The sequence below is a fragment of the Variovorax paradoxus genome, from assembly GCF_009498455.1.
In the GTDB taxonomy this organism is placed as follows: Bacteria; Pseudomonadota; Gammaproteobacteria; order Burkholderiales; family Burkholderiaceae_C; genus Variovorax; species Variovorax paradoxus_H.
Window position 1 is genome coordinate 2120280 of record NZ_CP045644.1, and the last position, 112221, is coordinate 2232500.

General features: G+C 68.3%; 100 protein-coding genes, 1 tRNA gene and 1 pseudogene (1 of these 102 cut by a window edge). 57 read left to right on the plus strand and 45 right to left on the minus strand.

The features are described 5' to 3' along the window. The 4 genes from psrA to phnY form a co-directional block, all read left to right on the plus strand. A protein-coding gene (gene psrA, locus GFK26_RS09725) for an iron-containing alcohol dehydrogenase PsrA (protein ID WP_153281795.1) crosses the window boundary here: on the plus strand, positions 1 to 858 show its 3' portion. It extends 237 nt beyond the left edge of the window; 858 of the gene's 1095 nt are visible here — the last part of the coding sequence; its start codon lies beyond the left edge, outside the window; it ends in the stop codon at positions 856 to 858. A gap of 121 nt (positions 859 to 979) precedes the next feature. Continuing rightward, a complete protein-coding gene (locus tag GFK26_RS09730) occupies positions 980 to 2293 on the plus strand; it encodes an MFS transporter (RefSeq protein ID WP_153281796.1) in 1314 nt (437 codons plus the stop codon). Positions 2294 to 2337: 44 nt separating this feature from the next. Then, positions 2338 to 3564, plus strand: a complete 1227-nt coding sequence (gene phnA / locus GFK26_RS09735) for a phosphonoacetate hydrolase (protein ID WP_153281797.1) — start codon at positions 2338 to 2340, stop codon at positions 3562 to 3564. Between the two features lie 22 nt (positions 3565 to 3586). Continuing rightward, positions 3587 to 5035 (plus strand): phosphonoacetaldehyde dehydrogenase, encoded by a 1449-nt coding sequence (gene phnY, locus GFK26_RS09740; RefSeq protein ID WP_153281798.1) that lies wholly within the window; start codon positions 3587 to 3589, stop codon positions 5033 to 5035. Positions 5036 to 5129: 94 nt separating this feature from the next. Here the strand turns inward: phnY and ispC are convergent, their stop codons facing one another. The 16 genes from ispC to GFK26_RS09820 all read right to left on the minus strand — a co-directional run bounded on the left by ispC (position 5130) and on the right by GFK26_RS09820 (position 22390). Next, a complete protein-coding gene (gene ispC / locus GFK26_RS09745; protein ID WP_153281799.1) occupies positions 5130 to 6377 on the minus strand; it encodes a 1-deoxy-D-xylulose-5-phosphate reductoisomerase in 1248 nt (415 codons plus the stop codon). Between the two features lie 10 nt (positions 6378 to 6387). Continuing rightward, positions 6388 to 7689, minus strand: coding sequence for a flavodoxin-dependent (E)-4-hydroxy-3-methylbut-2-enyl-diphosphate synthase (gene ispG / locus GFK26_RS09750; RefSeq protein ID WP_153281800.1), 1302 nt, complete (start codon positions 7687 to 7689; stop codon positions 6388 to 6390). Next, positions 7686 to 8624, minus strand: a complete 939-nt coding sequence (gene ispH, locus GFK26_RS09755; RefSeq protein ID WP_153281801.1) for a 4-hydroxy-3-methylbut-2-enyl diphosphate reductase — start codon at positions 8622 to 8624, stop codon at positions 7686 to 7688. The genes ispG and ispH overlap by 4 nt, the downstream gene beginning before the upstream one ends. Positions 8625 to 8656: 32 nt before the next feature. Further along, entirely contained in the window at positions 8657 to 9529 is an 873-nt protein-coding gene (locus GFK26_RS09760) for a polyprenyl synthetase family protein (RefSeq protein WP_153285913.1), read from the minus strand. A 118-nt stretch (positions 9530 to 9647) separates the two neighbouring features. After that, the gene (locus GFK26_RS09765; protein ID WP_153281802.1) at positions 9648 to 10784 is read right to left on the minus strand and encodes a Rieske 2Fe-2S domain-containing protein; all 1137 of its coding nucleotides are present in this window, start codon (positions 10782 to 10784) and stop codon (positions 9648 to 9650) included. Next, entirely contained in the window at positions 10781 to 11893 is a 1113-nt protein-coding gene (locus tag GFK26_RS09770; protein ID WP_153281803.1) for a terpene synthase family protein, read from the minus strand. The genes GFK26_RS09765 and GFK26_RS09770 overlap by 4 nt, the downstream gene beginning before the upstream one ends. 10 nt (positions 11894 to 11903) lie before the next feature. Further along, entirely contained in the window at positions 11904 to 12968 is a 1065-nt protein-coding gene (locus GFK26_RS09775; RefSeq protein ID WP_153281804.1) for a terpene synthase family protein, read from the minus strand. Positions 12969 to 13050: 82 nt separating this feature from the next. Further along, positions 13051 to 14130 carry a terpene synthase family protein gene (locus GFK26_RS09780; RefSeq protein ID WP_153281805.1) on the minus strand — a complete coding sequence of 360 codons (1080 nt, stop codon included), beginning with the start codon at positions 14128 to 14130 and terminating at the stop codon, positions 13051 to 13053. An 8-nt stretch (positions 14131 to 14138) separates the two neighbouring features. Then, complete coding sequence (locus GFK26_RS09785; RefSeq protein ID WP_153281806.1) at positions 14139 to 15236, minus strand: aromatic ring-hydroxylating oxygenase subunit alpha; 1098 nt, start codon at positions 15234 to 15236, stop codon at positions 14139 to 14141. A gap of 46 nt (positions 15237 to 15282) precedes the next feature. Continuing rightward, on the minus strand, positions 15283 to 16206 hold the full coding sequence (locus GFK26_RS09790) for an SAM-dependent methyltransferase (protein WP_153281807.1): 924 nt from the start codon (positions 16204 to 16206) through the stop codon (positions 15283 to 15285). 27 nt (positions 16207 to 16233) lie between these two features. Then, positions 16234 to 17175, minus strand: coding sequence for an SAM-dependent methyltransferase (locus GFK26_RS09795; RefSeq protein ID WP_153281808.1), 942 nt, complete (start codon positions 17173 to 17175; stop codon positions 16234 to 16236). A 29-nt stretch (positions 17176 to 17204) separates the two neighbouring features. After that, on the minus strand, positions 17205 to 19100 hold the full coding sequence (gene dxs, locus GFK26_RS09800; protein ID WP_153281809.1) for a 1-deoxy-D-xylulose-5-phosphate synthase: 1896 nt from the start codon (positions 19098 to 19100) through the stop codon (positions 17205 to 17207). Between the two features lie 414 nt (positions 19101 to 19514). Continuing rightward, positions 19515 to 20498 (minus strand): lipoyl synthase, encoded by a 984-nt coding sequence (gene lipA, locus GFK26_RS09805; protein WP_099793436.1) that lies wholly within the window; start codon positions 20496 to 20498, stop codon positions 19515 to 19517. 7 nt (positions 20499 to 20505) lie between these two features. Continuing rightward, positions 20506 to 21123: a lipoyl(octanoyl) transferase LipB gene (gene lipB, locus GFK26_RS09810; protein WP_416222565.1), complete on the minus strand. Its 618-nt coding sequence runs from the start codon at positions 21121 to 21123 to the stop codon at positions 20506 to 20508. A 53-nt stretch (positions 21124 to 21176) separates the two neighbouring features. Beyond that, positions 21177 to 21500, minus strand: a complete 324-nt coding sequence (locus GFK26_RS09815) for a YbeD family protein (protein ID WP_153281811.1) — start codon at positions 21498 to 21500, stop codon at positions 21177 to 21179. Then, on the minus strand, positions 21497 to 22390 hold the full coding sequence (locus GFK26_RS09820) for a D-amino acid aminotransferase (protein WP_153281812.1): 894 nt from the start codon (positions 22388 to 22390) through the stop codon (positions 21497 to 21499). Before GFK26_RS09820 ends, GFK26_RS09815 begins: the two co-directional genes overlap by 4 nt. Before the next feature lie 137 nt (positions 22391 to 22527). On the opposite strand from GFK26_RS09820, the gene GFK26_RS09825 reads away from it, so the two are divergent. The 19 genes from GFK26_RS09825 to GFK26_RS09915 all read left to right on the plus strand — a co-directional run bounded on the left by GFK26_RS09825 (position 22528) and on the right by GFK26_RS09915 (position 42962). Continuing rightward, positions 22528 to 22998, plus strand: a complete 471-nt coding sequence (locus GFK26_RS09825; RefSeq protein WP_056576477.1) for an ATP synthase subunit I — start codon at positions 22528 to 22530, stop codon at positions 22996 to 22998. 26 nt (positions 22999 to 23024) lie between these two features. Continuing rightward, the gene (gene atpB, locus GFK26_RS09830; RefSeq protein WP_153281813.1) at positions 23025 to 23903 is read left to right on the plus strand and encodes a F0F1 ATP synthase subunit A; all 879 of its coding nucleotides are present in this window, start codon (positions 23025 to 23027) and stop codon (positions 23901 to 23903) included. A gap of 49 nt (positions 23904 to 23952) precedes the next feature. Then, positions 23953 to 24222, plus strand: coding sequence for a F0F1 ATP synthase subunit C (gene atpE, locus GFK26_RS09835; protein ID WP_056576471.1), 270 nt, complete (start codon positions 23953 to 23955; stop codon positions 24220 to 24222). Positions 24223 to 24255: 33 nt separating this feature from the next. Then, a complete protein-coding gene (locus GFK26_RS09840; protein ID WP_153281814.1) occupies positions 24256 to 24726 on the plus strand; it encodes a F0F1 ATP synthase subunit B in 471 nt (156 codons plus the stop codon). 7 nt (positions 24727 to 24733) lie between these two features. Continuing rightward, entirely contained in the window at positions 24734 to 25264 is a 531-nt protein-coding gene (locus tag GFK26_RS09845; RefSeq protein WP_153281815.1) for a F0F1 ATP synthase subunit delta, read from the plus strand. A 47-nt stretch (positions 25265 to 25311) separates the two neighbouring features. Next, a complete protein-coding gene (atpA, locus tag GFK26_RS09850; protein ID WP_062480180.1) occupies positions 25312 to 26925 on the plus strand; it encodes a F0F1 ATP synthase subunit alpha in 1614 nt (537 codons plus the stop codon). 33 nt (positions 26926 to 26958) lie between these two features. Continuing rightward, positions 26959 to 27834: a F0F1 ATP synthase subunit gamma gene (atpG, locus tag GFK26_RS09855; RefSeq protein ID WP_153281816.1), complete on the plus strand. Its 876-nt coding sequence runs from the start codon at positions 26959 to 26961 to the stop codon at positions 27832 to 27834. Between the two features lie 43 nt (positions 27835 to 27877). Next, positions 27878 to 29293, plus strand: a complete 1416-nt coding sequence (atpD, locus tag GFK26_RS09860) for a F0F1 ATP synthase subunit beta (RefSeq protein ID WP_062480184.1) — start codon at positions 27878 to 27880, stop codon at positions 29291 to 29293. Between the two features lie 130 nt (positions 29294 to 29423). Beyond that, positions 29424 to 29843 (plus strand): F0F1 ATP synthase subunit epsilon, encoded by a 420-nt coding sequence (locus GFK26_RS09865; RefSeq protein WP_062480186.1) that lies wholly within the window; start codon positions 29424 to 29426, stop codon positions 29841 to 29843. A gap of 257 nt (positions 29844 to 30100) precedes the next feature. Next, on the plus strand, positions 30101 to 31270 hold the full coding sequence (locus tag GFK26_RS09870; RefSeq protein WP_153285914.1) for an ROK family protein: 1170 nt from the start codon (positions 30101 to 30103) through the stop codon (positions 31268 to 31270). Continuing rightward, complete coding sequence (locus GFK26_RS09875; protein ID WP_153281817.1) at positions 31267 to 32805, plus strand: sugar ABC transporter ATP-binding protein; 1539 nt, start codon at positions 31267 to 31269, stop codon at positions 32803 to 32805. Before GFK26_RS09870 ends, GFK26_RS09875 begins: the two co-directional genes overlap by 4 nt. Further along, positions 32768 to 33811 carry an ABC transporter permease gene (locus GFK26_RS09880; RefSeq protein ID WP_153281818.1) on the plus strand — a complete coding sequence of 348 codons (1044 nt, stop codon included), beginning with the start codon at positions 32768 to 32770 and terminating at the stop codon, positions 33809 to 33811. Before GFK26_RS09875 ends, GFK26_RS09880 begins: the two co-directional genes overlap by 38 nt. 51 nt (positions 33812 to 33862) lie before the next feature. Further along, positions 33863 to 34828: a substrate-binding domain-containing protein gene (locus GFK26_RS09885; protein WP_153281819.1), complete on the plus strand. Its 966-nt coding sequence runs from the start codon at positions 33863 to 33865 to the stop codon at positions 34826 to 34828. Between the two features lie 169 nt (positions 34829 to 34997). After that, positions 34998 to 36164, plus strand: coding sequence for a Gfo/Idh/MocA family protein (locus GFK26_RS09890; protein WP_153281820.1), 1167 nt, complete (start codon positions 34998 to 35000; stop codon positions 36162 to 36164). 55 nt (positions 36165 to 36219) lie between these two features. Then, entirely contained in the window at positions 36220 to 36909 is a 690-nt protein-coding gene (locus tag GFK26_RS09895; protein WP_153281821.1) for a phosphatase PAP2 family protein, read from the plus strand. Between the two features lie 69 nt (positions 36910 to 36978). Continuing rightward, positions 36979 to 37506 (plus strand): DUF3617 domain-containing protein, encoded by a 528-nt coding sequence (locus GFK26_RS09900; protein ID WP_153281822.1) that lies wholly within the window; start codon positions 36979 to 36981, stop codon positions 37504 to 37506. A gap of 94 nt (positions 37507 to 37600) precedes the next feature. After that, positions 37601 to 38701: a ligase-associated DNA damage response exonuclease gene (locus GFK26_RS09905; protein ID WP_153281823.1), complete on the plus strand. Its 1101-nt coding sequence runs from the start codon at positions 37601 to 37603 to the stop codon at positions 38699 to 38701. Then, positions 38698 to 40353 carry an ATP-dependent DNA ligase gene (locus GFK26_RS09910; RefSeq protein WP_153281824.1) on the plus strand — a complete coding sequence of 552 codons (1656 nt, stop codon included), beginning with the start codon at positions 38698 to 38700 and terminating at the stop codon, positions 40351 to 40353. Before GFK26_RS09905 ends, GFK26_RS09910 begins: the two co-directional genes overlap by 4 nt. Further along, positions 40350 to 42962 carry a ligase-associated DNA damage response DEXH box helicase gene (locus tag GFK26_RS09915; protein ID WP_153281825.1) on the plus strand — a complete coding sequence of 871 codons (2613 nt, stop codon included), beginning with the start codon at positions 40350 to 40352 and terminating at the stop codon, positions 42960 to 42962. The genes GFK26_RS09910 and GFK26_RS09915 overlap by 4 nt, the downstream gene beginning before the upstream one ends. A 5-nt stretch (positions 42963 to 42967) precedes the next feature. On the opposite strand, the gene trxC is transcribed toward GFK26_RS09915, so the two are convergent. Further along, entirely contained in the window at positions 42968 to 43414 is a 447-nt protein-coding gene (gene trxC / locus GFK26_RS09920) for a thioredoxin TrxC (RefSeq protein ID WP_153281826.1), read from the minus strand. Positions 43415 to 43491: 77 nt separating this feature from the next. On the opposite strand from trxC, the gene pdeM reads away from it, so the two are divergent. Next, entirely contained in the window at positions 43492 to 44169 is a 678-nt protein-coding gene (gene pdeM, locus GFK26_RS09925) for a ligase-associated DNA damage response endonuclease PdeM (protein ID WP_153281827.1), read from the plus strand. A 120-nt stretch (positions 44170 to 44289) separates the two neighbouring features. Here the strand turns inward: pdeM and GFK26_RS09930 are convergent, their stop codons facing one another. From GFK26_RS09930 to GFK26_RS09940, 3 genes and pseudogenes are all read right to left on the minus strand, one after another. After that, positions 44290 to 44820: a TPM domain-containing protein gene (locus GFK26_RS09930; protein WP_153281828.1), complete on the minus strand. Its 531-nt coding sequence runs from the start codon at positions 44818 to 44820 to the stop codon at positions 44290 to 44292. Between the two features lie 5 nt (positions 44821 to 44825). Further along, a pseudogene (locus GFK26_RS09935) lies at positions 44826 to 45754 on the minus strand (TPM domain-containing protein). A gap of 12 nt (positions 45755 to 45766) precedes the next feature. Continuing rightward, the gene (locus tag GFK26_RS09940) at positions 45767 to 46366 is read right to left on the minus strand and encodes a LemA family protein (protein ID WP_194274060.1); all 600 of its coding nucleotides are present in this window, start codon (positions 46364 to 46366) and stop codon (positions 45767 to 45769) included. Between the two features lie 47 nt (positions 46367 to 46413). Here GFK26_RS09940 and GFK26_RS09945 point away from each other — a divergent pair, with 47 nt between their 5' ends. From GFK26_RS09945 to GFK26_RS09960, 4 genes are all read left to right on the plus strand, one after another. Next, positions 46414 to 47217, plus strand: coding sequence for a hypothetical protein (locus GFK26_RS09945; protein WP_153281829.1), 804 nt, complete (start codon positions 46414 to 46416; stop codon positions 47215 to 47217). A gap of 52 nt (positions 47218 to 47269) precedes the next feature. After that, on the plus strand, positions 47270 to 47722 hold the full coding sequence (locus tag GFK26_RS09950) for a YybH family protein (protein ID WP_056577215.1): 453 nt from the start codon (positions 47270 to 47272) through the stop codon (positions 47720 to 47722). 82 nt (positions 47723 to 47804) lie between these two features. Continuing rightward, positions 47805 to 48821, plus strand: a complete 1017-nt coding sequence (locus GFK26_RS09955; protein WP_153285916.1) for a YheT family hydrolase — start codon at positions 47805 to 47807, stop codon at positions 48819 to 48821. Continuing rightward, a complete protein-coding gene (locus tag GFK26_RS09960; protein ID WP_153281830.1) occupies positions 48814 to 49362 on the plus strand; it encodes a DUF2946 family protein in 549 nt (182 codons plus the stop codon). The genes GFK26_RS09955 and GFK26_RS09960 overlap by 8 nt, the downstream gene beginning before the upstream one ends. A 91-nt stretch (positions 49363 to 49453) precedes the next feature. Here GFK26_RS09960 and GFK26_RS09965 read toward each other — a convergent pair whose 3' ends face one another. From GFK26_RS09965 to GFK26_RS09980, 4 genes are all read right to left on the minus strand, one after another. Beyond that, entirely contained in the window at positions 49454 to 50059 is a 606-nt protein-coding gene (locus GFK26_RS09965; protein WP_153281831.1) for a c-type cytochrome, read from the minus strand. 115 nt (positions 50060 to 50174) lie between these two features. Beyond that, positions 50175 to 51599 carry an efflux transporter outer membrane subunit gene (locus GFK26_RS09970; protein WP_153281832.1) on the minus strand — a complete coding sequence of 475 codons (1425 nt, stop codon included), beginning with the start codon at positions 51597 to 51599 and terminating at the stop codon, positions 50175 to 50177. Next, entirely contained in the window at positions 51592 to 54756 is a 3165-nt protein-coding gene (locus tag GFK26_RS09975; protein WP_153281833.1) for an efflux RND transporter permease subunit, read from the minus strand. The genes GFK26_RS09970 and GFK26_RS09975 overlap by 8 nt, the downstream gene beginning before the upstream one ends. Positions 54757 to 54771: 15 nt before the next feature. Beyond that, a complete protein-coding gene (locus GFK26_RS09980; RefSeq protein ID WP_153281834.1) occupies positions 54772 to 56079 on the minus strand; it encodes an efflux RND transporter periplasmic adaptor subunit in 1308 nt (435 codons plus the stop codon). A 179-nt stretch (positions 56080 to 56258) separates the two neighbouring features. Here GFK26_RS09980 and GFK26_RS09985 point away from each other — a divergent pair, with 179 nt between their 5' ends. The 4 genes from GFK26_RS09985 (at position 56259) to GFK26_RS10000 (ending at position 58254) form a co-directional block, all read left to right on the plus strand. Next, positions 56259 to 56933 (plus strand): TetR family transcriptional regulator, encoded by a 675-nt coding sequence (locus GFK26_RS09985; protein ID WP_153281835.1) that lies wholly within the window; start codon positions 56259 to 56261, stop codon positions 56931 to 56933. A 42-nt stretch (positions 56934 to 56975) separates the two neighbouring features. Continuing rightward, positions 56976 to 57050: transfer RNA gene (locus tag GFK26_RS09990), tRNA-Arg, on the plus strand. A 163-nt stretch (positions 57051 to 57213) separates the two neighbouring features. Further along, on the plus strand, positions 57214 to 57438 hold the full coding sequence (locus tag GFK26_RS09995; RefSeq protein WP_153281836.1) for a hypothetical protein: 225 nt from the start codon (positions 57214 to 57216) through the stop codon (positions 57436 to 57438). A gap of 87 nt (positions 57439 to 57525) precedes the next feature. Beyond that, positions 57526 to 58254 carry a glutathione S-transferase gene (locus tag GFK26_RS10000; protein ID WP_153281837.1) on the plus strand — a complete coding sequence of 243 codons (729 nt, stop codon included), beginning with the start codon at positions 57526 to 57528 and terminating at the stop codon, positions 58252 to 58254. A 3-nt stretch (positions 58255 to 58257) separates the two neighbouring features. Here GFK26_RS10000 and rsmI read toward each other — a convergent pair whose 3' ends face one another. After that, positions 58258 to 59217 carry a 16S rRNA (cytidine(1402)-2'-O)-methyltransferase gene (gene rsmI / locus GFK26_RS10005; protein ID WP_153281838.1) on the minus strand — a complete coding sequence of 320 codons (960 nt, stop codon included), beginning with the start codon at positions 59215 to 59217 and terminating at the stop codon, positions 58258 to 58260. 47 nt (positions 59218 to 59264) lie between these two features. Here rsmI and GFK26_RS10010 point away from each other — a divergent pair, with 47 nt between their 5' ends. From GFK26_RS10010 to GFK26_RS10020, 3 genes are all read left to right on the plus strand, one after another. Continuing rightward, the gene (locus GFK26_RS10010) at positions 59265 to 59636 is read left to right on the plus strand and encodes a YraN family protein (RefSeq protein ID WP_153281839.1); all 372 of its coding nucleotides are present in this window, start codon (positions 59265 to 59267) and stop codon (positions 59634 to 59636) included. Between the two features lie 185 nt (positions 59637 to 59821). Then, complete coding sequence (locus GFK26_RS10015) at positions 59822 to 60472, plus strand: SIS domain-containing protein (RefSeq protein WP_153281840.1); 651 nt, start codon at positions 59822 to 59824, stop codon at positions 60470 to 60472. Then, complete coding sequence (locus tag GFK26_RS10020; protein ID WP_153281841.1) at positions 60469 to 61263, plus strand: BON domain-containing protein; 795 nt, start codon at positions 60469 to 60471, stop codon at positions 61261 to 61263. The genes GFK26_RS10015 and GFK26_RS10020 overlap by 4 nt, the downstream gene beginning before the upstream one ends. A gap of 30 nt (positions 61264 to 61293) precedes the next feature. Here GFK26_RS10020 and GFK26_RS10025 read toward each other — a convergent pair whose 3' ends face one another. The 3 genes from GFK26_RS10025 to GFK26_RS10035 all read right to left on the minus strand — a co-directional run bounded on the left by GFK26_RS10025 (position 61294) and on the right by GFK26_RS10035 (position 64580). Continuing rightward, positions 61294 to 62202, minus strand: coding sequence for an NAD(P)-dependent oxidoreductase (locus GFK26_RS10025; protein ID WP_153281842.1), 909 nt, complete (start codon positions 62200 to 62202; stop codon positions 61294 to 61296). 63 nt (positions 62203 to 62265) lie between these two features. Then, on the minus strand, positions 62266 to 63402 hold the full coding sequence (locus tag GFK26_RS10030) for a PilT/PilU family type 4a pilus ATPase (protein WP_101493812.1): 1137 nt from the start codon (positions 63400 to 63402) through the stop codon (positions 62266 to 62268). Positions 63403 to 63536: 134 nt separating this feature from the next. Next, complete coding sequence (locus GFK26_RS10035) at positions 63537 to 64580, minus strand: type IV pilus twitching motility protein PilT (RefSeq protein WP_056576373.1); 1044 nt, start codon at positions 64578 to 64580, stop codon at positions 63537 to 63539. A gap of 51 nt (positions 64581 to 64631) precedes the next feature. Here GFK26_RS10035 and GFK26_RS10040 point away from each other — a divergent pair, with 51 nt between their 5' ends. Further along, the gene (locus GFK26_RS10040; protein WP_153281843.1) at positions 64632 to 65333 is read left to right on the plus strand and encodes a YggS family pyridoxal phosphate-dependent enzyme; all 702 of its coding nucleotides are present in this window, start codon (positions 64632 to 64634) and stop codon (positions 65331 to 65333) included. Between the two features lie 7 nt (positions 65334 to 65340). On the opposite strand, the gene GFK26_RS10045 is transcribed toward GFK26_RS10040, so the two are convergent. Together GFK26_RS10045 and GFK26_RS10050 are read right to left on the minus strand one after the other, a co-directional pair. Beyond that, on the minus strand, positions 65341 to 65808 hold the full coding sequence (locus GFK26_RS10045; protein ID WP_062478450.1) for an Lrp/AsnC ligand binding domain-containing protein: 468 nt from the start codon (positions 65806 to 65808) through the stop codon (positions 65341 to 65343). A gap of 145 nt (positions 65809 to 65953) precedes the next feature. After that, positions 65954 to 66409 (minus strand): hypothetical protein, encoded by a 456-nt coding sequence (locus tag GFK26_RS10050; protein ID WP_153281844.1) that lies wholly within the window; start codon positions 66407 to 66409, stop codon positions 65954 to 65956. A gap of 251 nt (positions 66410 to 66660) precedes the next feature. Between GFK26_RS10050 and GFK26_RS10055 the strand changes: the two genes are divergently transcribed. Together GFK26_RS10055 and GFK26_RS10060 are read left to right on the plus strand one after the other, a co-directional pair. Beyond that, positions 66661 to 67935 carry a Glu/Leu/Phe/Val family dehydrogenase gene (locus tag GFK26_RS10055; protein WP_153281845.1) on the plus strand — a complete coding sequence of 425 codons (1275 nt, stop codon included), beginning with the start codon at positions 66661 to 66663 and terminating at the stop codon, positions 67933 to 67935. A 113-nt stretch (positions 67936 to 68048) separates the two neighbouring features. Then, positions 68049 to 68735, plus strand: coding sequence for a DUF2242 domain-containing protein (locus tag GFK26_RS10060; RefSeq protein ID WP_153281846.1), 687 nt, complete (start codon positions 68049 to 68051; stop codon positions 68733 to 68735). A gap of 21 nt (positions 68736 to 68756) precedes the next feature. On the opposite strand, the gene rocF is transcribed toward GFK26_RS10060, so the two are convergent. Together rocF and GFK26_RS10070 are read right to left on the minus strand one after the other, a co-directional pair. Next, positions 68757 to 69692 carry an arginase gene (gene rocF, locus GFK26_RS10065; RefSeq protein WP_153281847.1) on the minus strand — a complete coding sequence of 312 codons (936 nt, stop codon included), beginning with the start codon at positions 69690 to 69692 and terminating at the stop codon, positions 68757 to 68759. After that, positions 69689 to 71740, minus strand: a complete 2052-nt coding sequence (locus tag GFK26_RS10070; RefSeq protein ID WP_153281848.1) for a prolyl oligopeptidase family serine peptidase — start codon at positions 71738 to 71740, stop codon at positions 69689 to 69691. The genes rocF and GFK26_RS10070 overlap by 4 nt, the downstream gene beginning before the upstream one ends. 235 nt (positions 71741 to 71975) lie before the next feature. Between GFK26_RS10070 and GFK26_RS10075 the strand changes: the two genes are divergently transcribed. The 5 genes from GFK26_RS10075 (at position 71976) to GFK26_RS10095 (ending at position 76450) form a co-directional block, all read left to right on the plus strand. Continuing rightward, positions 71976 to 73673 carry a WS/DGAT/MGAT family O-acyltransferase gene (locus tag GFK26_RS10075; RefSeq protein WP_153281849.1) on the plus strand — a complete coding sequence of 566 codons (1698 nt, stop codon included), beginning with the start codon at positions 71976 to 71978 and terminating at the stop codon, positions 73671 to 73673. A 145-nt stretch (positions 73674 to 73818) separates the two neighbouring features. Then, the gene (locus GFK26_RS10080) at positions 73819 to 74370 is read left to right on the plus strand and encodes a hypothetical protein (protein WP_153281850.1); all 552 of its coding nucleotides are present in this window, start codon (positions 73819 to 73821) and stop codon (positions 74368 to 74370) included. A gap of 55 nt (positions 74371 to 74425) precedes the next feature. Beyond that, positions 74426 to 74926: a phasin family protein gene (locus tag GFK26_RS10085; protein ID WP_153281851.1), complete on the plus strand. Its 501-nt coding sequence runs from the start codon at positions 74426 to 74428 to the stop codon at positions 74924 to 74926. Between the two features lie 30 nt (positions 74927 to 74956). Next, complete coding sequence (locus tag GFK26_RS10090) at positions 74957 to 75592, plus strand: TetR/AcrR family transcriptional regulator (protein WP_101493805.1); 636 nt, start codon at positions 74957 to 74959, stop codon at positions 75590 to 75592. 84 nt (positions 75593 to 75676) lie between these two features. After that, positions 75677 to 76450, plus strand: coding sequence for an esterase/lipase family protein (locus GFK26_RS10095; RefSeq protein ID WP_153281852.1), 774 nt, complete (start codon positions 75677 to 75679; stop codon positions 76448 to 76450). A 75-nt stretch (positions 76451 to 76525) separates the two neighbouring features. Here the strand turns inward: GFK26_RS10095 and GFK26_RS10100 are convergent, their stop codons facing one another. From GFK26_RS10100 to GFK26_RS10110, 3 genes are all read right to left on the minus strand, one after another. Continuing rightward, a complete protein-coding gene (locus GFK26_RS10100; RefSeq protein ID WP_153281853.1) occupies positions 76526 to 79744 on the minus strand; it encodes a bifunctional cytochrome P450/NADPH--P450 reductase in 3219 nt (1072 codons plus the stop codon). A 293-nt stretch (positions 79745 to 80037) separates the two neighbouring features. Continuing rightward, positions 80038 to 81303, minus strand: coding sequence for a branched-chain amino acid ABC transporter substrate-binding protein (locus GFK26_RS10105; protein WP_153281854.1), 1266 nt, complete (start codon positions 81301 to 81303; stop codon positions 80038 to 80040). A gap of 37 nt (positions 81304 to 81340) precedes the next feature. Then, on the minus strand, positions 81341 to 82021 hold the full coding sequence (locus GFK26_RS10110) for a TetR/AcrR family transcriptional regulator (protein ID WP_153281855.1): 681 nt from the start codon (positions 82019 to 82021) through the stop codon (positions 81341 to 81343). Positions 82022 to 82106: 85 nt separating this feature from the next. Between GFK26_RS10110 and GFK26_RS10115 the strand changes: the two genes are divergently transcribed. The 4 genes from GFK26_RS10115 (at position 82107) to GFK26_RS10130 (ending at position 88942) form a co-directional block, all read left to right on the plus strand. Further along, positions 82107 to 83750: an AMP-binding protein gene (locus GFK26_RS10115; protein ID WP_228121957.1), complete on the plus strand. Its 1644-nt coding sequence runs from the start codon at positions 82107 to 82109 to the stop codon at positions 83748 to 83750. A gap of 16 nt (positions 83751 to 83766) precedes the next feature. Then, a complete protein-coding gene (locus tag GFK26_RS10120; RefSeq protein ID WP_153281856.1) occupies positions 83767 to 87063 on the plus strand; it encodes a carboxyl transferase domain-containing protein in 3297 nt (1098 codons plus the stop codon). A gap of 66 nt (positions 87064 to 87129) precedes the next feature. Further along, on the plus strand, positions 87130 to 88455 hold the full coding sequence (locus GFK26_RS10125) for a GDSL-type esterase/lipase family protein (protein ID WP_228121958.1): 1326 nt from the start codon (positions 87130 to 87132) through the stop codon (positions 88453 to 88455). Positions 88456 to 88567: 112 nt separating this feature from the next. Then, positions 88568 to 88942 (plus strand): YXWGXW repeat-containing protein, encoded by a 375-nt coding sequence (locus GFK26_RS10130; protein WP_153281857.1) that lies wholly within the window; start codon positions 88568 to 88570, stop codon positions 88940 to 88942. Between the two features lie 39 nt (positions 88943 to 88981). Here the strand turns inward: GFK26_RS10130 and GFK26_RS10135 are convergent, their stop codons facing one another. Together GFK26_RS10135 and purU are read right to left on the minus strand one after the other, a co-directional pair. Next, positions 88982 to 90226 (minus strand): S1 family peptidase, encoded by a 1245-nt coding sequence (locus tag GFK26_RS10135; protein WP_153281858.1) that lies wholly within the window; start codon positions 90224 to 90226, stop codon positions 88982 to 88984. Between the two features lie 22 nt (positions 90227 to 90248). Further along, positions 90249 to 91106 carry a formyltetrahydrofolate deformylase gene (purU, locus tag GFK26_RS10140; RefSeq protein ID WP_153281859.1) on the minus strand — a complete coding sequence of 286 codons (858 nt, stop codon included), beginning with the start codon at positions 91104 to 91106 and terminating at the stop codon, positions 90249 to 90251. Between the two features lie 70 nt (positions 91107 to 91176). Between purU and GFK26_RS10145 the strand changes: the two genes are divergently transcribed. Continuing rightward, complete coding sequence (locus GFK26_RS10145; protein ID WP_153281860.1) at positions 91177 to 92511, plus strand: aminotransferase class III-fold pyridoxal phosphate-dependent enzyme; 1335 nt, start codon at positions 91177 to 91179, stop codon at positions 92509 to 92511. Here the strand turns inward: GFK26_RS10145 and GFK26_RS10150 are convergent. Further along, positions 92495 to 93265 carry a ChaN family lipoprotein gene (locus tag GFK26_RS10150; RefSeq protein ID WP_228121959.1) on the minus strand — a complete coding sequence of 257 codons (771 nt, stop codon included), beginning with the start codon at positions 93263 to 93265 and terminating at the stop codon, positions 92495 to 92497. The two genes, GFK26_RS10145 and GFK26_RS10150, sit on opposite strands and share 17 nt — an antisense overlap. Positions 93266 to 93383: 118 nt before the next feature. Here GFK26_RS10150 and GFK26_RS10155 point away from each other — a divergent pair, with 118 nt between their 5' ends. Beyond that, the gene (locus tag GFK26_RS10155) at positions 93384 to 94439 is read left to right on the plus strand and encodes an AbrB family transcriptional regulator (RefSeq protein WP_153281862.1); all 1056 of its coding nucleotides are present in this window, start codon (positions 93384 to 93386) and stop codon (positions 94437 to 94439) included. A 69-nt stretch (positions 94440 to 94508) separates the two neighbouring features. On the opposite strand, the gene GFK26_RS10160 is transcribed toward GFK26_RS10155, so the two are convergent. Both GFK26_RS10160 and GFK26_RS34190 read right to left on the minus strand, forming a co-directional pair. Beyond that, positions 94509 to 94790, minus strand: a complete 282-nt coding sequence (locus tag GFK26_RS10160) for a DUF3567 domain-containing protein (protein WP_056577200.1) — start codon at positions 94788 to 94790, stop codon at positions 94509 to 94511. 110 nt (positions 94791 to 94900) lie between these two features. After that, entirely contained in the window at positions 94901 to 95482 is a 582-nt protein-coding gene (locus GFK26_RS34190) for a DUF3108 domain-containing protein (RefSeq protein ID WP_228121960.1), read from the minus strand. A gap of 713 nt (positions 95483 to 96195) precedes the next feature. On the opposite strand from GFK26_RS34190, the gene GFK26_RS10170 reads away from it, so the two are divergent. Next, positions 96196 to 97263: a fumarylacetoacetate hydrolase family protein gene (locus GFK26_RS10170; RefSeq protein WP_153281863.1), complete on the plus strand. Its 1068-nt coding sequence runs from the start codon at positions 96196 to 96198 to the stop codon at positions 97261 to 97263. 182 nt (positions 97264 to 97445) lie between these two features. On the opposite strand, the gene GFK26_RS34460 is transcribed toward GFK26_RS10170, so the two are convergent. Then, a complete protein-coding gene (locus tag GFK26_RS34460; protein ID WP_153281864.1) occupies positions 97446 to 98234 on the minus strand; it encodes a helix-turn-helix transcriptional regulator in 789 nt (262 codons plus the stop codon). 84 nt (positions 98235 to 98318) lie between these two features. Between GFK26_RS34460 and GFK26_RS10180 the strand changes: the two genes are divergently transcribed. Genes GFK26_RS10180 through GFK26_RS10190 form a run of 3 tightly spaced genes read left to right on the plus strand, consistent with a single transcriptional unit; the run spans position 98319 to position 101285 of the window. Further along, positions 98319 to 100073, plus strand: coding sequence for an FAD-dependent monooxygenase (locus GFK26_RS10180; RefSeq protein ID WP_153281865.1), 1755 nt, complete (start codon positions 98319 to 98321; stop codon positions 100071 to 100073). Further along, a complete protein-coding gene (locus GFK26_RS10185; RefSeq protein ID WP_153281866.1) occupies positions 100070 to 100306 on the plus strand; it encodes a hypothetical protein in 237 nt (78 codons plus the stop codon). The genes GFK26_RS10180 and GFK26_RS10185 overlap by 4 nt, the downstream gene beginning before the upstream one ends. Before the next feature lie 4 nt (positions 100307 to 100310). Further along, the gene (locus tag GFK26_RS10190; RefSeq protein ID WP_153281867.1) at positions 100311 to 101285 is read left to right on the plus strand and encodes a Bug family tripartite tricarboxylate transporter substrate binding protein; all 975 of its coding nucleotides are present in this window, start codon (positions 100311 to 100313) and stop codon (positions 101283 to 101285) included. A 21-nt stretch (positions 101286 to 101306) separates the two neighbouring features. On the opposite strand, the gene GFK26_RS10195 is transcribed toward GFK26_RS10190, so the two are convergent. Continuing rightward, positions 101307 to 102443, minus strand: a complete 1137-nt coding sequence (locus tag GFK26_RS10195; RefSeq protein ID WP_153281868.1) for a toxin-antitoxin system YwqK family antitoxin — start codon at positions 102441 to 102443, stop codon at positions 101307 to 101309. A gap of 65 nt (positions 102444 to 102508) precedes the next feature. After that, entirely contained in the window at positions 102509 to 102922 is a 414-nt protein-coding gene (locus GFK26_RS10200) for a VOC family protein (RefSeq protein WP_153281869.1), read from the minus strand. A 65-nt stretch (positions 102923 to 102987) separates the two neighbouring features. Between GFK26_RS10200 and GFK26_RS10205 the strand changes: the two genes are divergently transcribed. The 4 genes from GFK26_RS10205 (at position 102988) to GFK26_RS10220 (ending at position 107989) form a co-directional block, all read left to right on the plus strand. Beyond that, positions 102988 to 104232, plus strand: coding sequence for a TraB/GumN family protein (locus tag GFK26_RS10205; RefSeq protein ID WP_153281870.1), 1245 nt, complete (start codon positions 102988 to 102990; stop codon positions 104230 to 104232). 11 nt (positions 104233 to 104243) lie between these two features. Then, a complete protein-coding gene (locus tag GFK26_RS10210) occupies positions 104244 to 104615 on the plus strand; it encodes a DUF2946 family protein (protein WP_153281871.1) in 372 nt (123 codons plus the stop codon). 120 nt (positions 104616 to 104735) lie between these two features. After that, positions 104736 to 107024: a TonB-dependent receptor gene (locus GFK26_RS10215; protein WP_153281872.1), complete on the plus strand. Its 2289-nt coding sequence runs from the start codon at positions 104736 to 104738 to the stop codon at positions 107022 to 107024. Positions 107025 to 107056: 32 nt separating this feature from the next. Continuing rightward, entirely contained in the window at positions 107057 to 107989 is a 933-nt protein-coding gene (locus tag GFK26_RS10220; RefSeq protein ID WP_153281873.1) for a copper chaperone PCu(A)C, read from the plus strand. A 23-nt stretch (positions 107990 to 108012) separates the two neighbouring features. Here the strand turns inward: GFK26_RS10220 and GFK26_RS10225 are convergent, their stop codons facing one another. Both GFK26_RS10225 and GFK26_RS10230 read right to left on the minus strand, forming a co-directional pair. Then, positions 108013 to 109743: a phospholipase D family protein gene (locus tag GFK26_RS10225; protein WP_153281874.1), complete on the minus strand. Its 1731-nt coding sequence runs from the start codon at positions 109741 to 109743 to the stop codon at positions 108013 to 108015. 92 nt (positions 109744 to 109835) lie between these two features. Continuing rightward, on the minus strand, positions 109836 to 111740 hold the full coding sequence (locus GFK26_RS10230) for an ATP-binding cassette domain-containing protein (RefSeq protein ID WP_153281875.1): 1905 nt from the start codon (positions 111738 to 111740) through the stop codon (positions 109836 to 109838). Positions 111741 to 112221: the final 481 nt, after the last annotated feature.

The following is a 112221-nucleotide window of genomic DNA, read 5'->3' on the forward strand; positions in this document are numbered from 1 at the left end:
CAATCGGACGCGCCCTGCGACGCCATCGTGGCGGTCGGCGGCGGCAGCGCCATCGACACGGCCAAGGCCCTGATGGTGGGCACGGCCAACGGGCAGTTCGACGAGCTCGTCGCGCTGCTGGCCACAGGCAAGCCCTTCGTGCCCGCCAGCGTCAAGCCGCTGATCGCCGTGCCGACCACCGCCGGCACCGGCAGCGAGGTCACGCCCTGGGCCACCATCTGGGACGCCGGCAACCAGAAGAAGTATTCGCTGCACCTGGAGGCCACCTGGCCCGAGGCCGCCATCGTCGACCCCGAGCTCATGCTCTCGGTGCCCGCGGGCACCACGGTGTCGACGGGGCTCGACGCGCTCTCGCACGCACTCGAAGCCATCTGGAACGTCAACGCCAACCCGGTCTCCGACACCTTCGCCGTCTCGGCCGTGCGCGACATCTTCGACTGCCTGCCGGCGCTGCTGAAAGACCTGGGCAACCTCGACCTGCGCGAGCGCATGGCGCTGGCCGCGCTGAAGGCCGGCATGGCGTTTTCCAACACCAAGACGGCGCTGGCGCATTCCATCTCTTACGAGATGACGCTGCGCCACGGCCTGGCCCACGGCATCGCGTGCTCGTTCACGCTGCCGCTCGTGCTGGAGAAAGCCTGGGCCCGCTCACCCGACCGCGACCAGACGCTGCAGCTGATCTTCGGCCCCGATCTGGCGACCGCCACGCAGCGCCTGCGGGCATTCCTGCAGGGGCTTGGCGTGAAGACCGAGTTTGCCGACTATGGCGTGGCGGACAGCGAAGCGGCGGCCATGATCGCGCGCGCCATGGACGGGGCGCGCGGCAAGAACTTCATCGGCGCGGCGGCGTTGGCCTGACAGGCAGGGACTGCGCAGCGAGAGAAGACAGAGTCAGCAAGACAAGCGAGCAGACAAACGATGCCGGCCCTTTCGAGCCGGCCCCACGGGCCCCACGCCCGTCAAGACAAGGAGACATACCATGCAAGCGGCCAATCCCATCCTGCAGGCGGGCACCTACGCGTCCCCCCTCGACAATTCGTTCCGCAAGGCGCAGTGGCGGATGCTGCTCGCGGCCATGTTCTGCTACTTCTTCTTCTACACCGGGCGGCAGACCTTCGGCTTCGCCATCCCCGGCATCCAGAAGGAGTTCGGCCTCTCCAAGGAAATGCTCGGCTGGGCCTCGACCTCGCTGCTGTGGTGCTATGCCATCGGGCAGGCCATCAACGGCAACCTGGGCGACAAGTTCGGCGGACGCCGCGTGATGACGGCCGGCGCCATCCTCTCGTGCGCCGCCAACTGGGTCGTGAGCTTCGCGGTCGGCTTCAAGAGCCTGGCGATTCCCTGGGGCATCAACGGCTACTTCCAGGCCCTGGGCTGGGCGCCGGGCAGCCGGCTGCTGTCGAACTGGTGGGGCGCGGGCGAGCGCGGCAAGGTCTACGGCTTCTATGTGTTCGCCGCCGGCTGCGCCTCGGTGCTGTCGTTCGTCACCTCGATCATCGTCGTCAACGTGCTGCACCTGGACTGGCGCTGGATCTTCCGGCTCCCCGTGCTGCTGATGCTGGTGGGCGGCATCGCCTTCTACCTGATTGCCCGTGAACGGCCGGAAGACATGGGCTTCAAGTCGCCCGACACCGGCGTGGCGGGCAACAACCCGCAGGAAGCCAAGGCCGCGGTGGCCGATGGCGAACCGGAAGAAAGCTCGTGGTCGCGCTACAAGGCCGTGCTCAGCAACCCCAAGCTGATGATCGCGGCGCTGGCCATCGGCTTCCAGAACGCCGCACGCTACGGCCTCATCGTCTGGGTGCCGGTGCACTTCCTCGGCAAGGACTGGGCCAAGGCCGCCGACGGCATGATCGACCCGGCCTGGATCTCGGTGGCGCTGCCTGTGGGCATGGCCTTCGGCGCGCTCACCAACGGCTGGATCTCCGACAAGGTGTTCGGCTCCAAGCGCTACAAGGCCATCGTGCTGTACATGCTGCTGGGCGCCGTCGCCTCGATGGGCATGTACCTGCTGCCCACCAGCATCCTCGGCCTGGGGCTGCTGTTCCTCGCGGGCTTCTTCGTCTACGGCCCGGCCTCGTCGTTCTGGGCCCTGTGCCCCGACCTCGTGGGCGCCAAGCGCGCCGGCACCGCCACCGGTGTCATGAACTTCTTCTCCTACCTGCTGGCCGGCCTGGGCGAACCGCTGATCGGCCGGATGCTGGACGTCTCGGGCACGACCTCGGTGGTGTTCCCCATCGTCGCGGCCAGCTGCCTCATCAGCGCCTTCATCGCGCTGTTCATCCGCCGCTGAAGCCGCCGCACCCCTACACACAACTTGCCAAGGAGTACCCCTTCATGAAATCCGATTCCCTCGAAGTGAACGGCCGCAGCTACCGCTGGATGGTCCGCCCGATCGTGGTCGTGTGCGTGGACGGCTGCGAGCCGGCCTACCTCGACGCGGCCATTGCCGCCGGCGTCGCGCCCTACCTCGACACCATGCGCAAGGGCGGCGCCGACCTGCTCGCCGACTGCGTCGTACCTTCGTTCACCAACCCCAACAACCTGTCGATCGTGACCGGCGCACCGCCCGCAGTGCACGGCATCTGCGGCAACTACTTCTTCGACCGCGAGCTGGGCCAGGAAGTGATGATGAACGACCCCAAGTACCTGCGCGCCGGCACGGTGCTGGCCGCGTTTGCCGATGCGGGCGCCAAGCTGGCCGTGATCACCGCCAAGGACAAGCTGCGCAAGCTGCTGGGCCACAAGATGAAGGGCATCTGCTTCTCGTCCGAGAAGTCGGACCAGGTGACGATGGAAGAAAACGGCATCGACAACGTGCTCGACATGGTCGGCATGCCTGTGCCTTCGGTGTACAGCGCGGAGCTCTCGGAGTTCGTGTTCGCCGCCGGCGTGAAGCTCATGGAATCGCAGCGCCCTGACCTGATGTACCTGTCGACCACCGACTACGTGCAGCACAAGGCCGCGCCGGGCAGCCCCGCCGCCAACGCCTTCTATCAAATGATGGACGGCTACCTCGCGCAGCTCGACGCATTGGGCGCCACCATCGTGCTCACGGCCGACCACGGCATGAACGACAAGCACGGTGCCGACGGCTCGCCGAACGTGATCTACCTGCAGGACGTGCTCGACAGCTGGTACGGCGCTGAAACCGCCCGCGTGATCCTGCCGATCACCGACCCGTACGTGGTGCACCACGGTGCGCTCGGCTCCTTCGCCACCGTGTACGCCCCCGACGAAGCCAGCGTGCCGGGCTGGATCGAACGCATCAAGGGCATCCCGGGCATGGAACTCGTGCTCTCGCGCAAGGAAGCCGCGCAGCGCTTCGAGCTGCCGCCGGACCGCATCGGCGACATCGTGGTGGTGAGCGAGCAGAGCACCGTCATCGGTACCGCTGCCAGCCGCCACGACCTGTCGGCACTCGAAGTGCCGCTGCGCTCGCACGGCGGTGTGTCCGAACAGAAGGTGCCGCTGATCTGCAACCGCCCGGTCGAAGGCATTGCCGCCGGTCGCCGGCTGCGCAACTTCGATGCGCTCGACCTCGCCCTGAACCACGCACGCTGAAGCCACACGGAGCGATCACCCCATGAGCCAAGCCATCCTGAAGCCAGGCACTGTCCACCGCGAAGCCCTGCGCATCGCCGGCGAGAAAGTCCACCGCGACCGCACCATCGACGTCACCTACCCGTACACCGGCGAAGTGATCGCCACCGTGCCCAAGGCCACGCTGGACGACGTGCGCAACGCCCTGCGCATCGCCCGCGACTACAAGCCCACGCTCACGCGCTACGAGCGCTACAAGATCCTCATGCGCGCCGGCGAGATCATCGCCTCGCGCCTGGATGAAATGTCGCGCACCATCACGCTCGAGTCGGGCCTGTCGCGCAAGGACTCGCTGTACGAAGTGGGCCGCGCCTCCGACGTGCTGCTGTTCGCCGCCAACCAGGCGCTGGTGGACGACGGCCAGGTGTTCTCGTGCGACCTCACGCACCACGGCAAGAGCCGCAAGGTCTACACGATGCGCGAGCCGCTGCTGGGCGCCATCACCGCCATCACGCCGTTCAACCATCCGCTGAACCAGGTGATCCACAAGGTGGCGCCGGCCATTGCGACCAACAACCGGATCGTGCTCAAGCCCAGCGAGAAGACGCCGCTCACGGCCTTCCTGCTGGCCGACATCCTGTACGAAGCCGGACTGCCGCCGCAGATGCTGTCGGTGCTCACCGGCGACCCGAAGGAGATCGCCGACGAACTGCTGACCAATGCCGACGTCGACCTCGTCACCTTCACGGGTGGCGTGCCCATCGGCAAGTACATCGCAGGCAAGGCCACCTACAAGCGCCAGATCCTGGAGCTGGGCGGCAACGACCCGATCATCGTGATGGAAGACGCGGACATCGAGGAAGCGGCCACGCTGGCTGCCAATGGTTCTTACAAGAACTCGGGCCAGCGCTGCACGGCCGTGAAGCGCATGCTGGTGCACGAGTCGGTCGCCGATCGCTTCGTCGAGCTGCTGGTCGAGAAGACCCGCGCCCTGAAGTACGGCGACCCGATGGACCCCGACACCGACATGGGCACCGTGATCGACGAAGCGGCTGCGAAGCAGTTCGAAGCCGTGGTCAATGAAGCCATCGCAGCGGGCGCCAAGCTGCTGTACGGCAACGAACGCCGCGGCGCGCTGTACTCGCCCACCGTGCTCGACCATGTCGACCCCGAGATGACCGTCGCCAAGCAGGAGACCTTCGGCCCCGTGTCGCCGGTGATCCGCTTCAAGAACATCGACGAGGCGATCCGCATCTCCAACGGCACGGCCTACGGCCTGTCGTCGTCGATCTGCACCAACCGGCTGGACTACATCACGCGCTTCATCCGCGAGCTGAACGTGGGCAGCGTGAACGTGCGCGAGGTGCCGGGCTACCGCCTGGAGCTCACGCCCTTCGGCGGCATCAAGGACTCGGGCCTGGGCTACAAGGAAGGCGTGCTCGAGGCGATGAAGAGCTTCACCAACACCAAGACCTACTCACTGCCATGGTGACCGGCGCGGCGCACGAGGCGCATGGCGCGTCGCGCGCCGTGCGTGAGACCCCACCGCCCATGGCGCTGGCCGTGGCGGCCAAGTGGCTGTCGCGCTACAGCCGCGCGCCGATGCCCTCGTCCAAGGTGGTCGAAAGGGAAAGCGGGACCGTGGCCGATGCAGATCGCAACGCCGCGCGCTGGATCGCCTGACCCGCGAGCACGCGCGCCTGCGTGTCGGCCGCGAGGATGTCGTCGAGGCTCTCGTGCGCGGACGAGGGCGCGCGCTGCAGGCAGTCCTCCACCACATGGGCGATGTCGGTGTAGCGCAAGCGCCCGTTCAGGAACGCATCGACCGCCGCTTCGTTCGCCGCATTGAGCGTCACGCTCGCTGCGCACCCCTCGCGCAGCACCTCCAGCGCCAGGCGCAGGCAGGGAAAGCGTTTCAGCTCGGGTGCTGCGAAGCTCAGGTGGGCGAGCTGCAGGAAGTCCAGTGGCGCCACGCCCGAGTCGATGCGCTCGGGCCAGGCCAGCGCGTGCGCGATCGGCGTGCGCATGTCGGGGCGGCCCAGCTGCGCCAGCACCGACTGGTCGGCATAGGCCACCATCGAATGGATCACGCTCTGCGGGTGGATCACCACTTCGATGCGCTCGGGCGGCATCGCGAACAGCCAGCGTGCCTCGATGGTCTCGAGCCCCTTGTTCATCATCGTCGCCGAATCGACCGAGATCTTGCGGCCCATGCGCCAAGTGGGATGCGCGCAGGCTTCGTCGGGCGTGACCCGGTCCAGCGCCTCGAGCGGCCGATGAAGGAACGGCCCGCCGGACGCGGTGAGCACGATCCGCTCGACCCCCGCGCCACCGGCCGGCGCACCCGCCAGGCACTGGAAGATCGCGTTGTGCTCGCTGTCCAGCGGCAGGAGCGTGGCGCCGTGCGCGGCGACGGTGCGCATGAACAGCGCGCCGGACATCACGAGCGCTTCCTTGTTCGCCAGCAGGATCTTCTTGCCCGCGCGCGCCGCCGCCAGCGAAGACAGCAACCCCGCCGCACCGACGATGGCCGCGACCACCGTGTCGCAGCCCGCCGAGCGCGCGACCTCGCACAACGCCTGCGGGCCGTGCATGACCTCCGTGCGTAGGCCGGCCGCGCGCAGTCGCGCCTGCAGCTGCGTCGCACCTTGCCCATCACCGACCACGGCCACTTCGGGGCGAAACGTGACGCAGCGCGTGAACAGCTTGTCGAGGTTGCGGTGCGCCGTCAGCGCATGCACCGTGAAACGGTCGGGGTGGCGCGCCACGAGGTCGAGCGTGCTGTCGCCGATGGACCCGGTGGCGCCGAGCAGGGTGAGGCGTTGCGTGGGCATGGCGGTGCTTTCAGACGGCCGCAATCGGCACGACGCGCTCGTGCGACGGCACCGGCTTCATCCACGCGCGCAGCCGCTGGCCCGCCTCGGCATCGGCGCCGTAGCGCGCGGCCACGTAGGTCTCGACCAGCCGCGTGAAGTCGTCGGCGATGTGCTCGCCCTTGAGCGTCAGCGCGCGTTCGCCGTCGATGTACACCGGCGCCACCGGCTGCTCGCCCGAGCCCGGCAGCGAGATGCCCAGGTGCGCGAGCCGGCTCTCGCCGGGACCGTTGACCACGCAGCCCATCACCGCCACGTGCATGTCTTCCACGCCCGGAAAGCGCACGCGCCAGGCCGGCGCCTGCGCGTGCAGCCAGCCTTCGATCTGGCTGGCCAGCGACTGGAAGAAGGTGCTGGTGGTGCGCCCGCAGCCCGGGCATGCCGTCACGCTGGGCGTGAAGGCCCGCAGGCCCATCGACTGCAGGATCTGTTGTGCGACGAGCACCTCGCGCGTGCGATCGCCGTTCGGCTCGGGCGTGAGCGACACGCGGATCGTGTCGCCGATGCCCTGCTGCAGCAGCACGCCCATCGCAGTGGCTGAGGCGACGATGCCCTTGGAGCCCATGCCCGCTTCGGTCAGGCCCAGGTGCAGCGGGTAGTCGCAGCGCGCGGCGAGCTCGCGGTACACCGCGATCAGGTCCTGTCCCTGACTCACCTTGGCCGACAGCACGATGCGGTCGGGCGGCAGGCCGACGTCTTCGGCGCGCGCCGCGTTCTCCAGCGCCGAAGCGATGAGCGCTTGGCGCATCACCTCGTCGGCGGGCTGCGGCTGCGCCGCCTGCGCGTTCGCGTCCATCATGCGCGCCAGCAGCGCGGGGTCGAGGCTGCCCCAGTTCACGCCGATGCGCACCGGCTTGTCGTGGCGGCAGGCGATCTCGATGAGCTGGCAGAACTGTGCGTCGCGCTTGTCGCCGCGGCCCACATTGCCCGGATTGATCCGGTACTTGGCCAGCGCCTGCGCGCACTCTGGGTACTGCGCGAGCAGGCGGTGGCCGTTGAAATGAAAGTCGCCCACCAGCGGCACGTGCACCTGCTGGCGCGCGAGCGCATCGCGGATCGGCGCGACCTGCGCGGCGGCCTCCTCGTTGTTGACCGTGAGGCGCACCAGCTCGGCGCCCGCACGCGCGAGTGCGGCCACCTGCGCCACAGTGGCAGCCGCATCGGCGGTGTCGGTGTTGGTCATGGCCTGCACGGCCACGGGCGCGTCGCCGCCGATGCGCACGGTGCCGACGCGCACCTGCCGCGAGAGGCGGCGTGCGACGGGCGGCTTCATGGCGCGACCGCTTCAGGCGCGAGTTCGGCCGGCAGCCGGAACACCACGTGTTCCTCGCGCCCGGGCAGCGTCATCAGCTCCACGTCGGCCAGGCGGCGCAGCGCGGCGACCACGTCCTGCACCATGGTCTCGGGCGCCGACGCGCCGGCCGTGACGCCCACCGCGGCGGCGTCGCGCACCCAGTCGGGCTTGAGTTCGCTGCCTTGTGCAATGAGGTAGCTGCGCACGCCGGCCTGCGCCGCGATCTCGCGCAGGCGCTGTGAGTTGGAGCTGTTCTGCGCGCCGACCACCAGCACCACGTCGACCTGCTGACTGAGTTCGCGCACCGCCGTCTGCCGGTTCTGCGTGGCGTAGCAGATGTCGCGGGTGTCGGGCCCCACGATCTGCGGAAAGCGCCGCTGCAGCGCATCGATGATGCCGCGCGTGTCGTCCACCGACAGCGTGGTCTGCGTGATGTAGGCCAGCGGCGTGTCGGCATCGAGCGGCAGCGCGTCCACGTCGGCCTCGGTCTGCACCAGCCGGACCGGCGCGGGAATCTGCCCGAGCGTGCCCGTCACCTCGGGATGCCCGGCATGGCCGATGAGGATCAGCGCGTAGCCCTTGGCGGCATAGCGGCGCCCCTGTTCGTGCACCTTGGTGACGAGCGGGCAGGTCGCGTCGATCGCACGCAGGCCGCGTTCGCGCGCCTCGACCTCCACCGCGTGGCTCACGCCGTGCGCACTGAAGATCGCCACCGCGTCGGCGGGCACCTCGGCGAGTTCTTCGACGAACACCGCGCCCTGGGCTTTCAGGTCGTCGACCACGTGCTGGTTGTGGACGATCTCGTGGCGCACGTAGACGGGCGTGCCGTGGCGCCGCAGCGCGTGCTCCACGGTGTCGATGGCCCGCACGACGCCGGCGCAGAAACCACGGGGCTGGGCAAGGATGACGCGCATGGTGGGGTCCCTCGAAAGATTGGATGGGTCGTTCAGTTCACGCGGTGGACCACGAGGTCGGCCAGCTGGCCGAGACGATCGGCACGTGCGCCGAAGGGCGCCAGCGCCGCATGGGCGCGCGCGTTCAGCGTGCGGGCCAGGGCGCGCGAGGCTTCGAGGCCGAGCATCGATACGCAGGTCGGCTTGTCGTCGTAGGCGTCCTTGCCTGCGGTCTTGCCGAGCGTGGCCGTGTCGGCGGTCGCGTCGAGGATGTCGTCGACGACCTGGAAGGCCAGGCCGACGGCGCTGCTGTAGCTGTCGAGCGCGCGGTACACCCCGGCGTTCGCCGGCGAATCGGCTGCGCCGCACAACGCCCCCATGCGCACCGCCGCGCGGATCAGCGCGCCGGTCTTCATGCGGTGCATCTGTTCGAGCGCGGGCTGGCTCAGCGAGCGGCCCGCGCTTTGCAGGTCGATGGCCTGACCGCCCACGAGTTGGCGCGAGCCGGCGGCCTCCGCCAGCTCGCGCACCAGCGCGATGCGCCGCTCGGCCGGCAGCGGCAGCTCGCTCAGCGTGAGGAAGGCCTGCGCCTGCAGCGCATCGCCCACGAGGATGGCCGTGGCCTCGTCGTAGGCCACGTGCACGGTCGGCTTGCCGCGGCGCAAGTCGTCGTCATCCATCGCGGGCAGGTCGTCGTGCACGAGCGAGTAGACGTGGATCATTTCGATCGCGGCGCCTGTGGCGTCGAGGGCGTCGGGCGGTGCGTCCGCCAGGGCGCCCGCGGCCTGGCACAGCAGCGGGCGGATGCGCTTGCCGCCGCCGAGTGCGGCGTAGCGCAAGGCCTCGTGCAGGCGCGAGGGGAGGGTGTCGTGAGGTGGAAGATGCGTGTCCAGCGCAGCTTCGGTGCGGGAGACCGCACCCTGCATCCATGCGGCGAAGGTGTCGACCGGTTCGAGGTCCGGGGCCAGGACAGCGAATGCTTCGCCTTGCAGCGGGGTGTCGGTGTTCATTGCAGCTTTCCGGAAGGTCGTCTGGCGGGGGCGGTCATGCGCGCTTGCGTTCTTCCGCAGCGGGTGCGGGGCGGCCGGTCGCTTCGGGATCGTCCAGCAGGCCGCCGGGGTAGAACTGGGAGGCCCAGCGCCGATGGACGACGAGGGTCTTGTCGCCTGCCGTCAGTCGAGGATGCCGCAGGAAGCTCTTGGCATTCCATATCGGGAAGTCCGGCTCGATGAACCATCGCATCCAGCGACTGGCAAGTGGCGCAAGCACGGCATAGATCGCGGTCTTCAACAGCGGCAGCCGCTGGTTGACCCAGGCGATGCGCAGCCGGTCCGCCACCGCCAGCTTCCATTTCAACGGCGCGATCTGGGTGAAGTAGACGGGGGTCTGGAGACTGATCCCGAGGTCGGGCATTTCGAATGCACCGATGACATAGCCGACGCCGTAGTTCGTGAACTTGCCGCAGAAACGCAGCCCCTTCCAGCGCGCCGAGATCGAGGTTTCGAAGGTGCAGCCGTCGATCCGGTGGGACATGTGCAAATCGGTGAGACCGTGGAGCCAGCCGAAGTGGACGAGGTCCACGCCGTTCTCCACCGCGTCGTGCGCGTAGCCGCCGAGTTCCCGGTGGATGTAGCAGGCCGACGAAAAGCCGTCCAGGTCGTGCGCCGGCACGTCCCATGTGGGTGGCCGGCCGGCATGGTCGACCCACACCAGGATGGCGCCGTTCACCTCTTTCGTGTGGCGGGCCGTCAAGGCGGCGCGGGGCGGTCTTTCGCCATGCCCGGTGCGCACGCAGCCGCCGTCGGGCCCGTAGGCCAGCCCATGCAGCGGGCACACCAGGTTCTCTCCGTCGACCTTGCCCCCGTGGCCCAGGTGCGCACCCAGGTGCGGGCAGTAGGGTTCGATCACGCGGGCCAGCCCTGCTTGCGTCCGGTACAGGACCAGCTCCTGTCCCATGAATGGCACCGTGAGGACCTGGCCGGGCCGGAGTTCATCGGCGAAGCACCCCAGGAACCATCCTTCGGCGTAAGGCAACGGGCGGCGCATTTGCCCCACCGTGCTGCGGAACTGCAGGCTGACGGTCTGCACCGGCTGGCTGCAGATTGCGGCAGGACCCGGGGCGATGTCGATCGTCGCCTGGAAAGACGCATCGTTCGTGCGCGGCATCGACGGTGGGTTCATGGAAGTGCTCCCGCCGTCGCAGGGGCACGAACGGCCGGTTCGACCCCACGGCGGACATCCCGGGGTGCCGGGTCATGGACCCACCACCAGGCAATGCTGGAGATGGTGCGGGCAGTGCGTGGCGATGCCGCGTGCGCGGCCGCGGGCGTTTCCGACGGGGCCTCGGCGGGCGCAGCTTCCTGGACGTAGCGTTCGGACCCGTGACACCAATCGAAGGTGGCCCTGACGATATGGCCCAGGCACTGCAGGTGGCGCTGGAGCGCGGGCGATGGGTGGGTGAGCAGTTCCGTGCGCAGGCTCAGGAAGAGCTGCATGATTTCCATGTACATCGCGACGGCCCGAGCGGCGGCCAAGGCCGGCGTGCATTGGTCTTCGTGCTGGATCACGCTGACCAGGTTGTGCGCACCCTGCTCACGGGCGACTTCCTTCTCGTACGACACGATGTCAGCGCTCCACGTGGCCAGTGTGAGCGCCATCTCGGTGAGCGCCTTGACGCGGCGGTCCTCCAGCATGTCGACAGGGACGGCATAGCCCTGCGCGATCGCGGCCAGCGTGGGAAAGGCCAGGCCGCCTCCGCTGTACAGGCGCAAGAGTGCATAGTCGTCCAGCGAGGGTACATGCCCCGTCGCCACGTTGCCCGCCTTCCACGTTTCGGCAAAGAACCACCCTTTCATCGCTGCCAGCCACTGGGCCATCTGGTCGGCGCTGGCGTGCGTCTGCAGGCGGCGCCGGATGTCGCACATGGCCGCGGCGTAGCGGTCCTTGAACTGCGCGCCGTCTTCCGGCGTCTCGATCGCGCGGTGGATCATTGCCAGCGTGCCTGCCAGCCGGCCGGGTTGACGGCTGAGCGGACCCTCGTCGCAGTACTCGTCGTCGAACGAGACGTTCCAGATGAAGAAGTCGGACAGGATCTGCAGGGTCTGCGCCGTCGCGTCGGGCACGATGCGCGCCGCGAGTTCGCCGCAGCCCGAGCGCGCCATCCGCTCGCGTTCGGTGTCGTCGATGCACAGGGCGAAGCGGCGCATCCAGGCGACCGACTGCGCATCGGCGTGCGCGGCCTCCGGATGGATGGCACTGGGAATGGGGCACTCGAAGTAGGGCAGCTTCATGACGCTGCCCTTACGACACGTAGACCGACCCCGTCGGTGTCTGCTGCGGAACACCAGCGCCCACCATCTTGTCGCCGAACGCCAGGGCGACGTCCACGTGCCGCATGGGCAGTCCGTTCCAGAGGTGTCCGTGCCCGCCGTAGCGCGGCGACTCGATGTGCCACTGCAGCGTGCCGGCCACCATCAGGAGGTAGGTGTCCAGATAACGATGCAGGCGCTCGCCCAGTGGATGCTGGGCGTAGCGATCGTGCAGTTTCTCGATCCGCCCTGCGAGCTCCGCGTACATCCCTTCCAGCATCTCGCAGACGGCGGTGATGGCCTGCTGGGCGTCGAGACCGCGGGTGTTGCGCATGATGCGCACCGCACTGACGCTGTCCTCGGTGAAGTACTCGGCGGCGTAGGAGTACACGTCGTTCGTGATGGCGCAGTGCCAGCCCACCAGGTCCACCGCGCGCTTCAGGTCGGGGTCGTCGATCACGTCGGACACGTCGATGTCCTGCACGTACTCGATGGCCGCGATGTACGCCTGCATGCCGCTGGACATCAGGCGCACCTGCAGGAAACTGTCCATGTCCTCATTGAGCCAGTTGTCGCGAAAGGCGTTCTCCACCTTGAGGTGCTGCATCCAGCGGGTCCAGCGACCGCGCAGCCGCTGGTAGACCGCTTCGCTGGGGGCATTGCGACGGATGGTCTGCCACAGCGCATCCATGACGCGCGCATCGTGGGCGTCCGGGTCTTCGGCGATGATTTTTTCGCATCGGACCGGATCACTGATCGTCAGGTCGTCGCACTGGAAGATCAGGGTCAGGATGGATGCATGGTGCGCAATCCGCTCCGGGATGCCGTCGGGGAATACGGCGGCGTCGTAAAGCGAATCCATGCGTTCGATGGCACCGTGCAGGCTGCCCGGCTCCGGCTTGCCATAGTTCTCGTACAGCCATTCCGCGTGCAGCCGCTTGATGACCGGGTAGTAGGTGTGGATGCGCGGCCGGATGACACTCAGCATCTCCGGGATCACGAACTTGGGAGGAAGCTCCAGGTCTGCGGAAGTTCGGCTGTCGACGATGGCGTTCATGCATCTGCTCCTGTGAAATGGATCTCGAAGCGCGTGGTGTCGCAGTTCGCGGCTTCGTGTGTGGGGCCCGTGTTGCGCAGGGTCAGGCGGCGCGTGCGTCGGCCGCCGCGATGTCGTCCAGCGTGGGTGCTGCCGCGATGGTCACTTCGCCGGAAACGAAGCGCTGGTCCGAGAGGTGGTAGCGCCGCGTGATGACGCACCACTCCGCGTTGCCTGAGCTGATGTATTCCAGCTCGCCCACGTAGGCGCGCACGTCGGGGCGCTGTCCGAGCGGTCCGGCGAGCACCTCGTCGCGAGACCGGATCAACGTCTGCTCGTTGCGCGCACAAAGCTCGGCCAGGCGGTAGACCGCCGCCTGGAGGTCCAGGCCTTCCTCGCGCATCAGCACCCACATGGCGTTGAGCGAGTCCTGCGCCGGCACCTCCTTGCGGAAGGAGAAGAAGTCGTTCACCAGGATCACCGCGTCCATGGCTGCCGTGCGGACCGCCCGCAGTGACGCGTCTTCGGCCAGCGCATCGGTCATGTCCACGTCCAGGGCGTATTCGGTCAGCATGGCCAGGTACTCGCCGAACGCGTTGTCGCGGCGCAGGTCCATGTAGGCCGGCAGTGTCAGCGTGCCCATCTGGTAGGCCAGCGGATCGGCCATGCGGACCAACTGGCTGCGGATGCCGGCCTTCATGCGCTCCCAGACGCGGGGCTTTGTCGCCAACTGCGCCTTGATGGTCGGCAGCGTGTCGAACAGGAGCCGCGGCAACGGCGCGTCGGCGGGGGGCTGGATGCCTTCCAGGGCGTCGAGGTAACGATGCAGCAGCGCATCACGGGGGCGCTGGTCGGCGCTCAGCTCCAGGGGCGTGAAGGCGTCGTCCATCAAGGTCCCCGCATTCATCATGCGCATGATGGAATAGATGCGGTCCGGTTTCGCGTGCGGATAGCACAGGCCACCGTAAGCCGGGACGCGTTGCCCAAGGTAGGTGGCCGTGGCCTTCTCGCTGCGGAAGTGCGCCAGCACATAGGGTCGATCGTCCAGCGCCAGCTGCGCTTCGACGGCGTCGTTCCGGGGATGCCAGAGGGGCTTGAGCACGAGGCCGGGGTCGGGAAGATGCACCTTGCTGCCCAGCTTGGGCATCTGGACCATGGTGGGGGTGGGCGTTGGGTTGACCATGAATCACCTCATTCGACAGAGGAACGGGCCGAGGCGGCAAAGCGGTCGAAATGCATGCTTTGCGCCTGTGGCGCGGCGGCGAACTTCAGCGGCGCGACCTCGTACGCCGGGGACGCCGCCGGATAGAACTGCGCGGCCCAGCGCCGGTAGGCCATGATGGGACCGTCGCCCGGCACCAGCCTCGGTTCCGGGTCGAAGCACTTGTGGTCCCAGATCCGCAGGTCCTTCATGTTTTCGCGATGGAACCAGTGCTGGAAAAACACGCGAAGCAGGCCGTAGAACGGAGCGCCGAGCGGGGCCGGCCAGCGGTCCAGCCATGCGAGATGAAAGACATGGCGCACCCTGAACACCCACCGCAGCGGGGCGATCGGCGTGAACATGGTCTGGGTGTAGGCCCGCAGGCCCAGGCGGGGAAACTGCACCATCACCGAGTTGCACCCCAGGCCCAGCCATGTGGCCTGGAAGTGGAAGGACTGGTTGCCCACCTTCTGCTTGAACGCGCATTCCATCCGGGGGCCGTCGGTGAGCAGCGGACCTTGCTCGACGTCCTTGAAGCCGTGAACGGCCGAGAAATGCGCCACGTCGGCGAGGTTTTCCGCCACGTCCTGGATGTAGCCGCCCAGCTCGAAGCTGCTGGAGATCGGATGACCGAAGCTGTGCAGATCGATCTCGGGGAATTCCCAATCGGGCGGACGCCCCTCGCTGTCGCGCCAGACGAAGACGGCGCCGTTCCATTCGCGTACCGGCCATGTACTGAGCATGGGCGCGCGTATCGGGCGCTCGCCCTCCGGACGCACGCACCGGCCATCGGGCGCGTACTTCAGGCCATGGAACGGGCAGACCAGGTTCTCTCCCTCAACCCTGCCGCCATGTCCGAGATGCGCCCCCATGTGCGGGCAATAGGGGTTGACGACCTTCAAGGCCCCGAGCTGCGTCCGATAGACGACGAGTTCACCGCCCATGAACGGAACGAGGCGCACCGTGCCGGCCTTGACATCGTGGCTGAAGCACAGCGCAAACCATCCGTTCGGGTAGGGCAGCGGGCGCCGCATCTCGACGGCGGAGCGAGGCGCGTTCTCCGACACATTGGCACGCATCTGATCCATGACATGTCCTTGGGTGAGCGGTGGGGTCGAACAGGACGACGCCTGTTCAGGTCCGCCGCGCAATGAAGCTGAACGACGACGCCTTGTCCTTGCGCAGCGCGTCCGAGAAGCTCACGGCGATGTCGCGCAGCTCGGTGAACGTGGCGGTCTTGCTGGTCGGGTGGTGGGCGTCCAGGTTGTCCTTGACCAGCCCGTACCAGCGGATCACCTCCGCGTTGGACGGCAGCACGCGCTGGTCGATGACCGCGAAGCCGTGGCGCTCGAGCACCCGCTTCACGCCGTCGGGCGTCTTGCGGTAGCCCGACGCGGCGCGGTCGACCTTGTCCGGAATGTGCGACTTGTAGGTCGACAGGTCCACCTTGTAGAGGCTTTCAGAAATGATGACGGTGCCGCCGGTGCGCATGCGCGCCGACAGCGAAGCCATGGCCTGCTCCAGCACCTCGGGCGTGAAGTGGATGAGGCTGCCGCGCAGGATGGCCAGGTCGTACGGCACCTGCGGATCTGGCAGATCACCGATGTCCTTGGCGTTGCACTGGTACAGCCGCACGCGGTCTGCCAGACCCTCGTGCGCGATGAGTTCGCGCGCGCACTCCAACTGCGGCCGGCTCACGTTCACGCCGTCGATGCGCGCGCACTGCGGGTAGCGCTGCGCAATGAACTTCAGCACAGGACCCCAGCCGCAACCGATGTCGATCGCGCGGTGCACGGTGGCCGGCGAGAGGTCGGCGCCGGCCTGCTCGGCCAGCTCGAACTGGTGCTCCATGTGGCGCCGCCCGGAGGCGTCGAGCGGGAGGTCGTGCGGGTCCATCTTGTCGTCGAACACGCCGTACTGGTACCAGAGCTCGTTGCCGATCGCCTTGCGCCACTGGTCGGGCGTGTCGGCGTAGACCTGTTCGATCTTGTCCTGGTAGTGGTCGAGGCTGGGGCTGTGGATGACGTCGATGCCGACGGCTTGCGCGGATGCTTGCATGGTGGGGGCTCTCCTTGTGGGCGAAGTTCAGAGGCGTCGTGCAATGACGCTGTAGGTCGAGAACTTGTTCTTGATGAGCGCGACCGAGAGGCTGACGGCCATCACGCGCAGTTCTTCCAGCGGCGCAGGAATGGCGTCGGGCGCGAAGTTCTTCTCGATGTTTTCTTTCACGTCGGTGAACCAGCGCGCCACGTCGATGTTGCGGGGCAGCACGCGCATGTCTTCGACGATGAAGCCGCTGTCTTCGAGCACGCGGCGGAAGTAGGCCGGCGTCTTGCGGTGCTTGCAGGCGAGGCGGTCGACCTCGTCCTCGATGTCCGAGCGGTAGTTTTCCAGCGGGATGTTGTAGAGGTTGTCGGAGATGACGACCTTGGCGCCGGGCCGCATGCGCGCGGCGACCTGCTTCATCGAGCGTTCGTACAGGTCGTTGGGGAAGTGCGAGATGACGCCGCGAATGGTCACGAGGTCGTAGAGCGCGTCGGGGTTCGGCAGCAGGCCGACGTCCTGCGCGTCGCACAGGTACAGGTTCACGCGGTCGCTCAGGTGCTGCTGGGCGTGGTAGCGGGCGCAGTGCGCGAGCTGCGTCTCGCTGATGTTGATGCCGTCGAGTTGCCGGCACTGCGGAAAGTGTTCCGCGAGGTAGCGCAGGCCAAAGCCCCAGCCGCAGCCCACGTCGAGGATGCGCCGGATGGGGAAAGGCGTGGGCTGGTCCAGGCCCGCGATCTCCATCTGCTGGTCGAAGTAGCGCAGGCCCGACTCGTTGAGCGAAATCGGCGGCACCGAACGCGGATCGTCGTAGACGCCGAACTGGAACATCAGGTCCTCGCCGATGGCCTTGCGCCAGTCCTCGGGGTCGTCCTGGTAGGTGTACTCGACCTTGGCGTGGTACGGGTTGGCCTCGGCGCCCCGGATCACTTGAAGCGAAGGCGGGGCGGGCGCATCGATGCGGCGTGCGGTGGCTGTGCTCATCGGGTTCTCCTGTGCGGTAGCGGTGGGTTTCAGGAAACAAGGCTCATGCGAGCCGTGCGGAACGCGGGGGCGTGGGCATCGAAGAAGGCCTGGATCGACTGCACCAGCCCGTCGGCGTCGAGGCCGTGGGCGGCGAGCAATCTGGCGCAGTCGCCGTGCTCGACGAACTGGTCGGGCAGACCGAGTTGCAGCGACGGAATGAGCACGCCTTGCGCCGCGAGCGATTCGAGGCAGGCGGCGCCGGCGCCGCCCATCACGCAGCCTTCTTCGACGGTGACGAGCACGTCGTGGGTCTCGGCGAGCGACAGCACAAGCGCGGCGTCGAGCGGCTTGATGAAGCGCATGTTGGCGACCGTGGCGTCGAGCCGCTCGGCGGCGGCCAGGCTGGGCGCGACCATGGTGCCGAAGGCGAGGATGGCGATGCGTGCGCCCATGGGCTGCGTCGATTCGCGTCGCACGTGGCCGCGGCCGATGGGCAGCGGCTGCATTTCGCGCACGGGCAGCGCGCCGGGCCCGCTGCCGCGCGGGTAGCGCACGGCGGCGGGGCCGTCGTGGCGCAGCGCGGTGTGCAGCATCTGGCGGCACTCGTTCTCGTCGGACGCGGCCATCACGACGAGGTTCGGAATGCAGCGCAGGTAGGCGATGTCGAAGGCGCCCATGTGCGTCGCGCCGTCGGCACCGACGATGCCGGCGCGGTCGACTGCGAACACGACCGGCAGGTTCTGTAGGGCCACGTCGTGGATCAGCTGGTCGTAGGCGCGCTGCAGGAAGGTCGAGTAGATGGCGACCACGGGTCGCATGCCTGCCGCTGCCAGCCCCGCAGCGAAGGTCACGGCGTGCTGCTCGGCGATGCCGACATCGAAATAGCGTTCGGGAAAGCGGCGCTCGAACTCCATCAGGGCCGAGCCCTCGCGCATGGCGGGCGTGATGGCCGTCACGCGGGCGTCGGCTTCGGCCTCGTCGCAGAGCCAGTCGCTGAAGACCTGGGCGTAGGTCGGCTTCGCAGGCGTGGTGGCCGGGGCGCTCTTGATACCGGCGACGGGATCGAACTTGCCGGGGCCGTGGTACAGGACCGGGTCCTGCTCGGCCGGGCGGTAGCCGTGGCCCTTCTGCGTGACGATGTGCAGCAGCTGCGGCCCGGGTTGCGCCTGCAGCCGCTGCAGCGCGGGGACGAGCGCGCCCAGGTCGTGGCCGTCGATGGGGCCGGTGTAGTGGAAGCCGAATTGCTCGAACAGGGTGGCGGGCGACAGGCCGAGGTCCGAGGGCTCGCAGGGGTCCAGCGCCGGGCGCATGGCGCGCAATCTTTGCCGGCTGGCTTCATTGGCAGAGGCGTAGGCGCGCTCTGAAATCAATCCGCCCAGATAAAGGCGCAGCATGCCGACGGGCGGTGAAATCGACATGTCGTTGTCGTTCAGGATCACCAATAAACGGCCGCAGGCCTGCGTATTGTTCATAGCCTCGAAGGCCATGCCGGCGCTCAGGGCGCCGTCGCCGATCACTGCGATGGCGTGATCGGTTGAATTCGAAATTCGGGCGGCCTGCGCAAACCCCAAGGCGGCGGAAATTGACGTGCTGGAATGCGCGGTGCCGAAATGATCGTGCTCGGATTCGGCGCGGCGTGGAAATCCGGAAATGCCGCCGAATTGACGCAAGGTGGCCATGGCCTGGCGCCGGCCCGTGAGGATCTTGTGGGCGTAACTCTGGTGGCCCACGTCCCACACGATGCGGTCGCGCGGGGTGTCGAAGACGTAGTGCAGGGCGACGGTCAGCTCGACCGTGCCGAGGTTGGAGGCAAAGTGGCCGCCCGTGCGGGACACGTTGTCGACGATGAAGGCGCGCAGTTCGTCCGCAAGGCCCGGCAATTGCGCGATGCCGAGCTGGCGCAGCGAATGAGGCGAGTCGATGGCTTCGAGCAAGGCATGCATTCCGGTTTCTCCGTGGGGATGGAAACGCGCGGGCCGTGATGAATGAATTCTTCGTGCGATGCGGATCTGATTATTTTTGGACAAAACAATGCCTTGGAAATTGATCGTTCAATTTCCTTGTCAAAGCCTCCGTGGGAATCTGAAAAACGCATCGACTCTGTTTTTAATTTCGAGTCAGGCGAAATCAGGAGGTCAGCGTAGGGGATGGAATTGGCAGGTGCAAGCGAATGCCGTCGCAAATTTTTTGATACCCCGGGTTATTTCCCCCGGAGGTTCTAATCAGTTTTTTGGATGGCGCGGCAGCCGCGCGCGACCGTCGCCGCGGCCGTTCGGAAACGGCTGCGGGGAGGTCAGGAGTCAGGGGCGGTGGGTGCGCCGACGCCCGTGCGTGGCGGGCAGTCGGGCGGAGCGTCGTCAGACGCCGGCGGCGTGCGCCTGCTGGTCGGCGTGGTAGCTGGAGCGCACCATGGCGCCCACGGCCGCGTGGCTGAAGCCCATCTTGTAGGCCTCTTCCTCGAACATCTTGAAGGTGTCGGGGTGCACGTAGCGGCGCACCGGCAGGTGCGAGCCCGACGGCGACAGGTACTGGCCGATGGTCAGCATGTCGATGTCGTGGGCGCGCATGTCGCGCATGACCTGCAGGATCTCTTCGTCGGTTTCGCCCAGGCCGACCATGATGCCGCTCTTGGTCGGCACCTTCGGGTGCAGCGCCTTGAACTTCTTCAGCAGGTTCAGGCTGAACTGGTAGTCGCTGCCGGGGCGCGCTTCCTTGTACAGGCGCGGCGCGGTCTCGAGGTTGTGGTTCATCACGTCAGGCGGCGCGGCCTTGAGGATCTCGAGGGCGCGGTCGTCGCGGCCGCGGAAGTCGGGCACCAGAATTTCGATCTGCGTCATCGGCGAGAGCTCGCGGATGTTGGTGATGCAGTCGACGAAGTGCTGGCTGCCGCCGTCGCGCAGGTCGTCGCGGTCGACGCTGGTGATCACCACGTACTTCAGGCGCAGCTTGGCGATGGTCTTGGCGAGGTTGAGCGGCTCGTCCTTGTCGAGCGGATCGGGGCGGCCGTGGCCCACGTCGCAGAACGGGCAGCGGCGCGTGCACTTGTCGCCCATGATCATGAAGGTGGCCGTGCCGTTGCCGAAGCATTCGCCGATGTTCGGGCACGAGGCTTCTTCGCAGACCGTGTGCAGGTTGCTTTCGCGCAGGATCTGCTTGATCTCGTAGAAGCGCGTGGTGGGGCTGCCGGCCTTGACGCGGATCCACTCGGGCTTCTTGAGCACTTCGCCGGTCTGCACCACCTTGACGGGGATGCGCGACAGCTTGGCCGCGGCCTTCTGCTTGGCCAGGGGGTTGTAGTTTTCGGCGCTCTGGGCGTCGCGGACGACTTCGGTGGTGCTCATTGGATTGCTAAGGTGCCAGGAAGGTGATGAGCTTCTGGCCCAGCACGCCGGCAGCTTCTTCCCATGTGGTTTGGACGCCGATTGTAGAAAGGTCGACCGTTTTCAGCCCCGCATAGCCGCAAGGGTTGATGCGGGAGAAGGGTTCGAGGTCCATCGCGACATTGAGCGACACACCGTGGTAGGTGGCGTGGCGGCTCACCTTGATGCCCAGCGCGGCGATCTTGCCCAGGCCCCGGAACGGGTCGGCGCCGGGCATCGGGCCGGTGAGCGCGGCGTGCGAGAACGGGTCGTCCAGGCGCACGTAGATGCCCGGAGCGCCGGCCACGCGGTGGCCGGTCACGCCGAAATGGGCGAGCGTGCGCAGCACCGATTCCTCGATGCGGTAGACGTATTCCTTGACGTAGTAGCCGGCGCGCCGCAGGTCGATGAGCGGGTAGGCCACCACCTGGCCCGGGCCGTGGAAGGTGACCTGCCCGCCCCGGTCGGTCTGCACGACCGGGATCGGGCCGGGCGCCAGGATGTGGTCGGTCTTGCCCGCCAGCCCCTGGGTGAACACGGGGTCGTGCTCGCAGATCCACAGCGCGTCGGGGCTCTCGGGCGTGCGCTCCTGCGTGAAGCGCTGCATCGCCGCATAGGTGGCGAGGTAGTCGGCCCGGCCGAGCGACTGCGCTTCGATGGTCAAAGAACGACCTTGACCGACGGGTGCGACGACAGCGCGCGATAGAGGTCGTCGAGCTGTTCGCGGCTGGTGGCGGTGACGGTGATGGTCACGCCCAGGTAGTTGCCGGCCTTGCTGTCGCGCAGCTCGACGGTGGTGGCGTCGAAGTTGGGGTCGAAGCGCTCGGCGATCTGTGTGATGGCGTGCACCAGGCCGTCGGTCTTGACGCCCATCACCTTGATCGGGAACTGCGAGGGGTACTCGATCAGCGATTCCTTGCGCGGGTCGGGGATCGGTGCCGTGTCGTCGGGGGTGGCGGTCGGGGGCGTGGTGTTGTCGGTCATGCAAGGGCTCCTGGCTTCTCAGCGTTGCGTTGCTTGGCCTGTTGGTAGGCGGCATACAAGCTCTGGTAGATGGGGCCGGGACGGCCATTGCCAATGGGCTGGCCATCGAGCGTGGTGACGGGCAGCACCTCCTTGGTGGCGGAAGAAAGCAGCAGCTCATCGGCGCCGAACACCTCGTTGCGCGACACGCGCCGCAGCGCAAAGGGAATGCCGCTGTCCTGGCACAGGCGCTCGAGCAGGCCGTAGCGGATGCCGGTCAGCACGAGGTTGTCTTTGGGCGGGCCGATGAGCGTGCCGTCCTTCACGATCCACACGTTGCTCGACGAGGCCTCGCTGAGCGAGTCGCCGCGGAACATCACGGTTTCGGTCGCGCCGGCCTCCACGCTGATCTGCCGTGCGAGCACCGCGCCCAGCAGGCTGGTGCTCTTGATGTGGGCCTTCTGCCAGCGGAAGTCGTCGGCGGTGACGCAGGTCACGCCCTTGGCGCGCACCGCATCGGCCACGGGCGGCAGGGGGTTCACCATCGCGAACACCGTGGGGCGCAGGCCGCGCACCATCACGTGGTCGCGCGGCGCGACGCCGCGCGACACCTGGAAGTAGATCGCCTGCGGCGCGTTGCCCAGCGGTGCGGCAAGCTGCATCGCAATGGCACGCCATTCGTCGCGCGCGTAGGGGTTGTCGATCTGCAGTTCGGCCAGCGAACGCTCGAGGCGTGCGATGTGCTCGTCGAAGCAGAAGGGCACTCCGAAGTACACAGGGATGACTTCGTAGATGCCGTCGCCGAAGATGAAGCCGCGGTCGAGGACGCTGATCTTCGCGTCGCGCAGGGGGGTGAATTCGCCGTTGAGAAAGCACGGCGTGTCGGGCAGTGCCGAGGTGATGTCTTGCATCCGCAAATTATGGGCGGACGCCACACTCGGTGCAGAACTGTCGACGAAGTGTCACGTTATGGCGGGACCCCGCTAGGTTTTACTTATAATCAATGGCTTTGTAAAATTCTCCGGGGACAAACACGGGGTGCATTCGAATGACAACCAACGCCCCTGTCCCTGAGGTTGACGCCGAAGAATCCGATTTCAAGCCACTCACGGCCGAAGAGGCCCAGAAGTTGCGCGAGCAAAACCCCGAGCTGTCACCCTGGTGGGTGATCGCAGCCCAAGTGGCTGCAGGTGTGGTGGTGGCTTGCCTGGCGTGGATCTGGACGGCGCGATCCGAGGCTGCAATCTCGGCGTTTTACGGAGCCATGACAGTAGCGATCCCTGCGGCCTTGTTTGTCCGCGGTGTCCGGCGCAAGCCGGGCATGCCGTCGCAGGCTGTCATGTTGAGGTTTTTTGTGTGGGAGATGATCAAGATCGCGTTGACCGTAGCCTTGCTGGCCGCGGCGCCGTGGCTGATCGGGGGGCTCGTCTGGCTGGCCATGGTGGCTGGCGTGGTGGTCGCCATGAAGATGTACTGGGTGGCACTGTTGGTGCGGCCCAAATTTTTGAACCGGATTTGACTGTTTTGGAAGAGAGACGCTGAAAGATGGCCGCCGAAGGACACGCCCCGACCGCGAGTGAATACATCGTTCACCACCTCCAGCACTGGCAAGTCGACTGGAGCCTCAAGCCCGTCGTTCAATCCGCCATTGTTGACTTCAACGTCATCAACCTCGACTCGGTGCTCTATGCACTGATCATCGGCGCATTGGGCTGCTTCGTGCTGTGGCTGGCTGCCCGCAAGGCAACGCCCGGCGTGCCCGGCCGTTTCCAGGCGGCGGTCGAAATCCTGGTCGAGATGGTCGACAACCAGGCCAAGGCCAACATTCACAACGCCGCGAGCCGCAAGTTCATTGCCCCGCTGGCGCTCACCGTGTTCGTCTGGATCTTCCTGCTGAACGCCATGGACATGCTGCCGGTCGACCTGCTGCCGGCCGTCTGGACCCAGGTCTACTCGGCCATGGGCCACGATCCGCACCACGCCTACATGCGCGTCGTGCCGACCGCCGACCTCTCGACCACGCTCGGTCTTTCCACCTCCGTGCTGCTCCTGTGCCTGTTCTACAGCGTCAAGGTCAAGGGCCTGGGCGGCTGGGGCCACGAGCTGATCACCGCGCCTTTCGGTGCCCACCCGCTGTTGTGGCCCATCAACCTGCTGATGCAGGTCATCGAGTACCTGGCCAAGACGGTTTCACACGGCATGCGGTTGTTCGGCAACATGTATGCAGGCGAGCTCGTCTTCATGCTCATCGCCCTCATGGGCGGTGCCATGGCGGCCTCGTTCTCCGGTGTGATGCTGCCCATCGGGCACGTCATTGCCGGCACCGTCTGGGCGATCTTCCACATCCTGGTGATCACGCTGCAGGCTTTCATCTTCATGATGCTGACCCTGATCTATCTGGGCCAGGCGCATGAGGCGCATTGAGTTTCCCTTTTTCTTTTCGTTTGCTTTAAATCTGTTCTAAGGAGTCATCATGGAAAACATTCTCGGTCTCGTCGCTCTCGCTTGTGGTCTGATCGTCGGTCTCGGCGCCATCGGTGCTTCCATCGGCATCGCGCTGATGGGTGGCAAGTTCCTGGAATCGTCGGCCCGTCAACCTGAGCTGATGAACGACCTGCAGACCAAGATGTTCATCTTGGCTGGTCTGATCGACGCGGCTTTCCTGATCGGCGTGGCCATCGCTCTGCTGTTCGCCTTCGCCAACCCGTTCGCCGCGACCCTGCTGGCCAACCTGCCCAAGTAAGCCGGTTCAACGCCACTCCAGAAAGGTGTTGCCGTGAGTATCAACGCGACCCTGTTCGTTCAGGCCATCGTCTTCTTGCTGCTGGTGCTGTTCACGATGAAATTCGTGTGGCCGCCCATCGCAAAGGCTTTGGATGAACGCGCACAAAAGATCGCTGCGGGCCTGGCGGCCGCCGAGAAGGCCAAGGCTGAACTCGCTTCCGCCAACCAGCGCGTCGAGCAGGAACTGGTTCAGTCTCGCAACGAGACCACCAGCCGCCTGGCCGATGCCGAGCGCCGCGCCCAGCAGATCATCGAAGAGGCCAAGGGCCGTGCAACGGTGGAGGCCAACAAGATCGTGGCCGACGCGCACGCCGAAGCCCAACAGCAGTCCGTGCGTGCCCGTGAAGCCCTGCGTGAGCAGGTCGCTGCACTGGCCGTCAAGGGTGCCGAGCAGATTCTCCGCAAGGAAGTCGATGCCGGTGTCCACGCCGACCTGCTCCAGCGCCTGAAGACCGAGCTCTGAGGACGATATGGCCGAACTTGCGACCATTGCCCGCCCCTACGCGGACGCGCTCTTCGAGGCTACTTCGAGCGACCTCGAAGGCACGGCCGGCTGGATCGGCCAGCTGGCCGCCCTCGCTGCCGATCCGCAGCTCCTGCAGTTCGCTGCCGACCCGAAGGTGTCGCAGGACCAGGTCTTCGACCTGATCTCCGGCCTCCTGCCGCAAGCCTTGCCGGACGCCGGCAAGAACTTCCTGCGCACGGTGATCGACAACGGCCGGCTGGCTGCATTGCCCGAAGTCGCGGCCCAGTACCGCGAGCTCAAGAACGCCAAGGGCGGCACGTCCGACGCGGTGATCTACAGCGCCTTCCCGATCGACGCGGCGAGTCTCGCCGAAGTCGGCGCAGCGCTGCAGCGCCGTTTCGGTCGTCCGCTGAACACGCGTGTGGAATCCGATCCTTCGCTGATCGGCGGCATCCGTGTGGTGGTGGGGGACGAAGTCCTCGACACCTCCGTCAAGGCGCGTCTCGAACAAATGAAAGCAGCGCTCACCGCCTGAGGCGGCGAGCCGCGGTTGGCCCTATTTATTGAAAGAAGGAAAGAGTCATGCAACTCAATCCCGCAGAAATTTCCGAACTGATCAAGAGCCGTATCGAAGGCCTTGGCGTCAGCGCCGACATCCGCAACCAGGGCACCGTGGTCTCGGTGACCGACGGCATCGTGCGCGTGCACGGCCTGTCGGACGCGATGCAGGGCGAAATGCTCGAGTTCCCGCCCACGGCTGACGGCACGCCGTCGTTCGGCCTGGCGCTGAACCTCGAGCGCGACTCGGTCGGCGCCGTGATTCTGGGCGAGTACGAGCACATCTCCGAAGGCGACACCGTGAAGTGCACGGGCCGTATCCTGGAAGTGCCCGTGGGCCCCGAGCTCATCGGCCGCGTGGTGAACGCACTGGGCCAGCCGATCGACGGCAAGGGTCCGATCAACGCCAAGATGACCGACGTGATCGAAAAGGTCGCTCCCGGCGTGATCGCACGGAAGTCCGTCGACCAGCCGATGCAGACCGGCCTGAAGTCGATCGACTCGATGGTTCCCGTCGGCCGTGGCCAGCGCGAGCTGATCATCGGCGACCGCCAGACCGGCAAGACCGCCGTGGCGATCGACGCGATCATCAACCAGAAGGGTCAGAACATGACCTGCGTCTACGTTGCGATCGGCCAGAAGGCTTCGTCGATCAAGAACGTGGTGCGCTCGCTGGAACAAGCCGGCGCGATGGACTACACCATCGTCGTGGCCGCGTCGGCCTCCGAATCGGCCGCCATGCAGTACGTGTCGGCCTACTCGGGCTGCACGATGGGCGAGTACTTCCGCGACCGCGGCCAGGACGCCCTGATCGTCTATGACGACCTGTCCAAGCAAGCCGTGGCCTACCGCCAGGTGTCGCTGCTGCTGCGCCGCCCGCCAGGCCGCGAAGCCTACCCCGGCGACGTGTTCTATCTCCACAGCCGTCTGCTCGAGCGCGCAGCCCGTGTGAACGCCGACTACGTCGAAGCCTTCACCAAGGGTGAAGTCAAGGGCAAGACCGGTTCGCTGACCGCACTGCCGATCATCGAAACGCAAGCCGGCGACGTGTCCGCCTTCGTTCCGACCAACGTGATCTCGATCACCGACGGCCAGATCTTCCTGGAAACCAGCCTGTTCAACGCCGGCATCCGTCCCGCCATCAACGCCGGTATCTCGGTGTCGCGCGTGGGTTCGTCGGCGCAGACCAACCTGATCAAGAACCAGTCGGGCGGCATCCGTACCGACCTGGCCCAGTACCGTGAACTGGCCGCGTTCGCGCAGTTCGCTTCCGACCTCGACGAAGCGACCCGCAAGCAACTCGACCGCGGTGCGCGCGTGACGGAACTGCTCAAGCAGACCCAGTACAGCCCGCTGCCGATCTCGTTGATGAATGCCACGCTGTTCGCAGTGAACAAGGGCTTCATGGACGACATCGACGTCAAGAAGGTGCTCCCGTTCGAACACGGCTTCCATCAGCTGCTGAAGACGAGCCACGCCGCCCTGCTCGAGACCATGGAAAAGCATGGCGCCAAGTGGGACGTCAAGCCCGCCAAGCCGGACGACAGCGCCGAAAAGCAAGCCTTCAAGAAGGTTTGCCAGGACGCCGAAGCCGAACTGCTGGCCGCCGCCACCTCGTTCAAGAAGTCGTTCGCCTGATCGACCCCTTGACCGACGCAAGAAGGAGTTCATATGGCAGCTGGTAAGGAAATCCGCGGCAAGATCAAATCGGTGGAGAACACCAAGAAGATCACCAAGGCCATGGAAATGGTCTCGGTTTCCAAGATGCGCAAGGCGCAAGAGCGCATGCGTGCCGCCCGCCCCTACAGCGAGAAGATCCGCAACATTGCGGCGAACCTTGGCAAGGCGAATCCCGAGTACACGCACGCCTTCATGAAGAAGAACGACGCCAAGGCGATCGGCTTCATCATCGTGACGAGCGACAAGGGCCTGTGCGGTGGCTTGAACACCAACCTGCTGCGCGCCGTGACGGCCAAGCTGCGCGAAGCGCAGGCCGCTGGCGTGGCGATCGAGTCGGTCGCCATCGGCAGCAAGGGCCTCGGCTTCCTGAACCGCATCGGCGCCCGCGTGGTCGCGCATGTCACCCACCTGGGTGACACGCCGCACCTGGACAAGCTCATCGGCCCGGTCAAGACGCTGCTCGACGCTTACGCGGAAGGCAAGCTCTCGGCCGTGTACCTGTGCTACACGAAGTTCATCAACACGATCAAGCAGGAGCCGCTCGTCGAGCAGCTGCTGCCGCTGGCCGAAGACTCGCTGAAAGTCGAGGAAGGCCAGCATTCGTGGGATTACATCTACGAGCCCGATGCGCAAAGCGTGATCGACGAGCTGCTGGTCCGCTATGTGGAGTCGCTGGTCTACCAGGCCGTGGCAGAGAACATGGCGTCCGAGCATTCGGCGCGGATGGTGGCCATGAAGGCTGCCACCGACAACGCAGGCAATGTGATCAGCGAGCTGAAGCTGGTCTACAACAAGACCCGCCAGGCCGGCATCACCAAGGAGCTCTCGGAAATCGTTTCGGGCGCTGCGGCGGCCGCCGGTGTCTGAGCCCTTCGGACCTCAACAGATTTAAATTTTTATCGGAGCAGACATGGCTCAAGCAGAAGCAGTTCAAGGCAAGATCGTTCAGTGTATTGGCGCTGTGGTCGACGTGGAATTCCCGCGCGACAAGATGCCCAAGATCTACGACGCCCTCAAGTTCGAAGGCAGCGCACTGACGCTCGAAGTCCAGCAGCAGCTCGGCGACGGCGTGGTCCGCACGATTGCGCTGGGTTCTTCCGACGGCCTGCGCCGCGGCCTGATCGTGACCAACACGCAAGCCCCCATCACCGTGCCCGTGGGCAAGGCGACGCTGGGCCGCATCATGGACGTGCTGGGCGCGCCCATCGACGAGCGTGGTCCGGTCGACCAGACGCTGACCGCCTCCATCCACCGCAAGGCTCCCGCGTACGACGAACTGTCGCCGTCGCAAGACCTGCTGGAAACCGGCATCAAGGTGATCGACCTGGTGTGCCCGTTCGCCAAGGGCGGCAAGGTGGGCCTGTTCGGTGGCGCCGGCGTGGGCAAGACCGTGAACATGATGGAACTCATCAACAACATCGCCAAGGCTCACTCGGGTCTGTCGGTGTTCGCGGGTGTGGGCGAACGTACCCGTGAAGGCAACGACTTCTATCACGAGATGGCCGACTCCGGCGTCGTGAACCTCGAGAAGCTCGAAGACTCCAAGGTCGCCATGGTCTACGGCCAGATGAACGAGCCCCCGGGCAACCGTCTGCGCGTGGCCCTGACCGGCCTGACCATCGCCGAGTCGTTCCGCGACGAAGGCCGCGACGTGCTGTTCTTCGTGGACAACATCTACCGCTACACGCTGGCCGGTACCGAAGTGTCGGCACTGCTGGGCCGCATGCCTTCCGCCGTGGGCTACCAGCCGACGCTGGCCGAAGAAATGGGCCGTCTGCAAGAGCGGATCACGTCGACCAAGGTCGGCTCGATCACCTCGATCCAGGCCGTGTACGTCCCTGCCGACGACTTGACCGACCCGTCGCCCGCCACGACCTTCGCCCACCTGGACTCGACCGTGGTGCTGTCGCGTGACATCGCTTCGCTCGGTATCTACCCCGCCGTGGACCCGCTGGACTCGACCTCGCGCCAGCTCGACCCGAACGTGGTCGGCGAAGAGCACTACAACGTGGCCCGCGCCGTGCAAGGCACGCTGCAGCGCTACAAGGAACTGCGCGACATCATCGCGATTCTGGGCATGGACGAACTGGCTCCCGACGACAAGCTCGCCGTGGCCCGCGCCCGCAAGATCCAGCGTTTCCTGTCGCAGCCGTTCCACGTGGCCGAAGTGTTCACGGGTTCGCCGGGCAAGTACGTGCCGCTGTCGGAAACCATCCGCGGCTTCAAGATGATCGTGAACGGCGAAGCCGACCACCTGCCGGAACAAGCGTTCTACATGGTCGGCACCATCGACGAAGCGTTCGAAAAGGCCAAGAAGGTCGCGTAAAGCGGCGCACTCGACCGCCTGGCTTCGTTGCCGTGCTCGCCGTACCCATGTACGGCTGTGCGCGGCGCCTCACCAGACGGCCGACTGCTTGCTTTCCGCCCCCTTCTTCAAACAGGGCAAAGGACAACAGATGGCAAACACTATTCATGTGGACGTGGTCAGCGCGGAAGAGTCGATCTTCTCGGGCGAAGCCAAGTTCGTCGCGCTGCCCGGTGAAGCCGGTGAGCTCGGCATCTATCCGCGCCACACGCCGCTGATCACGCGCATCCGTCCCGGTGCCGTGCGCATCGAGACGGCGGACGGCGGCGAAGAGTTCGTCTTCGTGGCCGGTGGCATCCTCGAAGTGCAGCCTGACGCCGTCACCGTGCTGTCCGACACCGCGATCCGCGGCAAGGACCTCGACGACGAGAAGGCCAACAAGGCCAAGGCGGCCGCCGAGGAAGCGCTGAAGAACGCGAAGAGCGACATCGACATCGCGATGGCGCAGTCGGAACTGGCCGTGATGGCTGCGCAGATCGCTGCGCTGCGCAAGTACCGCCAAAAGAAGTAAATCAAAGCCGCTGCCTTCGGGCAGAAGCAAAGAAGGAAGCCACCCCTCGGGTGGCTTTTTTTCGTCCCGCCTTTTCCAGGTTGCGCGCCTGTTTGGTTTGAAATAGGTCGAAGTTAAGCCTTGCCCGGCTGAAGATGCCCTCCTAGTATTCGCCTTCGCGCGGCGACCGATCCTTGGATCGTGCGACCGGCGCCTTTTTCTAAAAAAGAGCGGAGACAAAACGCGTGGCACCTTGGAGCGGCATCACGACCGACGAAATGCGGTTGCTGGAATCGACCTTCTGGTCGGCCGGCGGCTCGCGCCATGCCATGGCCGAACAGCTCGGGTTTTCCAAGAGCAAGGCCAACGGCCTGATCGCCGGACTGGTCGACCAGGGCCTGCTTGCCGAAGCCGGCCTGCAGCGCTCCTCCGGCGGTCGGCGCGCAGAAAACCTCCAGCTCAATGGCGAACTCGGTGTGCTCGTCGGCATCGACATCGGCGCCACCAGCCTCGACGTCGCGGTGCTGCGCCCCGACCTCACGGTGCTGGCCCAGCATGAAGAAGCCGCCGACGTGCGCGAAGGCCCGGCCGTGGTGCTGGCCCGTGTGCGCGTGTTGATGCGCGAGTTGCTGGCCCGCTGCGGCCAGGGCGCCAGGAACGTCATGGGCATCGGCATCGGCGTGCCCGGCCCGGTCAACTTCGAAATCGGCCAGCTCGTGAACCCGCCGCTCATGCCGGCCTGGGACAGCTTCTCGATCCGCGACTACCTGCGCGAAGACTATGCCGCGCCGGTGTTCGTCGACAACGACGTCAACCTGATGGCGCTCGGCGAGCTGTGGCGGCTGCGCCGCTCGCTCTCGAACTTCCTCGTGATCAAGATCGGCACCGGCATCGGCTGCGGCATCGTCTGCCACGGCGAGGTGTACCGCGGCGCGGCGGGTTCGGCCGGCGACGTGGGCCACATCTGCGTCGACCAGGAAGGTCCGCGCTGCCACTGCGGCAACCTGGGCTGCGTCGAGGCGATGGCGGCCGGCCCCGCGATCACGCGCATGGCGATGCAGGCGGCCGAAGCCGGCGAAAGCGAAACGCTCGCCGAATGCCTGCGCACGCGCGGGCGCATCGACGCCTTCGACGTGGGCCAGGCCAGCCGCGGCGGCGACCCGGCGGCCAACGCCATCATCCAGCGCGCGGGCAGCCTGATCGGTCAGATGCTCGCGTCGGTCGTCAACTTCTTCAATCCGTCGCACGTGTTCATCGGCGGCGGCATCACGCGCATCGGGCCGTTGTTTCTCGCGGCCGTGCGCCAGAGCGTCTACCAGCGCTCGCTCGCGTTGTCGACGCGGCACCTGGAGATTCAATACACGCCGCTGGGCACGCAGGGCGGCCTCGTCGGCGCGGGCGTGCTGGCGATGCAGGAAACACTCAAGGCCCGAGGGGTGGCGCCATGACCGCCGTGGAAACCAGCAAAGGCAGCGTGGCCGTCGAGTTCGACGGCGTGGTGAAGGCTTTCGGCCCCGTGCAGGTGCTGCACGGCGTGAGCTTCGCGCTCGCGCCGGGTCGCGTGTACGGCCTGCTCGGCGAGAACGGCGCGGGCAAGTCCACGCTGATGAAGATCCTGTCGGGCTACGAGTCGCTGACCAGCGGCACGTTGCGCATCAACGGTCAGCAGCAGAGCTTCACGAGCTCGCGCGATGCCGAAGCACTGGGCATCGTGCTGATCCACCAGGAGTTCAACCTCGCCGAAGACCTCAGCGTGGCGCAGAACATCTTCCTGGGCCACGAAAAGAAAAAGGGGTTCCTGCTCGACGACGCAGCGATGGAGCGCGATGCCGCCGCCGCACTCGCCGCCGTCGGCCTGGCCATCGACCCGCGCACCAAGGTGCGCCGGCTCATCGTCGCCGAGAAGCAGCTCGTCGAGATCGCGAAAGCCATCGCGCGCCGCGCGCGCCTGCTCGTCATGGACGAGCCCACCGCCACGCTCACGCCCGGCGAGACCGAGCGCCTGTTCAAGCTCATCGCGCAGCTGCGTGCCGATGGCGTGACCATCATCTACATCTCGCACAAGCTCGACGAGGTGGAGCAGGTCACCGACGAGGTGATCGTGATGCGCGACGGCCGCTTCGTGGCGCGCGCGCCCACGCCCGAGGTCTCGCGCCAGCAGATGGCCAACCTCATGGTCGGCCGCGAACTCGCCGACCTGTACCCGCCGCGCGACCTCGTCGTGGCGGCCGATGCGCCCGCCCTGCGCGTGCGCAATTTCAGCGTGCCCGGCTGGGCGCAGGACGCGAGCTTCGAGGTGCGCCCCGGCGAGATCCTCGGCTTCGCGGGCCTCGTCGGCGCGGGCCGCACCGAGCTGTTCGAAGGCCTGCTCGGGCTGCGCCCCGCGAGCGGCACGGTCGAGATGCGCGGCGAGCCCGTGCCGCATGGCAAGGGCTGGCGCAACCCGCGCGATGCCGCCAAGCACGGGCTCACTTACCTCAGCGAAGACCGCAAGGGCAAGGGCCTGCACGTGCACTTCGGCCTGCGCCAGAACCTCACGCTGATGGCCCTCGAGCGCTACGCGCAGCCCTGGCTGAAGCCCGACGCAGAGCGCATCGCGCTCGCCGAGGCGGTGAAGGACTACGGCATCCGCACCGGCTCGCTCGACGTGCGCGCTTCGTCGCTGTCGGGCGGCAACCAGCAGAAGCTCGCGCTCGCCAAGGTGCTGCAGCCGCAGCCCAAGGTGGTGGTGCTCGACGAGCCCACGCGCGGCGTGGACATCGGCGCCAAGCGCGACATCTATTTCCTGATCCAGCGACTCGCCCGCGAAGGCCTCGCGGTGATCGTCGTCTCGTCCGAGCTGATGGAGCTGATCGGCCTGTGCCACCGCGTCGCGGTGATGCGCGCGGGCCGGCTCGTTGCCACGCTGGACGCGACCCACCTGACTGAAGAGGAGCTCATCGCTCATGCCACCGGAACCGCAGACACCTCCACCGCAGCCTGAAGCGGCCGCAGCAACTGCTGCAGCAGCGCACCGCAGCGAGGCCAGGCCGCGCTGGACCGAGCGCCTGCACGGCCTCGGCCCGGTCATCGGCCTCGTGCTGCTGTGCATCGCGGGCACGCTGCTCAACAGCGACTTCGCGACCGTCGACAACGCGATGAACGTGCTCACGCGCACCGCCTTCATCGGCATCATCGCGGTGGGCATGTGCTTCGTGATCATCTCGGGCGGCATCGACCTGTCGGTGGGCTCGATGGCCGCGCTCATCGCGGGCAGCGTGATCATGTTCATCAACTGGGCCGGGCCTGCTTCGGGCTCGCCGCTGATGGCGGTGATGATGGGCGCGGTGCTCGCCGTGGTACTCGGTGCGTTGTTCGGCCTGGCACACGGCCTGCTCATCACCAAGGGGCGCATCGAGCCCTTCATCGTGACGCTGGGCACGCTCGGCATCTTCCGCGCCTACCTCACGTACTTTGCCGACGGCGGCGCGCTCACGCTCGACAACGAACTGTCGGACCTGTACGCGCCGGTGTACTACGCGAGCCTTGCGGGCATCCCGGTGCCGGTGTGGGTGTTCGTGATCGTCGCGATCATCGGCGGCGTCATCCTGAACCGCACCGCCTACGGGCGCTATGTGCAGGCCATCGGCTCCAACGAGCAGGTGGCGCGCTACGCGGCTGTCGACGTCGACCGCGTGAAGATCCTCACCTACGTGCTGCTCGGCGTGTGCGTGGGCATTGCCACGCTGCTGTACGTGCCGCGCCTGGGCTCGGCCTCGCCGACCACCGGCCTGCTGTGGGAGCTCGAAGCGATCGCCGCGGTGATCGTCGGCGGCACCGCGTTGAAGGGCGGCGCGGGCAGCATCACCGGCACGGTGGTGGGCGCGATCCTGCTCTCGGTCATCAGCAACATCCTGAATCTCACCAGCATCATCAGCGTGTACCTGAACGCGGCGGTGCAGGGCTTCGTGATCATCGTCGTCGCATTCCTTCAAAGAGGCCGACGCTAGTTTTCCATTGTTCGTTCGTTCCGTTCCACCACCAAAGAGGAGACATCCAGCATGACGACTTTCACCCGACGCCTCGCGCTCACGGCGGTTGCCACCGCAGCGTTCGCCGCCAGCCTGCCCGCGCTTGCCGCGGAAAAGGTCAACCTCGGCGTGTCGATTCCCGCGGCCACGCACAGCTTCATGGGCGGCATCAACTACTGGGCCAACCAAGCGAAGAAGGACCTCGAGAAGCAGCACAAGGACCTGAAGATCACGATCAAGACCGCAGCCAATGCGCCCGAGCAGGCCAACCAGCTGCAAGACCTGTCGACGGTCACCAAGATCAACGCGCTCGTCGTGTTCCCCTTTGAATCGGCTGCGCTGACCAAGCCGGTCGCGCAGGTCAAGGCCAAGGGCGCGTACGTCACCGTGGTCGACCGCGGCCTCACCGACACCAGTGCGCAGGACGCGTACGTGGCCGGCGACAACACGGCCTTCGGCAAGATCCCGGCCGAGTACATCGTGAAGCAGCTCGGCGGCAAGGGCAATGTGGTGGCGCTGCGCGGCATCGCGACCACGCTAGACAACGAGCGCATGGACGCCTTCAACGCCGTGCTCAAGGGCAGCCCCGACATCAAGCTGCTCGATGCCAAGTACGCCAACTGGAACCGCGACGACGCCTTCAAGGTCACGCAGGACTACCTGACGCGCTTCAAGCAGATCGACGCCATCTGGGCCGCCGACGACGACATGGCCGTGGGCGTGCTCAAGGCCATCTCGCAGGCCAAGCGCGACGACATCAAGATCGTGTTCGGCGGCGCCGGCGCCAAGGACATGGTCAAGACCATCATGGACGGCAAGGACAAGCGCATCGGCGCCGACGTGAGCTACTCGCCCAAGTTCATCTACGACGCGATCAAGCTCACGGCCGAAGCGCGCCTGAAGGGCGAGAAGCTGCCGGCGACGACGATCATTCCGTCGGTGCTGATCACCAAGGAAAACGCCAAGGACTTCTACCACCCGAACTCGCCGTTCTGATGTTCTGAAGAACAGCGGCCCTGCCTTGCTCCCTCTCCCCTCGGGGAGAGGGCGGGGGGTGAGGGCAGCGGCGATGGCGAAAACGGTGCGCGTGCAAACGCCGCCACCCTCACCCTAGCCCTCTCCCCGAGGGGAGAGGGGACAGTTCCCAGGAACACCGAGACGATTGATGACCGACACCCCTCTTCGCACGCTGCGCTGCGCCATGGTCGGCGGCGGTCGCGACGCCTTCATCGGCGCCGTGCACCGCAAGGCCATGGCGCTCGACGGCCAGATCGCGCTGGTCGCCGGCGCGCTGTCGTCGAGCCCGGACAAGGCGCGCGCCTCGGGCCGCGACCTCGGCCTGGCCGACGACCGCAACCACGGCGACTGGCAGGCGCTGCTGGCCGACGAACTCAAGCGCCCGGCCGATGAGCGCATCGACTTCGTCTCGATCGTCACGCCCAACCACGTGCACTACCCCGTGGCGCAAGCCTTCGCGGAGGCCGGCTTTCACGTGGTGTGCGACAAGCCGCTGGTGCACACGCGCGCACAGGCCGATGCGCTGGTCGCCACCGTGGCGAAGCAGGGCACGGTGTTCGGCGTGACCTACAACTACACCGGCTACCCGATGGTGCGGCAGGCGCGCGAGATGGTGCGCTCGGGAGAGATCGGCGAAGTTCGCAAGGTCGTCGTCGAATACAACCAGGGCTGGCTCGCCAGCCACGTCGAAGCCGCGGGCGGCAACAAGCAGGCCGACTGGCGCACCGACCCCGCACGCAGCGGCGCGGCCGGCGCCATCGGCGACATCGGCTCGCATGCCGAGAACCTCGTGGCCACCGTCACCGGTCTCGACATCGAAAGCCTCTGCGCCGACCTCGGCGCGCTGGTGCCGGGCCGCATGCTCGACGACGACGGCAGCCTGCTGCTGCGCTTCCAGGGCGGTGCGCGCGGCGTGCTGGTGGCCTCGCAGATCAACACCGGGCTGGAGAACGACCTGCGACTGCGCGTGTCCGGCACGCTGGGCACGCTCGAATGGCGCCAGGAGCAGCCGAGCCAGCTCGTGCACCTGCCGCACGACGGGCCCCGGCGCGTGCTCACGCGCGGCGCGCCCTGGCTGTGCGAGTCGGCGCGGCGCGCGAGTCGTCTGCCGGCCGGCCATCCCGAAGGTTTCATCGAGGCGTTTGCGAATGTCTATGCGGGCGTGGCGGCGGACATCCGCGCGCGGCTCGCGGGGCAGGTGGCCGATCCGCTCGCGGCCGACTATCCGCGCGTGGAAGACGGCGCGCGCGGCGTGCGTTTCATCGAACGCACGGTGGCCTCGGCCGCCAGCGAATTAAAGTGGACGCCCTGGTAGCTGCGCACCGGCCCCGCTGATCCATGCGGGGCAGGGCGCGGCACCAGCGGCCACCATGACGCATTCCATCGCTTCCGACGCTCTTTCCCCGCAGACATGGCCGCGCGCCCTCTGGCAGCGCTGCCGGACGCTGTGGCTGCTCAAGCTGGCCGGCAACACCGTCGCCACGCTGGGCTTCTTCCCGCTGTACTTCTGGGTCATGCAGAACGCCGGACCCGCGTGGGTGCTGCCGCTCACGGCCGTCGACCGGCTGATCGCGTTCTGGCCGGCGATGCTGCCCGTGTACCTCACGCTGTGGGCCTACATCGCGCTGCCGGTGCTGCTGGCCAAGGACCGGCGCGAGCTGAACACCATCGCCATCGGTTGCGCCGTGATGACCGCGATCGCGCTGGCCGTGTTCTGGTGGATGCCCACGGCGATCCCGAACTTCGCGATCGATGCCGCACTGGGCTCGTCGCTGCACTTCCTCAAGACCTTCGATGCAGCGGGCAACGCCTTTCCGTCGTTGCATGTGTCGTTCTCGGTGTTCGCCTGCCTCGTGCTGGCGCGGCAGCTGCGCGAAGCCGGCGCGCCCCTGTGGCTGCGGCTGCTCAACGTCGTGTGGGCGGTGGCCATCGTGTACTCGACGATGGCGGTGCGCCAGCATGTGCTGATCGATGTGCTCGGCGGCTTCGGGCTGGGTCTGGCGATGGGCTTCGCGTTGCGCGAGCGGCCATCGGCGGCCCCTGTACCGGTCGCGGCGTAGACCGATCGCGGTATTCCTCCGCGCAGGCGCCGACGGTACAAATCGGCATCGCCGTTCACCGAGCCCGCCATGACCTTCCGCCTGTTCTCCCTTGCTGCCGCAGCAGCCTGCCTCCTGGCCGGCCCCGCGTTCGCCATCGACTACCCCGCGCGCAAGCCGGGCCTGTGGGAAATCCAGACCGGTGAGGGCGGCGCGGCCACGGCCAAGACGCCGGGTCAGACCATCCAGCAATGCATCGACGCCGCCACCGACAAGGCGATGCGCGAGATGGGCCAGGGCATGGGCAAGGACATGTGCTCGAAGCAGGACCTGCGCCTCGAGGGCGTGAAGCTCGTCATCGACTCGGTCTGCAAGATCGGCCCGACCACCGCGACTTCGCGCGCCGTGATGAGCGGCGACTTCAGCAGCGCCTACCGCATGGAAAGCAAGTCGACCTACAACCCGCCGCTCATGGGCCGTACCGAAGGCACGAGCCTCATCGAAGCGAAATGGGTCGGCCCTTGCAAGCCGGGCCAGAAGCCCGGCGACATGGTCATGGCCAACGGCATGAAGATGAACCTGCTCGACGCGATGGCGAAGACGCCCGCGCGCAAATGAGCCCATGAGCGCCGGCAAGTAGGCCCAGGCCCACAGCGGCTCGCGGCAAGCGGTCGGCAGCGCGCCGGCTTCGGCGGCTCTACGATGGCGTGCCATGCCTGACACGGTGGATCTCGTCGTCGCCCGGCCCGAGGGCCTGTACTGTCCGCCGGGCGATTTCTACATCGACCCGTGGCGGCCGGTGGCGCGTGCGGTCATCACGCACGCGCATTCCGACCATGCCCGTATCGGCCACGCGCACTACCTCGCGCACACCGACAGCGCCGGCACGCTGCGCGCACGGCTCGGCGCCGACATCCCGCTGCAGACGCTGCCTTACGGCGAGGTCATCAAGCACCACGGCGTGCGCCTGTCGCTGCATCCGGCGGGCCACGTGCTGGGCTCGGCGCAGGTGCGGCTCGCGCACGGCGGGCGCGTGTGGGTCGCCTCGGGCGACTACAAGACCGAGGCCGACGGCACCTGCACGCCCTTCGAGCCCGTGCCCTGCGACACCTTCATCACCGAGTCGACCTTCGGCCTGCCGATCTACCGCTGGCCCACGCAGGCGGTGCTGTTCGCGGAGATCGATGCGTGGTGGCGAGCCAATGCCGAAGCGGGCCGCGCGTCGGTGCTGTTCTGCTATGCCTTCGGCAAGGCACAGCGCATCCTGCATGGCGTGGACGCGTCGATCGGGCCCATCGTCGTGCATGGCGCGGTCGAGCCGCTCAACGCCGTGTACCGCGCGGCCGGCGTGGCGCTGCCGCAGACGCTGCGAGTCACCGACCCCGGTGTCGATGCGGCGCTGCTGAAGCGCGCGCTGGTGCTCGCACCGCCGTCCGCGCAGGGCACGCCCTGGATGAAGCGTTTCGGCAACTACGCCGATGCCTTCGCCAGCGGCTGGATGCAGCTGCGCGGCACGCGGCGACGGCGCGGCGTGGACCGCGGCTTCGTCATGTCGGACCACGCGGACTGGCCGGGCCTGCAGCAGGCGATTGCGGGCACGGGCGCCGAGCGCGTGTTCGTCACGCATGGCAGCGTGCAGGTGATGGTGCGCTGGCTCGGCGAGAACGGGCTCGATGCGCAGGGGTTCAAGACCGAGTACGGGGATGAGGATGACCAGGAAGCGCCCGGTGGGAGTGGGCAAGCGGCGCACGATGGGGACGCTGCCGGCCCCCATCCCGACCTTCCCCCGGAAGGGGAAGGAGCGAAGACATGAAGGACTTCGCCGCGCTTTACCGCGAGCTCGACGCGAGCACGTCGAACCTCGCCAAGCAGGCCGCATTGCAGCGCTACCTGCGCGAAGCCAACGCAGCCGATGCCGCGTGGGCCGTGTACTTCCTCGCCGGCGGCAAGCCGCGCCAGCTCGTGCCCACCAAGCTGCTGCGCCTGCTCGCGCAGGAAGCGGCGGGACTGCCCGAGTGGCTGTTCGACGAAAGCTATGACGCGGTGGGCGACCTCGCTGAGACCATCGCGCTGTTGTTGCCGCCACCGACCGAAGCACATGACCTCGGCCTCGCGGCGTGGGTCGAGCAGCACCTGCTGCCGCTGCGCGAGACCGCGAAGCGCGCGCCCGACGAACTGGCGGACCGCCTGCGTGCGCAATGGCGGCAGCTCGCGGCGGAGGAGCGGCTGGTGTACTTCAAGCTCATCACGGGCGCGTTCCGCGTGGGCGTGTCGAAGCTGCAGGTCACGCAGGCGCTCGCGGCGGTCGGCGGCATCGATGCCAAGCGCGTCGCGCAGCGGCTCATGGGCTACACGCACCTCGGCGCACGTCCGCAGGCCGGCGACTACGCCGCGTTGATCGCGCCGGAGTCCGATGCCGAGCAGGTGCGCAAGACCAGCGGCCAGCCCTATCCCTTCTTCCTCGCGCATCCGTTCAACCTCCCGCTCGACCAGTTCGATGCGGTGCTGGGCCCGCCGGCCGACTGGCTCGTCGAATGGAAGTGGGACGGCATCCGCGCACAGATCGTCAAGCGCGCGGGCGCGGTGTGGGTGTGGTCGCGCGGCGAGGAACTCGTGACAGATCGCTTCCCCGAACTCGCGGTGCTCGGCGAGGCCTTGCCCGACGGCACGGTGCTCGATGGCGAGATCGTGGTCTGGCGCGAAGACAGGGTGCAGCCCTTCGCCGAGCTGCAGAAGCGCCTCGGCCGCAAGACGCTCGGCGCGAAGCTGCTGCGCGACATCCCCGTGGTGCTGCTGGCCTACGACCTGCTCGAATGGGAAGGGCGCGATTTGCGTGCGCTGCCGCAGTCGCAGCGCCGCGTGCTGCTCGATGAACTGGTGATGCGCATGCAGCATCCGTCGCTGCTGCCGAGTCCGCTGCTCACAGGCACCGACTGGCCCGACCTCGCCCGCCAGCGCGAAGCTGCGCGCACGCTGGGCGTCGAAGGGATGATGCTCAAGCGCCGCGACGCGCAGTACGGCGTGGGCCGCACGAAGGACGTGGGCGTCTGGTGGAAGTGGAAGATCGATCCGCTGAGCATCGACGCCGTGCTCATCTACGCGCAGCGCGGGCACGGCCGCCGCGCGAGCCTCTTCAGCGACTACACCTTCGCGGTGTGGGACGGTCCGCCCGAACAGGAAGACCGCAAACTCGTGCCCTTCGCCAAGGCCTACTCGGGACTCACCGATGCGGAGATGGCGCGCGTGGACGCGATCATCCGCAGGACCACGGTCGAGAGCTTCGGTCCGGTGAAGAGCGTCAAGCCGACGCTGGTGTTCGAGCTGGGCTTCGAAGGCATCGCGCGCAGCACGCGGCACAAGAGCGGCATCGCGGTGCGCTTTCCGCGCATGCTGCGCTGGCGCGAGGACAAGCCGGTGGCCGAAGCCGACACGCTGCAGACGCTGGCTACGCTGCTGCCGTCATGAACAAGACGGTCAAGGCGGCGCTCGATGCGTGGTTCGTCTCGCGCGGGTGGAAGCCGTTCAAGTTCCAGCGCGACGTGTGGAAGGCCATTGCCGAAGGCCAGTCCGGCCTGCTGCACGCCACCACCGGCGCGGGCAAGACCTATGCGGTGTGGCTTGGCGCGCTGCAGGTCTTCTCGCAGGCGCGCAAGGAAAGCGCACGGCCCGCCGCACCGCCGCTCACCGTGCTGTGGCTCACGCCCATGCGCGCGCTCGCCGCCGACACGCTGCGCGCGTTGAAGCAACCGCTCGACGCCCTCGGCGAGGAGGTGCATCCGTGGAGCGCCGGTGCGCGCAGCGGCGACACCTCCTCGGCCGAGCGCAGCGCGCAGAACACGCGCCTGCCCAGCGTGCTCGTCACCACGCCTGAAAGTCTCTCGCTGCAGCTCGCGCGCGCCGATGCCCGCGAGGTGCTGGGCCGCGTGAAGATGGTGGTGGTCGACGAGTGGCACGAGCTGCTCGGCAACAAGCGCGGCGTGCAGGTGCAGCTCGCGCTCGCGCGGCTCAGGCGATGGAATCCGGGGCTCGCGGTCTGGGGCATGTCGGCCACGCTGGGCAACCTGCAGGAGGCGATGCATTCGCTGCTGGGCCATGAAGAGGGCGTGCTCGTGCAGGGCCAGATGCCGAAGAAGCTCGTCATCGATTCGCTCTTGCCCGGCCGCGCCGAACGCTTTCCGTGGGGCGGACACCTGGGCCTCACGATGCTGCCGCAGGTGATCGACGAAATCGCCGCAAGCAGCACCACGCTGGTCTTCACCAACACGCGTTCGCAGTCCGAGATCTGGTACCAGGCGATGCTCGAGGCGAAGCCCGAGTGGGCCGGGCTCATCGCGCTGCACCACGGCTCGCTCGACCGCGAGGTGCGCGAGTGGGTCGAGCTGGGCCTCAAGAGCGGGCAGCTCAAGGCGGTGGTCTGCACCTCGAGCCTGGACCTGGGCGTCGACTTTCTGCCGGTCGAACGCGTGCTGCAGATCGGCTCGCCCAAGGGCGTGGCGCGGCTGCTGCAGCGCGCGGGCCGTTCGGGCCACGCGCCGGGCCGGCCATCGCGCATCACGCTCGTGCCCACGCACAGCATCGAGATGGTCGAGGGCGCGGCTGCACGCACGGCGATTGCACAAGGGCACATCGAGGCGCGTCATTCGCCCGACCAGCCGCTCGATGTGCTGGTGCAGCACCTCGTGACGGTGGCGCTCGGCGGCGGCTTCGTGCCCGACGATCTCTACGACGAGGTGCGCGGCACGGCCGCCTACGCATCGCTCTCGCGCGAGAGCTGGCAGTGGTGCCTGGACTTCGTCTCGCAGGGCGGCCCATCGCTCGCCGTGTACCCGGACTACAAGCGGGCCGTGCCCGATGCAGACGGCGTGTGGCGCGTGCCCGATGCGCGGCTCGCGCGGCGCCACCGCATGAACATCGGCACCATCGTGAGCGACGCGAGCATGGCGGTGCAGTACCTGGGCGGATCGAAGATCGGCAATGTCGAAGAAGGCTTCGTCGCGCGCATGAAGCCGGGCGACTGCTTCCTGTTCGGCGGCCGCCTGCTCGAACTCGTGCGCATCCACGACATGACGGCCTGGGTGCGCCGCGCGACCGGCAAGCGTGCCGCCGTGCCGCGCTGGAACGGCGGGCGCATGCCGCTGTCGAACACGCTGGCCGATGCGGTGGTGCAGCAGCTCGCGCTGGCGGGCGAGGGGAATTACAAATCACCCGAGTTGACGTGCGTGCGGCCGCTGCTCGAGATCCAGCAGCGGTGGTCCGCACTGCCGACGCCGCAGACGCTGCTCGCCGAGACGCTGACGACGCGCGAGGGCTCGCACCTCTTCCTCTATCCGTTCGCGGGCCGGCATGTGCACCTGGGGCTGGCGAGCCTGCTGGCCTGGCGCGTGGCACAGCATGCAGCGCGCACCTTCTCCATTGCGGTCAATGACTACGGATTCGAGCTCCTGAGCGCGACCGAGGTCGACTGGCCCGCGCTGCTGCCGCAGGTGCTGCGCCTGCCGGAGGGCACTGTCGACGCCGATGCGCGCACCGTGCTGCTGCACGAGGTGCTGGCCTCGCTCAATGCGGGCGAACTGGCGCAGCGGCGCTTTCGCGAGATCGCGCGCGTCTCGGGGCTGATCTTCCAGGGCTATCCGGGCGAGCGGCGCAGCAGCCGGCAGCTGCAGGCGTCGTCGTCGCTGTTCTGGGAGGTGTTCCGCAAATACGACCCGCAGAACAAGCTGCTGCAGCAGGCCGAGCAGGAACTGCTGTCGCAGGAACTGGAGATCGGGCGCCTGCGCGCGAGCCTCGAACGCATGGCCACGCAAGAGCTCGTGCTGAAGCCGCTCGAACGGCCGACGCCGTTTTCGTTTCCGCTGATGGTCGAGCTGTTCCGCGAGAAGCTGTCGAACGAGAACGTGGCCGATCGCATCGCGCGCATGGTCGAGCAACTGGAAAAAGCCGCGGGCGGCGTGGTCACGGCCGGCGGTGTGGAGCGCGTGAAAAACACGCTGGCGTTCGGGCAGGAGGGGCCGGGCAAGCCGCCCACGCCACGGCGTGAACGCAGGCGGCCGTCAAAGCCGCTGCCGCCGCTGTGAGCGGGTCAGCCGCCGTGTGCCTTTACCCACCGCACGATGTCGGCCGCGCCCATCGCGCCGGCCTGCCGTGCCACCTCGCGCCCGCCCTTGAACAGCGCCAGCGTCGGGATGCTGCGGATGTTGAAGCGCGCGCCGAGCGCGGGCAGGGCCTCGGTGTCGACCTTGGCCAGCCGCACGTGGGGTTCGAGCTGCGCCGCGGCCTGTTCGTAGCCCGGCGCCATCTGGCGGCAGGGGCCGCACCAGGGCGCCCAGAAGTCGACCAGCACGGGGATTTCGTTGCGCGTGATGTGACGGTCGAAGGTGACCGCATCCGGCAGCGCGGTCGAATGGCCGGTGAACAGCGCCTTGTGGCAGCTGCCGCAGTCGGGGGCGCTGCCCAGCTGGTCTGCGCGCACGCGGTTGGTCGTGTGGCAGTGCGGACAGACGATGAGCTTCGGAGGCGATTCGGTCATGCGGAAGAGCTGGGGCTCGCGCGGTTGAATTGCAAGATGGCCGCAGCGTCGGGCGTCTTTTGCGACACTCATCGGCCGTGACTTCCCCGCACCTTACCGCGTCGGCGCTCGCTGTCCAGTGGGCCGGCGAGCTGCTGCACCTGCTGCCCGAGCGCGCGCTCTGGTGGCCCGCCGCGCGCGTGCTCCTCGTCGCCGATTTGCACCTGGGCAAGGCCGCGACCTATCGCGCGCTCGGCCAGCCCGTGCCGGGCGGCACCACGCAGCAGAACCTTGCGCGGCTCGACGCACTCATCGCTCGGCTTGCGCCGCAGCGCCTCGTGTTCCTCGGCGATTTTTTGCATGCGGCGCAGGCGCGCACGGTGCTCGCTGCCGTGGCTGACTGGCGCGCGCGGCACGCCGGCGTGGCGATGACGCTGGTGCGCGGCAACCACGACAGCCGCGCGGGCGATCCGCCCGCGGCACTCGGCATCGACGTGGTCGACGAGCCCTTCCTGCTGGGGCCCTTCGCCTGCTGCCACCATCCGCAATCGCACGCCACGCACTTCGTGCTCGCGGGGCACCTGCATCCGGTCTGCAGGCTCTACGGACCCGGGCGCGACAGCGTGCGGCTGCCGTGTTTCGTGAGCGATGCGCGCCAGGCCGTGTTGCCCGCCTTCGGCGAATTCACGGGCGGCTGGTTGATGGAGAGGGCGCCGGATCGGCGCTTCTACGCGGTGGGCGGTGAGACCGTGTGGGCGCTGCCGCCATCGGATTGATGGTTTTGCTCCTTCCCCCGTTGGGGGAAGGTTGGGATGGGGGCAGGCAGAGCGCTCGATGGACACGCCGCTTGCCCCCACCCCCACCCTCCCCCGGAAGGGGAGGGAGAAAGACAAGGCTCAGAGCACCACGGGCGCGTCGGGCAGCTCGTTGGTGTCGGGCTGGTTCTCGGCCAACGGGAAGTGGGCCATCAGCAGCGCCGACACCTCTTCCAGCGCCAGCGTGATGCCGTCTTCGAAGCGGCCTTCGCGAAAGGCCACGCCCATGCGCAGCGTCATCGCGGCCCATTCGGCGCTGCCCACGTGGGCGTCGATGCCGCGGTCGGCCACGATCTCGATGGCGTGCTCGGCCAGCAGCAGGTAGATGAGCACGCCGTTGTTGTGCGCGGTGTCCCACACGCGCAGCTTGCCGAACATCGCAACGGCGCGCTCGCGGGGCGATGCGTGGCGCCACAGGTACGACATCGGCAGGCCGGCTTCGACGCAGATGCGAACCTCGCCGCTGTGGCGCCGCTCGCTCGCGGCCACGCGGCCGGCCAGGCGCTCCATCGCGTCGGCCGGCAGCACGCGGCGCACGGCGGCTTCGTCGGTCCAGAGATGCCGCCAGATGCGGCCCAGCTTCGAGAGGAACGTGGGATCTGCAGTTGCCATGTGTTTCACCAGTCTCCCGAAGCGCCGCCGCCGCCGAAATTGCCACCGCCGCCGGAGCTGAAACCTCCGCCGCCACCCCCGCCGCCTCCGCCCCAGCTGCCGCCACCACCACCGCCGCTGCTCCAGCCACCCCGCCGCCGCCGCCTCTGCCTCCGCGGCCGGGACCGAACCCGGCGAGGCCGGAGAACAACGACACCATGAGCGCGAGCATCCCGGCGATCACTGCGATCACGGTGCTGGTCGTGAGGAGGAACGCGACCACGCCGATGCCGCCGCCCATGGCGACCGAGCCCATGGTCTTGCCCAGGATGGCGCGCGCGATCGGTGCGCCGACGAAGACACCGACGAACAGGAAGATCGCGAGGTTCTCCCAGTCGAAGCCGTCGTTGCTGCTACTGCTGTTGTTGCTGCGTGAAGGCTCTGGCAGCGGCTCGCCGTCGACCAGGCCGATGAGCCGGTCGACCGCGGCATTGAGGCCACCCGCGAAGTCGTTGTTGCGAAAGCGCGGCTTCATCTCCTCGTCGATGATGCGCACCGCCGCGAGGTCGGGCACCGCGCCTTCGAGCGTCTTGGCCGTGGCGATGCGCATCTTGCGATCGTCCTTGGCGACGATCACGAGGAGGCCGTCGCCCACACCCTTGCGGCCGATCTTCCAGGTGTCACCCACGCGCTGCGTGTAGCTCGCGATGTCTTCGGGCGCCGTGGTCGGCACCATCAGCACCACGATCTGCGAGCCCTTGCGCTGCTCGAAGGCCGCCAGCTTGGTTTCGAGGCCCGAGCGCTGCGCGGCGTCGAGCGTGGCGGTCTGGTCGATCACGCGCGCGGTGAGCGCTGGGATCGGCAGCAGGCTTTGCGCCAGCGCGGGCAGGCCGGCCCATGCAAGGGCTGCGATGAAGATCGCAGCCAGTGCGCGGCGGATCAGGGCAGCGGCCATCGGCGCCGCTTCTTACTTCTTCGGGGTGCCGAAATCGACCGTGGGCGGCGTCGAGATCTGGGCTTCGTTCTGCACCGAGAAGTTCGCCTTGGGCTTGTAGCCGAAGACCATGGCCGTGAGGTTGGTCGGGAAGCTGCGCGAGAGCACGTTGTACTCCTGCACGCTCTCGATGTAGCGGTTGCGCGCCACGGTGATGCGGTTCTCGGTGCCCTCGAGCGTCACGCGCAGGTCGCGGAAGGCCTGGTTGGCCTTGAGCTCGGGGTAGCGTTCCGACACCACCATCAGCCGCGACAGCGCCGACGAGAGTTCGCCCTGTGCCTGCTGGAACTTGTTGAAGGCTTCGGGGTTGTTGAGCGTCTCGGGCGTCACCTGGATCGAGGTGGCCTTGGCGCGCGCCTCGATCACCTTGGTGAGCGTGTCCTGCTCGAAGCTGGCCTCGCCCTTCACGGTGGCGACGATGTTCGGCACGAGGTCGGCACGCCGCTGGTACTGGTTGAGGACTTCGCTCCAGGCCGACTTGCTGGCCTCGTCGAGGGATTGGAAGTCGTTGTAGCCGCATCCGCTGAGGGACAGGACGGCCGCGAGAATCAGGAACCAGCGCTTCATCATCATTTGCATTACCTCCGCAGAAGAAGGCCGAAGTTAGCATAGACGGGGTCATGGCCCTCGATCCGCTCCACGCCCTGCAAGCCGCGAACCGCGCGGTGCCCCACGCTGCCGCACCGCCTGTCGGCACGCTGCTGATTGCGGGCGCGACCGGCGCGCTCGGGCAGGAGTTGCTGCACCGGCTCGCGGGCCGCCACCGCTTTCGGCGCACGCGCGTGCTGGCGCGCGAACCGATGCACGACGGCCTGCCCGGTGTCGAAAGTGTTCTGTGCCCGGCGCTGCCGATTGCGCAGTGGCCGCCGGTCGCGGCCGATGTCGCGGTGGTCGCCTTCGACCCGCCGCGCCTGTACCACGGCCGCGAGCGCGCGCTGTGGCACCCCGACCCTTCCGACCTGCCCGAGCTGGCGCGCTGGCTGCGCGCCAGCGGCGTGCGCACGCTGGTCGTCGTGCAGCCGCACGACCGCGGCCGGCTGCCCGAGGCGCTCAAGCGCGGGCTGGCCAGCCTCGACGAGCAGGCCGTGGTCGCCTGCGGCTTCGAGCGCGTGATCCTGCTGCGCTCGGCGCGCAAGCCCGCCGCCGTGCGCCTGGCCAACGTGGGCGAGCGGCTGGCGGCCTGGATGCTGTCGATCATGCGGTTCATGGTGCCGGCCAACGAGCAGCCGGTGCGCGCGCCCAAGATGGCCGAGCTGGTCGACCTTGCGCTGCGCGTGGCGCCGCCCGGCGTGCACGTGGCCGCGCCCGAGATGGTGTGGCAAGCCGCACAGGGCGCCACCGAGGCGGCGGCGCGCGCGTGGCTGATTCCCGCGTCCGTTTCCGAGACACTCGCTGCCCAGTCACCCGCTGCCACATGGCCGTGACATGGGCAGGGCAAAATCCGGCCTACCCCCTTCGCTCTTGCCCTTCACCGCCATGCCCAAGACCCCTTTCCGCGCCGCCGCGGCCATCGGCGGCACTGCCGACGATGTCGAGGCCGCTTTCTACGAAGCGCTGCAACGCGGCGATGTCGATGCGCTGATGGCCTGCTGGGCCGACGAGGACGAGGTGTTCTGCGTCCATCCGGGCGGCCCGCGGCTGGTGGGCGCGGTGGCGATCCGCGCGGCCTTCGAGCAGATGTTCGGCAACGGCGCCATCCATGCGACGCCGGCGCGCGTGCGCAAGATCGAGTCGCTGGCGAGTGCCGTACACAACGTGCTCGAGCGCATCGAGGTGCTCACGGCCGAGGGCCCGCGCCATGCCTTCGTGCTGGCCACCAACGTCTATCACAAGACCGCGCAGGGCTGGCGCCTGGTGGCGCACCACGCGAGCCCGGGCAGCGCGCGCGAGCCGGACGACGCGAACGATCCGCCGCAGGTTCTTCACTGAGTCCTGCCCCCGAGCGATGGCCTCTTCGTTTCCTTCTTCCTCTTTCTCACCGACGTCGGCGCCGCCCGCTGCACACGACGCCATGGGCTACGTCGCGCCGCGCTGGCTGCCCGGCGGCAACCTGCAGACCATCTGGCCCGCGCTGTGGTCGCGCCGTTTCGACGGACCGGCGCCGGTCTACCGCCGTGAGCGCTGGACCGCACCGGACGGCGATTTCGTCGATGTCGACTTCGCCGACGCGCCGCAGCCCGGGCCCCGGCCGCTGCTGGTGCTGTTCCACGGGCTCGAGGGCTCGTCGCGCAGCCATTACGCCGAGGCTTTCGCGGCCTTTGCCGCGTCGCGCGGCATGGCCTTCGCAGTGCCGCACTTTCGCGGCTGCAGCGGCGAACTGAACCTCGCGCCGCGCGCCTACCACTCGGGCGACTACGAGGAGATCGACTGGATCCTGCGGCGCATGCACGCACAGCACGTGGTGCAGGGCGGCGGCGGGCCGGTGCTGGCGGCAGGTGTTTCGCTGGGCGGCAATGCGCTGCTGCGCTGGGCCTGCGAGGCGGGCGACTCCGCGCGGGCCACGGTCGATGCGGTGGCGTCGGTGTGCGCGCCGCTCGACCTGGCGGCAGGCGGCGAGGCGATCGGGCGCGGCTTCAACCGGCTGGTCTACACGCGCATGTTCCTCGCGACCATGAAGCCGAAGGCGCTCGCCAAGCTGGCGCAGTTTCCGGGCCTGTTCGACCGCGACCGACTGATGGCGGCGCGCGATCTCTACGACTTCGACGATGTGTTCACCGCGCCGCTGCACGGCTTTCGCGGCACCGACGACTACTGGGCGCGCGGCTCGTCCAAGCCGCTGCTGGGCGCGATCCGCGTGCCCGCGCTGGTGGTAAACGCCCGCAACGACCCCTTCATTCCGGCCCGCAGCCTGCCCGGGCCGAACGAGGTCGGGTCGCACGTCACGCTGTGGCAGCCCGCGGGCGGCGGGCATGTGGGTTTTCCGCTCGGCCTGCCGCCGGGGCATGTGGGCGGAATGCCCGAGCGCGTCGGCGGGTGGTTGGCCTACAACCTGTCGTCGGCGCGCGCGCAAAATGGCGCCCATGGATGACATCGTCAAACAAGCCTTGGCCAAATGGCCGAACGTGCCGCACTGCTACGGCTGGCTGGGCCTGGACGCGCGCGGCAACTGGTACATGCGCGACGACCGCACGCAGGCGCAGGGCCCGTTCCGCAGTGCCAAGGGTTCGATGCTGCGGCACGACAAGCTGATCGACTTCATTCACCGCAACTACGAGCACGACGCTGACGGCCAGTGGTTTTTCCAGAACGGGCCGCAGCGTGTCTACGTCGAGCTGGAGGCGGCGCCGCTGGTGTGGCGCGTGGCGCAAGAGGGCGCGAACGCGTTCACGGTCACGGCCCACACGGGCGCGCCCGCCGAGGTGACCGGTTGCCTGCTCGACGAGCACGGCCGGCTCTATCTGGTCGCGCCGGCGGGCCTCGGGCTGGTGCACACGCAGGATGTGGGCATCGCCGCCGAAGCGATCGAGCAGGGACTCTGGACGCCGGAGCCGGTGCAGGCCGTCGACCTGCCGGGGCGCTTCGGGCATGTGTTGAGTCCGGCGGAACGCCACGATGGCGCGGTTGCATAGCTATTGAAAAGATAGCATTCCGGATCGTCCGGGCGTAAAAAAACCGGCTTGCAGGCCGGTTTTTTCATGGGCGCAGGGCGCCGTCGATCGCTTACTTGGCAGGCGCGCTGGCCGCAGCCGAAGCACCTTCGGCCGGCGCGGCAGCCGCTGCCGGACGGTCCGGCACCGGGAACTTGGCGCCACCGGCGTTCGCCAGGTACACCACGGCACGGCCGATTTCGATGTCTTCGAAGTCGCCGCCGCCCTGGGGGGGCATTGCGCCCTTGCCCTTGAGCGCGTGCTCGAGCAGCGTTGCGTAGCCCTGGCCGATGCGCGGGCCCCAGGCTGCGGCGTCGTTCAGGTGCGGGGCGCCGGGGATGCCGGGAGCGCCGTGGCAGGCCACGCATTGGGCCTTGAACACGGCGTCGCCAGCGGCCAGGGGCCGGTTGGCGTCACGGATCTCGATGGCGCCGACCTTCTTCAGGCGCTCGGCCACTTCACGATCGCGCGATTCCTGGGTCACGCCGTAGAGCGCCATGTTGTCGCCCTCCGCGGTACCGGCGGGCTTGGTGCCCGAGACCACATAGGACACGAGGCCCACGATGATCAGGATCGGAATGATGAAAGAGAAAAATACCGCGAGCAGCAGTTGCTTCGGGTTCTTGATCGGGCCGGTATGGGCGTCTTCTGTGGCCTGGTAGTGCGGGTCTGCGCTCATGGCGTCCTCAATATCGGGGGGCTCGTCGGGGGCTTTTTCTAACCAACCGGCGATTATAGAGAGGCCCTTTGCCCGCGCGGGCAATTGACCTCTCCATATCGGACGCGCAGGTGTCTCAACCGCTGTTGCGTGTGGCCCAGCCGCCACCCAGCGTCTTGTACAGCGTGACCTGGTTCTGCAGCTGCAGCAGGCGCGTGGCGACCGCCGATTGCTGCGCCGTGAACAGCGAACGCTGTGCGTCGAGCAGGTCGAGCGCGCTGGCGATGCCGTTGCGATAACGCAGGTCGGAGAGCTTGTAGCGCACCGCCTCGGCGTCGGCCTGCGCGGTCTGCGCGCGTGCCTGCTCGCCCAGCGTGGCGCGGCCCGCGAGCGCGTCCGCCACTTCGCGGAACGCGGTCTGGACCGACTTCTCGTACTGCGCCACCGCGATCTCGCGCCCGGCCTTGGCCGAGTTGAGCCCCGCGATGTTGCGGCCCGCATCGAAGATCGGCAGCGTGACCGTGGGCGCGAAGCTCCAGGCCTTGGTGCCGCGATCGAACAGGTTCGAGAACTCGCTGCTTGCGGTGCCGATGGAGCTCGTGAGCGACACGCGCGGGAAGAAGTTCGCGCGCGCCGCGCCGATGTTGGCGTTGGCCGCAATCAGCTGCTGCTCGGCCGCGCGGATGTCGGGCCGCTCGGTCAGCAGGTCGGAGGGCAGGCCGGCCGGCACGTCGGGCATCGGGCGGATGCCCGCGAGTCCCTTGGTACCACCGGCGGTGGCCTCGGCCGGCACCGGTGCGCCGAGCAGCAGGGCGAGCGCGTTCTCGTCCTGCATGCGGGCGCGCTGCTGTTGCGCATAGGCGGCGCGCGCGGTTTCGGCTTGCGAGTTCGCGGCCTGGAAGTCGATCTCGGACGACACGCCGTTGTCGAAGCGCAGCTTGGTCAGGCGCACCGACTCGTCGCGCGTGACCATCGTCTGGCGCGTGATCTCGAGGAGCTCGTCGTCGGCCAGCAACGTGAGCCAGCCGCTGGCCACGGCCGCGATCAGGCTGATCTGCGCGGCCTTGCGCGACTCTTCGGTGGCCAGGTACTGCGAGAGCGCCTGGTCCTTCAGCGCGCGGATGCGGCCGAAGAAGTCGAGCTCCCACGCGGTAAAGCCGAAGTTGACGCTGTACTGCGAGGACACGCTGCCCTGGCTCGGATCGATCGCCTGGTAGGCGTTGGGGCTCGAGCGCGAGCCCGCGCCCGTGAGGCCGAGCGCCGGGAACAGCGCCGAGCGCTCGATCTGGAACTGCGCACGTGCCTGCTCGATGTTGAGCACCGACACGCGCAGGTCGCGGTTGTTCGCCAGCGCCGTTTGAATGAGGCCCGACAGGCGCGGGTCGGTGAAGAAGTCCTGCCAGGGCAGGGCGGCCGCGGCCTGGCCGGCTGGCTGCGCCGGGTCGCCCGGGAAGGTGGTCGGCACCGGCGCCGCGGGGCGCTCGTAGGTCGGAATCAGCGAGCAGCCCGCCAGCAGCATCGCGGCCGCCAGCACGGTAGGAATCAGAGGTTTCTTAGTCATGTGTTTGGTCTCCCGTGATACCGGCCGCGGCTGCATGCCGCTTGTCGGCTTCGCGTTGGCGCGCGCTGCCCTTGAACAGCGTGCGCACCACCACGAAGAACACCGGAACGAAGATCACGGCCAGGATCGTGCCGGTCACCATGCCGCCGAGCACGCCGGTGCCGATGGCACGCTGGCTCGCCGAGCCTGCGCCCGAAGCCAGGACCAGCGGCAGCACGCCCAGGCCGAAGGCCAGCGAGGTCATGATGATGGGACGGAACCGCAGGTGCGCGGCCTCGAGCGCGGCCTCGACCACGCCGCGGCCCTGCGCCTGCAGGTCTTTCGCGAACTCGATGATCAGAATCGCGTTCTTCGCAGACAAGCCGATGATCGTGATCAGGCCCACCTGGAAGTACACGTCGTTGGAATAGGCGCGCAGCATCGTCGCCACCAGCACACCCAGCACGCCCAGCGGCACCACCAGGATCACCGACAGCGGGATCGACCAGCTCTCGTACAACGCGGCCAGGCAGAGGAACACCGCCAGGATCGCGAAGCCGTACAGGATCATGGCCTGCGAGCCGGCGAGCTTTTCTTCCCGCGACTGGCCGGTCCACTCGAAGCCGAAGCCTTGCGGCAGCTGGCCGGCGAGCTTTTCCATCTCGGCCATGGCGGCACCCGTGCTCTGGCCCGGCGCCGCGTCACCGCTGATGCGGATGGCGGGGTAGCCGTTGTAGCGCACGGTCTGCGTGGCGCCCGAGACCCACTTGGTGGTCGCGAAAGCCGACAGCGGCACCGGTTGGCCCTTGGTGTTGACGGCGTTCAGGCGCAGCAGGTCGTCCGGCTGCATCCGTGCCGGCGCATCGGCCTGCACCACCACGCGCTGCAGGCGGCCGCGGTTCGGGAAGTCGTTGATGTAGCTCGAACCCAGCGAGGTCGACAGCGCACTGTTGATCGCGTCGAAGCTCACGCCCAGGGCGTTGGCCTTGTCGCGGTCGATGTCGATCTCCAGCTGCGGCGCGTCTTCCAGGCCGTCAGGGCGCACCTGCGCGAGGATCTTGCTCTGCGAGGCCATGCCCAGCAGCTGGTTGCGTGCGTTGATCAGCGCCTCGTGGCCTGCACCTGCACGGTCCTGCAGCCGGAAGCTGAAGCCGCTGGCGTTGCCCAGTTCGGGAATCGGCGGCGGGCTCAGCGGGTAGATGAAGGCGTCGCGGATGCCCGACAGCGCACCGAAGGCACGGCCGGCCAGCGCGCTGGCCGAGTGGGCCGGGTCCTTGCGCTCTTCCCAATCCTTCAGCGTCACGAAGGCAAGGCCTGCGTTCTGCCCTTGGCCCGAGAAGCTGAAGCCCATCACGCTCACGATGCTCTGCACTTCAGGCTGCTTCAGGATGAAGCCTTCGACCTGCTGCATCACCGACAGCGAACGCTCTTGCGTCGCGCCCGGGGGCAGCTGCACGTTCACGATGATGTTGCCCTGGTCTTCCTCGGGCAGGAACGAGCTCGGCAGGTGCGTGTAGAAGTACGCGACGGCGCCGATGATCGCGGCGTAGATCACGAGGTAGCGAGCGGCGCGGCGCAGGATGCGCGCGACCACGCCTTCGTAGCCCTTGGCCGTGCGCGAGAAACCGCGGTTGAACCAGCCGAAGAAGCCGCGCTTCTCATGGTGGTGGCCGGCTTCCACCGGCTTGAGCAGCGTGGCGCACAGCGCCGGCGTGAGCGACAGCGCCATGAAGGCCGAGAAGCCGATCGAGGCCACCATCACCGCCGAGAACTGGCGGTAGATGTTGCCGGTCGAACCCGCGAAGAACGCGAGCGGCACGAACACCGAGATCAGCACCACGGTCACGCCGATGATGGCGCCCGAGATCTGCTGCATCGCCTTGCGCGTGGCATCGAGCGGCGACAGCCCCTCTTCGCTCATGATGCGCTCGACGTTCTCCACCACCACGATGGCATCGTCCACCACGATACCGATCACCAGCACCATGCCGAACATGGTGAGCACGTTGATCGAGAAGCCCAGCGCGAGCAGCGTGGCAAAGGTGCCCAGCAGTGCAATGGGCACCACGATGGTCGGGATGATCGTGTAGCGCCAGTTCTGCAGGAACAGGAACATCACCAGGAACACCAGCGCGATGGCTTCGAACAGCGTCTTCACCACTTCGGTGATCGAGATCTGCACGAAGCGCGAGCTGTCGTACGGAATGTCCCACTTCACGCCCTTGGGGAAGTAACGCTCCAGCTCGGCCATCTTGGCGCGCACGGCCTTGGCCGACTTCAGCGCGTTGCCGGTCGGCGTGGGCTGCACGCCGATACCGACCGCCGGCACGCCGTTCAGGCGCGCCGAGGTGGCGTAGTTCTGGCCGCCGAGTTCGACGCGCGCCACGTCTTTGAGGCGCACGGTCGAGCCGTCGGTGTTGGCGCGCAGCACGATGTTCTGGAACTGCTCGACGCTGTTGAGCTGGCCGTTCACCGTCACCGTGGCGGAGATCGCCTGGCCGGGAATGTTCGGCAGGTCGCCGAGCGTGCCCGAAGCCACCTGGGCGTTCTGCGCGCGGATTGCGGTGTTGACGTCGTTGGACGACAGGTTGAAGCCTTGCAGCTTCGCCGGGTCGATCCAGATGCGCATCGCGTTCTCGGAGCCGAACAGCTGGGCCTGGCCCACGCCGTCGATCCGCTGCAGTTCCGGCACGATGTTGCGCGCGGCATAGTCACCGAGCGCCACCGGGTCGAAGTCGGGGTTGTCCGACGACAGCATCGCGAACAGCAGGAAGTTGTTGCGCGACTTGTCGACGCGCACGCCCTGCTGCGTCACGGCCGAGGGCAGCCGCGGCGTGGCGCGCGAGAGCCGGTTCTGCACGTCCACCTGCGCGAGGTCTTCGTTGGTGCCGGCCTCGAAGCTGATGGTGATGGCGCCGGTGCCGTCGGCCTGGGCCACCGATTCCATGTAGATCAGGCCGGGCGAGCCGTTCATTTCGCGCTCGATCACGGACAGCACGCTGTCCTCGAGTGTTTGCGCGGACGCACCGGGGTAGGCGACGTTGATCACGATGGCCGGAGGGGCCACCGGCGGGTACTGCGAGATCGGCAGCTGCGTGATGGAAACGCCGCCCAGCACGATGATGAACAGTGCGATCACCCACGCGAAGATCGGTCGGTCGATAAAGAATTTGGCCATGCGAGGCGCTCCTGATTACTTCTTGTCAGCCGGGGCCGAAGCCGGGCTGGCGGCGGGTGCCGCGGCAGCAGACGCTGCCGGTGCCGCGGGTGCAGCAGCCGCTGGGGCAGCCGCGCCGTTCGGCGCCGGCTTCTGCCAAGGCACCGCCTTCACGGGCGTGCCGGGCGGCATCATCTGCAGACGCTGGAAGCCGTCGACCATCACCTGTTCGCCGGCCTTCAGGCCGTCGAGCACCACCCACTGGTTGTCCTTGGCGGCGCTGATCTTCACGGTGCGCTGGCTCAGCTTGCCGTCGGCCGCGACCACCGTCACGTGGTCACCCTGCTGGGTGCGCGTGACGGCCTGTTGCGGCACCGTGATGGCGTTGGTTACCTGGGCCTGCTCGAGCTTCACGCGCACGTACAGGCCGGGCAGCAGCTCGCCCTTGGGGTTCGGAATCTCGGCGCGCAGCGTGACCTGGCCCGTGGTCGGGTCGACCGTGAGGTCGGAGAACAGCAGCTTGCCGTCCTGCGCATAGTCGGTGCCGTCTTCCAGCACCACGCGGATGCTCGCGGCTTCTTCGCCGCTCGCACGCTTGTACTGGCCGGCAGCCACGGCGCGGCGCAGCTTGAGCACGTCCGAGGCCGACTGCGTGAAGTTCACGTACAGCGGGTTGATCTGCTGCACCACGGCCAGCTCGGTGGCGTCGCCCTGGCCGACAAGTGCGCCTTCGGTGACCAGCGCGCGGCCGATGCGGCCCGCGATGGGCGAGGTGACATCGGCATAGCCCTGGTTGATCTTGGCGGTCTGCAGCAGCGCGCGGTTGGCGGCCACGTCGGCTTCGGCCGTCTTGGCGGAGGCCACGGCCGTCGCGTATTCCTGCTTGCTCACCGCGTTGGCCTCGACCAGCGGCTTGTAGCGGTCGGCCAGTGCCTTGGCCTGCACGGCGTTGGCTTCGGCGCGGGCCAGCGCGGCCTGCGCGTTCTGCGTGGCGGCCACCAGCGGTGCCGGGTCGATGCGGAACAGCAACTGGCCGGCCTTCACGTCGCTGCCTTCGCGGAACTCGCGCTTGAGCAGGATGCCCGGCGTGCGGGCGCGCACCTGGGCGATGCGCGAGGCCTCGAGGCGGCCGGGCAGCTCGGTCACCAGACCCACGTCGGTGGGCTTGACCACCACCACGCCGACTTCAGGCGCCGGACGGGCACCACCGCCGCCACCGCCCGGTCCGGCCGGGGCCTCGCCCTTGCCGCAGGCGGCCAGGAACAGGAGGGAGACGAGGGCCACGGTCGCGAGACGCGGCGAGAACGACAAGGACGGTTGACGCGAGACATGCAGAAGAGGCATGTGATTCCTTTGATGCGAAGACGGGAGATGGCGCGTTTGCGGGAGAGATCCGTAAACCAGCACGGGCAGGCGGGCCATCCGAGAAGCGCGCTAGTTTACATACATTCATGGATGTATAGTGACAGCCATGCAATGGCCCCACGATACGCAAAGGCCGTTCGCTTTACAAATCAGGAGACTTGGTGGCACGTCGTACGAAGGAAGAAGCACTGGCAACGCGGAATCGATTGCTCGATGCCGCGGAGCTGTTGTTTCAGGCGCAAGGTGTTTCGCAGACCACGCTGCAGCAGATCGCGCAGCAGGCCGGCGCGACCCGGGGCGCCATCTATTGGCACTTCAAGGACAAGGCCGACCTGTTCAACGCCATGATGGAGCGCGTGATCCTGCCGCTGGAAACGCCGACCAGGAGCCGGCTCGCCGGCGGCAGCGACGATCCGCTGGCCGAGATCGAGGAGGGCATGATCCACGCGCTGACGCTCGTGGTCGTCGACCTGCAGGTGCGGCGCGTGTTCGACATCGCGACCCACAAGGTCGAATACACGCATGACATGGCCTCGGTGCAGCAGCGCCACCTCGACGCCCGCAACGCCTGCGTGGTCGATTTCGAAAAAGCCCTGCGACTGGCCGCGCGGCGTGCCCGCATCCGGCTGCCGGTGCCCGGAGCGATGGCCGCGCAGGGTATGCATGCGCTCATCGGCGGGCTGATCCAGAACTGGCTGCTCGACCCCACGGCCTTCGACCTCGTGCCGACCGGCCGGCGCACCTTCCGCGTCTACCTGGCCGGGCTCGGCTTCCCGCGCGCGCCGGCCGGCGCCGTCCCGACGGCACAGGACACGGAAACCGCCCCCGCCTGATAGGCCATAATGTGTGGCTCCGGTGCTTTCCGGAGCACCCCTCTCGCTGTATTTCAACGGATAGAATTCGGCCCTCCGAAGGCTGAGATCCAGGTTCGATTCCTGGCGGCGGGACCACCTTCAAGACCGGAAATTCCGCAAGGGCTTCCGGTTTTTTCACTTCTTCCCCGACCCGGCCCCGGCCTTGTGTGACAAGGTCGATCCGGAGATCCGCGCGACCGGGCCGTGACACGCCGTTGCACCCCGTCACCCGGTCGCACGCATGTAAAAATTCCCGCCTATGGAGCTCACCGAACTGGACGAAACCAGCCTCGCAGCACACGCCGCCGAATGGCGTCGGCGCGCGCTGCGCGGCGAGAAACAGGCCCGCGGCATCGCACATGCCCTGGAGGCCGAAATGCGGCGCCGCTTTGGCGATTCGATTCCCCCAAGCCAGAGTGCCGACCTGGACACCCGCCCCCTGGCCCTGCGCCAGCCGCCGCGTCCGTGGTGGAAGTTCTGGTGAGCCGGCCGCGCCCGCGCGGCCTGATCCGACACGTCGCGTAGCCGGTCGTCGGTTGCGGGCCCCCGCCGGCCCTGCCACCATGGCCGCATGGCATACCAACTTCATTACTGGCCCACGATCCAGGGCCGCGGCGAATTCGTGCGGCTCGCGCTCGAGGCCGCCGGCGCCGACTACGTCGATGTCGCGCGGCTGCCCGCGTCGCAAGGCGGTGGCGAGTCCGCGCTGGGCCAGCGGCTCGGCGACCCCGACAACCCGCGCGCCGCGTTCGCACCGCCGTTCCTCATCGACGGCGACATCGTGGTTGGCCAGACCGCTGCGATCCTGCTGTACCTCGGCCCCAAGCTGGGCTTGGCGGGCATCGGCGAATCCGACGGCCTGTGGACGCACCAGCTGCAGCTCACCATTGCCGACGCCGTGGCCGAGGCGCACGACACCCATCACCCGATCTCGACCGGCGACTATTACGAAGACCAGCGCGACGCCGCGGTGCAGCGTGCGCGGGCCTTCCGCGAGGCGCGCATCCCGAAATTCCTGAACTGGTTCGAGCAGGTGCTGCAGCGCAATCCTTCGGGCGACCTGCACCTGGTCGGCGACGTGCTCACTTATGCCGACCTGTCGCTGTTCCAGCTGGTGGACGGCCTGCAGTACGCCTTTCCGAAAGCCGCCGCGCGGGCGCTGGCCGACACGCCGTCGGTCGTGAAACTGCACGCCAACATCCGGCGGCGCCAGCGCGTGCACGACTACTTGCAGAGCCCGCGTCGCATCGCGTTCAACGAGGACGGGATCTTTCGGCGCTATGCCGAGCTGGATGGCTGAGGGCTAAGCGCCGTCGCTGCCGGCTTCGTTGCGAATGCGCAGCGCCAGCTCGTACAGCGTATTGCGCGGCGCGCCGCTGATCTCTGCAGTCAGCTTCACGGCCGTCTTCACCGGAAGTTCTGCCAGCAGCAGGCGCAGCACGCGTTCGCCTTCCGCGCCGCCGTCGCCGCTCACCGCCACGGGGTGCAGCACCAGCGCGAACTCGCCGCGCGTGCGGTCGCGGTCGGCGCTGAACCAGTCGGGCAGTGCGCTGGCGGCCACGGTGGCGATCTCTTCGAACTGCTTGGTGAGCTCGCGGCCCACGGTGATGCGGCGTTCGCCCAGCACAGCCAGTGCGCGGGCCAGGGTTTCGATGCGGTGCGGCGCTTCGAGCAGCACCACGGCGCGCGGCTCCTGCGCGAGCGCCTGCACGGCGGTGTCGCGCTCGCCGGCCTTGGTCGGCAGGAAGCCCGCGAACACGAAGGCGCTGCTGTTGTGCGCGTTGCTCTCGCCGCCGTCGGCCACCAGCCCCGCCGCGCTCACGAGCGTGACGACGCTGCTGGCGCCCGGCAATGGCAGCACGCGGTGGCCGGCCGCGCGCACGGCGGCGGCCAGGCGCGCGCCGGGGTCGCTCACGCCGGGCGTGCCGGCGTCGCTCACGTAGGCGATGCGCTCGCCCTGCGCGAGCCGCGCGACCACGGCCTGCGCAGCCTCGGCCTCGTTGTGCTGGTGCACCGCGAGCAACCGTGCGCCGGGGCGATCGATGCCGTAGGCACGCAGCAGCGTCTGTGTGTGGCGCGTGTCCTCGCAGGCGATCACGTCCACCAGCTGCAGCACATGCAGTGCGCGCAGCGTGATGTCGGCCAGGTTGCCGATCGGCGTGGCGACGACGTAGAGCGTGCCCTGCGGATAATGCTGCGCGCCCGCGGCGTCGTGCGCGGCCGGCAGGGCGGCGCCGAAGGAAGCAGGGGCGAGTGAAGCCAAGAGGTTTCTCCGTAGGGCAGCGAAAACAAAAAACAGGGCAGGGAGCCATGACGACAAGCACCACGACGACAAAGCATCGCGGCGATGCGGCGGAAGACGCCGCGCTCGACCACCTGCGCCAGGCCGGCCTCGTGCCGGTCGCGCGCAATTATCGAACGCCGGGGCGCGGCGGCGGCGAGGTCGACCTGATCATGCGCGATCCGCGCGACGGCACGCTGGTGTTCGTCGAGGTGCGCCAGCGCAGCGCCGGCTCGCACGGCGGCGCGGGCGGCAGCATCACGGCGGGAAAGCAGCGGCGCATCGTGCTGGCCGCGCGGCATTACCTAGGCCGGTTGCGGTCGCTGCCGCCGTGCCGTTTCGACGTGGTGCTGATCGAGGAGAAAATCACCTGGCTCCCAGGTGCCTTCGACGCGGGCTGATTTGCTCGGAAGCCTGTGGAGCAAGCGGCCCATTCCGTGCCAGGGCACCCGTGGAACCGGCTTTGCCGGGCCACCGGGTGCGCCCCCTTGAGGGGGGAGTCGAAGCGACACGAAGTGCGCGAAGATTCGGGGGTGGGCCATTTCAAAACGTCTTGTTTCACGACCCCCAGTTATCATCGCGCCCCATGCTCGAGCAACGGATTCAGCAGCACTTCATTGACAGTGCCGACCTCAAATACCAGACCGGCCCGGTCCTCAGCAAACCCATCTCTCAAGCGATGCAGGCGCTGCTGGCCTGCGTGACCAGCGGCGGCAAGGTGCTGGCCTGCGGGGCCGGCGTGTCGGGCTTGCTGGCCGCGCAGTTCGCCGCCAATTTCGTGGGCCGCTTCGAACGCGAGCGGCCCGAGCTGGGCGCCATCGCGCTGCCCGGCGACACCACCGACCCGGCCGCCGACAGCCCGCAGGCCGCCGATGCCGACCGCTTCGCGCGCCAGGTGCGCGCGCTGGGCCAGGCCGGCGACGTGCTGCTGGTGCTCAGCGCCAGCGGGCATTCGTCCGCGGTACTGGCCGCCGTGCTGTCCGCGCATGAGCGCGACATGACGGTGGTGGCGCTGCTGGGCAACGCCGCGACCGGCCTGGCGGCAGCCGCGCCAGGTGCCGCAGCCACGGGCGGCACCGGCGGCACCATCGGCCGCGCGCTGCGCGAGACCGACGTCCAGATCAGCGTGCCGCACGAGCGTGCGGCGCGCATTCACGAAATCCACCTGCTCGCGCTGCATTGCCTGTGCGACGGCGTGGATGCCCAGTTACTCGGAGAACAGGAAGTTTCCTCATGACCATGACGACCCTGACCAAGGCCTCGACCCAACGTTTCGCTCTGGCGCTCACCCTCGGCGCCGCTCTGGTGGCCGGCCTGTCCGCCTGCGTGCCGCTCGTCGTGGGCGGCGCGGCGATGGTGGGCGTGGGCATGGTGGCGACCGACCGCCGCAGCTCGGGCGCCCAGCTCGACGACCAGGGCATCGAGTTGCGTGCCGCGGCCCGCGTGCGCGACATCGCCAACGACAACATGTACGTGAGCGTCACCAGCTTCAACCGCCAGGTGCTGCTGACCGGCGCCGTCGGCAACGACGCCGACCGCCGCCGCGTCGAGGACGAGGTGAGCCGCGTCGTCAACGTGCGCTCGGTGGTCAACGAACTCTCCATCGGCGCCCCGAGCACCTTCCAGGACCGCTCGAACGACCTGTACATCACCGGCAAGGTGAAGGCCTCACTGCTCGACGCCAAGGACATCTTCGCCAACTCCTTCAAGGTCGTGACCGAGCGCAGCACGGTCTACCTGATGGGCATCGCCACCCGCCGCGAGACCGACCGTGCCACCGAGATCACGCGCGGCGTGACCGGTGTGGCGAAGGTCGTGCGCGTGGTCGAGGTGGTGAGCGAGGCCGACCTCGCGGCGAGCCAGGCGGCCAACCAGTCCGCTGCGCAGCGCGGCGGCACGGGCCCCGCACCGGTCAGCAACGCAACGCCGTCGGCACCGGCTGCGTCCTCGGGTTCGCGCGTGCCGCTGCCGCCGATGGAGCCGCTGCCCGCGCCGGCGGGCGGTGCGACCACCGCGCCGGTCCGCTGAAATACAAAAGCCCGCTTCCGCGGGCTTTTTTCATTTGAGTCGAATGATGAGACTCGAGGTGTCCCAGCGCCTGCCGCCGGCCTGCTGCACGTCGGCATAGAACTGGTCGACCAGGGCCGTCACCGGCACGCGCGCGCCGTTGCGCTTGGCTTCGTCGAGCACCAGGCCCAGGTCCTTGCGCATCCAGTCGACGGCAAAGCCGTAGTCGAACTTGCCGGCGATCATGGTCTTGCCGCGGTTGTCCATCTGCCAGCTCTGGGCCGCGCCCTTGCCGATGACGCCGAGCACGGCCTCCATGTCGAGGCCGGCGCGCTGGCCGAAGGCGATGGCTTCCGACAGGCCCTGCACCAGCCCCGCGATCGCGATCTGGTTGACCATCTTCGCGAGCTGGCCCGCGCCGCTCTCGCCCAGCAGCGTGACCGCGCGCGAGAAGGCCATCGCCACCGGCTTGATGCGTTCGAACACGGCCGCGTCGCCGCCGCACATCACGGTGAGCGCGCCGTTCTGCGCGCCCGCCTGGCCGCCCGACACGGGCGCGTCGATGAAGTGCAGGCCGCGCGCCAGCGCCGCCTTCGACAGCTCGCGCGCCACGTCGGCCGAGGCTGTGGTGTGGTCGACGAGCACGGCGCCGGGCTTCATGCCGGCCAAGGCGCCGTCGTCGCCGAGCACCACCGAGCGCAGGTCGTCGTCGTTGCCGACGCAGCAGAACACGATGTCCGCGCCGGCTGCCGCTTCGCGCGGGGTGGGGGCGTGGCGGCCGGGCGCGCCGAACTCGGCGACCCAGGCCTGCGACTTGGTGGGCGTGCGGTTGTAGACCGTGACCGTGTGGCCGGCCTTGGCCAGGTGCCCGGCCATGGGCCCGCCCATGACGCCGAGGCCGAGGAAGGCCACCGTCTGGGCGGGAACGGATTCGTAGGTGCGGGGGTTGATGCTGCTCATGGCCGACAGCTTAAAGCCAAAGAAAGAAAGCCGGCGCGCCCCGCGGTGCGCCGGCGGGCGGCTTCAGACGATCGCGAAGTGCTCGGTGCCGGCTGCCAGGTCGGTGCTGCGCGCGCGCTGGCTGTTCAGCTTGATCTGCAGGCGCAGGTCGTTGGCCGAATCGGCGTTGCGGATCGCTTCTTCGAAATTGATGGCGTTGCCCTCGAACAGATCGAACAGCGCCTGGTCGAAGGTCTGCATGCCCAGGTTGCGGCTCTTCTTCATGATTTCCTTGATCTCGCCCACCTCGCCCTTGAAGATCAGGTCGGAGATCAGCGGCGTGTTCAGCAGGATCTCGACCGCCGCCACGCGGCCCTGGCCGTCTTCGGTGGGCACCAGCCGTTGCGACACCAGCGAGCGCAGGTTCAGCGACAGGTCCATCAGCAGTTGCGCGCGGCGCTCTTCGGGGAAGAAGTTGATGATGCGGTCGAGCGCCTGGTTGGCGCTGTTGGCGTGCAGCGTGGCCATGCACAGGTGGCCGGTTTCGGCAAAGGCCACGGCGTGCTCCATGGTCTCGCGGTCGCGGATTTCGCCCATCAGGATCACGTCGGGTGCCTGGCGCAGCGTGTTCTTCAGTGCGGCTTCCCAGCTGTCGGTGTCGATGCCCACTTCGCGCTGCGTCACCACGCAGTTCTTGTGCGGGTGCACGAACTCGACCGGGTCTTCCACCGTGACGATGTGGCCGTAGGAGTTTTCGTTGCGCCAATCGACCATCGCGGCCAGCGTGGTCGACTTGCCCGAGCCCGTGGCACCCACCAGGATGGTGAGGCCGCGCTTGGTCATCGCCACGTCCTTGAGAACCTGCGGCATGCCCAGCCCGTCGATGGTCGGCAGCTTGGCGGGAATGGTCCGCAGCACCATACCGACCTTGCCCTGCTGCACGAACGCGTTCACGCGGAAGCGGCCGATGCCGGTCGGCGAGATCGCGAAGTTGCACTCCTTGGTGCGCTCGAACTCGGCCGTCTGGCGGTCGTTCATGATCGAGCGCGTGAGCGCCAGCGTGTGCTGCGCGCCCAGCGCCTGCTGCGACACCTTGGTGACCTTGCCGTCGACCTTGATGGCCGGCGGGAAGTCGGCGGTGATGAACAGGTCGCTGCCGTTGCGGCTCACCATGAGCTTGAGCAGGTCGTTGATGAACTGGCTGGCTTGATCGCGTTCCATGAGAGCGCTCCTTGATGTCTAGATTGAATCTGCCGGCGGCCGACCGCCGGGCCGCCCCAAGGCGGCCGCGCCTCCCCCATGGGGGGTGGAGTTACACGCAGCGCAGCGAAGTGAAAAGCCGGGGGGCCTCATGACTAGCCGGGGAAATTCTCGGGAATCTTGGCTTTACCGCGCGCTTCGGCGGCAGAGATCGTATTGCGGCGCACCAGCTCTGTCAGGTTCTGGTCGAGCGTCTGCATGCCCGAGCCCTGGCCGGTCTGGATGGTGGAGTACATCTGCGCGACCTTGGCCTCGCGGATCAGGTTGCGGATGGCCGGCGTGCCCAGCATGATCTCGTGCGCCGCCACGCGGCCCTGGCCGTCCTTGGTCTTGCACAGCGTCTGCGAGATCACGGCCTGGAGAGACTCCGACAGCATCGCGCGGATCATTTCTTTTTCTTCGCCCGGGAACACGTCGATGATCCGGTCGATGGTCTTGGCGGCCGACGAGGTGTGCAGCGTGCCGAACACCAGGTGGCCGGTTTCGGCGGCGGTCATCGCGAGGCGGATGGTTTCGAGGTCGCGCAGCTCGCCCACCAGAATGGCGTCCGGGTCTTCGCGCAGGGCGGAGCGCAGCGCGTTCGAGAACGACAGCGTCATCGGCCCCACTTCGCGCTGGTTGATCAGGCACTTCTTCGACTCGTGCACGAACTCGATCGGGTCTTCCACCGTGAGGATGTGACCGTACTCGTTTTCGTTGAGGTAGTTCACCATCGCGGCCAGCGTGGTCGACTTGCCCGAGCCCGTGGGGCCCGTCACCAGCACCAGCCCGCGCGGCTTGAGCGCGAGTTCGCCGAAAATCTTCGGGGCGTTGAGCTGCTCGAGCGTGAGGATCTTCGAAGGAATGGTCCGGAACACCGCAGCCGCGCCGCGCGCCTGGTTGAAGGCATTCACGCGAAAGCGCGCGAGGCCGTCGATCTCGAACGAGAAGTCGACCTCCAGGAACTCTTCGTAGTGCTTGCGGTGCGTGTCGCTCATGATGTCGTACACCATGGCGTGCACCGCCTTGTGGTCCAGTGCATCGACGTTGATGCGGCGCACGTCGCCGTTCACGCGGATCATCGGCGGCAGGCCGGCCGACAGGTGCAGGTCGGAGGCTTTGTTCTTGACGCTGAACGCCAGCAGTTGGGTGATGTCCACGGGGCTCCTCGGGCAGGCTTTGGTGACGTTTTGATACGAATTCGGAAGATTATGACGATGATTGGCGACGACCTCCAGCAAGTAAGAGCCCGGATCGACCAGGCCTGTGCAGACGCCGGGCGCGACCCGTCGGCGGTGCGCCTGCTGGCGGTGTCCAAGACTTTCGGGCCGGAGGCGGTGCGCGAGGCGCACGCGGCCGGCCAGGCGGCGTTCGGCGAGAACTACGTGCAGGAGGGTCTGGACAAGATCGCCGCGCTGGCCGATCTGCGCGCGGGGCTCGAATGGCACTGCATCGGCCCTCTGCAGAGCAACAAGACGCGGCCCGTGGCGGAGCAGTTCGACTGGGTTCACAGCATCGATCGCCTGAAGATCGCCGAGCGCCTGTCGGCCCAGCGGCCGGCCCATCTGCCGCCGCTGCAGGTGTGCCTGCAGGTCAACGTGGACGGCGGCGCGAACAAGTCCGGCGTGCCACCGGAAGAGGCTTTGGCGCTCGCGCGGGCTGTGGCGGCCTTGCCACAGCTGCGGCTGCGCGGGCTCATGGCGATCCCCGAACCGGCGGCGGATTTCGCGGCACAGCGCGAACTGTGCCTGCGCGCGCATGCGGTGTTCGAATCGATCCGCGCCGCGGGCATCGCGTTGGACACGCTGTCGCTGGGCATGAGCGGGGACCTCGAGGCGGCGGTCAGTGCCGGCAGCACGATGGTGCGGGTCGGTACGGCGATCTTCGGCGGGCGGGCGCGCAAGCCAGCCTAGGGTCTGTTCAAACCCCGAGCGGCAACCGCGCGCTGCTCTTCACCTCTTCCATCACCGCATACGTGCGCGTCTCGCGCACCCCGGGCAGTTGCCACAGCACGGTGCCGGCGAACTCGCGGTAGGCGGCCATGTCGGCCATGCGGGTCTTGAGGAGGTAGTCGAAGCCGCCGGCGACCATGTGGCATTCCATGATCTCGTCGCGCACCTGCACGGCGGCCTTGAACTGGTCGAACACGTTGGCGGTGGTGCGGTCGAGCAGCACCTCGACGAACACGGTGAAGCCGCGCCCCAGCTTGTAGGGGTCGAGGCGGGCCTCGTAGCCCAGGATGAAGCCGTCGCGCGTGAGGCGCTGCACGCGCGCCAGCACGGCGGTGGGGGAGAGCGCAACGGCCTCCGCCAGCTTGAGGTTGGTGATGCGGCCATCTTCCTGAAGGATCTTCAGCAGGCGCAGATCGATGCGGTCCAGATCAAGCATTCGAGAATTATCCGGCGCACACATCGATCCGCTGCGAGAAATTCGGCCTATTTGTTCAGGCCATAGGAGATAGAACCAAGGAAATGCCGTTCGACTACCCTTTTGTGGCGATTCAACCTACGGGAAGCCGTGGCTGCGCCGAAGTTCAGCGCAGCGTGGGCGCGCCGGGCGCGGCAGCCTGGCGGCCCGAGAGCTGGTCGACGAGCGCGCCGTAGGCCGGACCTTCGCGCAGCTTGGTGTAGGCGGCCTGGGCTTCGCGGTAGCCGGGGCGCGACATGTCAGCGCCGGCTTCGCCCGACTGCTGTGCGGCCAGGCCCGAGCGGATCCACAGTTGCGTGTCGGCGGCCACGGCGGCGCGGCTGTTGGCCGAGACCACGACGGGCTCCTGGCCCATGGTCTCGTTGTAGCCCTGCGTGGGCGCGGTCTTCAGCCACTGCTGGGCGTCGGCCGTCACGGCGGCGCGCGTCGTCGACGACGCGAAGGGCGCGGGACGCGGATCGCCTTCGGCGTAGTTGCCGGCAAAGCTCGGTGCCGCGGCGAGGCCGAGCAGGGCGGCGATGGCGGCGGTGTGCAGCAGGCGGGTGGTGGAAGACAGCGTCATGTTCGTTCACTCCTTGAGGGGGTTGCTTGGTTGGTGAGAACGACTGTACGAAGCGCATCCACGCGAGCGATAACGTCCGGATGACGGTTTTGTCATGTGCGTATCGATCTGCATCGGGCCGCGTCTTGCGGCAGCGCAAGGGGCCTTCCAACTTCTCTTGCATAACCGCCATCGCGGCATGCATAAGCCATGGCGCGCGGCCCGCAGTCGGCATATCGTTGCGCCCATCCATTCCAACCAAGGGATCTTTCATGAACGAGAAACTCTCCTTCGTCAATCCGACGGCCAACAGCCCCTGGGGCACCTACCTGTCGCAGGTCGATCGCGTCGTGCCGTACCTCGGCCCGCTGGCGCGCTGGGTCGAAACCCTCAAGCGCCCCAAGCGCGCACTGATCGTCGACGTGCCGATCGAGATGGACAACGGCACCATCGCCCACTTCGAGGGCTACCGCGTGCAGCACAACATGAGCCGCGGTCCGGGCAAGGGCGGCGTGCGCTTCCACCCCGACGTCACGCTCGAAGAAGTGATGGCGCTGTCGGCCTGGATGACCATCAAGACCGCGGCCGTCAACCTGCCGTACGGCGGTGCCAAGGGCGGCATCCGCGTCGACCCGAAGAAGCTGTCGCTGCAAGAGCTCGAGAAGGTCACGCGCCGCTACACCAGCGAGATCGGCATCATCATCGGCCCGCACACCGACATCCCCGCGCCCGACGTGAACACCAACGCGCAGATCATGGCGTGGATGATGGACACCTACTCGATGAACGTCGGCGGCACCGCCACCGGCGTGGTCACGGGCAAGCCCCTGCACCTGGGCGGTTCGCTGGGCCGCGTGAAGGCCACCGGCCGCGGCGTGTTCGTCACCGGCCGTGAAGCGGCCCGCCGCCTGGGCATGGACCTGCGTGGTGCGCGCATCGCGGTGCAGGGCTTCGGCAACGTGGGCTCGGTCGCGGCCGAACTGTTCGTGGAGGCCGGCGCCAAGATCGTCGCCGTGCAGGACCACACCGGCACCATCGTGAACACCAACGGCCTGGACCTGACGAAGCTCGTGCCCATCTCGCGCACCGACGGCGTGGTCGGCTTCAAGGCCGGCGGCGACATCGTGCCGAACGAAGACTTCTGGGACGTGGCCTGCGACATCCTGATCCCGGCCGCGCTCGAAGGCCAGGTCACGGCCGAGCGCGCCAAGAAGACCACCGCCAAGCTCGTGCTCGAAGGCGCCAACGGCCCGACGGTGCCCGAGGCCGACGACATCCTGGCCGAGCGCGGCGTGCTGGTCGTGCCCGACGTGATCTGCAACGCCGGCGGCGTGACGGTCTCGTATTTCGAATGGGTGCAGGACTTCTCGTCGTTCTTCTGGGACGAGGACGAGATCAACGTGCGCCTCGACCGCATCATGATGAACGCGCTCAACCAGATCTGGGACACGGCCGACAAGCACAAGATCCCGCTGCGCACGGCGACGTATGCGGTGGCCTGCGAGCGCATCCTGATGGCGCGCCAGGAACGCGGTCTCTACCCCTGACGCCCTGACGCGATCTCTGGGGCTTGCAGGGCCTTTTCGGGAACCCCCGGCGCGCCGGGGGCTCGAAGCGAAGCCGCCGGGTGGTTAGCATCCGGTGTCCTTCCCGACCTGCCATGCCCCCCACCTCTTCTGCTGCTTTCTTCTCTTCGCCGGCCCGTGTGCCGGCGTTTCTGTTCCCGAGCCTGCTGTCGGTGCTCGTGCTGGCCGGCTGCGGCACCCTGGGCACGCGCCAGGCCTACGAGCCTGAAGACTTCGACTCGACCACCACCCACACGCGCAACTACGCCGCCAGCGAGGCGCAGACCTGCGAGGCGGCGCGTCGCGCGTTGCTGAGCCAGGGCTACATGGTCACGGCCGCCAACGCCGACCTGGTGACCGCGCGCAAGAGCTTCCAGCCCGCGGCCGAGACGCACGTCGAGGTCGAGTTTCGCGTGGTCTGCGCACGCGAATTGGGTGCGGGCAGCGCCTCGGCCGGGCGCAGCACCGTGGCCTTCGCGACCGCGCTGCAAGACCGCTACGGTTTGAAGAAGGGCAGCAACTCGGCCAGCCTGGGTGTGGGCGCCATCGGCTCGCTCTCTCTGCCCTTCGGCGGCAGCAACGAGGCGATGGTCAAGGTGGCGAGCGAGACGCTGTCCGACGAACGTTTCTACGACCGCTTCTTCACGCTGGTCGAGCGCTTCCTGCAGGGCGGCGGCCCCGACATGCCGGCCGATGCGGCGCCAGCGGACGAGGCACCGAAGCCGACTGCGCGCCCCGCTGCAACGACCTTCCCCGTGTCGCCGTCGCCCAGCCGCGGTTGAGCGGCTGAATACGCGGCGCGCTCAGCGCACCAGCGTCGACTTGCCGAACAGGCTCTCGATCAGCTCCACCGCCACCTCGGCCGTCTGGTTGCGCACGTCGAGCGCGGGGTTGAGTTCCACCACGTCGACCGAGCCCAGCCGCCCCGTGTCGGCGATCATTTCCATGCACAGCTGCATCTCGCGGTAGGTCGGCCCGCCGCGCACGCCCGTGCCCACGCCGGGCGCATCGGCCGGGTCGAGGCAATCGAGGTCGAAGCTCACGTGCAGGTGGGTGTCTTCGTCCACGTCCTGCAGCGCCTCGGTCATGGTGGTGCGCATGCCGTGCTCGTCGATGTGGCGCATGTCGAACACATGCAGGCCGAGCGTGCGGATCGCCTTCTTCTCGTCGTCGTCCACGCTGCGGATGCCGATGAAGCGGATCGCGTCGGGTGCCAGCGCCGCGGGCTCGCCGCTCCAGCCCGTGAGGTCCGCGGGGCCGTGGCCCAGCAGGCACGACACGGGCATGCCGTGCAGGTTGCCGCTGGGGCTCGTGGTCTCGGTGTTGACGTCGGAATGCGCGTCGAGCCACAACACCCGCAGCTTCTTGCCGCGCTGGCGTGCGTGCCAGGCCACGGCGCTGATCGAGCCGATCGCCAGGCAGTGGTCGCCGCCCAGCATCACGGGCACGTGGCCGGCGCCCAGCGCGGTGTCGACGGCGGCGTACACCGAGCGATTCCACGCGATCACCTCGGTGAGGTGGCGCAGCCCGTTGGCGGGTGGCGCCCACGGCGTGGCCGGGCCCGCGAGGTTGCCACGGTCGAGCACCGTGAAGCCCTGGCCCGCCAGCGCCTCGGCCAGGCCCGCCACGCGCAACGCGTCGGGGCCCATGCCCGCGCCGCGCACGCTGGCGCCGATGTCGGTCGGCGCGCCGATCAGTTCGAGGGTGGTGGTGACGGTGACGGCGGTGCTGCTGTTCATGTCGGTCTCCCGATGTGGTGCCAGAGGTAGGCGTAGCCGAGCGCATCCATGAAGGCGGACGCCTTGTTGTCCGCGGCGGCGCTGTGGCCGCCTTCCATGTTTTCATAGAAGCTGCTGTCGTGCCCCAGCGCGAGCAGCTTCGCGTGCATCTTGCGCGCATGCACAGGCCCGACGCGGTCGTCGCGCGTCGAGGTGGTGAAGAGCGCCGGCGGGTAGGGCGTGCCGGCCTTCGCGTTCTCGTAGGGCGAGAAGGTCCGGATGAACTCCCACTCGTCGGGCTGTTCCGGGTCGCCGTACTCGGCAATCCATGAGGCGCCGGCCGACAGCTGCGTGTAGCGCTTCATGTCGAGCAGCGCCACCTCGCTCACGATGGCGCCGTACAGCTGCGGGTACAGCGTGAGCATGTTGCCCATCAGCAGGCCGCCGTTGCTGCCGCCCATGGCGCCCAGGTGCGCGGGCGAGGTGATGCCGCGCGCGAACAGGTCTTGCGACACGGCCGCGAAGTCTTCGCAGGTGCGCAGGCGGTTCTCCTGCAGCGCGGCCTGGTGCCAGCGCGGGCCGTACTCGCCGCCGCCGCGGATGTTGGCCACCACGTACACGCCGCCGCGTTCGAGCCAGGAACGGCCGATGCCGCCACTGTAGCTCGGCTCCAGCGAGATCTCGAAGCCGCCGTAGGCGTACTGCAGCGTCGGGTTCGTTCCGTCGGCTACGAGGTCTTTGGCGGCGATCTCGAAGTAGGGCACGCGCGTGCCGTCCGCCGAGGTCGCGAAATGCTGGCTCACGCGAAAGCGCGAGGCGTCGAAGAAGCCGGGGCTGTGCTTCAGCGGCTGCGGCTCGCCCTGGCCGAGGGTGCCGATGTACAGCGTGGTCGGCTGCAGGAAGCCGCTCACGGTCAGAAAGTAGTCGTCGTTCTCGGTCTCGTCGATGCCGCCGGCCGCCACGCACGAGAGCGCGGGCGCGCCGCCCAGGCTGTCGCGGGCCCAATCGCCCAGGCCGTCCGCCGGCGGTGTGAGCACTTCGAGCCGGTTCACCACGTCGTGCATCACGTTGAGGATGAGGTGGTGGCGCGTCCACGAGTAGTCGTCGAGCGCGGTGGTGTCGTCGGGCTCGAACAGCAGCGTGAGTTCGCGCGCGCCGGCCATGTAGTCGTCGAAGCGCGCGGCCAGCAGCGAGCCGGCGGTGTAGGTGCGGCCGGCCACGGTCCAGTCTTCGCGCGGCTCGATCAGCAGCCACTCGCGCGTGACGCCGGTGTTGGCGTCGTCGGGCACGTCGATCTTGGCCAGCGTGCCGTCGGGCGCGCGCAGCCAGGTCTCGCTGTCGTAGAAGTCGATCTGGCGCGAGACGAAGTCGCGCTCGAAGCCGGGCGTGTGGTCGCTCCAGGCGCTCACCGACATGTCTTCGTGCGCACCCTCGTACACGGTGACGGCCTCGGCCAGCGGCGTGCCGCGTCGCCATTGCTTCACCAGGCGCGGGTAGCTCGAACTGGTCATCGAGCCGGGGCCGAAATCGGTGCCCACGTAGAGGTGGTCGATGTCTTTCCAGGTGACGTGGTTCTTTGCCTCGGGCAGTGCGAAGCCGCCTTCGACGAAGCTCAGGTTCACCAGGTCGAACTCGCGCACCACGTCGGCATCGGCGCCGCCGCGCGACAGTGAAATGAGGCAGCGCTCGTAGGCAGGCTCCAGGCAGTCGGCGCCGTGCCAGACCCAGTTCTCGCCGTCTTCCGCGGCCAGCGCGTCGAGGTCGAGCACGGTTTCCCAGTCGGGCTCGGGCGTGCGGTATTCGGCGAGCGTGGTGCGGCGCCACAGGCCCTTGGGGTGCGCCTTGTCGCGCCAGAAGTTGTAGTACAGCGGACCGATCTTGCTGACCATCGGAATGCGCGCGTCCGAGTCGAGCACCTCAAGCAGGCCCTGCTCGATCGCCTGGAAGTCGGGCGACTGCGCATAGGTGTGAACGGTGCGTGCATTCTGCTGGCGAGCCCAGTCCAGAGCGGCTTCGCCGTCGATGTCTTCGAGCCAGAGGTTGTCGTCGTTGTCGTGCGCAGAGGTCATGCGGCACAGTGTACGAAGCCCCCGTGACCGCGGTGGCCTGTGCGCCGTTGTTGCGGCCTGCGAAGTGCGTTGATTTTTTCATTACAAGTGGACGCGCATTCCCTCGGAGCTTGGGACAAACCCCTGTCTCGCGGGCGCCTTCCCCCGGTGGAAACACTGAAGAAGCGAAGGCCCACGAACGCCATGCCCACGGTATCCTGCCGAACGGCGCTTGCCCCAACGAGGAGAACGACACATGAAACACCTGAGCGGTCTTGATGCCACCTTCCTTCACCTGGAAACCCCCGAGATGCCGATGCACGTGGGTTCGCTCAACGTGCTGGATCTGCCCAAGGGCTACAAGGGCGACTTCTACGAAGACGCCAAGGCGTTCATGGCCAGCCGCATCCACCTGGCCGACGTGTTCACGCGCAAGCTCGCGCTGATGCCTTTCGACATGTCCAACCCCGTGTGGGTGGACGACGACGACATCGACATCGACTACCACGTGCGCCACATCACGCTGCCCAAGCCCGGCACCAACCGCCAGCTGCAGCAGTACGTGGCGCGGCTGCATTCCACGCTCATCGACCGCAGCCGCCCGATGTGGGAGTTCTTCATCATCGACGGCCTGCAAAGCGGCCAGGTGGCGCTGTACACCAAGGTGCACCACGCGGGCATCGACGGACAGGCCGGCGTCGAAGTGGGCAAGGCCATCTTCGACCTCGAGGCCACGGGCCGCGTGGTCAAGCCGCCGCGTTCGCGTCCGCGCAGCAACGGCTACCAGCTGGGCATGGCCGAACTCGCCACCGCCGCGCTGCGCAACACGGCGCAGCAGTACGTCAAGCTCTTCAAGATGGCGCCGGCCATCGCGCGCGCCATCGGCGGCCTGGCCAAGCCCGACGAGAAGGCGGCCGACAAGGCAGCGGCCGCCGCACCGAAGAAGTTCAACCTCTTCGCGCCGCGCACCTCGCTCAATGTGTCGATCACCAACCAGCGCACCTTTGCGGGCCGCACCATCTCGCTGGCCGAGACCAAGTACATCGCCAAGCACTTCGGCGTGTCGCTCAACGACGTGGTGCTGGGCACCGTGGCCGGCGCGCTGCGCCACTACCTGGCCGACAACAACGAGCTGCCGGCCAAGCCGCTGGTGGCCGGCGTGCCCGTGAGCCTGCGCGAGGCCGGCGACCAGACGGCCAACAACCAGGCCAGCATGATCCTCGTGAGCCTGGCCACCGACATCACCGACCCGGTGCAGCGGCTGAAGGCGATCAACACCTCGTCGAACAGCTCCAAGTCGACGATGAACCGCTTCAAGGCCGTGATCCTGGACGACTTCCCGACCTTTGCCGCGCCCTGGCTGATGTCGGGCATTGCGTCGATGGTGGGCCGTTCGGGCATCGTCAACCTGCTGCCGCCGGCGGCCAACGTGGCCGTCTCGAACGTGGCGGGTGCGCCGTTCCCGATGTACTTCGCGGGCGCGCTGGTCACCTGCTACTACCCGGTGTCGATCGCCAGCCACGGCACCGCGCTCAACGTCACCGTGCAGAGCTACAACGGCCGCATGGACTACGGCCTCATCGCCTGCCGCCGCGCCGTGCCCGACATCACCGAGATCGGCGACTACCTGCTGGCCGAGCACAAGCTGCTGATGTCGCTCACCGAGAAGTACCCGGCCGCCGCCGGTGCGACGACGGCGCCCAAGCCCGTGGCCGCGCCTGCGCCGGAAGAGAAGGAAGAAGCCAAGGCTGCAGCACCCGCCCGCAAGCCGGCCGCGCGCAAGAAGGCGCCGGTGAAGGCTGTCGCAGCCAAGAAGAAGGCGCCCGCCAAGGCCATGCCGGTCAAGGCCGCGGCAGCGAAGAAAGCCCCCGCCAAGAAGGCCGCAGCGAAGAAGGCGGCGCCCCGGCCCGCGGCCCGCAAGGCCGCCGCATCGCCCCGCGCCGCTGCGGCATGATCGACAGGCGGGCCCGGCCTGGATAAAAAATTGGGGCAGTTGGACTAGTTTTCCGACCGTTCTAGTTTTCCAGGCCTAGGCCCTGCGGAAGATGATTGGCCCATCGCGATTCCCCGCGAGCCCATCAACTTCAAGGAAATCTCACATGTCCACGCAAACCAACATCGCTTCCGCCGCCATCCACGTCGTCGGCCAGTACAACGACGCCGGCAAGACCCTGGTCGGTGCCTACCGCACCGGCGTGCAGCGCCTGCTGGGCGGTGCCGCTTCGCGTTACAGCGAGTTCCTGGGCAATCGCCAGATTCCGCTGGTGAGCGAGCAGATCAAGGCCAACCTGATCGGCGCGCAAGAGAAGGTGCATGGTTTCCTGTCGAACCGCCTGGACATCGACACCAGCCGCATCGTGAACGCGATGGACCGCGTCGCTGCCGGCACCACCAGCGGCATCGAAACCGTCGCCAACCGCGTCGCCCAGATCGAATCGCCCGCCGCTACCACCGTGCTCAACGCCCTGTCGACCGTGAACCAGCCCTTCGCCACCGTGTCGGTGCAGATCGCTGACCGCATCGTCGCCGGCACCAAGCAGATCGAAGCCCGTGTGAGCGGCACCGAAGAAGCCGCCCCCGTGCGCACCGTGAAGGCCAAGGTCGCTGCGGCCAAGAAGCCGGTTCGCCGCGCTGCCCGCAAGGCGGCCTGATCCCGGGGCGCTGACCGCGCCCTTTTCATTTCTACCGCCCCTGGAGCACCACCGCATGGCGACCCGTCCCGATGACACTGCAAAGTTGAAGAAGAGGGCGGCGCCTGCCAAGAAGGCTCCGGCGGCGAAGAAGAAAGCCGCGCCCCGCAAGGCGGCGCCGGCTGCGAAAACATCGCCTGCAGACACTGCTGCTGCGGGCACCAACAAGGCCGAAGCGCTGCTGCGCGCCGGCCTCAAGGCGCTGGACAACGTGCGCAGCGATGTCGCCAAGCGCCAGGCCAACGTGATCGAAGGCCTGCTCGGCATCGGGCAGGGCAAGGCCGATGCGGCCGGTGCCAAGGCGGCGCTGACGCGCGGCTTCCCCAGCCTCGACACCTTCGGCATCCGCAAGTTCGAGGACGTGTTCGACCAGCGTGTCGCCACCGCCCTGCAACGCCTGGGCATGCCCAGCGCCGACGAGGTGCAGGCGCTGCGCGACGAGGTGGCGCAGTTGCGCGAACGCCTCGCGACACTCGAGAAACCGTCCAGTTCAGGCGGCTCCGGCGGCAAGCGCTGAGCGGCACACAACGCACGCAACACGCCGCTTGTGGCCAGCTCCAACACCACGCGCGATCGCATCCTGCAGACCAGCCTTGCGCTGTTCAACGCACAAGGCCTTCCGGCCGTGTCCACGCACAAGATCGCGGCCGAGCTCGGCATGAGCCCGGGCAACCTGCACTACCACTTCAAGGCCAAGCAGCTGATCGTCGAATGGCTGTTCCGGCGCTTCGAGCAGCGGCTCGAAGTGCTCAACGGGTCGTCGGCGTCTATTGCCGCCATCGACGACCTGTGGCTCGCATTGCACCTGCGCTTCGAGGCCATCGACGAATACCGCTTCATCTACCGCGACATGGCCTTCCTGGCCAGCGAGTACCCGGCCCTGGGACAGCGCGCCCAGGCCATGACCGCGCAGAACCTGCTCGCCGCCCAGACGCTGTGCGAAGGGCTGGTGGCGTCGGGCGTGATCGAGACCAGCGCCGAGCAGGCGCGCATCCTCGCGCTGCAGATGGTCTTCACCACCACCTGCTGGCTCTCGTTCGAGCGGCTGGTGCCGGGACGCGACGCACTGGCGCAGGCCGACCCCGGTTTGGCGGCTTTCTACACACTCACGCTGGTTTCTCCGTATGTTTCCAGCGAATCGAGGGCTTATCTTGATTACCTGAGGGGCAAATACCTCGGATAAATGAAGTCGTCGTCCGACGGGGAATGCAACTTCGCAGCCCCATCGTCGTCCTACAGAAGAAAGAACAGAAAGGAAGCCGCCCTCATGTCCACCGCCACCCACGAACCCATCGCACCGCCGTCGCGCCTGCTCTTGCTGGCCGAAGCGCGCGCCCTCTGGGAAACCGGCGCCGGCCTCGCCATGTGGCCCTTGCTGCAGCTCGCGCCACGCGGCGACGGGCACCCCGTGATCGTGCTGCCGGGCCTGGTGGCCAGCGACATGTCCACGCTGCTGCTGCGCCGCTACCTGTGCAGCCGCGGCTACGACGCGCACGGCTGGGGCCAGGGCCGCAACCTGGGCCCGCGCGCCGGCGTCGAAGACGGCATGGTCGACCTGCTCAAGACCCTGGCCGACAAGAGCGGCCAGAAGGTCAGCGTGATCGGCTGGAGCCTGGGCGGCGTCTACGCGCGGCTGCTGGCCTCGGCGCAGAAGGACCTCATCCGCAACGTGATCACGCTCGGCAGCCCGTTCTCGGGCAGCCCGCGCGCCACCAACGCCTGGCGCGTGTACGAAGGCGTGAGCGGCCAGAGCTCGCACGACCCGCGCCGCATGAAGTTCGTCGAACCCACGCCGCCCGTGCCCACGACCTCGATCTTCAGCCGCACCGACGGCGTCGTCGCATGGCGCTGCAGCCTCGAGAAGACCGGCCCGCAGTCCGAGAACATCGAAGTGATGGCCAGCCACCTGGGGCTCGGCGCACACCCGGCCGTGCTCTACGCGGTGGCCGACCGGCTGGCGCAGCCCGAGGGCGCGTGGAAGCCGTTCAACCGCGGCATGCTCGGGCCGCTGGTGTACCCGGACCCGGACCGCGACGCCTGACCCGAGGCGAACACTCCCCCCATAAAAAGACCGGCAACTGCCGGTCTTCTTCTTTGGGGCTCCAGAGTTGGTTCTTCAGGCCCCGGCCCACACGTCGAGCACATAGCGCTGCTCGGCAATCATCCGGTCCATCCACGCCGCGCTGTCCTGCCCGTGCTCGCGCGCAAGGTCGCTGAGCGTGCGACGCACGTCGGGCTCCATGCGCGAGCCGTCGCCGCACACATACACCACGGCGCCGGCTTCGAGCAGCTTCCACACGGCCGCGCCCTGTTCGCGGATCAGGTCCTGCACGTAGACCTTGCGTTCGCTGGCGCGCGAGAAGGCCGTGTGCAGCTTCATGAGGCCGCGGTGCGACCAGGCCTGCAGCTCCTCGGCATAGATGAAGTCCTGCTCGGGGTGGCGGCAGCCGAAGAACAGCATCGCCTCGCCCAGCGCCTCGCCGCGTTCGACCTGCGCTGCGCGCTCCTGCAGGAAGCCGCGGAACGGCGCGAGGCCGGTGCCCGGGCCGACCATGACGAGCGGGCGCATCGCGTCGTCCGGCAGCCGGAAGCCTTCGGCCGTGGTCTCGCGGATCACGCCGTGCACCGTGTCGCCGGCCTCGGCGCGCGCCAGGAAGTTGGAGCACACGCCCTCGAAGGTGCCGTTGCCCGACATCGCGGGTGCGCTCACCACGCCCACCGTCACGCTGCAGCGCCCCGGCGTCATCGTCGGCGACGAGGAGATCGAGTAGTAGCGCGGCGACAGCGGCGACAGCATTTCCAGGAACACCGCGAACGGCACCTGGCAGGCGCGGTGTTCTTCGAGCAGCTCCAGCAGCGACTTGCGCTTGTGCAGCACCTCGGCCTTGTAGGCAGCCTGCGAGGCCTCGTCGCTGCCCGAGAGCGCGACAAGCTTCGGCTTGGTGAACGGGCACTCGGTGTACGCCGCCAGCGTGGCGATCTGCTTGCGCGTGGCCACGTCTTGCAGCTCGACGTAGTCGCCCAGCAGGCGATCGACCGCGATGACCTGATCGACCGGCAGCGCCGCCTTGCGGCCCGGCACGGCCTGCAGCCGCACGTGCGCCGAGCGGTCGAAGCCGAAGCGCGCCATCGCGCGTTCGACCTGCGCCGGGCTGTTGCGCGGCACCACGCTCAGGTGGTCGCCGGGCACGTAGTTCACGCCCTCGGGCAGTGTCAGCTCGACGTGACGCGTGGAGCGCCCGGCCTCGCCGTGGGCGCCGGCGCTTTGCAGCTCGCGGTTCTCGATCACGCGCAGCGCCACGGCGCCGAGCGCATCGACCAGCGCGTTCTTCTGCGGCGGCGGCAGCTCTTCGAGCGTGTACAGCGGCTCGGCCTCGGCCGGCGTGTCGGCGCCGTTCTTGATGTCGAAGGCCTTCACCAGTGCGGGCCACAGCGCGTCGCTCCAGTCCTGGAAGGCGCCGTCCATGTCCTCGCGCGCATCGCCTTCGCCGCGTGCGTGCACGCGGTCGGCGCCCAAGGCTTCGAGCCGTTCGTCGATGCGGCGCGGCACGGCCTGGTAGGTCGCGGCCCAGTCGGTGTTGCCGCAGCCGAACACGCTGAAGCGCACGCCGTTGAGCGCGTCGTCGGCCTTGTCGAGCCAGCGATGGAACTCCGCCGCGTTGTCGGGTGCCACGCCGTTGTACGAGGCGCAGACGATCGCCACCGCGCCGCTGGCCGGCAACCGCTCGGCATAGTCGTCGAGCGAGGCGAGCTGGGTCGAGAAGCCGCGCAGTTCGCCGGCCTCGGCCAGCTGCCGTGCCAGGTCTTCGGCCGTGCCGAGGTTGGAGCCCTGCAGCACCAGCAGCGAGGTGCCGTGGCGTGCCGCCTGCGGCTTGCGCGCAACCGGCTTGACCGGCGCATCGGGCGCGGCGGTCGTCTCGCCGTTGCCGCGCGGTCGCGAGGCCGGGTCGCGCAGCAGCGCCTTGATCTTGAAGTTCTCGGGCTTGATCGTCAGCGCTTCCTTGATCTTGAGCTTGTAGCCCGTGTGATCGACCAGGGTGAAGCGCTGCAGGATCATGCCCAGCGTGAGCACCGCCTCCTGCAGGGCGAACTGCCGCCCGATGCAGGCGCGCTGCCCGTTGCCGAAGGGCTTGAAGGCGTTCACGGGCCGCTCGCGCTCGGCCTCGCGGCTGAAGTGGTCGGGGTTGAACTGGTCGGCGTTCTCGCCCCAGATGCCCTTGTCACGGTGCAGCGCCAGCGCATGCATGATGACCATGTTGTTCTTCTTGATCGTGTACTGGCCGCCGATCGTCGTGTCTTCCTTGGCGCGCATCGAGATCGCGGGCGCGGTCGGGTACAGGCGAAGCGATTCCTTCAGCACCTGCATCACGTACTGCAGCCGGTTGACCTGCGCGTAGGTGGGCTTTTGCGTGGTGTCGCCGCCGAACACGCTGTCGACCTCGGCCTGCGCCTTGGCCATCGCCTCGGGGTTGTTCAGCAGGAAGTAGATGGCGAACGACAGCAGGCCGCTGGTGGTCTCGTGCCCCGCGATGAGGAACTCGATGCACTCGTCGCGGATCATCTTGTCGGTGAGTTTTTCGCCGCTCTTCTTGTCCACGCCCGCGATCATGTAGCTCAGCAGGTCGGGCTTGGTGGCAATGTCGGCGCCACTCGCACGACGCTCCTCGATGATGTCTTCCACCATCTTGTGCATGTAGCGGATGTCCTTGCGCTGCTGCGCCAGCTCCTTCTTGAGCATCAGCTCCTCGAGCGGCAGGCCGCGCCGGTTCTGCACCGTCTCCAGCGTGCGCACCATCGCATCGACAAAGGGATGAAAGCCCTCGCGGTAGAACGAGTTGAAGCGGTAGCCGAAACCGCACAGGCCGATGGTGTCCAGCGTGAGCGCGGTCATGTCGCGCACCACGTCCACCTCTTCATCGAAATTGAGGCGCTCCCACTTGGTGACCAGCTGCCCCGCGATGTCCAGCATCATCGGGTGGTAGGCCTGCATCGCGCGCTGGCTGAAGTTGGCCAGGAGGATGTTGTGCGGCTTCGACCAGGTCTCTTCGTGCGTGTCGGAGGTGAACAGGCCGTGCGACGCGGCCCGCAGCCGGCGCAGCGCACCGCGTGTGCTCTTGTCGAAGCGCGGCTCTTCGCAGAGCTCGTCGACCAGCGCGGGCGACGACACCACGATCACCGGCATGCCCGGCATGTCGAGCCAGTAGATGCCGCCGAGGTCTTGCGCGATCTTCCACATGTCGAGCACCGGCGAGTCGGAGCCGATGGACAGCAGATTGCCGACGAAGGGTTTCTTCGCCGGGTGGGGAATCGGATGGAGCGAGTTCTTTCCTGCCATGTGTGCCTTCTTGTGCCTACGGTATGGACCCGCTTCGGATGTCCGGGATGCGAATCCGGAGTATCCCGACGGCACAGGGGGCGGGCAGGACGGGGTTTCCCTTAGGAGGCCTGCAGGGCGTTCACACAGGCAGCGTGATCGCCATTCACAGTGGGGTCACAAGCCGGCAGCGTGCCCCGTGCCTAGGGCACCGGGTGCTTCCCGCAGCGAAATCAAGGAGGAGGGCGAAGCCCGGGGGACATTCGCGGAGGGAAGTACCCGGTGGCCTGGGCACGTCCCCCGAAAGCACTCAATCAGGGCCGGACCATCTTGCAGTCGGTCCCTTGCGCCAGCTCGTTCCCGGTATAGACCGCATCGGTGCGGAAGCCGTAGTTGGTGCCTTCCCAGCCCGTCTTCACCGCCTTGCCGTCCACCGGCGCGATGGTGTTCACCACTTGCGGCAGCAGCAGCTGGTGGTCTTCGCCGCGCATGCGCACCGGGCCCACCACCGAGTCGAAGCTCAGGTCTTCGAGTGCGCGCGCCACCTTCACCGTGTCGACGCTGCCGGCCTTGGCGATGGCGGCGGCCAGCAGGCGCGGGGTCAGGTCGATGCGCGGCGCGAGGAAGTCCTTGCCGGTCTTGGCCTTGTAGGCCTTGGCGAGCGCGTCGACCTTCGGCGTGTCGGCTTGGCCCGGGTGCCATTCGGCCACCCACGTGAGCTGCCCGGTCTTGGCCTGCGACACGGCAGTGACCGTGCCGGGCACCGAGCCCGCGCTGTGGTTGAAGTAGCGCAGGTTGTAGCCCGCGTCGCCCGCGGCCTTCTGCAGCAGCGTCATGTCCTGGCCCCAGTTGCCGGTGATGACCGAGTCGGCGCCGCTTTGCTTGATGTTCGCGATGTAGGGCGCGAAATCTTTCACGCGGCCGATCGGGTGCAGCGTCTCGCCGACGAACTGGACGTCGGGGCGCGCCAGGCCCACCAGCTGGCGGCCGTAGCTGGCCCACTGCTTGCCGTGGGCGTAGTCCTGGTTGAGCAGGTAGACCTTCTTCACGTCCGGCGTCTTCTTGATGTAGTTGGCCAGCGCCTTCATCTTCATCGCCGTGTTGGCCTCGGTCTGGAAGTGCCAGAAGCTGCAGCCCTTGCCGGTCATCTCGGGGTCGATCGACGAGTGGTTCAGCACGATCAGTTCCTTGCCCGGGTTGCGCTGGTTCCAGCGCGCCACGGCCAGCACCAGCGCCGTCACCACCGACGAGCCCGAGCCCCCCGTGACGATCGCTTTCGCGCCCTGGTCGATGGCCGCCTGCAGCGCGCTCTGGCTTTCCTGCGCCGAGAGCTTGCTGTCGAACTGCAGCAGCTGCAGCTTCATGCCGCCGAGCACGCCGCCCTTGGCGTTGATGTCCTCGATGGCGTACTGCGTGTGCATCAGCATCAGCTCGCCCACGTTGGCAAACGGCCCCGACAGCGGATCGATGTAGGCGATCTTGTAGGTCGGCTGCGGGGCCTGCGCCTGCGCCGCGGTGCCGGCAATGGCAAACAAAGAGGCAAGGGCGATCCGCGCCAAGGGCGCATGCGTGAGCTTCATGAGGTGTCTCCGGAGGGTGTGTGAAAGACGGACGGGATCAGTGCTTCGCGCGCAGCCCGATCACGCGGCTGGCCAGCTTCGTGAGCTGCGCCACCACCTCGTCGGGCGAGAGGCGCCCGCCCGGGCGGTACCAGCTGTAGAGAAAGCCCGGCAGGCTGCAGGCCGCGAGCGCGGTGATCTTGGTCTCGTCGAAGTCGAGGTCGCCGTCGCGCCGGGCTTCTTCGAGCAGCGGGCACAGCAGGTCGTAGAAGTGGTGCGCGAGCTTCTTCTGCGCTTCGAGGTATTCGGGCCGGTACACCTGCGGCTCGCGGTACGCGAAGAAGGCCACCGGGTGGTGCGCGATGGTGGCGCGGATCAGCCCTTCGATGCCTTGCATGACCTTCTCGCTCGCGCGGCGCGGGTCGGTGGCGGCGAAGTCGAGCGCGGTGAAACAGTCGACCGCGGGGCGCCACGACAGCGTCTCGAAGATCTCCTGCTTGTCGCGGAAGTAGTAGTACACGAAGGGCTTGGTCACGCCCAGCTCGCGCACGATCTGCGCCATGGTCGTGTTGGCGTAGCCCTGCGTGGCAAAGAGCTGCGCCGCCGCCTGCAGGATGCGCTCGCGCTGCAGGTCGGTGCCCTGCGTGGCCGCGCGCTGGCGGCCCGTGCCCTGCGGCAGGTGCGGCTGCGCCGTGTGCGTGGCAGAGGGTTTGTTCGGTGTCGCGGAAGTTATACCCATGGGTAGGATTGTTCGTGCACGATGCCGCATTGGCAAGCGCCGGCCCTGTGCAGGCGGCTATCGATAACCCTGAGAAAGTGACGCCATGGAGACAACGCCCGCCACCCCCGCACGTCTGAAGGAGCTGCCGCCGCGCGTGCAGCAGCCCCTGCACGCCTATCTGCGCGACCATGCGCGCACACGCGGCGACGCCACCGCCTGCCTCTGGTACGGCCAGGCCCTGAGCTGGGCCGAGCTCGACCGCGCGAGCGACGCCTTTGCCGCGCGCCTGCAGGCCCTGGGTGTGGCCAAGGGCGAACCCGTGGTGCTGTTCCTCAACAACTGCCCGCAGTACCTGGTGGCGCACTTCGGCATCCAGAAGATCGGCGCCATCGTCTGCCCGAGCGGGCCGCTCAACAAGGAGCACGAGCTGGCCTACCAGGTCAACGACCTGAAGGCGCGCGTGATCGTCGCGGCCGCGCCGCTCCTGCCGGTGGTGCGCAAGGTGCAGGCCCAGAGCGCGCTCGCGCATGTGTTCGTCGTGCACTACGCCGACCTGCTGCCCGCCGAGCCCACGCTCGACCTGCCGGCCGAACTCGCCGCCGAGCGCACGGCCGAACGCAGCGTGCCCGACGGCTGCGAAGACTTTCTCGCCGTGATGAAGTCCGATGCCAAGCCGCAGCCCGTCGCCATCGACATGGACGACATCGCGCTCATGACCTACACCTCAGGCACCACCGGCCTGCCCAAGGGCGCGATGCTCAGCTACGGCAACGCGCTCTACAAGACGCGCGCCGCCGCCGACTGCAACGGCGTGGGGCCGGACGACGTACTGCTGTCCATCGCGCCGCTGTATCACATCGCCGGCATGCTCATGGGCGTCAACGTGCCCGTGCTCAGCGGCGCCGCCTCGGTGCTGCTGCACCGCTTCGACCCGCGCTCCGTGCTGCAGGCCATTGCCACCTACAAGGTGAGCTGGTGGTACAGCATCGCGCCGATGAACGTCGCCTGCATGCAGGTGCCCGACATCGCGAGCTTCGACCTGTCGAGCCTGAAGATGAATCCGGTGACCAGCTTCGGCATCGCCTTCACCGAGCCGCTCGCGGCGCAGTGGCGTTCGCACGCAAAGAACTGCAGCTCGTTCGAGGCCGCTTACGGCCTGAGCGAAACCCACACCTGCGACACCTACACGCCGCACGAAGCGCCGCGCTGGGGCACGCAGGGCGTGCCGGTGCCGGGCGTGACCATCCGCATCATCGACACCGAGACCCAGGCCGACATGCCCACGGGCGAGGTCGGCGAGATCGTGCTCACCAGCGCCGGCTCGTTCAAGGGCTACTGGAACAAGCCCGAGGCCACGGCCGCCACCTTGCGCAACGGCTGGGTGCACACGGGCGACATGGGCAAGCTCGACGCCGACGGCTACCTCACCTTCATCGGCCGCTTCAAGGAAATGATCAAGGTCTCAGGCTACAGCGTGTTCCCCGAAGAGGTCGAGACCATCCTCATCAAGCACCCGGCGGTGGCGCAGGCGGCGGTCATTGCGCAGCCAGACCCCGAGAAGGGCGAGGTCGTGAAGGCCTTCATCGTGCGCAAGCCCGGCGCTGCGCTCGAGGCCGATGCACTCGTGGCCTGGGCGCGCGAGAACATGGCGAGCTACAAGGCGCCGCGCGCCGTGAGCTTCATCGACGCACTGCCGACCACCGGCGCGGGCAAGGTGCTGCGCCGCCTGCTCAAAGACAAGACCTGAAAGAAAGGCTGACTGCGTGTTTTCCAAAGTTCTGATTGCCAACCGCGGCGAGATCGCCGTGCGCCTGGTGCGCGCGCTGCGCGACCTGGGCATCGCCAGCGTGGCAGTGCATGCACGCGACGACGCCACCGCGCTCCACGTGCAACTGGCCGATGTGGCCGTGGCGCTCGATGCGACCGGCCCCTCGGCCTACCTCGACGTGGCCGCGTTGATCGCCGTGGCGAAGGCACAAGGCTGCGATGCGGTGCATCCCGGCTACGGCTTCCTCAGCGAGCGCGCCGACTTCGCACAGGCCTGCGCCGATGCGGGCCTGGTCTTCATCGGCCCCACGCCCGAACAGTTGGGCCTGTTCGGCGACAAGGCCCGTGCGCGCGAACTCGCCGCGCAATGCGACGTGCCCGTGATGCCCGGCAGCGCCGGCGCGGTGACGCTCGCGCAGGCGCAGGCCTTCTTCGCCGAGCAGCACGCGCAGGGCGCGGGCGTGATGGTCAAGGCCATCGGCGGCGGCGGCGGGCGCGGCATGCGTGCCGTGCTCACGGCCGACGAACTGCCCGAGGCGCATGCGCGCTGCATGTCCGAAGCCAAGGCGGCGTTCGGCATCGAGGGTGTGTACGTCGAGCGCCTGATGCGCAACGCGCGGCACATCGAGGTGCAGGTGCTCGGCGACGGCAGCGCCGTGGCCAGCCTCGGCGAGCGCGAGTGCACGCTGCAGCGTCGCTTCCAGAAGCTGGTGGAGATCGCGCCGAGCCCGTCGCTGCCCGAGACGCTGCGCGCGCAGGTCACGCAGGCGGCGTTGCGCATGGCCAAGGCCGTGGGGTATCGCGGGCTCGGCACGTTTGAATTCCTGGTCGATGCCGCATCGACCACTCTGCCTTTCGTCTTCATCGAAGCGAACCCGCGCCTGCAGGTCGAGCACACGGTGACCGAAGCGGTGACGGGGCTGGACCTCGTGCAGCTGCAGATCGCCGTCGCCTCGGGCGACACCTTGAGCGCGCTCGGCGTGGAAGCCGATCGCACGGCGCCGCAGCGCGGCTTCGCGGTGCAGTGGCGCATCAACGCCGAGACGCTCGATGCGCAAGGCAACGCGCGCCCCGCGGGCGGCACGCTCGCGCGCTTCGACCTGCCGGCCGGCCCCGGCGTGCGTGTCGACACGCACGGCTATGCGGGCCTCGCGCCCTCACCGCACTACGACACGCTGCTGGCCAAGCTCATCGTGCATTCGCCGTCGCCGCGTTTCGCGGACGCGCTGCGCCGCTCGCTGCGCGCGCTCGACGAATGCCACATCGACGGCATCGCCACCAACCTGCCGCTGCTGTGCGCCATTGCCGCGCGGCCCGAGTTCGCCACGCAGGCCGTGCACACGCGTTTCGTGGAAGCGCACCTGGGCGATCTGCTCGCGGACGCGAAGGCGTTTGAAAAGCACACGAAGAAGGTGACGGCTCCAGCCGTCGCGAGCGCTCTGGTGCAGGAAGAGGGCGAAGACGACGGCCTCACCGTCAAGGCACCGATGCCCGCGAAGCTGGTGCAGTTCGAAGTCGCCGTGGGCGACGTGCTGCCCGCCGGCGCACAGCTCGGCGTGCTCGAAGCCATGAAGATGGAGCACCTGCTGCACGCGCCCGCGGCCGGCCGCGTGCTGGCGCTGCTGGCCGCACCCGGCGACTACCTCGTCGAAGGCCAGTCGCTGGTGCGCCTGGAGGCCGTCGATGCGCAGGGTGTCGAGGCGCAGGCGCGCATCGCGCACGACCTCGACGCGATCCGTCCCGACCTGCAGAAGGTCATCGACCGCCATGCGCCCACGCTCGATGCCAACCGCAAGGCGGCGGTCGACAAGCGCCATGCGCAGGGCGGTCGGACCGCGCGCGAGAACATCGCCGACCTGTGCGACACGGCCGAAGACCCCGGCAGCTTCATCGAGTACGGCGCGCTCGCCATCGCCGCGCAGACGCGCCGCCGCTCGCTCGAAGACCTCATCGCCAACACGCCGGCCGACGGCATGGTGACGGGGCTGGGCAGCATCAACGCGAAGCAGTTCGGCCCGGAGAAGTCGCGCTGCGCCGTGCTCGCCTACGACTACACGGTTCTGGCCGGCACGCAGGGCATGCGCAACCACCACAAGACCGACCGGCTGCTCGCGGTGGCGCACCAGCTCAGGCTGCCGGTGGTGCTGTTCGCCGAAGGCGGGGGCGGGCGGCCAGGCGACACCGACATGCCGATCGTCGCGGGCCTGAACAACCACACCTTCAGCCAGTTCGCGGCGCTGTCGGGCAAGGTGCCGGTCGTCGGCATCGTGCACGGCCGCTGCTTCGCGGGCAACGCGGCGCTGCTGGGCTGCGCCGACGTGATCATCGCCACCAAGGGCAGCAACATCGGCATGAGCGGCCCCGCGATGATCGAAGGCGGCGGCCTGGGCACCTTCGCGCCCGAGCAGATCGGGCCGAGCAGCGTGCAGTCGCGCAACGGCGTGATCGACATCCTGGTGGAAGACGAAGCCGCTGCGGTCGCTGCGGCCAAGCAGTACCTGTCGTACTTCCAGGGCCCGGTGAGCGACTGGCAGTGCGCCGACCCGCGCACGCTGCGCCACGTGGTGCCCGAGAACCGGCTGCGCGTGTACGACGTGCGCGCCGCGATGCGCGGCGTGGCCGACACCGGCTCGCTGCTCGAGCTGCGCGCAGGTTTCGGCGCGGGCATCGTCACGGCGCTGGCGCGCATCGAGGGCAAGCCGGTCGGCCTCATGGCGAACAACCCGCACCACCTGGGCGGCGCGATCGACGTGGAGGCGGCCGACAAATCCGCGCGCTTCATGCAACTGTGCAACGCCCACGGGTTACCGATCGTGTCGTTGTGCGACACGCCCGGCTTCATGGTCGGGCCCGAAATCGAGGCGCAGGCGCAGGTGCGCCACGTGTGCCGCATGTTCATGGTGGCCTCGCATTTGCGCGTGCCCTTCTTCGCGGTGGTGCTGCGCAAGGGCTACGGCCTGGGCGCGCAGGCCATGACCGCCGGCGGCTTCGATGCGCCCGTGTTCACCGTGGCCTGGCCCACCGGCGAGTTCGGCGCGATGGGCCTCGAAGGCGCGGTGCGACTGGGTTTTCGCAAGGAGCTCGCGGCCGTGCCCGAGGGCGCGGAGCGCGACGCGCTGTTCAAGCAATTGGTGGCGCAGCAGTACGCCAACGGCGAGGCGATCCACATGGCGCAGACGCTGGAGATCGATGCCGTGATCGATCCGGCCGACACGCGCAGCTGGCTGGTGCGCGGGCTGGCCTCGGCGACGCGGCCGGCGGAGGCGGCCTCGGCGTACGTCGACACTTGGTAACTTCAGGCTAGACCTCGTCACCTGCGCGGGCAAGGCGGCTCCGTACACTGGGCCGCTTTTGCACGCATGAATCTTCTCGCCCGTTGGCGCGCCCGTCTGCGCGACGCCTCCAATTCCCCCGCACACTGGATGGTCGTTCTCGGCCTTGTGGTGCTGCTCGCGGGTGTGCAGGCGGTCGGGGCCGACCAGCCCGTGCGCCAGCCGGCCGACGCGCGCTGGGTCGCGAGCTGGGCCGTGGCGCCGCTGGACTTCCGCGAACTGGCCGCGAACCCGCGCACCGCGTCCATGGGCGGACCGGGCGCCCATGTGTTCCAGGGCCAGACCTTGCGCCAGTTGCTGCAACCCACGCTCGATGGCGAGCGTGTGCGCGTGCGCGTGTCCAACCGCTTCGGCAAGGAGCCGCTGCGCATCGCTGCCGCCACGGTGGCGCTGGGCACCGGCGCGACCGCGGTCTCGCCCGCCTCGTTGCGCACCTTGCGTTTCGGCGGGCGTGCCACCGTCACCGTGGCACCGGGGGCCGAGGTCTGGAGCGACGGCGTGGCGCTGGCGGTCGAGGCCGGGCAGTCGGTGGCGGTCAGCCTCTTCTTCGACCGTGCGACGCCGTTCGCCACGGCCTATCTGCTGTCTGCGGACACGGGTTGGGTAGCGGCCGGCAACGCCGTCACGGCGCCCAAGCTGCCGAAGGCCACGCCGCTGCCGATGAACCACATCGTGACCGGCCTCGACGTGCTCACGACGAAGCCGATGCGCACCGTGGTCGCGTTCGGCGATTCGATCACGGCGGGGGGCGGCGAGTCGGGCGCCGGCGCCTACCCGGACATGCTAGCGACGCGGCTGCGCGACAGTCCGCAGGCCGCGCAGGCGGTGTCGGTGATCAACATGGGCATCGGCGGCAACCGGCTGCTGGTGGACGGCATCGGCCCCAACGGCCTGTCGCGCTTCGCACGCGATGCGCTGGGCCAGAGCAGCGTGACGCACGTCATCGTGCTGCTCGGCACCAACGACATCGGCCGCAGCGTGTTCGCGATGCTGCCTGCCGCCGGCGTGGCACCGCACGAAGTGCCCACCGCCGAGCGCATCACCGAGGGCCTCGGGCAGCTCGTGAAGCAGGCGCGCGCCAAGGGCGTGAAGGTGCTGCTGGGCACCGTGCCGCCCTTCGGCAACACGCCCTACGCCACCGAGGCCAACGAGGCCATGCGCGAGGCCGTGAACCGCTGGGTGCGCAGCCGCCAGGACGTGGACGGCGTGATCGACTTCGATGCCGTGCTGCGCGACCCCGCCGCGCCGCGTCAGCTGAATCCCACATTCGACAGCGGCGATCACCTGCACCCCAACCGCGCCGGCCACGCGGCCATGGCCGCGGCCATCGACCTGCGCGAACTGCAGGAATAAAGCACGCGCGCGGGCGCGAAACAGCTCTACACAAGATTTCGCGCACCGCTTACAGGCGCTTCACACGGCCCCGGCAGCATGAAGGCTCCTCCAACAACCATGGGGCTTTCTCATGAAAACACTCGCAGTCGCTCTTTCCATCGGTGCCGCCTCGCTGCTGTCCGTGGGCGCCCTGACCGTTCCCACGGCCGCGCAGGCGCAGGCGGTGATCACCATCCAGGGACCGCCGCCCCCGCCGCGCTACGAGCGTGTGCCGCCGCCGCGCCGCGGCTACGTGTGGGCACCGGGTCACTATGAGTGGCGCGGCGGTCGCCATGTGTGGGTGCGCGGCATGTACGTGCGGGCCCGCCCGGGCTATGCCTACCGTCCGCCGGAATGGCGCGAGAACAATGGCCGCTGGGAATACAACCGCGGCCGCTGGGACCGTGACGGCGACGGCGTGCCGAACCGCGATGACCGGCGCCCGAACAATCCGTACCGCAATTGATTGATTGATTGAACTGATCGCGCGCGGCGTGCTGCCCGGCTAGCGGATGCTCACCAGCTCGAGCACTTCGCTGACCTGGAACGCGCCGCCGCTCGCGCCGCCGCGTGTCTGCACCTCGAAGCGGACGACGCGGCCCAGCTCCGGCGAGAACCACACGCTGGCGCGGTAGGCGCCGTACTGGTTGCCGCTCCAGGCGCCCGCGTTCGCGAAGCGCTGGGTGTAGCCGCGGTAGTTGATCTTCACCACCTTCACGTCGCGGCCGTTGACCGGCAGCGTGGCGCCGTCGTCGTCCACCACGGTGGCGCGCACGTCCATCTTGACGCGCGTGCCGCCCATGGTGGCGTCGTATTCCGAGGCCCACGGCGCATCGGGCTGCAGGCTCGGCCGGGCCCAGCCGCCCGGCGGCATGACGCTGTCGAACTCGCCGGCCACGGCCGTCGTGACGCTGACGACCTCGCCGCCGGGCTTTTCGACGTAGCCGCCGTTGTTGAAGCTGAGGCGGTCGTCGGTGGTGGTGGCCGGGTCCGCGCGGTAGATCACCTTGCGGTGCGTGTTGGTGAGGCGGTCGTGCAGTTGGTACTCCACGAGGTTCGGACGCTGCAGCGACGCTGGAGCCGGCTGCGCGGCGAGGCGCTCGATGGCGCGTTGGCCGCGCGTCGGCAGGTCCGCGATCCACGCGGCGGGCATGGCGAGGGTCGCCGGGGCCGAGCCCGCGACGAGTCCCACCAGGCGACCTTGCGCGTCGAACAGGCCGGCGCCTGCGAGGCCCGCCTCGGTCGGCGTGGCCAGTTGCAGCGATTCGAGCGCGCCCGCGGCATTGCGGCGCACGCCACCGAGCATGGACATGCCGAGTGTCAATTCACGACCGCGTGGCGCGCCGATGACGTACAGCGGCATCCCGACCTGCAGCGCGCCTGCGGGCACGACGCCCAGGGTCGGCGATGCGAGGTTCGCGACGCGCAACTGGCACAGGTCGCGTTCGACGTCCGGGTGCTCCAGCACGGCGCCGTAGCTCACGTTGTCACGGCGCAGCACCACGGCGCTGGCCCTGGCCAGCAGCTTGCAGCTGGTGACGGCTGTGCCCGGGCCGGTGGCCACCGCGCTGCCCGTGGCCATGAGCTTGCCCTGGGCGTCGCTGGGCTGCACGACCCAGACGCTGGGCGAGACGCGCGCAAACAGCACGTCGGGCGCCAGCGGGGCGCCGCTGCCGCGTGCGTCCTGGGCGAAGGTGGCGGGCGCTGCCAGAGCGGCAGCGAGGGCAAAAAGCGGAAGCTGCAGGCGCATCTGGGAGCGGCGGTTGGGTGGGTTAGCGGAAGACGACCGTGCGGTGGCCGTTCAGCAGCACGCGGTGCTCGCTGTGCCACTTCACGGCGCGGGCCAGCACCTGGCTCTCGGTGTCGCGGCCGCGGGCCGTGAGGTCTTCGACCGTGTCGGTATGGTCGGCGCGGGCCACGTCCTGCTCGATGATCGGGCCTTCGTCAAGGTCGGCCGTCACGTAGTGGGCGGTGGCGCCGATCAGCTTCACGCCGCGGTCGTGTGCCTGGTAGTAGGGCTTGGCGCCCTTGAAGCTGGGCAGGAACGAGTGGTGGATGTTGATTGCGCGGCCGGCCAGGCTCTTGCACAGGTCATTGCTCAGGATCTGCATGTAGCGCGCGAGCACCACGAGTTCGGCGCCCTCGGCCTCGATGATCTCCAGCTGCTTGGCCTCGGCCTGCGCCTTGGTCGCGCCCGTCACCGGGATGTGGTGGAAGGGCACGTTGTAGCTGGCGGCCAGCTGGTAGAAGTCGCGGTGGTTCGAGATGATGGCGCGCACGTCGATCGACAGCAGGCCGCTCTTCCAGCGAAACAGCAGGTCGTTCAGGCAGTGGCCTTCCTTGCTGACCAGGATCACGGTCTTCATCGGCTCGGCGGCGGCGTGCAGTTGCAGGCTCATGCCGAAGCCGGTGGCGAAGGTCTTCAGCTCCTCGCGCAGCACGGCTTCGCTGTGCGCGCCGCAGGCGAAGCGCACGCGCATGAAGAACAGGCCGGTGCCGTGGTCGTTGTATTGGGCGGCCTCTTCGATGTTGGCGCCGCGCTCGAGCAGGAAGCCCGAAACGGCGTGCACGATGCCCGTCCGGTCGGGACAGGAGAGGTTCAGGATGTAGGCGGGCGTAGTGGTCGTCATCAGGGGCAGGATTGTGGCAGGGGTGCCAGAATCGCGATTTTCCTCGACCACATAACCGCAGGAGCGAGACATGGCCTTCCAGGACTTCAACATGGACAACCAGTGGTTGCCCTTCACGCCCAACCGCCATTTCAGGAAAGACCCGCGGGTCTTCGTGGCGGCCGACGGCATGACGTTCACCACGCACGACGGCAAGAAGGTCATCGACGGCATCTCGTCGCTGTGGTGCGTGGGCGCGGGCCACAACCGCAAGCCGATCAACGAGGCGATCAAGAAGCAGCTGGACACGCTGGACTACGCCACCGCCTTCCAGGTCAGCAACGACAAGGCCTTCAAGGCGGCCGAGATGATCGCCGCGCTGGCCCCCGGCGACCTGAACAAGGTGCTGTTCTGCAACTCGGGCTCCGAGGCCGCCGACACCTCGATGAAGGTGGCGCTGGCCTACCATCGCGCGCGCGGCGAAGGCCACCGTAACGTGTTCATCGGCCGCGAGAAGGGCTACCACGGCGTGGGCTTCGGCGGCATGTCGGTGGGCGGCATTCCGGGCAACCGCAAGGTGTTCGGCTCGGCCTTCTTGCCGCGCGTGGACCACATGCGCTTCATTCACGACCCGGTGAACCACGCCTACATCCACAACCAGGAGCCGGTGTGGGCCGAAGACCCGCTGGTCGAACTCGAGAACCGCATCCTGCCGCTGCATGACCCGAGCAACATCGCCGCGATCATCGTGGAGCCAGTGGCCGGTTCGGCCGGCTGGTACCTGGGGCCGCAGGGCTACCTGAAGCGGCTGCGCGAGATCTGCGACAAGCACGGCATCCTGCTGATCTTCGACGAGGTCATCACCGGCTTCGGGCGCATGGGCACCAACTTCGCGTCCGACTTCTTCGGCGTGGTGCCCGACATGCTGAACTTCGCCAAGTGCGTGACCAACGGCGTGATTCCGCTGGGCGGCGTGATCTGCCGCGACAAGCTCTACGACGCGATGATGAAGACCGACGCGCCCGAGCATGTGGTCGAGTTCTTCCACGGCTACACCTACTCGGGCCATCCGGTGGCCTGCGCGGCGGCGGTGGCCACGCTCGATCTCTACAAGGAAGAAAACCTGTTCGCCCGCGCCGGCGAAATGGGCAAGGTGCTGGGCGATGCCTTCCACAGCACCTTCAAGGGCCTGCCGAACGTGATCGGCATCCGCAGCCTGGGCCTGGCGGCGGCGGTGGAGCTGGCGCCGATTGCGGGCTCACCGGGCAAGCGCGCGTACGACGTGTTCCTTGACTGCTTCCACAAGGGCGCGCTGGTGCGTGCCGCGGGCGACGTGCTGGTGATCGCGCCGCCCTACATCGTCGAGAAGCAGCACATCGACACGCTGGTCAACACGCTGGCCGATTCGATCAAGAAGTTCGCTTGAGCACGCCCGCGCAGTAGTCCACCGGCGGCAGCGCCGGCGTGCGCCAGGTGGCGTCGTAGGCTGTGTCGTCTTCGGCCGCACCGCCGGCCTGCAGGTGGACGGTTTTCACCGACACGTCCGTCGGCAGGTGCTGCGGCACGCCCAGCACCTTGGTGACGTGGCCGGCGCCGGCAATCAACACCACCGTCTTGCCCGGTTGGCGCGCCTTCACCACCGCCTGCGCCATGGCGCGGTCGCGCCCGACCTGGATGCGGGTCATGGGGCCGATCTGCGATTCGGGCAGCAGCTTGCAATGGCCTTCGCGCACGGCCTCCTGCTGCATGGCGTAGGCCTCGCCGTTGAGCTGCACGTCGAGCGAGACGTCGGCCATCGCGTCCTTCATGCGCGCACGCGGCAGGTTGGCGCCGACCACGGGCACGCCGGCGCGCACGGCCGTCATCACGCTGGGGCCGTAGCGCTTCCAGGGCCAGGCCTTGTCGTTCCAGCCGAGGGCCGTCTGCACCTGGGCTTCGGTCGCGGTGGCGGGCAGGCGGGCGCTGCTGCGGCCTTCCTCGGCCATTTCGAGCGCCAGCGCGGCGAGCTGGCCGCGCTCGGCCAGGGCCTGCACGGTCTCGCGTTCGAGCATGTGGTGTTCGAGGGCGTCGTGCTGTTCGCCGAGCAGCAGGGCATCGGCCGGCAGCAGCGCTGCGACGCGGCGCGCGACGGGCGCCTCGGCGGACAGCGCGGCGCAGCCGGCGAGCAGGGCGGTGGCCATCAGCGGCGCGAGGAGCCGGGAAGCGCAGTAAACGCGGGAGGGGCGAAGGAGCATCCCGCCATACTATGCCCCGCGCCCCGCCCCGGGATGTCGTCCTTTTCCGCCGCTTTTTCTTCCCGTGTCGTTCCGCTTTCCCTTTCGCGTGCTGGCCACGCTGCTGCTGGCGCTGGCCGCCGCCCTCGTGTGTGTCGCGCTGCACACCCCGCTGCCCTGGATGATCGGCCCGCTGTTCGCGGTGTCGCTGGCCTCGATCGCGGGCCTGCCGACTGCGAGCCACACGCCGCTGCGCAACATGGGGCAATGGGCCATCGGCACGGCGCTGGGCCTGTATTTCACGCCGGAGGTGGTGACGTTGGTGGCCGGCGTGTGGTGGGCGATCTTGCTGGCCATCGGCTGGGCGCTGCTGCTGGGCTGGGCCTTCGGGCGCTGGCTGCACCGCGTGCATGCGGCGCGCATGCCGCATGTGCCGGCGAAATCCATGAGAGCCACGACTTACTTCGCAGGCGCCATCGGCGGTGCGTCGGAGATGACGTTGCTGGCCGAATCGGCCGGCGCGCGCACCGACCTGGTGGCCGCCGCGCACAGCCTGCGGCTGATGGTGGTGACGGTGACGATTCCGTTCGCGATGCAGTGGAGCGGGTTGCACGGCCTGGAGATCAACCCGCCCGGCGTGCGCGAGGTGAACCCGGCCGGCCTGGCCCTGCTGGTGCTGGCCACCGGCGTGGGCGGGCTCGCGATGCGGGCGCTGGGCCGCACGAATCCGTGGTTCATGGGGCCGCTGCTGGTGGCGATGGGTTTCACGGTCGCGGGGCAGTCGCTGTCGGCCGTGCCGACCTGGCTGTCGAACACCGCGCAGCTCGTGATCGCCGTGAGCCTGGGCGTGCGCTTCAGCCGCGAGTTTCTGCACACGGCGCCGCGCTGGCTCGGCTCGGTGGCGCTGGGCACGGTCGGCATGCTGGTGCTGTGCGCCGGCGCGGCGTGGCTGCTGGCATGGGCGACGGGGCTGCATCCGGCCACGATGATCCTGGGCACCTCGCCCGGCGGCATTGCCGAAATGTCGATCACGGCCAAGGTGCTGCAGCTCGGCGTGCCGGTGGTCACGGCGTTCCAGGTGTGCCGGCTGGTGGCGGTGCTGCTGATCGTGGGGCCGATGTACCGGTGGACCGAGCGCTGACGGCCCGGGAGACAGGCAAAGAAAAAGCGCCCCGCGGGGCGCTCGTTTCATTTCGGCGGCGCAGGCCGCTCAGTGCACCAGCACCGGCGTGTGCGCCAGCTCGGCGTAGCCCTCGAGCGTGTCCTCGACCTCTTCCTGCGTGGGCGTGTTGAGCTGCCACGCGGCGATCTGCTGCTGGAACAGCTCGGCCCAGGAACCGTCGAGATAGACCTCCTTGCCGGAGCGCTTGTCCACGATTTCGAAGCCGTGACGCTCCAGCACGGGGCCGTTGGGCTTCGTGCTCGGCTCGTCGCCGTCGTTCGGCTGCACGTGCACGACGACGAAGGACTCGGAGTCGTAAAGCATGTTCATGGCGGGCCCTGTGAGGATGTCGATGGCGTTCATGGGGTTTAGATAGCAATCAACGCGCCAGTTTCAAGAACAGTTGTCGCCGCGCCGTTGATATGTGAGCCCTTTTTGCCTCAATTGGCGGGCGCTTCGGGCAGGGGTTTACGCAATTGGGCGTCAGCAAAATCCCCGTTTGACTCGGTTTGGCGGATGCGAACAGGCAAATAACCGTAGCGCGGGGCCAGCCAGAGTTCCAGTTTCCGGTCGAATTCCTTGCGCGGCGTCCGGGTGAGCTTGCGCGCGGTGAATTCGCCGGCCGGAAGGCTGAGCTGCTCCTCGTCGCCGACCTCGAAGACCCACACATCGCCGTCGCGCACGCCCACCGTCTGTACCGAGATCCGGGTGCCGGCCGGGTACCGCCCCGGGCTGGCCGCCAGCAGGCCGCCCAACTGCATCATGACGCTCATGCGGTCCTGCGCGCCCGGCTGCAGGGGCACGGGCGGGGCGTTGTTGCTGAAGACGATCTGGCCCTGGTCGCGCACGAAATGCGAGGCGACCTCGGCCTTGCGGCTTTCCGAATAGCGCTCGGGCTCCAGGCCCGAGGGGCCGATCTTTCCGGTGCTGTGCCAGTTCAGCAGCGTGAAAAACACCGCCTTGAGCGCGAGGCGCCCGTCGTAGCGGCTGCCGTCCTGCAGCCAGACCAGTTCGCCGAACACGCCGCGCTGCGGGGAGGCGCCTTTCTGGCCGGTGGCCTCGAAATCGAGCGTGACCGAGCCCGGAATCCGCAGTGCCTGGGTGCCGGCGATGGTGCCGGAGGCGCCGCTGCCGGCCGTGGTCGTGCCGCCCTGCGTTCCACCGGGCGTGTTGCCAGTGGCCGCAACCGGGGCACTGGCGGGGGTCTCGGGCGATGTTGCTCCTGAATCTGTAGCGACCTGCGCTGTCGGCTCGGGCGTTTCGGGGGCGGCGCTGGCGCCGGCGCGTCCGGCGCCAGCGCCGGGGCGGGCTTGGGCCGGGGCACCGACGCCTCGCGCGGGCGCTTGGGCTTGGCCGGTGGTGGGGCTTGGCTTCGACCGGCGCGGCGGCCGGTGCCGCGGGCGCTGCCGGCGCGGGCGGTGCGATCACGATCGTGCGCGTGATGAACTTGCTGGCCAGCGGCGAGGGCTCCGGCCCGATCGCCATCGGCGCCAGCCCGAGCAGCAGCAGGTGCGCCAGCGCCACCCCCAGCGTCAGCCCCGCGAGCGCGCGCCAGGACGGTCGTCCGGGCAGGCCGAGGGACAGCGGTGGGGGCGCGACGTGCGTCGACATGGGTGTGTGGAGTGGGCCGCGGCGCCGAGGTTCACGAAGACCTCTCGGTACACTGCCGCCCGTTCAACCAGTTTAGTAGGGGGCGTACCGCCGCGCCCTTGCTCCCCTAGCTCACGCCCGCATCATGAAACTCGCCACCCTGAAGGACGGCTCGCGCGACGGCCAGTTGGTCGTCGTCTCGCGCGACCTCACGCTCGCCCACTACGCCACCGGCATCGCCCACCGGCTGCAGCAGGTGCTGGACGACTGGGGCTTCATGAGCCCGCAGCTGCAGGACCTGTACGACGCGCTCAACCAGGGCCGTGCGCGCCACGCCTTTCCCTTCGACCCCGCCCAGTGCATGGCGCCGCTGCCGCGCGCCTACCAGTGGGCCGACGGCTCGGCCTACCTGAACCACGTCGAGCTGGTGCGCCAGGCGCGCAACGCCGAAGTGCCCGAGAGCTTCTACACCGACCCGCTCATGTACCAGGGCGGCAGCGACGATTTCCTCGGCCCGGTCGACGACGTGATCGTGCCAAGCGAGGCGATGGGCATCGACTTCGAGGCCGAGATCGCCGTCGTCACCGGCGACGTGAAGATGGGTTCCACGCCCGACCAGGCCCTCGACGGCATCCGCCTCGTGATGCTGGCCAACGACGTGAGCCTGCGCAACCTCATTCCGGCCGAACTGGCCAAGGGCTTTGGCTTCTTCCAGAGCAAGCCCGCCACCGCCTTCAGCCCCGTGGCCGTCACGCTCGACGAGATCGGCGCCGCCTGGCAGGACGGGCGCGTGCACCTGGCGCTGCAAAGCAGCTGGAACGGCCGCAAGGTCGGCCTGTGCGACGCCGGCCCCGAGATGACCTTCCACTTCGGCCAGCTCATCGCCCACATCGCCAAGACCCGCAACGTGCGCGCCGGCAGCATCGTCGGCAGCGGCACCGTGAGCAACAAGGGCGTCGAGAAAAACGGCCGCATGGAATGGCCCAAGGGCTACTCGTGCATCGCCGAGAAGCGCTGCATCGAAACCATCCAGGACGGCGCGCCCGCCACCGACTTCATGAAGTTCGGCGACACGATTCGCATCGAGATGAAGGGGCTGGACGGGCGCTCGCTGTTCGGGGCGATCGATCAGGAGATCGTGTCGACGGCGGGGCGGCCGGTGGAGGCGCCTGTGTCGTTGGTGAAGGCGGGTGAGGAATCTGCAGGAGATTGAAGCTTTGACCTCATGAGGTCAAAACTCATTGGATTGCTGAATGGTTGATCGATATTGCTCCCATGGGGGCAAAAATAGAGTGCGTCACTGGCTTGACGTGCGGGGCACTCGATCTGCTGCAGCTCCAGCGGTGGGCCACTTCAATTGCCTGACCGGCGGCTGAGCGCCACCGACGACACCGGTCAGGCGGCAGCCACCACGCCGCCCCTCAACAGCTCCTTCTGCGTCCGTATCCCCAACCGCCGGAACGCCCGGTACTGATGCGTGCGCACCGTGCTCAGTTCCACCCCGAGCGCGCGCGCCGTGTCCTTTGCGGTGCGCCCGGCCATCAGGTGGCCGATCACCTCGCGTTCGCGCAGGCTCAGCGTCAGCAGCCGCGAGGCGAGGGTGGGCGCGGCCGCTTCGTGCACGGCCGCGGCGCTGCGGCCGTGGGCGCTGGCGGCGTCGGCCAGCAGCGTGGCGTGGGCGGCGATGACGGTGAAGTCGGTCTCGCCGAACTCGGGCTGCGCCAGGCTGCGGTAGAAGCTTACCGCCACGCGCTGGCCGCTCGGGCGCAGCAACAGCACCGAGCTGCGCTCGCGGATGCCCACGTCGCCGTAGCAGGCGGCGCGGTAGGCGGGGTCGGCCACCTCGTCGCCGTGCTGGTGGCCCATCCACAGCTGCGCGCGTTTCGGCAGCTTGCGCGCGGCGAGCCACGCCATGTGGGGGTCGAGCAGGTCGAAGCGCTGCGCCACGTAGCGCTCGGCGGTACGCTCGGCCGTGTTCCCGTAGCTGCTGGCGGCCGAGACGGTCTCGATGCGGCCGGTGGCATCGACGCCGAACACGGTGCAGAAGGTGACGGGCATCACGCGGTGCATCGCCGCGAGGCAGCTGGCCGCCAGGTGCGGCGTGCCGATGCCCGCCAGCACGTCGCCGACGACGGCGGCCGACAACTGCGCGTCGGCGGCGGGATGGAGGCGCCAGCGTTTCATGGAGTGCTGAAGGAGGATTAGGGTAAATACCTCCTACGAAGTTATGACATTGGCGCAGGCGCTGCATCGGGACAATCCCGTTCCATGACCTCCACCCGTACCGCCGACGCCGCCACCGGCCCCGTGCCGCCGCCGTCCTCCGCGACCGCGCTGCCGCCTTCGGTCGGCGCTTTCCACTACACGCGCTTCGCGCCGCGCCTCCCGTCGCTCGACGCCGACGGCATGGAGCCCGGCAGCCACCCCGTCGTGATCGCGGGCGGCGGCCCGGTGGGCATGGCGCTGGCGCTGGGGCTCGCCAACCACGGCGTGCGCAGCGTGGTGCTCGAGGCCGACGACACGGTCTGCGTGGGCAGCCGCGCGGCCTGCATCTCGCGCCGCAGCCTGGAGATCGTGGAGCGCCTGGGCGCGCTGCCGGCCTTCCTGGGCAAGGGCCTGCCGTGGAGCGTCGGGCGCAGCTTCTACAAGACGGCCGAGGTGTTCCGCTTCGAGATGCCGCAGGACGCGCAGCAGAAGCTGCCGCCGATGATCAACCTGGAGCAGTACTACATCGAGCAGTACCTGCTGGACGAAATCGAACGCCGCAACGCCGCGACACCGGGGCTCGTGGACATCCGCTGGGGCACCGAACTCACGGCGCTCGCGCAGGACGAGGACGGCGTGACGCTCGACGTGCGCAACGCCGAGGGCGCCTACCGCCTGCGCGGCCAGTGGCTCGCGGCCTGCGACGGCGGCCAGAGCTTCGTGCGCAAGTCGCTCGGGCTGGCGCTCGAGGGCACGGGCTACGAAGGCCGCTACGTGATCATCGACATCGAGCTGCACAGCGGCCACCCGACCGAGCGCCGGGCGTGGTTCGACCCGCCGTGGAACCCCGGCTCGACCGTGCTGATGCACCGCCAGCCCGACGACATCTGGCGCATCGACTACCAATTGCGCGCGGGGCAAAGCACCGAAGACGCGCTGCAGCCCGCGGCCGTGGCCGAGTTCGTGCAGCGCCACCTCGACGCCATCGGCGAAGGCCACCTGCCGTGGAAGACGGTGTGGACTTCGGTGTACCGCGCCGGCGCGATGACGCTCGACAGCTACCGCCACGGCCGTGTCGTGTTCGCGGGCAACGCGGCGCATGCGATGCCGATCTTTGGCGTGCGCGGCCTCAACTCGGGCTTCGACGACGCCGACAACCTGGCCTGGAAGCTGGCCTGCGTGGCCAAGGGCCTGTCGGGCGCGGCGCTGCTCGACGCGTACTCGCAGGAGCGCATCGCGGCCTTCCACATCAACGCCGAGGCCGCGATGCGCAGCACCGAGTTCATGTCGCCGCCCTCGCGCGGCTTCGACCTGCTGCGCGAGGCGGCGCTGTCGCTGTCCGAAGCGCACCGCGGCATCGCGCAGCTCATCAACCCGCGCCAGACGCAGGCCGTGCGCTACGACGAGTCGGCGCTGTCGAGCGAAGGCGATGCGCTGCCTGCCGGGCCGCTGCCGGGCGAGGCGATGCCCGAGCAGCCGCTCGCGCAAGGCCACCTGACCGACTGGATCGGCCCCGTGTTCACGCTGCTGGTGCTGCGGCCGGATGTGGCGTCGCTGCCCGCCGCTGACATCGCGCAGGCGCAGCAAGGCGCCTTGCCTTTCGCGGTGCGCACCATCGGCAGCTTGGGGAGCAGCGACGGCACTGATGCGCAGGCGTCGCCCGCTGTCTTTGCCGCGCTCGGCGCGAGCGATGGCGCGGTCTACCTGCTGCGCCCCGACGGCCACGTGGCCGCGCGCTGGCACCGTCTGCCGGCCAGCGCGTTGCCCGCCGCGCTGGCGCGTGCCGCTGTCGCCACTTCACAGGACATTTCCGCATGACGACCTCTGGCTCTTCGCTCCACCCCGACGCCCGCGACCGCCTGTACGCCGAGTGCGCGCGCGCCATCACCGAAGCCGGTGTCGAACGCGAATCGCTGTTCCTCGCGCGGCTCGCGTTGCTGCTGTTCGAGCAGGTCGGCGACGAGGCGCGCTGCCGCGCCGCGCTGGCCGACGCATTGCGCGCGCTGCCCGTACCATCGCTGTCCGCTTCCGAACAACAACATGGAGATTGATCTCATGGATCGCCGCACCCTTCTCGCCACGCTCGCTTCCGGCGCCGCCGTGGCCGCCACCCCCTTCGCCCACGCACAGGACTATCCCGCGCAGCTCATCAAGTGGGTCGTGCCGTACCCCGCGGGCGGCGGCACCGACGTGATCGCACGCGTGCTGGCCGAGGCCATGCGCCAGACGCTGGGCCAGCAGATCGTGGTCGACAACCGCCCCGGCGCCTCGACCAACATCGGCGCCGACCTGGTCGCCAAGAGCAAGCCCGACGGCTACACGGTGCTCTCGGCCGACAACGCCGTGCTGGCCTTCAACGAGCACCTGTTCAGCAAGCTGCCGTTCAACCCCGAGAAAGACTTCACCTACATCGGCGCCATCGGCAAGTTTCCGCTCGCGCTGGTCGTGCACCCGGACTTCCCGGCCAAGACCTTCAAGGAGTTCCTAGCCTACGTGAAGGCCAACCCCGGCAAGGTCAACTACGCGTCGCCCGGCAACGGCTCGCCGCACCACCTGGCGATGGAAATGTTCAAGGCGCGCACCGGCACCTTCATCACCCACATTCCGTACCGCGGCGCGGCGCCGGCCATGGCCGACGTGATGGGCGGCCAGGTGCCATGCATGTTCCTGGACCTGGCCTCGGGCCTGCCGATCATGCAGGGCAACAAGGTGCGCGTGCTGGCCATCGGCTCGGGCGCGCGCAGCAAGCGTCTGCCCGACGTGCCGACGCTGGCCGAAGTGGGCGTGCCCAACACCGAGGTGTTCGCGTTCCAGGGCATCCTCGGCCCGGCCGGCCTGCCCGCCGCCGTGGTGAACAAGCTCAACAGCGACCTGAACAAGGCCTTCAGCACGCCGGCCGTGCAGAAGCGCTTCGACGACTTCGGCATGGAAGCGATGCCCGGCACGCCGGCGCAGTTCGCGGCGCTGTCGCGCGCGGAGTCGAAGCGCTGGGGGCCGATCATCAAGCAGGCCGGCATCAAGCTGGACTGATGCCGCCGAGGGGCGTTCACCTCAGCGGGTGAATGCCTTTCTGGAGCCGTCTTCGAAGACTTCGTCGTCGCGCTGCAGCTCGCCGTTCTCGTCCCAGCTGCGTTCGCGCGTCACGCGGCCCTTGTCGTCGAAGCTCGACTCGGCCAGCAACTCGCCTGTTTCATTGAAGCGCTGGTGCGTGCCCACGGGCACCTGCCGGCTGCGTCCCGGCGCGAGGTAGCGGCCCTGCGCGGCGCGCTGGCCGCTGTCGTAGAACTCGGTCACGTCGACCGTGCGCCCGCTGCCGGCGCCGCTGTAGACGGCCTTGCTGCGCGGCTGGCCGTTGAGGTGATAGCTGTCGTCGCTCACGGGCTCGCCCGAGGCGTTCCAGCGCTGGTCGCGCACCAGCGACCCGCGGTCGGAAAACTCCTGCTCGCGCTGGCGGATCGACGAACGACCGACCAGCAGCCACACGGTTTCGCGCCGCTTCACGCCCTCTGACGAAAAGCTGCGCTCCACGCGCCGGTTGCCGCTGGTCTCGTCGATCACCGACGGCTTGCCGTTGTCGTAGAACTCCTGCGTGCGCACGCGCTTGCCCGCCATGTACGAGAGCTTCGAGCGCAGGATGCCGCGCGCGTCGAACAGGTCGACGGTCGACGGCCCGCCCGTGAAGCCGCACAGCTTCGCATCGTCGGCCACCGGCGCCAGCACGGGCGCCTCGGCGCAGCGCAGCATCGACATCTGGCCGCGCTCGGTGAACTCGACCATGGCGCGCTCGCTGCCGCGGTCGGGGTAAAAGGTGGCGCGCCGCAGCTGGCCGCCGGGGTAGAAGCTGCGCACGAGGCCGCGCTCCTGGCCGTCGTCGTACGTGGCGTCGCGCAGCACCTGGCCGCCGGGTGCGAACTCGCGCGCGCGGCCCTGCATGTTGCCCTTGGCGTTGACGGTGTGCTCGCGCGCGAGCTTGCCCTTTTCGTAGAAGCGCACCAGGCCCATGAAGACGCCGTTCTGCACCTGCTGCTCGCGCTGGAGTTCGCCGCTGCCGCGGTCCTTGCAGCGCATGAGGCCGGTCTTTCCGGCGGTGCTGTTGCCATCGGCCGGGCTCACGCGCTGGCCGTTGAGCTCGCACTCCTGCTGCGCGTGGACGGCCGGGGTACCCAGCAGCGCGGCCCATGCGATCACGGCCGGGCCGAGGAGGGACGCGGCCGCCCGGGGCGCCCGAAGCACGGGAGCGGGCGGGCGCGGGGTCACTTGTCGTACAGGGTGTCGAGCGAACGGAAGCCCTTGACCTCGATCGGGTTGCCGAAGGGGTCGCAGAAGAACATCGTCCATTGCTCGCCCGGCTGGCCTTCGAAGCGCACCTGCGGCTTCAGCACGAAGTCGGTGCCGGCGGCCTCGAGGCGCCCGGCCAGTGCCTGCCAGTCGGGCAGCGCGAGCACGATGCCGAAGTGCGGCATGGGCACCATCGCATCGCCGACGCGACCGGTGCGGGTGGTCGCGAAGGGTTCACCGAGGTGCAGCGAGAGCTGGTGGCCGAAGAAGTCGAAGTCGACCCAGGTGTCGGTGCTGCGGCCTTCGGCGCAGCCGAGCACGTCGCCGTAGAAGCGGCGCGCGCCGTCGAGGTCGCGCACGTGAATGGCAAGGTGAAAGATGCTTTGCATGGTTTTGGATTATGGGCAGCGGTGCTGTGAGAATGCCGGACTTTCTTTCAATCATGGAGCTCGCCTTGCGGATACTCCGAGCCCTCGTCGCACCGCTGCGCCTGCTGTCGCGCGGCACCGACCGGCCGGCGCCCCAGCGCCTTCTTGCACGTCTGACCCGCCAGGCCCTGGCCGGTACCGGCGCTTGTTTTCTTGCGGTCGCGGCACATGCCGCCGCCTGCCCGCCCTCGGCCATCGCGAGCCTCGAGAAGCCCGGCATCGGCCTGCGCAACGGCGTCGATCGGGGCCTGCTGTGGCGCATCGAACGCGACGGCCGCACCTCGTGGCTCTACGGCACGATGCATCTGGGGCGCGGCGAATGGGTGCGACCCGGCCCCACGGTGCAGAAGGCGATGGCGCAGAGCGACACGCTCGCGCTGGAGCTCGACTCGCGCGACGAGGCCACGGTGCGCGCGCTGAGCCAGCCCGCCGACCCGGCCGCGGTGGCGCGCGTGCTCAGCGGCGAACGCGCCCGCCGGCTCGAGCGCCAGAACACCGAGGCCTGCGTGCCGCCGGGGTCGACCGCCAGGTTGCCGCCCATCCTGCAGGTCACGACGCTGACCGCGCTGGCAGCGCGCGCCGACGGCCTGTACGCGGAGTTCGGTGTCGACGAGACGCTGGCCGTCTCGGCACGCAACAGCAACAAGCCGATCGTCGCGCTCGAGAACGCGGCCGACCAGCTGCGCTGGCTCACCGGCGGCTCCGAAGCCGAAGAGGCCGAGCAGATCGACGCCATGCTCGACGAGCTGGAGTCGGGTCGGCTGCGCGGCCAGCTCAAGACGCTGGCCGACATCTGGGCGCGCAGCGACGCGGCCCGGCTGGCGCGGTACCCCGAGTGGTGCGAGTGCCTGAACACGCCGGCCGAGCAGCGCCTCATGAAGCGCCTGCTCGACGACCGCAACCCCGGCCTGGCCGACGGCATCGAGCGCCTGCATGCGGGCGGGCGCAGCGCGTTCGCCGCGGTCGGCGCGCTGCACATGGTCGGCGCACAAGGCCTGCCCACGCTGATGGCGGCGCGCGGCTTCACCGTGACGCCGGTGCTCACCGAGGCGCAGGCGCAGATGGCGCTGCCGATGCCGTCGCTCGCGGCGCCCGAGCCGCCGGCGCGCAAGGCGGTGCGCGGTGGCAAGAACGTCAAGGGACAGAAGGCGAGCAAGGGCCAGGGCCAGAAGGCTGCAGCGAAGGGCGGCGCCAAGCCGGCCGCGAAGGCCGCCGCGCCCAAGAGCGGCAAGCCCGCCCCCAAGGCCACCAACAGCAAAGTGCGCCGATAATCGCGACCGCCATGCACACGCTGCACCCCCACTCCCGCCTGATCGCCCGTCTCGGCCGGTGGATGCTGTTGTGGTTCGTGCTGTCGCTGGGCGTGGCGGTGGCGTCGCCGGTGGTGCATCCGCAGGCGATGGAGCTGGTGTGTTCCGGCGCCGGCACCATCAAGGTGGTGGTGCACACCGAAGACGGCGTGCAGGACATGGGCGCCACGCACATGGACTGCCCGCTGTGCGTGCTGACTGGCGCACCGCCCCCGCCACCCGTGGCGGCCGCGTTCGATGCGCCCCTGCCGCTGGGGCGCGTGCTTCAACCGATTCCCGCCGCGCGCCATGCCGCGGCCACGGCCGCACCGCTGCCGGCCCGTGGGCCCCCGCCTTCCGCCTGAGCGATCAGCAACAGCGCTGCCTGTCTGTGCACCCCGCGTGCGCGCAGGCGGCCCCCTTTGGCTTGAAGTTCGTGGAGCCGGCTCCCCTTGAAACCCCATTCCCGCGCCCTGGCGATCGCCATGGCATTTCCTCTCGGCGCGCCCGTGTGGGCGCAGCAGCAGCCTCCGCCGCCTGAGGCCGCCGCCGCCCCGGGCCGCGCGCTCGGCACCGTCACCATCAGCGGTGGCCGCCCGACCTCGCTGCCGACGCAGATCCCGACCACCATCGAAGGCGTGACCGCCGAGCAGATCGCCGAGACGGTCAACGCGACCGACGCGGAAGACGCGCTCAAGTACCTGCCGAGCCTGCTGGTGCGCAAGCGCTACATCGGCGACTTCAACCACGCGGTGCTCGCCACACGCGCTTCGGGCACGGGCAACAGCGCGCGCGCAATGGTCTACGCCGACGGCATCATGCTGTCGAACCCGCTGGGCAATGGCGCCACCTTCGCGCCGCGCTGGGGCATGGTGTCGCCCGACGAGATCGAGCGTGTCGACGTGCTCTACGGTCCGTTCTCGGCCGCCTACCCGGGCAACTCGGTGGGCGCCGTGGTCGACTACGTGACGCGCATGCCCACGCAGCTCGAGGCGCACGTCAAGCTCAGCGGCTTCGCCTCGAACTTCGACCTGGACAAGAGCCACTCGTCGCCGGGCGGCCAGCAGCTCGACCTGTCGCTGGGCAGCCGCAGCGGCGACTGGTCGTGGTGGCTCGGCGCCTCGCGCACCCACAGCAAGGGGCAGGCGCTGTCGTTCGCCAACCGGCTCGTCAGCGCGGGCACCGTCGGCACGGCGGGCACGCCCGTCACCGGTGCGGTGCTCGGGCTGAACCCGTCGAACCAGCCGTGGTGGCTGCTCGGCGGCACGACCGCTTACGACACGACCCAGGAGCAGGCCAAGCTCAAGCTGGCCTACGACTTCTCGCCCACGGTGCGCGCCACCTACACGCTGGGCGCCTGGCACAACACCACGCACGGCAGCACCGACACCTATTTGCGCGATGCGCTCGGGCAGCCGGTGTACGGCGGGCGCGTGAACCTCGGCGGGCGCACCTACACCCTCGACACGCCGGCCGCCGCCTTCGCGCCGACCGAGACGGCGCTCACGCACTACATGCACGGCCTCTCGGTGAAGAGCCACACGGGCGGCGTGTTCGACTGGGAAGTGGCGGCGAGCCTGTTCGACTACGCCAAGGACACCTCGCGCACGCCGACCGTGGCGTTGCCCGGTGCGTTCTACGGCGGCCCCGGTCGCACCACCGACATGGGCGGCACCGGCTGGCACACCTTCAAGGCCGCGGGCACCTGGCGGCCCACCGGCTCGGCCGAGGGCGTGGGCGCGCACGTGGTCGACTTCGGTGTCCAGCAAGACACCGCGCGGCTGCGCAGCGCCATCGGCAACACGCGCGACTGGATCGGCGGGCCGGCCGTGTCGCCGTTTTCCGCCTTCAACGGCAACACGCGGCTGCGCTCGCTCTACGTGCAGGACACCTGGCGCTTCGCCAAAGACTGGAAGACCACGCTGGGCCTGCGCCACGAGCGCTGGGAGGCGTACGGTGGCCAGCTCGGCAACGCGGCGCGGCTGCTCGACTTCGCGCCGCGCAAGAACAGCTTCGTCTCGCCCAAGGCCGCGCTCGCCTGGCAGGCCACGCCCGACTGGCTCTTCAAGGCCTCGACCGGCCGCGCCGTGCGCATGCCCACCGTGAGCGAGCTCTACCAGGGCTCGATCGAGGGCAACCGCATCGTCAACACCAACCCGAACCTGCGCCCCGAGCGTTCGTGGACCGCCGAACTGAGCGCCGAGCGCGACCTCAAGCGCTGGGGGTTCGACGGCGTGCTGCGCACGACGCTGTTCTTCGAGCACACGAAAGACGCGCTCTACACCCAGGCGCTCACCAACCTCGTGAGCACGATCCAGAACGTCGACGCCATCCGCACGCGCGGGCTGGAAGTGGCGCTGAACACGGTCGACGCGGGCATCCAGGGACTCGACCTGGGCGGCAGCCTCACGCTGACCGATTCGAAGATCACCGCCAACAGCGGCTTCCCCGCCAGCGTGGGGCGCGACCAGCCGCGCGTGCCCAAGGTGCGCGCCTCGCTGCTCGCCACCTACCGGCCCGATGCCAAGTGGAGCTACACAGTGGGCGCGCGCTACAGCGGCCGGCAGTACGGCACGCTCGACAACAGCGATCCGAACGGCATGGCCTTCATGGGCTTCTCGAAGTTCTTCGTGGTCGACGCGCGCATCCGCTACCGCATCGACCGCCAGTGGAGCGCCGCCGTCGGCATCGACAACCTCAACAACCGGACCTACTGGGCCTTCCACCCGTACCCGCAACGCACCTTCGTGGCCGAACTCAAGTTCGACCTTTGACCCTCACTTTTTCCTATCCAAGGACACACGCCATGACGAAGCCTTTCACTCCCACCTTCCACATCCTCGCCGCCTGCGCTCTGCTGGCCGGTGCCGGCGCCGCTGGCGCCCACGTGAGCCTGCCCCCGGGCGGCGCCACCGTCGGCAGCGAGTACAACGCCGCCTTCCGCGTCGGCCACGCCTGCGAAGGCGCCAAGGCCACCACCGGCCTCGCGGTGCGCCTGCCCAAGGGCTTCGTGCTCACCGACGCGCAGGCGCGCAAGGGCTGGAAGCTCGATGCGCCCAAAGCAGGCAGCGTCGAAGGCGAAGTGCGCTGGACCGCAGAGACGCCGCAGAACGCGCTGCCCGCCGCCGAGCGCGGCGAGTTCGTGCTGCGCGGCAAGGTGCCTGCCGCGCCGGGCCCGCTGTGGTTCAAGGTGCACCAGGACTGCGACGTCGGCAGCGTCGACTGGGCCCAGGTGCCCGCCGCGGGCAGCGCCACGGCCGGCCTGAAGACGCCCGCGCCCAAGCTCGACGTGGTGGCGCAGGGCGTGGCCACGGTCGACGTGCGCGACGCCTGGGTGCGCCAGTCGGTGCCGGGCCAGAGCGGCACGGGCGCCTTCATGAAGCTCACCGCGCCCACGGGCACGAAGCTGGTCGGCATCTCGACGCCCGCCGCCGGCGTGGCCGAGGTGCACGAGATGAAGATGGAAGGCGACACCATGCGCATGCGCGAACTGGCGGGCGGCCTCGACCTGCCGGCCGGCAAGACCGTCGAGCTCAAGCCCGGCGGCTACCACGTGATGCTGATGGACCTGAAGGGCGCGATGACCAAGGGCGCGACCGTGCCCATGACCCTGAAGTTCGAGGACGCCAAGGGCACGAAGACGACGCTGGAACTGAAGCTGCCGGTCGGTGCGCCCGAAGGTGCAGCGCCGGCGCCCGCGGCAGGCGGCGCGCATCAGCACCACCAGCACAAGCACTGACCCCCTTCGGTCTCGCCGGACCGTCAGAGCAACTGGTCCGGCGCCAGCGGACCGAACAGCCGCAGCAGGAAGCGCAGCGTGGCGCTCGCGTCGGGTTCGGTGTCCGTGTCCTGCAGGCCGCTGCCTTCGGGCGCGCGCCACACCAGCGCGCCCTTCACCAGCTCGACATGCCACGAGCGCTCGCGCATGCCGCGCTCGATCTGCTCGGCCGCCACGCGCGAGAGTTCGCTGCTGCGGATCAGCAGCGCGATCTCGGTGTTCTGCAGCTGCGAGCGCAGGTCGAGGTTCATGGAGCCGACCACCAGCAGCCGGCCGTCCATGACCAGCACCTTCGAGTGCAGCATCGCGCGTGATTCGCCACTGGCGCTGCCCGCGCTGCTGCTGCCCGAGGAGCCGAACACATTGCCGAAGTCGGTCTGCTCACTGCGCAACTCGTACAGCTCGACGCCCGCGGTCAGCAGCGCCTTGCGGTGGCGCGCATAGCCGACGTGGGCGATGGGCGCGTCGTTCGAGGCCAGTGAATTCGTCAGCACGCGGATGCGCACGCCGCGCGCGTGCGCCGCGGCAAAGGCCTGCTGCATGTCGGGGCCGGGCACGAAGTAGGGCGAGATGATCAGCAGGTCGGTGCGCGCCTGGCCGATCAGGTGCAGCAGGCCTTCGACCACCGTGTCGCCGCTGGACGCCAGGTCGGCCAGTGCCGCGGCGTTGCGCGACGGCAGCGCGGACCGACTCACCACGAGGTCGGGGTTGCGCATCGCGCCGGGGCCGCGGTCGGCCGGGATCTTGCCGGGCGCGTCGGCAAGCATCAGCGCCGGCGCCCAGACGAAGGTGGCGGTGCGCAGGTCGAGCGGCTTCTCGTCCCAGGCGCGGGCGCGCTGTTCGGCCGTGGGCGCCGCGCCGGGGCGGGGCTCGCCATCAGGCGGCTTCGGGAGGTTGCGGGCTTCGGCCGCTTCGTCGCCGAGTTCCTGGTCGGCGCGCCGCGCGCGTTCGCGGATGCGCTGGAACTCCTCGCGCGAGACCAGCGACTGCACGGGGTAGGCGCGCTCGTTGTTCCAGTAGCTATCGAAGCTGCGCGAGAGGTCCTGCACGATGGGGCCGGCCGCCAGCACGTCGACGTCGACGAAGTTGCCGGTGGTGGCATTGCCGAAGTAGGCGTCGCCCAGGTTGCGCCCGCCGGTCACGCCCATCACGTTGTCGGCCAGGAACAGCTTGTTGTGCATGCGCTGCTGGATGCGCGAGACGTCGCCGATGGCGTTGAGCATGCGGTTGAAGCCGGTGCCGCGCGAGCCCGCGAGTGGATTGAACAGGCGCATCTCGATGTTCGGGATGAACGCCAGGCCGAGCACCAGCGCGTCGCGGCCGATGGTGTGGAAGTCGTCCAGCAGGATGCGCACCCGCACGCCGCGCTCGGCGGCCGCCTGCAGCCCGCGCACCAGCCGGCCCGTGCTGGCGTCGGCGTGAATGGCGTAGTACTGCAGGTCCAGCGTTTTCTGAGCGCTCTCGATCAGCGCCAAGCGGCTGCCGTAGGCAGCCTGCGGACCGCCCAGCAAGAGGAAGCCCGAGTCGAAGCGGGCCTTGTCTGCCTGCCGCCGCTCTTTCAGCAGCGTGGCCAGCGCCGTGCCGTCAGGCGAGGCGAGCGCGCTTGAGACGGGGCGCTCCACCTCCTTCGGCAGCTGCGCGCAGGCGCCGAGCACCAGGATGGCCAGCAGCGCGACGCTGCGGCGGGCAATTGCGCGGAAGGAAGAAGAAGGCATGCGGCGAGATTTTTCCGGGGCCAGGGAAGGCGGTGCCGCATGTATAGCCGAGTTGGCGCCCGCCGGGGGTGGGACGGGCGGCCAACCGGTGCTCAGCGTCCGGCGCCGAGTTCTTCCTGGCGCTCCAGCGCAGCGAGCAGTTCGTCGTCGATCTTGGCGTGGCGCTCGCTCAGTTCGACCGCGCGCGAGGCGTCGCTCGCATAGATCGCACCGCCGTCGAGCTCGAGCATTTCGCTGATGCGCTTCTGTTCGGCTTCGAGGGCTTCGATCTGCGCGGGCAGGGCTTCGAGTTCGCGCTGCTCCTTGTAAGAGAGCTTCTTGCGGGGGCCGCCCGTGGGGGCGGCGGCGGGTGCAGCCGCGGGAGCCGGGGCCGGTGCCGCGGCAGGGGCCGGCGGTGCCGACGCGAGGCGCTGCTCGGCGATTTCGCGTGCGCGCTTCGACTGGATCAGCCAGTCTTCCACGCTGCCTTCGTACTCGCGCCAGCGGCCGTCGCCCTCGAAGGCGATCGTGCTGGTCACCACGTTGTCGAGGAAGGTGCGGTCGTGGCTCACGAGGAACACGGTGCCGTCGTAGTCCTGCAGCAGGCCTTCGAGCAGTTCGAGCGTGTCGATGTCCAGGTCGTTGGTCGGCTCGTCGAGCACCAGCACGTTGGCCGGGCGCGCGAACAGGCGCGCCAGCAGCAGGCGGTTGCGTTCGCCGCCGCTGAGCGAGCGCACGGGGGAGTTGGCGCGCGCGGGGGAGAACAGGAAGTCGGAGAGGTAGCTCTTGACGTGCTTCTTCTGGCTGCCGATTTCGATCCACTCGCTGCCGGGGCTGATGAAGTCTTCGAGCGTGGCGTCGAGGTCGAGCTTGTCGCGCATCTGGTCGAAGTAGGCGACCTGCTGGTTGGTGCCGCGGCGGATCTTGCCGCTGTCGGGCTCGAGTTCGCCCAGGATCAGCTTGAGCAACGTCGTCTTGCCGGCGCCGTTCGGGCCCAGCAGGCCGATCTTGTCGCCGCGCAGGATCGTGCCGCTGAAGCCGCGGATCACGGTTTTCTCGCCGAAGGACTTGGTGGCGTCGGTGAGCTCGGCCACGATCTTGCCGCTGGACTGGCCCGAGGCCACGTCCATGTTGACGCTGCCTTGCACTTCGCGGCGCGCGGAGCGGCTGGCGCGCAACTCTTGCAGCCGCGTGATGCGACTCTGGCTGCGCGTGCGGCGCGCTTCGACGCCCTTGCGGATCCAGATTTCTTCCTGCGCCAGCAGCTTGTCGGCCTTGGCGCTGATGATGGCTTCTTGCGCGAGCTGCTCTTCCTTCTGGAGGAGGTACTGCTCGAAGTTGCCGGGGTAGGAACCCAGCTTGCCCCGGTCGAGCTCCACGATGCGGGTGGCGACGCGGTTCAAAAAGCTGCGGTCGTGGGTGATGGTGACGACGCTGCCCTTGAAGTCGATCAGCAACTGTTCCAGCCACTCGATGGAGTCGAGGTCCAGGTGGTTGGTCGGCTCATCTAATAAGAGCACATCCGGCGCGGCTACCAGGGCCTGGGCCAGCGCGACCCGCTTGCGCGTGCCGCCGGAGAGGGAGCCGACGCGCGCATTGCGGTCGAGGTGGAGGCGGTGCAGCGTCTCCTCGACACGCTGTTCCCAGTTCCAGGCGTCGTAGGCTTCGATCTTGGACTGCAGGGCGTCCAGGTCGAGCCCGTCCGCACCGGAGAGGTACAGGTCACGGATGGCGATGACTTCGCCCAGGCCCTGGCTGGCGGCGGTGAAGACGTCCGCATCCATGTCCAGCGCCGGTTCCTGTGCCACGTAGGCGACGCGAAGGTTCTGCTGCAACTGGAGCGTCCCGTCGTCGGGCTTTTCCAGCCCGCCCAATATCTTGAGCATCGACGACTTGCCGGCGCCATTGCGGCCGATCAGGCCGATGCGTTCCGATTCAAGAAGAGAGAAGTCCGCATGATCCAGCAGCGGGACGTGACCGAACGCGAGCTGCGCGTCGAGGAGTGTGATGAGTGCCATGTGGCACGGATTATCGGAGGGGCGGGTGACGGCGCCTGACTGCCAGGGGAGAAGGCTTCTTTGTGGCCCTCTATATAGAGAGAGAGTCTGGAGTCATCCAGGAGAGGCGCTGACGACCAAGAAAGAGGCGTGAGGCTGGCGGTGAGCGAGGCGAGAAGCGCCTTCTTCAAATTCCTTTCGGCTTGCCTTGCAAGGCCCGAAAATTGTCATATACTCGTGGGCTTCGCTACTGAATACCTCTGGTGTTCGAAGCGACTGGAGCTCTCAGGAGTGCTGGTTGTGGGTGGTGAAGAAAGTCTTCGAAAGTTGACGCGGTTTGAAAAAACAGTGCATAATCGAAGGCTTCGCTGGAAACAACTTCAGCGACTTGAGCTGAAAGGTTCGGGTTGCAGGAGAGAAGGAGTGGAAAGCGAAAAAAGTCTCCGAAAGTTGACGCGGTTTGAAAAAACAGTGCATAATCGAAGGCTCCGCTGAAAGCAAC

What these genes read in the sequence shown, in the direction of transcription:
- GFK26_RS09775 (WP_153281804.1), bottom strand. Translation starts at nt 12,968, where the DNA reads ATGAACGCCATCGTCGACAGCCGAACTTCCGCAGACCTGGAGCTTCCT.
- GFK26_RS09980 (WP_153281834.1), bottom strand. Translation starts at nt 56,079, where the DNA reads ATGCCTCTTCTGCATGTCTCGCGTCAACCGTCCTTGTCGTTCTCGCCG.
- GFK26_RS10150 (WP_228121959.1), bottom strand. Translation starts at nt 93,265, where the DNA reads ATGGCCACCGCCCTGCTCGCCGGCTGCGCCGCGCTGTCCGCCGAGGCG.
- GFK26_RS10045 (WP_062478450.1), bottom strand. Translation starts at nt 65,808, where the DNA reads ATGCTTGATCTGGACCGCATCGATCTGCGCCTGCTGAAGATCCTTCAG.
- ispC (WP_153281799.1), bottom strand. Translation starts at nt 6,377, where the DNA reads ATGCCCACGCAACGCCTCACCCTGCTCGGCGCCACCGGGTCCATCGGC.
- GFK26_RS09905 (WP_153281823.1), top strand. Translation starts at nt 37,601, where the DNA reads ATGCCTGACACGGTGGATCTCGTCGTCGCCCGGCCCGAGGGCCTGTAC.
- GFK26_RS10170 (WP_153281863.1), top strand. Translation starts at nt 96,196, where the DNA reads ATGAAACTCGCCACCCTGAAGGACGGCTCGCGCGACGGCCAGTTGGTC.
- GFK26_RS09890 (WP_153281820.1), top strand. Translation starts at nt 34,998, where the DNA reads ATGACCGACACCCCTCTTCGCACGCTGCGCTGCGCCATGGTCGGCGGC.
- GFK26_RS10215 (WP_153281872.1), top strand. Translation starts at nt 104,736, where the DNA reads ATGGCATTTCCTCTCGGCGCGCCCGTGTGGGCGCAGCAGCAGCCTCCG.
- GFK26_RS10100 (WP_153281853.1), bottom strand. Translation starts at nt 79,744, where the DNA reads ATGGCAGGAAAGAACTCGCTCCATCCGATTCCCCACCCGGCGAAGAAA.
- GFK26_RS10040 (WP_153281843.1), top strand. Translation starts at nt 64,632, where the DNA reads ATGACGATGATTGGCGACGACCTCCAGCAAGTAAGAGCCCGGATCGAC.
- GFK26_RS09885 (WP_153281819.1), top strand. Translation starts at nt 33,863, where the DNA reads ATGACGACTTTCACCCGACGCCTCGCGCTCACGGCGGTTGCCACCGCA.
- GFK26_RS09930 (WP_153281828.1), bottom strand. Translation starts at nt 44,820, where the DNA reads ATGGCAACTGCAGATCCCACGTTCCTCTCGAAGCTGGGCCGCATCTGG.
- GFK26_RS10135 (WP_153281858.1), bottom strand. Translation starts at nt 90,226, where the DNA reads ATGCGCCTGCAGCTTCCGCTTTTTGCCCTCGCTGCCGCTCTGGCAGCG.
- GFK26_RS09790 (WP_153281807.1), bottom strand. Translation starts at nt 16,206, where the DNA reads ATGCAAGCATCCGCGCAAGCCGTCGGCATCGACGTCATCCACAGCCCC.
- GFK26_RS09945 (WP_153281829.1), top strand. Translation starts at nt 46,414, where the DNA reads ATGGCCCTCGATCCGCTCCACGCCCTGCAAGCCGCGAACCGCGCGGTG.
- GFK26_RS10025 (WP_153281842.1), bottom strand. Translation starts at nt 62,202, where the DNA reads ATGAGCAGCATCAACCCCCGCACCTACGAATCCGTTCCCGCCCAGACG.
- atpB (WP_153281813.1), top strand. Translation starts at nt 23,025, where the DNA reads ATGGCCGCCGAAGGACACGCCCCGACCGCGAGTGAATACATCGTTCAC.
- GFK26_RS10010 (WP_153281839.1), top strand. Translation starts at nt 59,265, where the DNA reads ATGACGACAAGCACCACGACGACAAAGCATCGCGGCGATGCGGCGGAA.
- lipB (WP_416222565.1), bottom strand. Translation starts at nt 21,123, where the DNA reads ATGCAGCGCTTCACGCAGGAGCGCACGCCCGAGAGCCCCGACGCGCTG.
- GFK26_RS10130 (WP_153281857.1), top strand. Translation starts at nt 88,568, where the DNA reads ATGAAAACACTCGCAGTCGCTCTTTCCATCGGTGCCGCCTCGCTGCTG.
- GFK26_RS10000 (WP_153281837.1), top strand. Translation starts at nt 57,526, where the DNA reads ATGGCATACCAACTTCATTACTGGCCCACGATCCAGGGCCGCGGCGAA.
- GFK26_RS34460 (WP_153281864.1), bottom strand. Translation starts at nt 98,234, where the DNA reads ATGAAACGCTGGCGCCTCCATCCCGCCGCCGACGCGCAGTTGTCGGCC.
- GFK26_RS09965 (WP_153281831.1), bottom strand. Translation starts at nt 50,059, where the DNA reads ATGAGCGCAGACCCGCACTACCAGGCCACAGAAGACGCCCATACCGGC.
- GFK26_RS10180 (WP_153281865.1), top strand. Translation starts at nt 98,319, where the DNA reads ATGACCTCCACCCGTACCGCCGACGCCGCCACCGGCCCCGTGCCGCCG.
- atpD (WP_062480184.1), top strand. Translation starts at nt 27,878, where the DNA reads ATGGCTCAAGCAGAAGCAGTTCAAGGCAAGATCGTTCAGTGTATTGGC.
- GFK26_RS09915 (WP_153281825.1), top strand. Translation starts at nt 40,350, where the DNA reads ATGAACAAGACGGTCAAGGCGGCGCTCGATGCGTGGTTCGTCTCGCGC.
- purU (WP_153281859.1), bottom strand. Translation starts at nt 91,106, where the DNA reads ATGACGACCACTACGCCCGCCTACATCCTGAACCTCTCCTGTCCCGAC.
- GFK26_RS09730 (WP_153281796.1), top strand. Translation starts at nt 980, where the DNA reads ATGCAAGCGGCCAATCCCATCCTGCAGGCGGGCACCTACGCGTCCCCC.
- GFK26_RS10115 (WP_228121957.1), top strand. Translation starts at nt 82,107, where the DNA reads ATGGAGACAACGCCCGCCACCCCCGCACGTCTGAAGGAGCTGCCGCCG.
- GFK26_RS10220 (WP_153281873.1), top strand. Translation starts at nt 107,057, where the DNA reads ATGACGAAGCCTTTCACTCCCACCTTCCACATCCTCGCCGCCTGCGCT.
- atpE (WP_056576471.1), top strand. Translation starts at nt 23,953, where the DNA reads ATGGAAAACATTCTCGGTCTCGTCGCTCTCGCTTGTGGTCTGATCGTC.
- GFK26_RS10085 (WP_153281851.1), top strand. Translation starts at nt 74,426, where the DNA reads ATGGCGACCCGTCCCGATGACACTGCAAAGTTGAAGAAGAGGGCGGCG.
- trxC (WP_153281826.1), bottom strand. Translation starts at nt 43,414, where the DNA reads ATGACCGAATCGCCTCCGAAGCTCATCGTCTGTCCGCACTGCCACACG.
- GFK26_RS10075 (WP_153281849.1), top strand. Translation starts at nt 71,976, where the DNA reads ATGAAACACCTGAGCGGTCTTGATGCCACCTTCCTTCACCTGGAAACC.
- GFK26_RS09845 (WP_153281815.1), top strand. Translation starts at nt 24,734, where the DNA reads ATGGCCGAACTTGCGACCATTGCCCGCCCCTACGCGGACGCGCTCTTC.
- GFK26_RS09950 (WP_056577215.1), top strand. Translation starts at nt 47,270, where the DNA reads ATGCCCAAGACCCCTTTCCGCGCCGCCGCGGCCATCGGCGGCACTGCC.
- GFK26_RS10080 (WP_153281850.1), top strand. Translation starts at nt 73,819, where the DNA reads ATGTCCACGCAAACCAACATCGCTTCCGCCGCCATCCACGTCGTCGGC.
- GFK26_RS09960 (WP_153281830.1), top strand. Translation starts at nt 48,814, where the DNA reads ATGGATGACATCGTCAAACAAGCCTTGGCCAAATGGCCGAACGTGCCG.
- GFK26_RS09820 (WP_153281812.1), bottom strand. Translation starts at nt 22,390, where the DNA reads ATGCAAGACATCACCTCGGCACTGCCCGACACGCCGTGCTTTCTCAAC.
- ispH (WP_153281801.1), bottom strand. Translation starts at nt 8,624, where the DNA reads ATGCGCGTCATCCTTGCCCAGCCCCGTGGTTTCTGCGCCGGCGTCGTG.
- phnY (WP_153281798.1), top strand. Translation starts at nt 3,587, where the DNA reads ATGAGCCAAGCCATCCTGAAGCCAGGCACTGTCCACCGCGAAGCCCTG.
- lipA (WP_099793436.1), bottom strand. Translation starts at nt 20,498, where the DNA reads ATGAGCACCACCGAAGTCGTCCGCGACGCCCAGAGCGCCGAAAACTAC.
- GFK26_RS09825 (WP_056576477.1), top strand. Translation starts at nt 22,528, where the DNA reads ATGACAACCAACGCCCCTGTCCCTGAGGTTGACGCCGAAGAATCCGAT.
- GFK26_RS09970 (WP_153281832.1), bottom strand. Translation starts at nt 51,599, where the DNA reads ATGACTAAGAAACCTCTGATTCCTACCGTGCTGGCGGCCGCGATGCTG.
- GFK26_RS10050 (WP_153281844.1), bottom strand. Translation starts at nt 66,409, where the DNA reads ATGACGCTGTCTTCCACCACCCGCCTGCTGCACACCGCCGCCATCGCC.
- GFK26_RS10110 (WP_153281855.1), bottom strand. Translation starts at nt 82,021, where the DNA reads ATGGGTATAACTTCCGCGACACCGAACAAACCCTCTGCCACGCACACG.
- GFK26_RS09765 (WP_153281802.1), bottom strand. Translation starts at nt 10,784, where the DNA reads ATGAACCCACCGTCGATGCCGCGCACGAACGATGCGTCTTTCCAGGCG.
- GFK26_RS10230 (WP_153281875.1), bottom strand. Translation starts at nt 111,740, where the DNA reads ATGGCACTCATCACACTCCTCGACGCGCAGCTCGCGTTCGGTCACGTC.
- GFK26_RS09900 (WP_153281822.1), top strand. Translation starts at nt 36,979, where the DNA reads ATGACCTTCCGCCTGTTCTCCCTTGCTGCCGCAGCAGCCTGCCTCCTG.
- GFK26_RS09995 (WP_153281836.1), top strand. Translation starts at nt 57,214, where the DNA reads ATGGAGCTCACCGAACTGGACGAAACCAGCCTCGCAGCACACGCCGCC.
- GFK26_RS10200 (WP_153281869.1), bottom strand. Translation starts at nt 102,922, where the DNA reads ATGCAAAGCATCTTTCACCTTGCCATTCACGTGCGCGACCTCGACGGC.
- GFK26_RS10030 (WP_101493812.1), bottom strand. Translation starts at nt 63,402, where the DNA reads ATGGAACGCGATCAAGCCAGCCAGTTCATCAACGACCTGCTCAAGCTC.
- GFK26_RS09895 (WP_153281821.1), top strand. Translation starts at nt 36,220, where the DNA reads ATGACGCATTCCATCGCTTCCGACGCTCTTTCCCCGCAGACATGGCCG.
- ispG (WP_153281800.1), bottom strand. Translation starts at nt 7,689, where the DNA reads ATGAAGCCGCCCGTCGCACGCCGCCTCTCGCGGCAGGTGCGCGTCGGC.
- GFK26_RS09780 (WP_153281805.1), bottom strand. Translation starts at nt 14,130, where the DNA reads ATGGTCAACCCAACGCCCACCCCCACCATGGTCCAGATGCCCAAGCTG.
- GFK26_RS09865 (WP_062480186.1), top strand. Translation starts at nt 29,424, where the DNA reads ATGGCAAACACTATTCATGTGGACGTGGTCAGCGCGGAAGAGTCGATC.
- GFK26_RS10020 (WP_153281841.1), top strand. Translation starts at nt 60,469, where the DNA reads ATGACCATGACGACCCTGACCAAGGCCTCGACCCAACGTTTCGCTCTG.
- GFK26_RS10060 (WP_153281846.1), top strand. Translation starts at nt 68,049, where the DNA reads ATGCCCCCCACCTCTTCTGCTGCTTTCTTCTCTTCGCCGGCCCGTGTG.
- GFK26_RS10185 (WP_153281866.1), top strand. Translation starts at nt 100,070, where the DNA reads ATGACGACCTCTGGCTCTTCGCTCCACCCCGACGCCCGCGACCGCCTG.
- GFK26_RS10095 (WP_153281852.1), top strand. Translation starts at nt 75,677, where the DNA reads ATGTCCACCGCCACCCACGAACCCATCGCACCGCCGTCGCGCCTGCTC.
- dxs (WP_153281809.1), bottom strand. Translation starts at nt 19,100, where the DNA reads ATGCATGCCTTGCTCGAAGCCATCGACTCGCCTCATTCGCTGCGCCAG.
- GFK26_RS09770 (WP_153281803.1), bottom strand. Translation starts at nt 11,893, where the DNA reads ATGAAGCTGCCCTACTTCGAGTGCCCCATTCCCAGTGCCATCCATCCG.
- GFK26_RS09870 (WP_153285914.1), top strand. Translation starts at nt 30,101, where the DNA reads ATGCGGTTGCTGGAATCGACCTTCTGGTCGGCCGGCGGCTCGCGCCAT.
- GFK26_RS10055 (WP_153281845.1), top strand. Translation starts at nt 66,661, where the DNA reads ATGAACGAGAAACTCTCCTTCGTCAATCCGACGGCCAACAGCCCCTGG.
- GFK26_RS10145 (WP_153281860.1), top strand. Translation starts at nt 91,177, where the DNA reads ATGGCCTTCCAGGACTTCAACATGGACAACCAGTGGTTGCCCTTCACG.
- GFK26_RS09910 (WP_153281824.1), top strand. Translation starts at nt 38,698, where the DNA reads ATGAAGGACTTCGCCGCGCTTTACCGCGAGCTCGACGCGAGCACGTCG.
- GFK26_RS09875 (WP_153281817.1), top strand. Translation starts at nt 31,267, where the DNA reads ATGACCGCCGTGGAAACCAGCAAAGGCAGCGTGGCCGTCGAGTTCGAC.
- GFK26_RS10070 (WP_153281848.1), bottom strand. Translation starts at nt 71,740, where the DNA reads ATGACCTCTGCGCACGACAACGACGACAACCTCTGGCTCGAAGACATC.
- GFK26_RS09955 (WP_153285916.1), top strand. Translation starts at nt 47,805, where the DNA reads ATGGGCTACGTCGCGCCGCGCTGGCTGCCCGGCGGCAACCTGCAGACC.
- GFK26_RS09785 (WP_153281806.1), bottom strand. Translation starts at nt 15,236, where the DNA reads ATGGATCAGATGCGTGCCAATGTGTCGGAGAACGCGCCTCGCTCCGCC.
- GFK26_RS09815 (WP_153281811.1), bottom strand. Translation starts at nt 21,500, where the DNA reads ATGACCGACAACACCACGCCCCCGACCGCCACCCCCGACGACACGGCA.
- GFK26_RS10225 (WP_153281874.1), bottom strand. Translation starts at nt 109,743, where the DNA reads ATGCCTTCTTCTTCCTTCCGCGCAATTGCCCGCCGCAGCGTCGCGCTG.
- rocF (WP_153281847.1), bottom strand. Translation starts at nt 69,692, where the DNA reads ATGAACAGCAGCACCGCCGTCACCGTCACCACCACCCTCGAACTGATC.
- GFK26_RS10210 (WP_153281871.1), top strand. Translation starts at nt 104,244, where the DNA reads ATGCACACGCTGCACCCCCACTCCCGCCTGATCGCCCGTCTCGGCCGG.
- GFK26_RS10160 (WP_056577200.1), bottom strand. Translation starts at nt 94,790, where the DNA reads ATGAACATGCTTTACGACTCCGAGTCCTTCGTCGTCGTGCACGTGCAG.
- GFK26_RS09880 (WP_153281818.1), top strand. Translation starts at nt 32,768, where the DNA reads ATGCCACCGGAACCGCAGACACCTCCACCGCAGCCTGAAGCGGCCGCA.
- atpA (WP_062480180.1), top strand. Translation starts at nt 25,312, where the DNA reads ATGCAACTCAATCCCGCAGAAATTTCCGAACTGATCAAGAGCCGTATC.
- GFK26_RS09975 (WP_153281833.1), bottom strand. Translation starts at nt 54,756, where the DNA reads ATGGCCAAATTCTTTATCGACCGACCGATCTTCGCGTGGGTGATCGCA.
- phnA (WP_153281797.1), top strand. Translation starts at nt 2,338, where the DNA reads ATGAAATCCGATTCCCTCGAAGTGAACGGCCGCAGCTACCGCTGGATG.
- atpG (WP_153281816.1), top strand. Translation starts at nt 26,959, where the DNA reads ATGGCAGCTGGTAAGGAAATCCGCGGCAAGATCAAATCGGTGGAGAAC.
- GFK26_RS10105 (WP_153281854.1), bottom strand. Translation starts at nt 81,303, where the DNA reads ATGAAGCTCACGCATGCGCCCTTGGCGCGGATCGCCCTTGCCTCTTTG.
- GFK26_RS10125 (WP_228121958.1), top strand. Translation starts at nt 87,130, where the DNA reads ATGAATCTTCTCGCCCGTTGGCGCGCCCGTCTGCGCGACGCCTCCAAT.
- GFK26_RS09760 (WP_153285913.1), bottom strand. Translation starts at nt 9,529, where the DNA reads ATGCAGGGTGCGGTCTCCCGCACCGAAGCTGCGCTGGACACGCATCTT.
- GFK26_RS10015 (WP_153281840.1), top strand. Translation starts at nt 59,822, where the DNA reads ATGCTCGAGCAACGGATTCAGCAGCACTTCATTGACAGTGCCGACCTC.
- GFK26_RS09795 (WP_153281808.1), bottom strand. Translation starts at nt 17,175, where the DNA reads ATGAGCACAGCCACCGCACGCCGCATCGATGCGCCCGCCCCGCCTTCG.
- GFK26_RS09940 (WP_194274060.1), bottom strand. Translation starts at nt 46,366, where the DNA reads ATGATGATGAAGCGCTGGTTCCTGATTCTCGCGGCCGTCCTGTCCCTC.
- GFK26_RS10190 (WP_153281867.1), top strand. Translation starts at nt 100,311, where the DNA reads ATGGATCGCCGCACCCTTCTCGCCACGCTCGCTTCCGGCGCCGCCGTG.